The following is a 101,433-nucleotide window of genomic DNA, read 5'->3' on the forward strand; positions in this document are numbered from 1 at the left end:
CGATCTTCATGTTCTGGTACGTCACCGCGCACAACGTCCGCGAGGGGCTGCTGCCCGCCCCGGGCTGGCTCAAGTCCTTCCTCGACGAGTTCACCTGGGTCCTGCCCGTCCTGCACGTCGGGATCATCGGGATGCTGATCCTGACCCGCTGGTGGGACTTCTGGACCTCCTGAGCGCGGGCGGCCCTGTCGGTGGGCTCGCATAGGCTTCCTGTGTGGAACCAGACCTGTTCACCGCCGCTGCCGAAGACCGCCGGGAGAAGGACCCCGCGAGCTCCCCGCTCGCCGTCCGGATGCGCCCGCGCACCCTGGACGAGGTCGTCGGCCAGCAGCACCTGCTGAAGCCCGGATCACCGCTGCGGCGGCTGGTCGGGGAAGGGGCCGGCGGCCCAGCCGGTGCCTCGTCGGTGATCCTCTGGGGCCCGCCCGGCATCGGGAAGACGACGCTGGCGTACGTGGTCAGCCAGGCCACGCAGAAGCGTTTCGTGGAGCTCTCCGCCATCACCGCGGGCGTCAAGGAGGTACGGGCCGTCATCGAGGGCGCCAAGCGCGCGGCCGGCGGCTACGGCAAGGAGACCGTCCTCTTCCTCGACGAGATCCACCGTTTCAGCAAGGCGCAGCAGGACTCGCTGCTCCCCGCCGTCGAGAACCGCTGGGTGACGCTGATCGCGGCCACCACCGAGAACCCGTACTTCTCGATCATCTCCCCGCTGCTGTCGCGCTCGCTGCTGCTGACGCTGGAACCGCTGACCGACGAGGACCTGAGCGCCCTGATGCGGCGCGCGCTCACCGAGGAACGGGGCCTGGGCGGGGCCGTCACCCTCCCGGCGGACGCTCAGGCGCACCTGCTGCGGATCGCCGGCGGCGACGCCCGGCGGGCGCTGACCGCGCTGGAGGCCGGCGCCGGATCGGCCATCGCCAAGGGCGAGGACGAGATCACCCTCCAGACCCTGGAGGAGGCCGTCGACCGGGCAGCGGTCCGGTACGACAAGGACGGCGACCAGCACTACGACGTGGCGAGCGCGCTGATCAAGTCGATCCGCGGCTCGGACGTCGACGCCGCACTGCACTACCTGGCCCGGATGATCGAGGCCGGTGAGGACCCCCGGTTCATCGCGCGCCGCCTGATGATCTCCGCGAGCGAGGACATCGGCCTGGCGGACCCGACGGCCCTGCCGATCGCGGTGGCCGCGGCCCAGGCGGTGGCGATGATCGGCTTCCCCGAAGCGGCGCTGACCCTCTCGCACGCCACGATCGCGCTGGCCCTGGCCCCGAAGTCGAACACCGCCACGACCGCCATCGGCGCGGCGCTGGCCGACGTACGGGCGGGCCTCGCGGGATCGGTCCCGCCGCACCTGAGGGACGGGCACTACAAGGGCGCGGCGAAGCTGGGGCACGCGCAGGGGTACGTGTACCCGCACGACGTGCCGGGCGCGATCGCGGCGCAGCAGTACGCGCCGGACGAGATCCAGGGCAAGCGGTACTACGAGCCGACGCGCTACGGCGCAGAGGCCCGCTACGCGGACGTGGTGGAGAAGGTCCGCGAGCGGCTCCGCGGCGCCGGGTCCTGACCCGCGGCGCCGCCCGCGGGGGTCAGGCGACCGGCAGGGTGTCGGCCCACGCCGGAAGGCCGCCCGGGCCTACGCTCCCGGCATGGGACGCCGGATTCCGCTCCTCACCGCAGCCGCAGCGGCCGTGCTGACGCTCGCCGGATGCCACCGCGACGACACCGCGACCGCGCAGGCCAGTGCGGTCGCCCTGGTCGCGCGGGTGCCGCTCACCCGGGCCGGCTTCCCGCCGGACGCGGACGCCGCCACGGCGCAGCTGGCCCGGCTGAAGGTCGAGCGGGGCCGCAACTGGCAGACGTACAAGCGCGAGAACTTCGGCAGGTACTGGTCCGACGAGACCGATGCCGTCGGCGGGCGCAACGGCTGTGACACCCGCGACGACGTGCTGCGCCGGGACCTGGGGGAGCTCCGTGAAGGGGACCGGAACCCGTGCGTCGTGCTGTCCGGCACGCTGCACGACCCCTACACCGGCAAGGTGCTGCCCTACGCCTACCGGCGCGCCTCGCAGATCCAGACCGACCACGTCGTCGCGCTCGGCGCCGCCTGGCGGGCCGGCGCGTACGCGTGGACCCCGCAGCGCAGGCTGGAGTACGCCAACGACCTCGACGTACTGCTCGCCGTGGACAAACAGACCAACTACGACAAGGGCAGCAGGACGGCCGACAAGTGGCGGCCGCCGCGGCGTGCGTACTGGTGCGAGTACGCGCGCCGCTATACCGGCATCAAGGCCGAGTACGGGCTGTCCGTGACGGCGCCGGAGAAGCTCGCCCTCCAGGACATGCTGGCCACCTGCGCCCCGTGACGTCCCGGCGGCTCAGTGCGAGGCCGCCGAGAACAGGGAGTGCATCGCCCGGCGCAGGCCGCAGATGTCCGCGACCGGCTCCGGGAAGTCGAAGCGGGCGTCGAAGGAGCCGGCCGGGCCGCCGGTGAAGCGGACGCGCAGGCCCAGACGGTCCAGGGAGAGCGGCACGGCGCTCATCCCGCGGGCCTCGCGGGCGCCGAGCAGGCCGCCCAGCTCGCCGAGCCGGTCGCCGTGGGCGGAGTGCAGGTGCTGCAGCAGCTCCGACTCGTGCGCGACCATCGGGTCCGGCTCCGCCGCGGCCAGGTCCTCCGGGTCCACGTGCTCGGCGCCCCACAGGTCGTCCACCGAGATCTCGCCGACCTCCAGGCGCAGCATCATCCACGCCGGGCGCCCGGCGTGGGGGGCGTCGAGGGACTCCCGCATGCCCAGCAGCTCGCCCACCGGCTGCCGCTCCGCGAGCAGCGCCGCGCAGGCCGCGCGGTCGTCCCCGCGCACCGGAGTCAGCCACCCGGCCAGCCAGGCGCGACCTCGGATACGATGTGGCACGGACACCGGCGCCACATCCGTGATCTCGATCACGGCGGTGAGGTCGTCGTCCTGGGCGTGAGCGGCTGCCCTGGCAGCCGTGGATTCCCCGGAAACAAGGAGAATCACGTCCCCGTCCGGGGTGACGGTCCGTGCGACCGGCAGCCCTGTCCCGAACTCCTCGGTCTCGTGACTGTCACGAGCACCGATCAGCGTGAGGGATACTGAGGCGTTGGACTCTACGAGGGTTCGTACGCGTTCGGCTCCGGTGAGCTGCCGAACGCCTTCCCTGGGACGCGGCTGACCTTGCTTATCGTCGGCGCAAGCGGATTCTGTTTCGTCTGAATCCGAACTGCGTTGCGCACTGGGCAGGGGGATCCCATGTGGTCGAGACATTACGTCCTCCTCGCTAAGGTAAGCCTCACCTAACTTACATGGAGGTAGGTTCCCCGTGAACCAGAAGCGACCCAAGGTCAAGAAGTCGCGTGCCCTCGGCATTGCGCTGACCCCGAAGGCCGTCAAGTACTTCGAGGCCCGCCCCTACCCGCCGGGCGAGCACGGCCGTGGCCGCAAGCAGAACTCGGACTACAAGGTCCGTCTGCTGGAGAAGCAGCGTCTGCGCGCTCAGTACGACATCTCTGAGCGTCAGATGGCCCGCGCGTACGACCGCGCCAAGAAGGCCGAAGGCAAGACGGGCGAGGCGCTTGTCGTCGAGCTCGAGCGTCGCCTCGACGCCCTGGTCCTGCGTTCGGGCATCGCCCGCACCATCTACCAGGCCCGCCAGATGGTCGTTCACGGCCACATCGAGGTCAACGGCGACAAGGTCGACAAGCCGTCGTTCCGTGTCCGTCCGGACGACGTCATCACCGTGCGCGAGCGCAGCCGCGAGAAGGTTCCGTTCCAGGTTGCCCGTGAGGGTGGCTACGCAGGCGAGGGCGAGACCCCGCGCTACCTGCAGGTCAACCTGAAGGCCCTGGCCTTCCGCCTGGACCGCGACCCGAACCGCAAGGAAATCCCGGTCATCTGCGACGAGCAGCTCGTCGTCGAGTACTACGCCCGCTGATGCAGGCCTAGTCTCACCGACTGGTCAGCCCGCCGTCCCCTCCATGGGGCGGCGGGTTTTCCGTTTCCCGGACCGGCATCAGGGCTGCGGCTGCTCCGCCGCCGCGCCCGTCGACACCCGCGAGCCGCGCGGACGCCCCGCCTGCCGGGGCACCCCGCCGCCGCGCTCCTGCGGATCGCTCAGCGCCCGCCCGACCAGCGCCTCACGGCTCAGCTCCCGCCCCTCGGCCTCGTACGCCGCGTAGCGCTCGGCGCCCAGCAACTCGCCCGCCTGCTCCCGGCACATCAGCCGCGGGGCGTTGAAGTACCCCGAGCCGAACAGCTGCAGCCCCACCCCGCCCCACATCGGCTCCGCCGCACCCTGGAGCACCGCCGCCTCGGCCGCGTCCCCCTCCGCGACCGTGACCAGCGCGAGCAGCTCCAGCGCGAGCACCAGCCCGACCAGATCGTGGAAGACGTGGTTGATGGCCACGCACTCGGTCAGCAGCTGCCGCGCCTCCTGCGTGCGCCCCGCGTCCAGGGCCGCGTACGCGAGGACGTACAGGGCGTACGCCTTCGTCCAGCGCTCCCCGCGCTCCTCGCAGATCTCCCGGACCTCCCCGCACAGCGCGAGCGCGCCCGGCAGGTCACCGAGGAAGGCCAGCGCCATCCCCAGCTCCACCTGGCACATCAGCACGTTGCTGTTCAGCTCGCCGGCCGCCCGGTACTGCTCCAGCGCCGCGCCCAGCAGCTCCCGGGCCCGTGCCATGTCGTCCGAGACCAGCGCCAGGCAGCCCATCCGGTGCACCGCGTAGGCCGCCGCGACCGGGTTCCCGCTCTGCGCCGCCCCGTCCCGGCACTCGTACAGGGCGCTCATCGAGGCCGTCGCGTCCCCCTGCAGGGCCGCGACATAGCCCAGCACCCACAGGGCCTTCAGCCGCGAGTTCTCGTACTCCACCGCCCGGTCCACCGGTTCCAGGGCCCGGTCCAGCCAGTGCCGCCCCTCGCTCAGGCGGCCGCAGCCCGCCCAGTAGAACCACAGCGTCCCCGCCAGGTACTGGCCCAGATGCGTCTCGTCCGGCTCGTCCAGACAGCACTCCAGTGCGAGCCGGATGTTCGGCAGCTCCGCCTCCACCAGTGCGGCCACCTCCTGCTGGCGCGGGCTGAACCAGTCCAGCTCGCACCACGTCGCCAGCCCCACGTACCAGTCCCGGTGGCGCCGCCGCAGACGCCCCGCGTCCCCCAGCGACTCCAGCCACCCCGCCCCGTACGCCCGTACGGTCTCCAGCATGCGGAAACGCACCCCGGCGGGCGTCTCCTCCCGGACCAGCAGGGACTGGGCCAGGAGCTCCCCGACCAGGTCCAGCACGTCCTCCACCGGCAGATCCGGACCCGCGCACACGTATTCGACGGCGTCGAGGTCGAACTGCCCCGCGAACACCGACAGCCGCGCCCACAGCAGCCGCTCCGCCGGCGTGCACAGCTCGTGACTCCAGCCGATCGCCGTCCGCAGCGCCCGGTGCCGGGCGAGCCCGCCGCGCGCACCGCCCGTCAGCAGCGCGAAGCGGTCCTCCAGCCGGGCCAGCACCTGCGCGGGGGACAGCGTCCGCAGCCGGCCCGCCGCCAGCTCCAGCGCCAGCGGGATCCCGTCGAGGCGGGCGCACAGCTCGACCAGCGTCGCCCGGTTCTCCGCGGTCACCGCGAAGGCCGGGTCGGCCGCCGACGCCCGCGCCGCCAGCAGGGCCAGCGCCTCCCCGGCGGCCGGCGGGGCCAGCGGGAAGGCCAGCTCCCCGTCCAGGGCCAGCGGGCGCCGGCCGGCCGCGAGGACGCGCAGGCCGGGGCAGCACATCAGCAGCTCCCGTACCAGGTCGGCGCACTCGTCGACCAGCTGCTCGAAGCCGTCCAGGACCAGCAGCAGCCGGCGCCCGGACAGGTGCTCCGCCAGGACCGTCCGCGGCGGCCGGGTGGTGTGGTCGGTCAGCTCCAGCGCCTCGGCGAGGGCCAGCTCCAGCAGCGCGGGATCCCGTACGGTGGCCAGCTCCGCCAGCCAGACCCCGTCGCAGTAGCGTTCCTGCGGTCCCTCGGCGGCGGCCCGGGCGGCCACGAGCGCGAGCCGGGACTTGCCCACCCCGCCCACGCCGGTCACCGTCACGAGCCGCGAGGACTCCAGGAGCCGCCCCAGCTCGGCGAGTTCGCCACCCCGCCCGACGAACCGGCCGAGCTCCGAGGGAAGATTGCCCCCGGCAGTACTTCGAAGGGGTCTCTGTCCCATAGGACACGGAGGGTACTGGTCCGGATGCGCTGCGTTCAAGGCGGGCCGGGGACCTCCCGGATTTCCGGTACGGCCGGGGATCTCCGGCGCGATAGGGTCGGAGGGCGAATAGTCCTGCGGTTCAGGTACAGACAGAGAGCGGTGTGACGTGTCCGGTGTAGAGGTGGCCGGGATCATCGTGGCCGTCTTCTGGGCCATCCTGATCTCCTTCCTCGCCGTGGCCCTGGTGAGACTGGCCCAGGTGCTCAGGGCGACCACCAAGCTGGTGGCCGACGTGACCGACCAGGCAGTCCCGCTGCTCGCCGACGCCTCCACCACCGTCCGCTCCGCGCGCACCCAGCTCGACCGGGTCGACGCCATCGCGAGCGACGTGCAGGAGGTCACCTCCAACGCCTCCGCGCTGTCCTCCACCGTGGCCACCGCCTTCGGCGGGCCGCTGGTGAAGGTCGCCGCCTTCGGCTACGGCGTCCGCAAGGCGCTGGGCAAGGGGGATGCCGCGACGTCGGGCGGCACGCCCGCGAAGGCATCCCGACGAACCGTGATCGTTGGACGTACGGTGCCGGCCGCCCGGCGCCGGAAGCAGAAGGGCTGAGACCGCCGATGTTCCGCCGAGCCTTCTGGTTCACCGCCGGCGCAGCCGCCGGCGTGTGGGCCACCACCAAGGTCAACCGTCAGCTGAAGAAGCTGACGCCGGAGAGTCTCGCCGCCCAGGCGGCCGACAAGGCCGTGGAGGCGGGACACCGCCTCAAGGACTTCGCCCTCGACGTCAAAGCGGGAATGACGCAGCGCGAGGACGAGCTGAACGACGCACTGGGGCTCCACCAGGACCCCGACCGGCCCGACAACGTCACGGCCCTCCCCGGTCCGCGGCGGCTGCGGGCCATCGAGAACAGCAAGACCACCTACCGACCCAAGTTTTCGTACGACCGGAATGAGGACCACTGATGGAGTCGGCTGAGATTCGCCGCCGCTGGCTGAGCTTCTTCGAGGAGCGCGGTCACGCCGTTGTCCCTTCGGCGTCGCTCATCGCGGACGACCCGACTCTGCTGCTGGTCAACGCGGGCATGGTCCCGTTCAAGCCGTACTTCCTCGGCGAGACCAAGCCCCCGGCCCCGCGGGCCACCAGCGTGCAGAAGTGCGTCCGTACGCCGGACATCGAAGAGGTCGGCAAGACCACCCGGCACGGCACGTTCTTCCAGATGTGCGGCAACTTCTCCTTCGGGGACTACTTCAAGGAAGGTGCCATCAAGTACGCCTGGGAGCTGCTCACCAGCTCCGTGGCGGACGGCGGCTACGGCCTGGAGCCGGAGAAGCTCTGGATCACCGTCTACCTCGACGACGACGAGGCCGAGACGATCTGGCGCGAGAAGATCGGCGTCCCCGCCGAGCGCATCCAGCGCCTGGGCAAGAAGGACAACTTCTGGTCCATGGGCGTCCCCGGCCCCTGCGGCCCGTGCTCGGAGATCAACTACGACCGCGGTCCGGAGTTCGGCGTCGAGGGCGGCCCGGCCGTCAACGACGAGCGCTACGTGGAGATCTGGAACCTGGTCTTCATGCAGTACGAGCGCGGCGCCGGCGACGGGAAGGAAGACTTCCCGATCCTCGGCGACCTGCCGTCGAAGAACATCGACACCGGTCTCGGCCTTGAGCGCCTCGCGATGATCCTGCAGGGCGTACAGAACATGTACGAGACCGACACCCTGCGCGTGGTCATGGACAAGGCCACCGAGCTCACCGGCGTGCAGTACGGCGCCGCCCAGAACACCGACGTGTCGATGCGCGTGGTCGCCGACCACATCCGCACCTCCGTCATGCTCATCGGCGACGGCGTCACCCCCGGCAACGAGGGCCGCGGCTACGTGCTGCGCCGCATCATGCGCCGCGCCATCCGCAACATGCGCCTCATGGGCGCCACCGGTCCCGTCGTCCAGGACCTCGTCGACGTCGTGATCAACACGATGGGCCGGCAGTACCCGGAGCTCGTCACCGACCGCAAGCGCATCGAGACCGTCGCGCTCGCCGAGGAGGCCGCCTTCCTCAAGGCCGTCAAGGGTGGCACCAACATCCTCGACACCGCCGTGACCGAGACCAAGGCCGCCGGCGGCACCGTGCTCTCCGGCGACAAGGCGTTCCTGCTCCACGACACCTGGGGCTTCCCGATCGACCTCACCCTGGAGATGGCCGCCGAGCAGGGCCTCTCCGTGGACGAGCCCGGCTTCCGCCGCCTGATGCAGGAGCAGCGCGACCGGGCCAAGGCCGACGCCAAGGCCAAGAAGACCGGCCACGCGGACATGTCCGCCTACCGGGAGATCGCCGACAGCGCCGGCGGCACCGAGTTCACCGGCTACGCCACCAACCAGGGCGAGTCCACCATCGTCGGCCTCCTGGTCAACGGCGTCTCCGCGCCCGCCGCCTCCGAGGGCGACGAGGTCGAGGTCGTCCTCGACCGCACCCCCTTCTACGCCGAGGGCGGCGGCCAGCTCGCCGACCAGGGCCGCATCAAGCTCGACTCCGGCGCCGTCATCGTCGTCCGCGACGTGCAGCAGCCGGTCCCGGGCGTCTCCGTGCACAAGGGCTCCGTCCAGGTCGGCGAGGTGACGGTCGGCGCCTCCGCCTACGCCGCCATCGACGTCAGCCGCCGCCGGGCCATCGCCCGCGCCCACTCGGCCACGCACCTGACCCACCAGGCGCTGCGCGACGCCCTCGGCCCGACGGCCGCCCAGGCCGGTTCCGAGAACAGCCCCGGCCGCTTCCGCTTCGACTTCGGTTCGCCGAACGCCGTTCCCGGCTCGGTCCTGACCGACGTCGAGCAGAAGATCAACGACGTGCTGTCGCGCGAGCTCGACGTCACCGCCGAGATCATGAGCATCGACGAGGCGAAGAAGCAGGGCGCCATCGCCGAGTTCGGCGAGAAGTACGGCGAGCGCGTGCGCGTCGTGACCATCGGCGACTTCTCCAAGGAGCTGTGCGGCGGTACGCACGTCGGCAACACCGCCCAGCTGGGTCTGGTGAAGCTGCTCGGCGAGTCCTCCATCGGCTCCGGCGTGCGCCGTGTCGAGGCCCTCGTCGGCGTGGACGCGTACAACTTCCTCGCCAAGGAGCACACGGTCGTCGCCCAGCTCCAGGAGCTGGTCAAGGGCCGTCCGGAGGAGCTTCCGGAGAAGATCGCCTCCATGCTCGGCAAGCTGAAGGACGCCGAGAAGGAGATCGAGAAGTTCCGCGCGGAGAAGGTCCTCCAGGCCGCCGCCGGGCTCGCCCAGAACGCCCAGGACATCAAGGGCGTCGCCCTCGTCGTCGGCCAGGTGGCGGACGGTATCGGCGCCGACGACCTGCGCAAGCTGGTCCTCGACGTCCGCGGCCGCATCCCCGGCGACCGCCCGGCCGTCGTGGCCCTGTTCACCGTGGCGAACGACCGCCCGCTGACCGTGATCGCCACCAACGAGGCCGCCCGCGAGCGCGGCCTCAAGGCCGGCGACCTGGTCCGTACGGCCGCCAAGACCCTCGGCGGCGGCGGTGGCGGCAAGCCGGACGTCGCCCAGGGCGGCGGCCAGAACCCGGCCGCCGTGCCGGAGGCCATCAGCGCCGTCGAGCGCCTCGTCGTCGAGACGGTCTGACGATGACGCTGCGCCGCGGCCGCCGGCTCGCCATCGACGTCGGTGACGCCCGTATCGGGGTCGCCTCGTGCGACCCCGACGGGGTGCTGGCCACACCGGTGGAAACCGTGCCGGGCCGGGACATCCCCTTCGCGCACCGGCGGCTGCGGCAGCTCGTCGAGGAGTACGAGCCCCTCGAAGTCGTGGTCGGCCTTCCCCGCTCGCTCAGCGGGCGGGAGGGGCCGGCCGCGGTCAAGGTGCGCGCCTTCGCGAACGAACTCGCCAAGGGAATCAAGCCGGTGACGGTCCGTCTGGTGGACGAGCGGATGACCACGGTCACCGCCGCCCAGGGTCTGCGGGCCTCCGGGAAGAACGCCAAGAAGGGCCGGTCGGTCATCGATCAGGCAGCCGCTGTGGTGATCCTTCAGAACGCTCTTGAGACCGAACGGGTATCAGGTAATCCTCCCGGTGAGTGCGTCGAAGTGGTTGTCTGATCGCGATACGGTAACGTTCCGCGCGATGAGACGGCATTCGAACAGCCGTCGCCCACCGTCAAAGAGACGGAACCGGGTGCCACGGACGACGGAGTCCGCGGCCTCCGTCTCGCGGCTCTAGGGGACCGATGACTGAGTATGGCCGGGGCCGTGGCCCCGAACCCTGGCACCCCGAGGACCCCCTTTACGGGGACCAGGGGTGGACCGGGCACCAGACCCAGCAGGGCCAGGTGCCTTACGGCGGTGCCCCGCAGCAGCAGGAGTACCCACAGGAGCCGCAGTACCAGCAGCAGTACCCCCAGCATCCGCAGTACGAGCAGTACCCGGAGTACCAGCAGCAGCAATACCAGCAGCAGCAGTACCCGCAGCAGGCGCAACAGCCGCAGCCGCAACAGCAGCAGCAGCAACCGCAGCCGCAGCAGCAGCCGCAGTACATGCAGGGCCAGTACCCGCAGCAGCAGTACGCGGGGCAGCAGCAGGGCTATGCCCCGCAGCAGCAGGCGCAGCAGCCCCAGCCGCAGCAGCCGGTGTACGACAGCCAGGGCTGGGACACCGGCCAGGGCCAGTACACGGCCGCGGTGCAGACCGACCCGTACGCGGGCGTGGACCCCTACACCCAGCAGCCCGTGGCGGGCTACCCGGGTGAGGCCCCCGACCTCTACAGCACGGAAGACGCCTACGAGCCGCCGCAGCCTCCGGGCCGGCGGCACCTGGAGCCGGAACCCGTCGAGGAGCCGGAGGCGGCGGAGGAGCCGGAGAAGGGCCTGCTCACCGACGGTGGAGGCCGTGACGGCGACGACGACGGCGACGACGGTGACGGCCGCCGGGGCGGCCGCTCCAAGGGCGGCAAGCCCAAGAAGCGCAGCGGCACGGCCTGCCTGGTCGCCGCGGTCGTCATCCTCGGCGTGGTCGGCGGTGGCGGCTACTACGGCTACAACTACATCAAGGCCCGGTTCGCCTCGGCCGAGGACTTCGCGGGCGAGGGCAGCGGCGAGATCGTCGAGGTCGAGATCCCCAAGGGCTCGGGCCTCCTGCAGATGGGCCTGATCCTCAAGAAGGCGGGCGTCGTCGCCAGCGGGCAGGCGTTCGTCGACGCCGCGTCCAAGCTCCCTCCGGGCAAGGCCATCCAGGCCGGTGTCTACCCGCTCAGGAAGAAGATGTCGGCCGCGTCCGCGGTCGAGGTCATGAGCGACCCCTCGAAGCTGAACGTCATCACGGTCACCGAAGGCATGCGCAACACCGCGGTGTACGCGGCGATCGACAAGAAGCTGGGCCAGCAGGAGGGCACCACCGCCGAGATCGCCAAGCGCGAGGTCAAGAACCTCGGCCTGCCGGCCTGGGCGAACAACAACCCGAAGCTGATCGACCCGCTCGAAGGCTTCCTGTACCCGGCGCGCTACGACCTCAGCAAGGACAGCACCCCCGACTCCCTGCTCAAGCAGATGGTCAAGAACGCGTCCGACAAGTACGCGGAGCTGGGCCTTGAGGGCAAGGCCAAGGAGCTGGGCCTGGAGAATCCGCTCCAGGTGGTCACGGTCGCCAGCCTCGTCAACGCCGAGGGCAAGAACCACGACGACTTCCGGAAGATGGCCGAGGTGGTCTACAACCGCCTCAAGAAGACCAACGACGTCACGAACCAGAAGCTCCAGTTCGACTCGACGTACAACTACGTCAAGAACCAGAGCGAGATCAACTTCAACCTGAAGGAAGCCCAGGCCTTCGACCACCCCTACAACACGCACTTCGTCAGGGGACTGCCCACCGGTCCGATCAACAACCCGGGCCTGGACGCGCTGACCGCTACGCTCAACCCGGACCACGGTGGCTGGATGTTCTTCGTGTCGGTCGACGGCAAGACCACGACCTTCACCAAGACCTACGAAGAGCACACCAAGCTGGCCAACGAGTTCCAGGAACGGCAGAAGCAGAAGAACGGCGGATAGCAGGACATGTCACGCATAAGGGCCGCGGTGTTGGGTTCGCCCATCGAGCACTCCCTCTCACCGGTGCTGCACCGCGCCGCTTATCAGGAGCTCGGCCTCGACGACTGGTCGTACGACCGCTTCGAGATCGACGAGGCCGCGCTCCCGGAGTTCGTGGCAGGACTCGGCCCCGAGTGGGCCGGGCTGTCCCTGACGATGCCGCTCAAGCGGGCGATCATGCCGCTGCTGGACGGCATCAGTGACACGGCCGCCTCCGTCGAGGCGGTCAACACGGTCGTCCTCACCGAGGACGGCCGGCGCCTCGGCGACAACACCGACATCCCCGGCATCGTCGCCGCGCTCCACGAGCGCGGCGTCGAGAAGGTGCCCTCCGCCGCCGTCCTCGGCGCCGGCGCCACGGCTTCCTCGGCGCTCGCCGCGCTCTCGCGGATCTGCTCCGGCGAGGTCACGGCGTACGTCCGCTCGGCGGCCCGCGCGGACGAGATGCGGCAGTGGGGCGAGCGGCTCGGCGTGCCCGTCCGCACGGCCGACTGGTCCGAGGCGGCCGCCGCGCTGTCCGCGCCCCTGGTGATCGCCACCACTCCGGCCGGTACGACCGACGCCCTGGCGGCGTCCGTACCCGAAGGAGCCGGCACCCTCTTCGACGTCCTCTACGACCCCTGGCCGACCGCGCTGGCCGCGGCCTGGTCCCGGCAGGGCGGCCAGGTCGTCGGCGGACTCGACCTCCTCGTCCACCAGGCCGTGCTCCAGGTCGAGCTGATGACGGGCCGGACGCCGGGTCCGCTCGAAGCCATGAGAGCCGCCGGAGAGCGCGCGCTCGCCGCCCGTTAGGCTTTCCACCTGCGTTATTCACAGGGGGCGGCATGGACGGGAACAGCACGGACGAGGTACTCGCGTCGAGGTGGGATCTTCCCCTCGTCGTCGGCAGCATGGTCAGGGTGGCGTTCGGCACCCTGCCCCTGTGGGCCAAGGCGCTCATTCTCGGACTCTTCGGTTCCGTCGTCCTCTGGTACGGGATCACCTGGCAGCGCGAGCGCGGCCGGCGGTCCCGCTGACGCCCCAGGCGTCCGATAGCTGGACCGGGGCCCGATAAACCCCTCCGGACGTGGGAGGATCGGGTGAGGCGGGTCCGGGCCGCGCACCCGATCGCGCCGTCGCTGTACCAGGCGCGAGCATGAGGAGCATCGTTGAGCAGGTTGCGTTGGCTGACCGCAGGAGAGTCGCACGGACCGGCACTGGTCGCGACGCTGGAGGGTCTTCCCGCCGGCGTCCCGGTCACCACCGAGCTGGTGGCCGATCACCTGGCCCGGCGCCGGCTCGGCTATGGCCGCGGTGCCCGGATGAAGTTCGAGCAGGACGAGATCACCTTCCTCGGCGGCGTCCGCCACGGCCTGTCCCAGGGCTCCCCGATCGCGGTCATGATCGGCAACACCGAGTGGCCCAAGTGGGAGACGGTCATGTCGGCCGACCCGGTCGACCCCTCGCTGCTCAAGGAGACCGGCCGCAACGCGCCGCTGACCCGTCCGCGCCCCGGCCACGCCGACCTCGCGGGCATGCAGAAGTACGGCTTCGACGAGGCCCGGCCGATCCTGGAGCGCGCCAGCGCCCGTGAGACCGCCGCCCGCGTCGCCCTCGGCGCCGTCGCCCGCTCCTTCATCAAGGAGGTCGCCGGCATCGAGATCGTCTCGCACGTGGTGGAACTGGCCGCGGCCAAGGCCCCGTACGGCGTCTACCCGACCCCCGCCGACGTCGACAAGCTCGACGCCGACCCGGTGCGCTGCCTCGACGCGGACGCCAGCAAGGCGATGGTCGCGGAGATCGACCAGGCCCACAAGGACGGCGACACCCTCGGCGGCGTCGTCGAGGTGCTGGCGTACGGAGTCCCGGTCGGCCTCGGCTCGCACGTCCACTGGGACCGCCGTCTCGACGCCCGCCTCGCCGCCGCCCTCATGGGCATCCAGGCCATCAAGGGGGTCGAGGTCGGTGACGGCTTCGAGCTCGCCCGCGTGCCCGGCTCGAAGGCGCACGACGAGATCGTCTCCACCCCCGAGGGCCTGAGGCGCACCTCCGGCCGCTCCGGCGGTACCGAGGGCGGACTGACCACCGGCGAACTGCTGCGCGTACGCGCCGCGATGAAGCCCATCGCGACCGTCCCGCGCGCGCTGGCGACCGTCGACGTGGCCACCGGAGAGGCGACGGTGGCCCACCACCAGCGCTCCGACGTGTGCGCCGTGCCGGCCGCCGGCATCGTCGCCGAGGCCATGGTCGCCCTTGTCCTGGCCGACGCGGTCGTCGAGAAGTTCGGCGGTGACTCCGTCCCGGAGACCCGCCGCAACGTCCGGTCGTACCTCGACAACCTGCAGATCCGGTGACGGCCCGACCACTGGTCGTCCTCGTCGGCCCCATGGGGTCCGGCAAGTCCACGGTGGGGGCGCTGCTCGCCGAGCGGCTCGGCGTCCCCTACCGGGACACCGACGCCGACATCGTCTCGGCCCAGGGCCGGGAGATCTCCGACATCTTCGTCGACGAGGGCGAGCCGTACTTCCGTGAGCTGGAGCGGCAGGCGGTCGCCGCCGCCGTCGCCGGGCACACCGGAGTCCTCGCCCTCGGCGGCGGCGCCGTCCTCGACGAGGGCACCCGCGACCTGCTCGCAGGCCTGCCCGTCGCCTACCTGTCGATGGACGTCGAGGAAGCCGTACGGCGCGTGGGCCTCGGCGCCGCCCGCCCGCTGCTCGCCGTCAACCCGCGCCGCCAGTGGCGCGAGCTGATGGACGCCCGGCGCCCCCTGTACACCGAAGTCGCGCGCGTCGTCGTGGCCACCGACGACCGCACCCCCGAAGAGGTCGCCCAGGCGGTCCTCGACGCTCTGGAGTTGAAGGACGTATGACAGACCAGGTGACGCGGATCCAGGTGGGCGCGAGCTCCGGACACGACGCGTACGACGTGCTGGTCGGGCGACAGCTGCTCGGCGAGCTCGGCTCCCTGATCGGTACGAAGGCCCAGCGGGTCGCCGTGATCCACCCCGAGGCGCTGGCCTCGACCGGTGAGGCGCTGCGCGACGACCTGGCCGAGCAGGGCTACGAGGCGGTCGCCATCCAGGTGCCGAACGCCGAGGAGGCCAAGACGATCGAGGTCGCGGCCTACTGCTGGAAGGCGCTGGGCCAGTCCGGTTTCACCCGCACCGACGTGATCGTCGGCGTCGGCGGGGGAGCCACCACCGACCTCGCCGGCTTCGTCGCGGCCAGCTGGCTGCGCGGCGTGCGCTGGGTCGCCGTACCCACCACCGTCCTTGCGATGGTGGACGCGGCGGTCGGCGGCAAGACCGGCATCAACACCGCCGAGGGCAAGAACCTGGTGGGTGCCTTCCACCCGCCGGCCGGTGTGCTCTGCGACCTGGCGGCCCTGGACTCGCTGCCGGTCAACGACTACGTCAGCGGCCTCGCCGAGATCATCAAGGCCGGGTTCATCTCCGACCCGGTGATCCTCGACCTGATCGAGGAGGACCCGGCGGCGGCGCGTACGCCCGAGGGCCCGCACACCGCCGAGCTCATCGTGCGCTCCATCCAGGTCAAGGCCGACGTGGTCTCCAGCGACCTCAAGGAGTCGGGACTGCGCGAGATCCTCAACTACGGCCACACCCTCGCGCACGCCATCGAGAAGAACGAGCGCTACAAGTGGCGGCACGGCGCGGCCGTGTCCGTCGGCATGGTCTTCGCCGCCGAACTCGGACGGCTCGCGGGCCGGCTCGACGACGCGACGGCCGACCGGCACAAGGCGGTCCTCGCCTCGGTCGGCCTGCCGCTGACCTACCGCGGCGACCAGTGGTCCAAGCTGCTCCAGACCATGCAGGTCGACAAGAAGTCCCGCGGCAACCTGCTGCGCTTCATCGTCCTCGACGGGCTGGCCAAGCCGACCGTACTGGAGGGCCCCGACCCGGCGCACCTGGTCGCGGCCTACGGTGAGGTGTCGGCGTGAGCCGCCGCGTCCTCGTGCTGAACGGCCCGAACCTGGGCCGGCTCGGCTCGCGCGAACCCGATGTGTACGGGGCCACCTCGTACGCGGGACTGGTGGAGAGCTGCCGCTCGCTGGGCGAGGAGCTCGGCTTCGACGTCGAGGTCCGGGAGACCAACGACGAGGGCGAGCTGATCCGCTGGCTGCACGAGGCGGCGGACGGGAAGATCCCCGTGGTCATCAACCCGGGGGCCTTCACCCACTACTCGTACGGCATGCGGGACGCGGCCGCGCAGCGCACGGCGCCGCTGATCGAGGTGCACATCTCGAACCCGTACGCCCGCGAGGAGTTCCGTCACACCTCGGTCATCGCGGCCGTGGCGACCGGAACGGTGGCGGGCTTCGGTATCGGTTCGTACCGGCTCGCGCTACGCGCACTGGCGGACGAGATCTCCGCCTGACACGCTGCCTGACGGTGCTGGTGGACGGCCGGGCCCCGGCAGTCATATAACGTTCTCGCATCAGTCGCCGGAACGAGACGGAGTGGCAGCGGATGCAGCACGGAGTGGGGGGCGGGGGCGCGGGCTGGGGGCAGCCGGGACCGCGTCCGTCGGCGCCCCCGCAGCCGCCGATACCCCCGGCACAGGGCTGGCCGGGTTCGCCCCCGCCGCAGTCTCCGGCCCACCAGCCGCCGCACCAGCACCATCATCAGTCGCAGCCGGTGCCCGCCGTGCCGGAGGCCACCGGGCACATCCCGCTGCCTCCCGCGGTGCCGGGCACCGGCGGGGCCGTCCTCGCCGTCCTGCTGATCGGCCCGGCCGGCGCCGGTAAGACCACCGTCGCCCGGCACTGGGCCAGCACCCGGCCCGTGCCGACCGCCCACGTCAGCCTGGACGACGTCCGCGAGTGGGTCTGCTCCGGCTTCGCCGACCCCCAGGCGGGCTGGAACGAGCACTCCGAGGCCCAGTACCGGCTCGCCCGCCGCACCTGCGGCTTCGCCGCCCGCAACTACCTGGCGAACGGCATCTCCTGCATCCTGGACGACGCCGTCTTCCCGGACCGGCCCGTGGTCGGGCTGGGCGGCTGGAAGCGGCACGTGGGCCCCACGCTGCTGCCGGTGGTGCTGCTGCCCGGCCTGGAGATCGTCCTGGAGCGCAACGCGGCCCGCTCCGGCAACCGCCGGCTCTCCGACGAGGAAGTCGCGCGGATCCACGGCCGGATGGCCGGCTGGTACGGCTCCGGACTGCCGATCATCGACAACTCCCACCTCGACGTCGAGGGCACCGCCCGCGCCCTCGACGAGGCGCTGGCCCGCGCCCTGTCGGCCCCCGGCGGCTGGCCCGGGTAGCAGGGGGCGTCCTGCCGCTCAGGCCGGGCTCCCGCCCGATCCGGCACGGCATCGCCCCAGGTCGCCCCAGGTCGCCCCAGGTCGTCCCAGGTCGTCCCAGGCTCGTCCGGACGCGCTCGCCGGGCCGGATCGGCGGGGCGCTCGTACGCTCGAAGACATGTCAGACGTGTACGCCGCCCGCCGGGACCTGCTTCGCGACCGATGCGCCGCCGCGGGGAACGCCGCCGCGCTGATCACGCGTCCGGCGAACGTCCGCTACCTCTCCGGGGCGTCCCCGCTCGGCGCGGTGCTGCTCGTCGGCCCCACCGAGGACATGCTGTTCTGCTCCGGCGCGCCCACCGGCGAGGCCGACGAGGGCCGCCCCGACGAGCACCTGGACGTCTCCGTCCTGGGCAGCCCCGGCGGGGACCCGGCCGTCGCGGCCGCCGATCTGGCCGCCTCCATTCGGGCCGACTCGCTCGCGGTGGAGGAACACCACCTCACCGTCGGCCGCCACCGGGCCCTGCGCTCCGTCGCGCCCAAACTGCGCCTCGCCGACCTCGGCACCGCCGTCGAGCAGCAGCGCCTCGTCAAGGACGAGGAGGAGATCGCCTGCCTGCGGATCGCCGCCGAGATCGCCGACCAGGCCCTCGGGGAGCTGCTGGAGTCCATCCTCGTCGGGCGCACCGAACGGCACCTCGCGCTGGAGCTGGAGCGGCGGCTCGTCGACCACGGGGCGGACGGCCCCGCCTTCCCGACCGCCGTCGGCACCGGCCCGCACTCCGGCCGCTCCCGGCACCGGCCCTCCGACCGCAGGGTGGAGGAGGGCGACTTCCTCACGGTCTGCCTGGGCGCCAACTACCGTGGCTACCGGTGCGAGATCGGCCGGACCTTCGTGATCGGCACCAGCCCCGCCGACTGGCAGATCGAGCTGTACGACCTCGTCTTCACCGCCCAGCGGGCCGGGCGCGAGGCCCTGCTGCCGGGGGCCGCGTACCGGGACGTGGACCATGCCGCACGCTCCGTCCTGGACTCCGCCGGCCACTCGGAAGCCCTCGCTCCGTCGACCGGACACGGCGTGGGCCTCGAAATCGACGAGGACCCGCAGCTTGCACCTACGGCAATGGGTAAACTGGACGCTTGCGTGCCGGTCACCGTCGAACCGGGGGTTCACCTCCCGGGCCGGGGAGGTGTCCGGATCGATGACACGCTCGTCGTACGCCCCGAGGCGGACGGCGGTCCCGAGCTACTCACCATTACGACCAAGGAGCTGCTCGCGCTCTAGCCGGCTCTGCCGGGCTGTGCGCGCACCCGTGGTCTTCCAGTGCAGGAGATTCCGCAACCGTGGCTTCCACGAACGACCTCAAGAACGGCATGGTGCTCAAGCTCGACGGTGACCAGCTCTGGTCCGTCGTCGAGTTCCAGCACGTCAAGCCCGGCAAGGGCCCGGCCTTCGTGCGCACCAAGCTCAAGCACGTGCTCTCCGGCAAGGTCGTCGACAAGACGTTCAACGCCGGCACGAAGGTCGAGACGGCCACCATCGACCGCCGTGACATGCAGTTCTCTTACATGGACGGCGAGTACTTCGTCTTCATGGACATGACCACCTTCGACCAGCTGATGGTGGACAAGAAGGCTGTCGGCGACGCCGCCAACTTCCTGATCGAGGGCTTCACCGCCTCTGTCGCCCAGCACGAGGGCGAGGTGCTCTACGTCGAGCTCCCGGCCGCGGTCGAGCTCAAGATCGAGCACACCGACCCGGGCGTCCAGGGCGACCGCTCCACCGGTGGCACCAAGCCCGCCACCCTGGAGACCGGCTACGAGATCCAGGTCCCGCTCTTCGTCACCACCGGCGAGACGGTCAAGGTCGACACCCGCACCAGCGACTACCTCGGCCGGAAGAGCAACTAACCCGTGGCTGCTCGGAGCAATGCGCGCAAGCGCGCCTTCCAGATCCTCTTCGAGGCGGACCAGCGCGACGTGCCCGTCCGCGAGGTCCTCGCGGACTGGATCCGCCACGCGCGGTCGGACGACCGGCAGCCGCCGGTCAGCGCCTTCACGATGGATCTCGTCGAGGGTTACGCCGACAAGGTGAACCGCATCGACGATCTGATCATCACCTACGCCGTGGACTGGGAACTCGACCGCATGCCGGTCGCGGACCGGAACATCCTGCGGCTCGGTGCCTACGAGCTGATCTGGGTGGACGACACCCCGGACGCCGTGGCCATCGACGAGGCCGTCCAGCTGGCCAAGGAGTTCTCGACGGACGAGTCCCCCTCGTTCGTGAACGGGCTGCTGGCCCGCTTCAAGGACCTGAAGCCGAGCCTGCGGCGCAGCGAGAGCTGACCGCACGGACCGGCGCCGGCACCGCCATACGGAAGGGCCCGCAACGTACGCGTTGCGGGCCCTTCCGTATGCCGCGCGGGGCGCGGGAACGAAAAAACCGGTGGGCGCCGGACCCCGCAAGGGTCCGGCGCCCACCGGTAAACGTTTCTGCTGGTCCGGAGACCGGGACTCAGAGTTCCTCGTGCGCCACCGCGCGACGGGCATCCGCGTCCAGCACGCCCCAGCTGATCAGCTGCTCGGTCAGGACCGAGGGGGACTGGTCGTAGATGACGGCCAGGGTGCGCAGGTCGTCCTGGCGGATCGACAGCACCTTGCCGTTGTAGTCGCCCCGCTGGCTCTGGATCGTCGCCGCGTAACGCTGCAGCGGGCCGGCCTTCTCGGCGGGGACGCCCGCCAGGCGCTCCAGGTCGAGACGCAGCTTCGGCGGCGGCTCGGCAGCCCCGCCGGGCGTCGTACCCGGCAGCAGCTCCTGCACCGGAACCCCGTAGAAGTCCGCCAGCTCGGCAAGACGCTGGACGGTCACGGCGCGGTCCCCGCGCTCGTAGGAACCGACCACGACGGCCTTCCACCGGCCCTGGGACTTCTCCTCGACACCGTGGAGGGAAAGGCCCTGCTGGGTGCGGATGGCGCGGAGCTTGGCCCCGAGCTGTTTGGCGTATTCGCTGGACATAACGCTCCCGGACGCTGTGACGCTGTGACTGATGGACACTGCGACTACGTAACTACGTAACTACGTGCGGCTCCGCCGCGCGGCTGGTAACTCACTGTGAGGTTACGCAGCGTTACTTGGATGCGTCAAGCCGAATGGTCTTCGTCGCCCCCCTGGGTGCTCGTCCCAGCAGCCCGGAGAGAGCCATTCCGTACCGGCCCGGTCCCAGTCACCGGCCTCTCCCTGGTACCGTGTGAGGCGTACATCAGACGTCCTTTAAGGTCCGTCCCGTGAGGCGGAGAAGGAGGTCCTTTTCATGGACACTCAGCAGAACAACGATTCCACGCGCCCCGTACTCGAAGCGCAGGACATCGCGCGGGTCCTGACCCGTATCGCCCACGAGATCGTCGAACGCGCCAAGGGCGCCGACGACGTGGTGCTCCTCGGCATTCCCACCCGCGGTGTCTACCTCGCCCGCCGGCTGGCCGCCAAGCTCGAAGAGATCACCGGCACGAAGATCCCGGTCGGCTCCCTCGACATCACCATGTACCGCGACGACCTGCGGATGAAGCCCGCCCGCGCGATCGGCCGCACCGAGATCCCCGGCGACGACCTCGACGGCCGCCTCGTCGTCCTCGTCGACGACGTGCTCTTCTCCGGCCGCACCATCCGCGCCGCTCTCGACGCCCTCGGCGACCTCGGCCGCCCCCGCGCCGTGCAGCTCGCGGTCCTCGTCGACAGAGGCCACCGCGAACTGCCGATCCGCGCCGACTACGTCGGCAAGAACCTCCCCACGTCGCTGCGGGAGACCGTCAAGGTCCAGCTCCAGGAGGAGGACGGCCGTGACGCCGTGCTGCTCGGCCAGCGGACCGCCCAGGCAGCAGGTCAGTAGACCCTCCGGGTGACGGGCCCCGACCGGGGCCCGCGCCGAGGCCTGCCCTGCCCGCTCGCACCCCTGCAGTCAGCCCGCCTGCCCTCCCGACCTACGGAGCCATCCAGATGAAGCGCCACCTCATCTCGGCCGCCGACCTCACGCGCGACGACGCCGTCCTGATCCTCGACACCGCCGAGGAGATGGCCCGTGTCGCGGACCGGCCGATCAAGAAGCTGCCCACCCTGCGCGGCCTCACCGTCGTCAACCTCTTCTTCGAGGACTCGACCCGCACCCGGATCTCCTTCGAGGCGGCCGCCAAGCGGCTCTCCGCCGACGTCATCAACTTCTCCGCGAAGGGTTCCTCCGTTTCCAAGGGCGAATCCCTGAAGGACACCGCCCTGACCCTGGAGGCCATGGGCGCCGACGCGGTCGTCATCCGCCACCACGCCTCCGGCGCCCCCTACCGGCTCGCGACCTCCGGCTGGATCGAATCCGCCGTCGTCAACGCCGGCGACGGCACCCACGAGCACCCCACCCAGGCCCTGCTGGACGCCTTCACCATGCGCCGCCGCCTGGTCGGCCGCGACGCCGGCCTCGGCAAGGACCTGAACGGCCGCCGGATCACCATCGTCGGCGACATCCTGCACAGCCGCGTGGCCCGCTCCAACGTCCACCTGCTGCACACCCTCGGCGCCGAGGTCACCCTGGTGGCCCCGCCCACGCTCGTCCCGATCGGCGTCGAGACCTGGCCCTGCGAGGTCTCGTACAACCTCGACGAGGTGCTGCCGAAGTCCGATGCGGTGATGATGCTGCGTGTGCAGCGCGAACGCATGAACGCCGCCTTCTTCCCGACCGAGCGCGAGTACTCCCGCCGGTACGGCCTCGACGGCGACCGCATGGCGAAGATGCCCGAGCACGCCATCGTGATGCACCCCGGCCCGATGAACCGCGGCATGGAGATCACCGCCCAGGTCGCCGACTCCGACCGCTGCACGGCCGTCGAGCAGGTCGCCAACGGCGTCTCCACCCGGATGGCCGTCCTGTACCTGCTGCTCGGAGGCTCCGAGCCCGCCGTCACCACCACCCCCGCCGCCCCCGCCCGTACCGAGGAGAGCAAGTAACCATGAGCAAGATCCTTATCCGTGGTGCGAAGGTACTCGGCGGCGAGGCGCAGGACGTCCTGATCGACGGCGAGACCATCGCCGAGGTCGGCACCGGCCTGTCCGCCGAAGGCGCGACCGTCATCGAGGCCGAGGGCCGGATCCTCCTCCCCGGCCTCGTCGACCTGCACACCCACCTGCGCGAGCCCGGCCGCGAGGACTCCGAGACCGTCCTCACCGGCACCCGCGCCGCCGCCTCCGGCGGCTACACCGCCGTGTTCGCCATGGCGAACACCTTCCCGGTCGCCGACACCGCCGGCGTCGTCGAGCAGGTCTGGCGCCTGGGCAAGGAGTCCGGCTACTGCGACGTGCAGCCCATCGGCGCCGTCACCGTCGGCCTGGAGGGCAAGCAGCTCTCCGAGCTGGGCGCCATGCACGAGTCCGCCGCCCGCGTCACCGTCTTCTCCGACGACGGCAAGTGCGTGGACGACGCCGTGATCATGCGCCGCGCCCTGGAGTACGTGAAGGCCTTCGGCGGAGTCGTCGCCCAGCACGCCCAGGAGCCCCGCCTCACCGAGGGCGCCCAGATGAACGAGGGCATCGTCTCCGCGGAACTCGGTCTCGGCGGCTGGCCGGCCGTCGCCGAGGAGTCGATCATCGCCCGCGACGTCCTGCTCGCCGAGCACGTCGGCTCCCGCGTCCACATCTGCCACCTCTCCACCGCCGGATCCGTCGAGATCGTCCGCTGGGCCAAGTCCCGCGGCATCGACGTCACCGCCGAGGTCACCCCGCACCACCTCCTCCTCACCGAGGAGCTCGTGCGCTCGTACAACGCGGTCTACAAGGTCAACCCGCCGCTGCGCACCGAGCGCGACGTGCTGGCCCTGCGCGAGGCGCTCGCCGACGGCACGATCGACATCGTCGCCACCGACCACGCCCCGCACCCGCACGAGGACAAGGACTGCGAGTGGGCCGCCGCCGCCATGGGCATGGTCGGCCTGGAGACCGCGCTCTCCGTCGTCCAGCAGACGATGGTCGAGACCGGACTGCTCGACTGGGCGGGTGTCGCCGAGCGGATGAGCTTCGCTCCGGCGCGCATCGGCAGCCTGGAGAACCACGGCCGTCCCGTCTCGGCAGGTGAACCCGCGAACCTGACCTTGGTCGATACCTCGTACCGTGGTGTCGTGGACCCCGCACACTTCGCCTCCCGCAGCCGCAACACGCCTTACGAGGGCCGTGAGCTGCCGGGGCGCGTCACTCATACCTTCCTGCGGGGCCGGGCAACGGTCGTGGACGGGAAACTGGCGTGACACCTGCAGTAATCCAACTGGCCGCCGAGGCCGCCGAACGACAGTCGGCGGAGGTGACCAGCTTCGGTGCCCGCATGGCGTGGGTGATCGGCCTGGCCGTCTTCGTCGCGTTCGTCTACTGGCTGATGCGGCAGGGCTGGAAATGGCGCGGCGCTCTGCAGAACGATCTGCCGGAGCTGCCCGCCGCACCCGACGGTCTTCCCGAGCACCGGCTGGCCCTGACCGGCCGGTACCACGGGTCCACCACCGCCGGGCAGTGGCTCGACCGGATCGTCGCGCACGGTCTGGGCCTGCGCAGCCGGGTCGAGCTCACGCTCACCGACGCGGGCCTCGATGTGGTCCGACCGGGCGCAGGCGACTTCTTCGTACCGGCCGCGCAGCTGCGCGGCGCCCGCCTCGACAAGGGAATCGCGGGCAAGGTACTCACCGAGGGCGGTCTCCTCGTCGTCACCTGGGCGCACGGCGACAAGCTGATCGACTCCGGATTCCGCTCCGACCGCGCGGCCGAACACGCCGCCTGGGTCGAAGCCATCAATCTCATGAACTCATCCATCACGACGGAAGGCGCCGAACGATGACGACCTCCACCAGGGGAGCAGCCAAAGCTCCCGCCGTACTCGTCCTGGAGGACGGTCGGATCTTCCGCGGCCGCGCCTACGGCGCTGTGGGGGAGACCTTCGGCGAGGCCGTGTTCTCCACCGGCATGACCGGCTACCAGGAGACCCTCACCGACCCGTCGTACCACCGGCAGGTCGTCGTGATGACCGCCCCGCACGTGGGCAACACCGGCGTCAACGACGAGGACCCCGAGTCCTCCCGCATCTGGGTCGCCGGCTACGTCGTACGCGACCCCGCCCGCGTCCCCTCCAACTGGCGCTCCCGGCGCTCGCTGGACGAGGAGCTCGTCAAGCAGGGCGTCGTCGGCATCTCCGGCATCGACACCCGCGCCCTGACCCGCCACCTGCGCGAGCGCGGCGCCATGCGCGTCGGCATCTTCTCGGGCGAGGCCTGGGTCGGCATCCGCGACGAGGCCCTGCTGGCCAAGGTCCAGGCGCAGCCGCAGATGAAGGGCGCGAACCTCTCCGCCGAGGTCGCCACCAAGGAGACCTACGTCGTCCCCGCGATCGGCGAGAAGCGCTTCACCGTCGCCGCCGTCGACCTCGGCATCAAGGGCATGACCCCGCACCGGATGGCCGAGCGCGGCATCGAGGTGCACGTGCTGCCCGCCACCGCCACCGTCGAGGACGTCTACGCGGTGAACCCCGACGGCGTGTTCTTCTCCAACGGCCCGGGCGACCCGGCCACCGCCGACGGCCCCGTCGCCGTCATGCAGGGCGTGCTGGAGCGCAAGACCCCGCTCTTCGGCATCTGCTTCGGCAACCAGATCCTGGGCCGCGCGCTCGGCTTCGGCACCTACAAGCTGAAGTACGGCCACCGCGGCATCAACCAGCCCGTGCAGGACCGCACCACCGGCAAGGTCGAGATCACCGCGCACAACCACGGCTTCGCCGTCGACGCGCCCCTCGACAAGGTCACCGAGACCGCCTACGGCCGCGCCGAGGTCTCCCACGTCTGCCTGAACGACAACGTCGTCGAAGGCCTCCAGCTGCTCGACCAGCCGGCCTTCAGCGTCCAGTACCACCCCGAGGCGGCCGCCGGCCCGCACGACGCCGCGTACCTCTTCGACCGCTTCGTATCTCTGATGGAGGCCGAGCGTGCCTAAGCGCACCGATATCCAGTCCGTCCTGGTCATCGGCTCCGGCCCGATCGTCATCGGACAGGCCGCCGAGTTCGACTACTCCGGCACCCAGGCCTGCCGCATCCTCAAGGCCGAGGGCCTGCGGGTCATCCTGGTGAACTCCAACCCCGCGACGATCATGACCGACCCGGAGATCGCCGACGCCACGTACGTCGAGCCGATCACCCCCGAGTTCGTCGAGAAGATCATCGCCAAGGAGCGCCCCGACGCGCTCCTCCCGACCCTCGGCGGCCAGACCGCGCTCAACACCGCGATCTCCATGCACGAGCAGGGTGTGCTGGAGAAGTACGGCGTCGAGCTCATCGGCGCCAACGTCGAGGCCATCAACAAGGGCGAGGACCGCGAGCTCTTCAAGGGCGTCGTCGAGGCCGTCAAGGCCAAGATCGGATACGGCGAGTCCGCCCGCTCGGTCATCTGCCACTCGATGGACGACGTCATCAAGGGCGTCGACACCCTCGGCGGCTACCCCGTCGTCGTCCGTCCCTCCTTCACCATGGGCGGCGCCGGCTCCGGCTTCGCCCACGACGAGGACGAGCTGCGCCGCATCGCCGGCCAGGGCCTCACGCTCTCCCCGACCACCGAGGTGCTCCTGGAGGAGTCCATCCTCGGCTGGAAGGAGTACGAGCTGGAGCTGATGCGCGACACCAAGGACAACGTGGTCGTCGTCTGCTCCATCGAGAACTTCGACCCGATGGGCGTCCACACCGGTGACTCGATCACCGTCGCCCCGGCGATGACCCTGACCGACCGCGAGTACCAGCGGCTGCGCGACATCGGCATCGCGATCATCCGCGAGGTCGGCGTCGACACCGGCGGCTGCAACATCCAGTTCGCGATCGACCCGGCCGACGGCCGCGTCATCGTCATCGAGATGAACCCGCGCGTCTCCCGCTCCTCGGCGCTCGCGTCGAAGGCCACCGGCTTCCCGATCGCCAAGATCGCCGCCAAGCTGGCCATCGGCTACACGCTCGACGAGGTCCCCAACGACATCACCGAGAAGACCCCGGCCTCCTTCGAGCCGTCCCTCGACTACGTCGTCGTCAAGGCCCCGCGCTTCGCCTTCGAGAAGTTCCCGCTGGCCGACGCCACCCTCACCACCACCATGAAGTCGGTCGGCGAGGCCATGGCCATCGGCCGCAACTTCACCGAGGCCCTCCAGAAGGCCCTGCGCTCCCTGGAGAAGAAGGGCTCGCAGTTCACCTTCGTCGGCCCCACCGGCGACAAGGACGAGCTCCTCGCCACCGCGGTCCGCCCGACCGACGGCCGCATCAACACCGTCATGCAGGCCATCCGTGCCGGCGCCACCCAGGAAGAGGTCTTCGAGTTCACGAAGATCGACCCCTGGTTCGTCGACCAGCTCTTCCTCATCAAGGAGATCGCGGACGAGCTGACCGCCGCCGAGAAGCTCGGCCCCGAGCTGCTCGCCGAGGCCAAGCGCCACGGCTTCTCCGACGCCCAGATCGCCGAGATCCGCGGCCTGCGCGAGGACGTCGTCCGCGAGGTCCGGCACGCCCTCGGCGTCCGCCCGGTCTACAAGACGGTCGACACCTGCGCCGCCGAGTTCGCCGCGAAGACCCCGTACTTCTACTCCTCGTACGACGAGGAGTCCGAGGTCGCGCCCCGCACCAAGCCCGCGGTGATCATCCTGGGCTCCGGCCCGAACCGCATCGGCCAGGGCATCGAGTTCGACTACTCCTGCGTCCACGCCTCCTTCGCCCTCAGCGACGCCGGCTACGAGACCGTGATGGTCAACTGCAACCCGGAGACCGTCTCCACCGACTACGACACCTCCGACCGCCTGTACTTCGAGCCGCTGACGCTCGAGGACGTGCTGGAGATCGTCCACGCCGAGTCGCTGGCCGGCCCCATCGCCGGTGTCGTCGTCCAGCTCGGCGGCCAGACCCCCCTCGGTCTCGCCCAGGCCCTCAAGGACAACGGCGTCCCCGTCGTCGGCACCTCCCCGGAGGCCATCCACGCCGCCGAGGACCGCGGCGCCTTCGGCCAGGTCCTCGCCGACGCCGGCCTGCCGGCCCCCAAGCACGGCACCGCCACCACCTTCGCGGGTGCGAAGGCGATCGCCGACGAGATCGGCTACCCGGTCCTGGTCCGCCCGTCCTACGTGCTCGGCGGCCGCGGCATGGAGATCGTCTACGACGAGGCCCGCCTTGAGTCGTACATCGCCGAGTCCACCGAGATCTCCCCGACCCGCCCCGTGCTGGTCGACCGCTTCCTCGACGACGCGATCGAGATCGACGTCGACGCCCTCTACGACGGCCACGAGCTCTACCTCGGCGGCGTCATGGAGCACATCGAGGAAGCCGGCATCCACTCCGGCGACTCGGCCTGCGCCCTGCCCCCGATCACCCTCGGCGGCTACGACATCAAGCGCCTGCGCGCCTCCACCGAGGCGATCGCCAAGGGCGTCGGCGTCCGCGGCCTGATCAACATCCAGTTCGCGATGGCCGGGGACATCCTCTACGTCCTGGAGGCCAACCCGCGCGCCTCCCGGACCGTCCCCTTCACCTCGAAGGCCACCGCCGTCCCGCTCGCGAAGGCCGCCGCCCGCATCTCGCTCGGCACCACCATCGCCGAGCTGCGCGAGGAGGGCCTGCTGCCGAAGACCGGCGACGGCGGCACCCTGCCGATCGACGCGCCGATCTCCGTCAAGGAGGCCGTCATGCCGTGGTCGCGCTTCCGCGACATCCACGGCCGCGGCGTGGACACCGTCCTCGGCCCCGAGATGCGCTCCACCGGCGAGGTCATGGGCATCGACGCCGTCTTCGGCACCGCCTACGCCAAGTCGCAGGCCGGCGCCTACGGCCCGCTGCCCACCAAGGGCCGCGCCTTCATCTCCGTGGCCAACCGCGACAAGCGCTCGATGATCTTCCCGGCGCGCGAGCTCGTCGCCCACGGCTTCGAGCTGATGGCCACCTCCGGCACCGCCGAGGTGCTGCGCCGCAACGGCATCAACGCCACCGTGGTGCGCAAGCTCAGCGAGGGCGAGGGCCCGAACGGCGAGAAGACCATCGTCCAGCTGATCCACGACGGCCAGGTCGACCTGATCGTCAACACCCCGTACGGCACCGGCGGCCGCCTCGACGGCTACGAGATCCGTACGGCGGCCGTGGCCCGCAGCGTCCCCTGCCTGACCACGGTCCAGGCGCTCGCCGCCGCCGTCCAGGGCATCGACGCGCTCAACCGCGGCGACGTGGGCGTCCGCTCCCTCCAGGAGCACGCGGAGCACCTGACCGCCGCCCGCGACTGACGCAGGCCCGTACAGCCCGGACACGGGGAGGGGGACACCGGTTTCACGACGGGTGTCCCCCTCTTCACGAGCGCAGAGGGATTTTCCGACGATGTACAAAACGTTCTTCAACCTGGTCTTCAAGCGGATGGACCCGGAGCAGGCCCACTACCTGGCCTTCCGCTGGATCCGCCTCGCCGCCCGCACCCCCGTGCTGCGCACCTTCGTCGCGGCCGCCCTGGCCCCGCGCTACGAGGAGCTCCGCACCGAGGCCCTCGGCCTGCGCATGCACGGCCCCTTCGGCCTCGCCGCCGGCTTCGACAAGAACGCCGTCGCCATCGACGGCATGTCGATGCTCGGCTTCGACCACATCGAGATCGGCACGGTCACGGCCGAGCCGCAGCCCGGCAACCCGAAGAAGCGGCTCTTCCGCCTCGTGGCGGACCGCGCGCTGATCAACCGCATGGGCTTCAACAACGAGGGCTCGGCGGCCGTGGCGGCCCGCCTGGCAGCCCGTGAGGCCGTCTTCAGGACCGTCGTCGGCGTCAACATCGGCAAGACGAAGGTCGTGCCCGAGGAAGAGGCCGTGGGGGACTACGTCGCCTCCACCGAGCGCCTCGCCCGGCACGCCGACTACCTCGTGGTGAACGTCTCCTCCCCGAACACCCCGGGCCTGCGCAACCTCCAGGCCACCGAGTCGCTGCGCCCGCTGCTGACGGCCGTACGCGAAGCCGCCGACCGCACGGTGACCGACCGCCGGGTGCCGCTGCTGGTCAAGATCGCCCCCGACCTGGCGGACGAGGACGTCGACGCGGTCGCCGACCTGGCCCTGGAGCTGGGCCTGGACGGCATCATCGCGACGAACACCACCATCGCCCGCGAGGGGCTCGGCCTGAAGTCCTCCCCGTCCCTGGTGAAGGAGACCGGCGGGCTCTCCGGCGCCCCGGTCAAGGAGCGCTCGCTGGCGGTCCTGCGCCGCCTGTACGCCCGCGTGGGGGACCGCCTGGTCCTGGTGGGGGTCGGCGGCATCGAGAACGCCGAGGACGCCTGGCAGCGGATCCTGGCCGGCGCCACGCTGATCCAGGGCTACAGCGCCTTCATCTACGAGGGCCCGTTCTACGCCCGCGCCATCCACAAGGGCCTTGCCGCGCGCCTGGCCAACAGCCCGTACGCGACGCTCGCCGAAGCGGTGGGCGCCGAGACCCGAAAGGCCACCAAGTGACTGTGACCCCGTTCGGCACCCGCCTGCGCGCGGCGATGGACTCCCGCGGCCCGCTGTGCGTCGGCATCGACCCGCACGCCGCCCTGCTGGCGCAGTGGGGCCTGCAGGACGACATCGCGGGCCTGGAGCGGTTCTCCCGTACGGTCGTCGAGGCGCTCGCCGAGTCGGTGGCGGTCTTCAAGCCCCAGGCGGCCTTCTTCGAGCGGTTCGGTTCGAAGGGCGTGGCCGTCCTGGAGCGGGCCGTGGCGGATGCCCGGGCGGCCGGGACGCTGGTCGTCATGGACGCGAAGCGCGGGGACATCGGCTCGACCATGGCGGCGTACGCCTCGGCCTTCCTGGACCCTGCCTCGCCGCTGTTCTCGGACGCGCTGACGGTCTCCCCGTACCTGGGCTACGGCTCGCTGAAGCCGGCCGTCGACCTGGCCCGGGAGTCGGGCGCGGGCCTGTTCGTCCTGGCACTGACCTCGAACCCGGAGGGCGCCGAGGTCCAGCGGGCGGTCCGCGAGGACGGCCGGACGATCGGCGCGACGATGCTGGCGCACCTGGCGGCGGAGAACGCGGACGCCACCCCCATGGGCTCCTTCGGCGCGGTGGTCGGTGCCACGCTGGGCGATCTGTCCTCCTTCGACCTGGACATCAACGGGCCGCTGCTGGCCCCCGGCATCGGCGCGCAGGGCGCGACGGCGGCGGACCTGCCGGGCGTCTTCGGCAAGGCCGTGCGCAACGTGGTCCCGAACGTCTCGCGGGGGGTCCTGAAGCACGGTCCGGACGTGAGCGCCCTGCGCGACGCGGCGCGGCGCTTCGCCGACGAGATCCACGAGGCCGTCACCGCGTAATCGCCTCACCCGGGACGCCCTGCCGCACCTCCGCGGCAGGGCCTCTCGCATTTCTTGGCGAAACTCGAACGCTCTTCATCGGACAAAACCGGGGTATTTTGTCCGTGATGTACGGTTCAGTGGAGGCTGACCAGGACTTTTCGTCCGTTCTCGCTGACTGGAGCGTTGTTGGCCGCTAGTCTCCGACCAGAGTGAACGTGCAGCGAACGCGTTTCGATCGCTGTTCGGGAGCTCGCCAGGTGTGGTGCCTTCGGGCTGCCCACCGGTCCGTATCCGACAGTTCGACATCCGAGGTGACGTAGGCGTGGCTCTTCCGCCCCTTACCCCTGAACAGCGCGCAGCCGCGCTCGAAAAGGCCGCCGCGGCTCGCCGGGAGCGGGCCGAGGTCAAGAATCGACTCAAGCACTCCGGTGCCTCGCTCCAAGAGGTCATCAAGACGGGCCAGGAGAACGACGTCATCGGCAAGATGAAGGTCTCCGCCCTGCTGGAGTCTCTGCCTGGCGTGGGCAAGGTGCGCGCCAAGCAGATCATGGAGCGTCTCGGCATCTCCGAGTCCCGGCGTGTCCGAGGTCTCGGTTCCAACCAGATCGCCTCTCTGGAGCGCGAGTTCGGCAGCACCGGCGCCTGAGGCGTCGCCTGAAGTTCTCCCGGCGTTCTCAGGCAGTCCTGAGAACCTGGATAATCGCTCTATGGCAGCAGAGGTTCGTCCGCGGCTGACCGTGCTCTCCGGCCCTTCAGGGGTCGGCAAGAGCACGGTCGTCGCGCATATGCGCAAGGTTCACCCCGAGGTATGGCTCTCGGTGTCGGCCACCACCCGCAAGCCGCGGCCCGGTGAGCGACACGGAGTCCACTACTTCTTCGTCAATGACGACGAGTTCGACAAGCTGATCGCCAACGGCGAGCTGCTGGAGTGGGCCGAGTTCGCGGGCAACCGCTACGGCACCCCCCGCGGCGCGGTGCTGGAACGCCTGGACAACGGCGAGCCGGTACTGCTGGAGATCGATCTCCAGGGCGCACGGCTCGTCCGCGAGTCCAAGCCCGACGCCCAGCTGGTCTTCCTGGCCCCGCCGAGCTGGGACGAGCTGGTCCGCCGGCTGACCGGCCGGGGCACCGAATCGGCGGAGGTCATCGAGCGCCGGCTCGCGGCCGCCAAGATCGAACTCGCTGCCGAATCCGAGTTCGACACCACCCTGGTCAACACCTCCGTCGAGGACGTGGCCCGTGAGCTGCTAGCCTTGATGGCAGTTGTCTGATCGTTGATCGATGTTTTTGATTCGGTCGATTCCAGGACGGCCCCATCTTTCACCCATCTTCGGAAGGTAGAGCGTGTCCTCTTCCATCACTGCGCCCGAGGGCATCATCAACCCGCCGATCGACGAGCTGCTCGAGGCTACGGACTCGAAGTACAGCCTCGTGATCTACGCGGCCAAGCGCGCGCGTCAGATCAACGCGTACTACTCGCAGCTCGGTGAGGGCCTGCTCGAGTACGTCGGCCCGCTGGTGGACACCCACGTCCACGAGAAGCCGCTTTCGATCGCGCTGCGCGAGATCAACGCGGGTCTGCTGACCTCCGAGGCCATCGAGGCCCCGGCCCAGTAAGGCACCAGAAGTCCTTTCACCACAGGCCCGGCAGAACATCTGCCGGGCCTGTGGTGTGTCATGGGTGGGTACGACGACGATCAGAGCCGAACGCGTCGCAGCCGTCGAAGGGAAGTACGTGGTGGACAAGCCGAAGGTCGTACTGGGAGTCAGCGGCGGGATCGCCGCCTACAAGGCGTGCGAGCTGCTGCGCCGGCTGACCGAGTCCGGCCACGACGTGCGGGTGGTGCCCACCGCGGCCTCCCTGAACTTCGTGGGGGAGGCGACCTGGTCCGCCCTCTCCGGGAACCCGGCCTCCAGCGAGGTCTGGGAATCCGTCCACGAGGTGCCCCACGTGCGCATCGGGCAGTCCGCCGACCTCGTCGTCGTCGCCCCCGCCACGGCGGACATGCTGGCCAAGGCCGCCCACGGGCTCGCCGACGACCTGCTCACGAACACCCTGCTCACCGCCCGCTGCCCGGTGGTCTTCGCCCCGGCCATGCACACCGAGATGTGGGAGCACCCCGCCACCCAGGAGAACGTGGCCACGCTGCGCCGGCGCGGCGCCCTCGTCATCGAGCCCGCCGTCGGCCGGCTGACCGGCAAGGACACCGGCAAGGGCCGGCTGCCCGACCCCGAGGAGATCTACGAGGTCTGCCGCAGGGTCCTGGCCCGCGGGGTGGCCGAGCCCGACCTCGCCGGGCGGCACGTGGTGATCAGCGCGGGCGGCACGCGGGAGCCGCTGGACCCGGTCCGCTTCCTCGGCAACCGCTCCTCCGGCAAGCAGGGCTACGCCCTCGCGCGTACCGCCGTCGCCCGCGGCGCCCGGGTCACCCTGGTGTCGGCCAACACCGCGCTGGCCGACCCGGCCGGGGTGGACGTCGTACGGGTGGGGACGGCCGTGCAGCTGCGGGAGGCCGTGCTCAAGGCCGCCGCGGACGCCGACGCCGTGGTGATGGCAGCGGCCGTGGCCGACTTCCGGCCCGCCGCATACGCGGGCGGAAAGATCAAGAAGAAGGACGGGCAGGAGCCGGCGCCGGTGGCGCTCGTGCGGAATCCGGACGTTCTCGCGGAGATCTCGGCCGATCGTGCCAGGGCCGGTCAGGTGGTCGTGGGATTCGCCGCCGAGACCGACGACGTCCTCGCGAACGGCCGCGCCAAGCTCGCCCGGAAGGGCTGTGATCTTCTCGTCGTGAACGAGGTCGGAGAGGCCCGAACCTTTGGTTCTGAGGAGAATGAAGCGGTCATCCTGGCCTCCGATGGCTCTGAGACGCAGGTGCCCCATGGTCCGAAGGAGGCTCTGGCCGAGGTGATTTGGGACCAGGTGGCGGCCCGGCTCTAGTCGCGACGCGCCTGGGCCGTTTCCCCTTCTCCAGGTCACTTCCGTGGGTAAGAATGGGAGTGCCGCAGGTCACACGGCTCCCATAAGGCGAGACGGGTGGCCCAGGAAACGGTGGCGACCGATAAACTGCATCCGGAACGTGATCGGGCGCAGCCCCCGATGTGGTTCCGCCAAATGATCAGCCAGCAGCCGCTGCAACCCCAGGGAGCGTTGTGTCCCGTCGTCTGTTCACCTCGGAGTCCGTCACCGAGGGCCACCCCGACAAGATCGCTGACCAGATCAGCGACACGATCCTCGACGCGCTCCTCACCGAGGACCCGACCTCGCGCGTCGCCGTGGAGACCTTGATCACCACGGGTCTCGTGCACATCGCGGGAGAGGTGACGACGAAGGCGTACGCGCCGATCGCGCAGCTCGTCCGGGACAAGATCCTCGAGATCGGCTACGACTCCTCCAAGAAGGGCTTCGACGGCGCCTCCTGCGGCGTGTCGGTGTCCATCGGCGCCCAGTCCCCGGACATCGCGCAGGGCGTCGACACCGCCTACGAGAAGCGCGTGGAGGGCGACGAGGACGAGCTCGACAAGCAGGGCGCCGGCGACCAGGGCCTGATGTTCGGCTACGCCTGCGACGAGACCCCCGAGCTCATGCCGCTGCCGATCCACATCGCGCACCGGCTGTCCCGCCGCCTGTCCGAGGTCCGCAAGAACGGGACCATCCCGTACCTGCGCCCCGACGGCAAGACCCAGGTCACCATCGAGTACGACGGCGACAAGGCCGTGCGCCTGGACACCGTCGTGGTCTCCTCGCAGCACGCCTCGGACATCGACCTCGACTCGCTGCTCGCGCCCGACATCCGCGAGTTCGTCGTCGAGCACGTCCTGGCCCAGCTCGTCGAGGACGGCATCAAGCTCGACACCGAGGGCTACCGCCTCCTGGTGAACCCGACCGGCCGCTTCGAGATCGGCGGCCCGATGGGCGACGCCGGCCTCACCGGCCGCAAGATCATCATCGACACCTACGGCGGCATGGCTCGCCACGGTGGCGGCGCCTTCTCCGGCAAGGACCCGTCGAAGGTCGACCGCTCCGCCGCCTACGCCATGCGCTGGGTCGCCAAGAACGTGGTCGCCGCAGGCCTCGCCTCGCGCTGCGAGGTGCAGGTCGCGTACGCCATCGGCAAGGCCGAGCCCGTCGGTCTCTTCGTCGAGACCTTCGGCACCGCCAAGGTGGAGGTCCAGAAGATCGAGGACGCGATCGGCGAGGTCTTCGACCTGCGCCCGGCCGCGATCATCCGCGACCTGGACCTGCTGCGCCCGATCTACGCCCAGACCGCCGCCTACGGTCACTTCGGCCGTGAGCTGCCGGACTTCACCTGGGAGCGCACCGACCGCGTGGACGCGCTGCGCACGGCCGCCGGCCTGTAGGGCCTGGCCCCCTCGTCCCCGGACGATCGCCGAACGGCCCCGGACCAGCTGGTCCGGGGCCGTTCGCATGCCGTGCCTGTCAGTGGACTTTGGTAAGAATGCTGATGTGAGCAGCGCGAATGAGTCCCCGCCGGAGCAGCTCGCGCTGATCCGGGACATGGTCGCCGAGGCGAAGGCCAAGGCGCCCAAGGCGAAGCCGCGCACCTGGCGCGGGGCCGCCCTCGCCGCCGAGCTGCCCGTCGCCCGGATCCTCGTGAACAAGGGCGTGCTCCACCTCGACCAGCTCTGGGACTACGCCGTCCCCGAGGAGCTCTCCGAGGCCGCCCAGCCCGGCGTCCGCGTCCGCGTCCGGTTCGGCGCCGGCTCCCACCACGTGCGCGGCGGCCGCCGCGAGGGCGGCGGCCTCATCGACGGCTTCATCGTGGAGCGCCGCGCCGAGTCCGACTACGACGGCGCACTGGCCGCCCTCGCCCACGTGGTCTCGCCCGAGGTGGTCCTCAGCCCCCGCATGCTCGCGCTCGCCCGGGCCGTCGCCGACCGGTACGCGGGCAGCCTCGCCGACGTGCTCCAGCTCGCCCTGCCCGCGCGGAGCGCCCGCGCCGAGGCCAAGCCCTCACCGGAACCCCTGCCGCCACCCCCGGCCCCCGAGCCCGCCGGCTGGGAGCGGTACGGCGCCGGGCCCGCCTTCCTGCGCGCCCTCGCCACCGGCGGCGCCCCGCGCGCCGTGTGGACCGCCCTGCCCGGCCCCGGCTGGGCCGACGAACTCGCCCGCGCCATGGCCGCCACCCTGGCCTCCGGGCGCGGGGCCCTCGCCGTGCTCCCCGACGGGCGGACCGCCGCCCGCGTCGACGCCGCCCTGACCGCCCTGCTCGGCGAGGGCCGGCACGCGCTGCTGACCGCCGAGTCGGGGCCCGAGAAGCGCTACCGCCAATGGCTGGCGGTCCACCGGGGCTCCGTGCGGGCCGTCATCGGCACCCGGGCAGCGATGTTCGCACCCGTACGGGACCTCGGGCTGGTCGCCGTCTGGGACGACGGCGACTCCAGCCACAGCGACGACAACGCCCCCTTCCCGCACGTCCGGGAGGTACTGGAACTGCGCGCCGTCAACGACGGCTGCGGCTTCCTCGCGGGCAGCACTAGCTGCACCGTGGAGGCCGCCCAGCTGGTCGAGTCCGGCTGGGCCAGGCCCCTGATCGCCGACCGCGAGACCGTACGGGCCTGCGCGCCCCGGATCCGGACCGTCGGGGACGAGCTGCTCGCCCGCGACGAGGCCGCCCGGGCCGCGCGCCTGCCGAGCCTGGCCTGGGAGACCGTACGGGAAGGGCTGAAGACCGGGCCCGTACTCGTGCAGGTACCGCGGCGGGGCTACGTGCCCCGGCTGGCGTGCGAGCGGTGCCGCACCCCCGCCCGCTGCACGGTCTGCGCGGGACCGCTGGAGGCCCCCGACGAGCGGGACCTGAGGTGCGGGTGGTGCGGGCGGGGCGAGCCGTCCTGGCACTGCGAGGAATGCGGATCGTTCCGGCTGCGGGCCCAGGTGGTCGGCGCGCGGCGCACCGCCGAGGAACTGGGACGCGCCTTCCCTGCCGTGGCCGTACGGACCTCCGGACGCGACCACGTCCTCGACGAGGTGCCGGACCGGCCCGCCCTGGTGGTGTGCACCCCGGGCGCCGAACCGGTGGCCGCCGGAGCCGGGTACGCGGCCGCGCTCCTGCTCGACGGCTGGGCCATGCTGACCCGGCCGGACCTGCGGGCCGGCGAGGACGCGCTGCGGCGGTGGATCGCCGCCGCCTCCCTGGTCCGGGGCGACGGCCAGGTCGTGGTGGTCGCCGAGCCGACGCTGCGGCCCGTCCAGGCGCTCGTCCGGTGGGACCCGGTGGGCCATGCCGTACGGGAGCTCGCGGAGCGGTCCCAGCTCGGCTTCCCCCCGGTCTCCCGGATGGCGGCGGTGGCCGGCCGGGGCGAGGCCGTGGAGGCCTTCCTGGCCGGAGCCGGGCTGCCGCCCGACGCCGAGATCCTGGGGCCGGTGCCGCTCCCGGGGCGGCGCGGCGAGCCGTCCCCCGGGGAGCGGGCGCTGGTCCGGGTCCCGCCGGGCAGCGGAGCCGCCCTGGCGGCCGCCCTGAAGTCGGCGCAGGCGGCCCGGCTGGCGAAGGGGGTCCCGGCGGCGGACGCCGTCCGGGTCCGGATCGACCCACTCGACATCGGCTGACGCCGACGCGCCGACGCGGTGCGCACAACGCCGCCGACGCGGTGCGCCCAACGCCGTCACCGCACGCCGAAACCCCCGGCGGGGGCGACCGTACGGTGCCCCCACCGGGGGTGGACTCAGGCGCGGCGAGCAGGCGCGGCCGGCCGTCGGGGGTCGGCGTCCCGGCGGCAGGACGTCCCTCAGCCGTTACGCGGACCGGGGAAGGCGGGGGAGCGGGGCGCCTCTGCGAGCCCCCGCCCGGCAACACCCCCGGCGGCGGCCGCCTGGGCCTCCTCGCGCACCGGCTGCGGCGGCATCGAGCGGGCCGCCGGGACGGTCGGCAGCGGCCCCAGGGTCCGGGTGGTCGTCCCCTCGGTCGGCGGCTCCGCGGACTCGGCGGACTGGGCCCGCCGGGCCCCGTAGCGGCGGTGCACGGCCTGCTTGGTGACACCGAGCGCCGAACCGACCGCGTCCCACGAGAAACCGAGCGAGCGGTCGAAGTCCACCGCCGCGGTGACCAGCGTCTCGACGCTGTCCCGCAGCTCCTGCGCGAGGCGGACGGTCGGCGCGGGCGCCCGGCCGTAGACGACGAAGCCGGTGGAGGGACCCGACCGGCGGGGGCGGTACACGTTGCCGAGCTGGGCGGTGAGCGTACGCAGGGCATCCACCTGCCGGCGAACCCGCTCGATGTCCCGTACCAGGAGGTGCAGGCTGGCCCGGGCTTGCGCGTCGTGGGTGGCGTGGTCGGCCATGAAGAAGCCTCTCGAACCGGTGCTGAAGGGCGGATCGGGCCGCAGACACCGTTCACGCGCGGCCCGTTTCGGTCAATCTCTCTTGACAACGCGCCACCCGTCGCCCAGGTCACGCTGTGGGGGCGTGTCGGCATATGCGAGAGGCGCGCGCCTGTGCGTACGCCCCCTCAACACCACAGGTGGGCGGCCCGACCCGCGCCCCATAGACTGGTGCGCTGCTGACAGCCGAGATAGCGAGGTAGTCCCCAGTGAAGCTCGTCTTCGCAGGCACCCCCGAGGTCGCCGTACCCGCCCTGGACGCCCTGATCGCCTCCGGGCGGCACGAGGTCGCCGCCGTCATCACCCGGCCCGACGCACCGGCCGGCCGCGGCCGCCGCCTCGTCGCCAGCCCGGTCGCCGAACGCGCCGAGGAAGCGGGCATCGAGGTGCTCAAGCCCGTCCGCCCCCGCGACCCCGACTTCCAGGCCCGGCTGCGCGAGATCGACCCGGACTGCTGCCCGGTCGTCGCCTACGGCGCACTGATCCCCAAGAGCGCCCTCGACATCCCCCGGCACGGCTGGGTCAACCTGCACTTCTCGCTGCTGCCCGCATGGCGCGGAGCCGCGCCCGTCCAGCAGTCGATCATCGCGGGGGACCAGGTCACCGGCGCCTCCACCTTCCGCATCGAGGAAGGCCTGGACACCGGCCCGGTCTACGGCATCCTCACCGAGGAGATCCGGCCCACCGACACCAGCGGCGACCTGCTCACCCGGCTCGCCTTCGCCGGGTCCGGACTGCTCGCCGCCACCATGGACGGCATCGAGGACGGCACCCTGCGCGCCGTCGAACAGCCCCACGACGGAATCTCCCACGCGCCCAAGATCACCGTGGAGGACGCCCGGATCGACTGGACCGCTCCCGCGATGCGCGCCGACCGCGTGGTGCGCGGCTGCACGCCCGCCCCGGGCGCGTGGACCGTCTTCCGCGGCGAACGCCTCAAGCTGATCTCGCTGGGCCTGGTGCCCGACCGCACGGACCTGGAACCGGGCGAGCTGTCCCCCGCCAAGAACAACGTGTACGCCGGCACCGGCTCGCATGCCGTGGAGCTGCTGTGGGTGCAGCCGCAGGGCAAGAAGCCGATGCGGGCCGCCGACTGGGCGCGCGGGGTACGGATCGCTCCCGGAGAGCGGCTCGGCGGAGCCGACGTAGGCTGATCGGTGGGGACGACGCCCGAGCGCGGACGTCCCCACGCACCACGCGCACTACGCGCACCACGTGCAGGATCCGCAGGACCCGCAGGACCGGCACCACTCGTAACACCTGTAGCACTCGCAGCACTCGTAACCCCGGAGCACCTTTCACGTGAGCGAACAGCCCCGTCAGCCCCGACGCAAGCCTGCCCCCGCAGGCGCGGGCGGCAAGCAGGCCAAGCCCCACCGCCGGCCCAAGAAGGATCCCGTCCGGATGCTGGCCTTCGAGGTGCTGCGGGCGGTGGACGAGCGCGACGCCTACGCCAACCTCGTGCTGCCGCCGCTGCTCAAGAAGGCCCGCCAGGACGAGACCTTCCAGGCGCGCGACGCGGCACTGGCCACCGAGCTGGTCTACGGGACACTGCGCCGCCAGGGCACCTACGACGCCGTCATCAAGGCGTGCATCGACCGCCCGCTGCGCGAGGTCGACCCGCCGGTGCTGGACGTGCTCTCGCTCGGTGCCCACCAGCTGCTCGGCACCCGCATCCCCACGCACGCAGCGGTCTCGGCGAGCGTGGAACTGGCCCGGGTGGTGCTCGGGGACGGACGCGCCAAGTTCGTGAACGCCGTCCTGCGGAAGATCGCCGCCCACGACCTGGACGGCTGGCTGGAGCGCGTCGCCCCGCCCTACGAGGACGACGCCGAGGAACACCTCGCGGTGTACCACTCGCACCCCAGGTGGGTCGTCAGCGCCCTGTGGGACTCGCTGGGCGGCGGGCGCGCGGGCATCGAGGACCTGCTGGAGGCCGACAACGAACGGCCCGAGGTGACCCTGGTGGCCCGCCCGGGCCGGTCCACGCCGGAGGAACTGCTGGAGGCCGTCGGCGAGGACTCGGCACTGCCGGGCCGCTGGTCGCCGTACGCCGTCCGGATGGCCGAGGGCGGCGAACCGGGCGCGCTGGAGGCGGTCCGCGAGGGCCGCGCGGGCGTGCAGGACGAGGGAAGCCAGCTGGTGGCCATGGCCCTCGCGGCCGCACCCGTCGAGGGCCGCGACGAGCGGTGGCTCGACGGCTGTGCGGGCCCGGGCGGCAAGGCGGCGCTGCTCGCGGCGCTCGCGGCGCAGCGCGGGGCGTTCCTGCTGGCCTCGGAGAAGCAGCCGCACCGGGCCCGGCTCGTGGGGCGCTCGCTCGCGGGCAATCCGGGCCCGTACCAGGTCATCGCCGCCGACGGCACCCGTCCGGCCTGGCTGCCGGGGTCCTTCGACCGCGTCCTTATGGACGTCCCCTGCTCGGGCCTGGGCGCGCTTCGCCGCCGCCCGGAGGCCCGCTGGCGCCGCCGCCCCGAGGACCTGGAGGGCTTCGGGCCGCTCCAGCGCGGGCTGCTGCGCGAGGCGCTCTCGGCGGTGCGGGTGGGCGGCATCGTCGGCTACGCGACGTGCTCGCCGCACCTGGCGGAGACCCGGGTCGTCGTGGACGACGTACTGAAGGGCCGCGGCGCGGGCCAGTCGCCGGTGTCCGCGGAACTGATCGACGCACGGCCCTTCATGTCGGGCGTCCCGGCCCTGGGCGACGGCCCGGACGTCCAGCTGTGGCCCCACCTGCACGGCACGGACGCGATGTACCTGGCGCTGCTGAGGCGGACGGCGTAGCCGAGCCGGCTGCGGCTCCGTGACGGGCCCCGGTGGTGCGGCGGGGGCCGGGGACGGCCGGAGCCGGGCGGGTGGGGTCGGGGAGGTGGGGCGGGGGCTTCGGCGGGCGGGATCTGCTGGGGCGGGGTCAGGGTGGGGTATGGGGGTTTCCCGTCAGTCCCATCGTCCCTCCGTGTCGGGCCGGTCCCTCAAGGGCGCTCCTTCGTCGCGTCACTGCGTGATGTCGCTGCGCTCCACCCTTGACCGACCGTCCCGCCCCGGAGAAACGAAAGACTGCCGGGAAGCCCCCAGAGGAACGGGCCGGGTGTTCAAGGATCAGGGCGGGGCGGTCAGAGATGCCCATGGAGATCCCGGCCGGCACGACCAAGAGACGGGGCCCATCACAGACCAGCATCCGTGTCGGGGGAGCGCGCCCGATCGCTACGCGCTCCTCACGTCTCAGCGTCCGACGACCGTCTGGGGCTGGACATAGGCCGCCCCAGATCGCTACGCGCTTCTCCACGACCGCGACCGGCGCCCGTCAGCCGCTGATGAGAGCCGCTGAGAGGTGCGGACGGCCGGCAGCTCGGCTATTCCGTCGTAGAACCGGGCCAGCGCGAGCATCACCCCACAACCTCACACCCAAACAGGGGTAATTGGGGCAAACTGTCAACTCTTCCGCCCACCCCCGTGCGCTGACCCGCATCCACGACGACATGGCCGCTGTCCAGCCCGTTTTCACCCCAGCCGGCCGACAGACGCCTCCCAGGAGGAGCGCCTGTGGGGTGTGGGCGGCCTATGTCCAGCCCAGGACGGTCGTCGGACGCTGAGAGATGAGGAGCGCGTAGCGATCGGGTGCGCTTCCCCCGACACGGGCCCTGGTCTCGATGGGCCCCGCCTCTTGATCGTGGCTCTTCGCGCCCGACAGGGCAGCACATCTCTGGCCGCCCCGTCCCTGAAAAGGAACTCCCGGCCCGTTCCTTTGGGGGCTTCCCGGCAGTCTTTCGTTTCTCCGGGGCGGGACGGTCGGTCAAGGGTGGCCGAAGGCCATCGCGAAGCGACGCGACGAAGGAGCGCCCTTGAGGGACCGGCCCGACACGGAGGGACGATGGGACTGACGGGAAACCCCCATACCCATCCCTGATACCGATCGAGCAGATCCCGACTACCCGAGCCCCCGCCCCGCCTTCCCGGCCCCGCCCGGCCGGCTCCCGTACCTCGGAGCCTCCGCCCGGCCGGCTCCCGCACCTCGAAGCCCCGGCCCGGCCGGATCCCGCCCCCCGGGGCCGCTCCCGCACCATCCGGCCCCGGCTGTACCGTGCCCGGTCGTCCCGTCCCGTCCCGCGTGGGGCGACTTGCGGGGTCGTGGCCGGAACCCGGTGGGGGCATGGCAGGCTTGGGGCATGGCCGCTCAGATTTATCCCAGCATCCTGTCCGCCGACTTCGCCCGACTCGCCGAGGAGGCGAAGGCCGTCGAGGGAGCCGACTGGCTGCATGTCGATGTCATGGACAATCACTTCGTCCCGAACCTGACCCTCGGTATGCCGATCGTGGAATCCCTGAGCAGGGCCACGGACATCCCGCTGGATCTTCACCTGATGATCGAGGACCCGGACCGCTGGGCCCCCCAGTACGTGGAGGCCGGCGCGGGCTCGGTCACCTTCCACGCCGAGGCCGCCGCCGCGCCCGTGCGGCTCGCGCGGGAGATCCGGGCCAAGGGGGCGCGCGCGTCGATGGCGCTCAAGCCCGCGACGCCGATCGAACAGTACGAGGACATCCTTCCCGAGCTCGACATGCTGCTGATCATGACGGTCGAGCCCGGGTTCGGCGGCCAGCCCTTTCTCGACATCATGCTCCCGAAGATCCGCCGTACCCGGGAGCTGATCGCCAAGCACGGTCTGGAGCTGTGGCTCCAGGTCGACGGCGGGGTGTCCGCCTCGACCATCGAACGCTGTGCCGAGGCCGGCGCCGACGTCTTCGTGGCGGGCAGCGCGGTCTACGGAGCGGTCGATCCCGCCACCGCCGTGCGCACGCTGCGTGAGCAGGCGGGTGCGGCGATCGCAGCCGCGCCGTGGGCTTGCGACCACTGAACCAAGGGTTGATGAACAGCTCGGTGAACGGGAGCTGTCCAGGCTGATCAACGGCCGTCGGATCTGACAGGATGAACGGCGAGTCGAGAGTGTGAACAGCAGTGAGGAGAACGCGGTGTCTGCAATGTCGGCGGGACGGTCAGCCCTGCGGATGGGACCCGCGGAGCTGGTGCAGGCGGCGGCCATGGCGCGCCGCTTCTACCTGGAGGGCAAGTCCAAGATCCAGATCGCCGAGGAGTTCGGCGTGAGCCGCTTCAAGGTGGCCCGGGTCCTGGAGACCGCCCTCGAACGTGACCTCGTACGGATCGAGATCCGGGTACCGGCCGAGCTCGATGCCGAGCGGTCGGACGCGCTCAGGGCCCGGTACGGGCTCCGGCACGCCGTCGTCGTGGAGTCGCCCGCCGACGCCACCGAGGACGCGCCCGACCCGGAGAACCTGGGCGCGGTCGCCGCCGATCTGCTGGGCGAGCTGGTCAACGAAGGCGACGTACTGGGCCTGGCGTGGGGGCGGTCGACCATTCACATGGCCGCCTCCCTGCACCGGCTGCCGCAGTGCACCGTGGTGCAGCTGACCGGCGTGTACGACGCGGGGACGGCCGAGCGCGGTTCGGTCGAGGCCGTACGCCGGGCCGCCCAGGTCTCGGGCGGTGACGCGCACCCGATCTACGCGCCGATGCTGCTGCCCGATCCGGCGACCGCGGCCGCGCTGCGCAGCCAGACGGGGATCGCGCGTGCCTTCGAGTACTTCGACAAGGTGACGGTCGCGGCCGTGTCGATCGGCTCGTGGGAGCCGGGCATCTCGACGGTGCACGACATGCTGACCGACGAGGAGCGGGAGCACTACGCCTCGCTGGGCGTGGCGGCCGAGATGTCCGCGCACCTGTTCGACTCCGAGGGGCGTCGTGTGGGCCGGGACCTCGGCGAGCGGTGCATCACCGTGGAGGCGGACCGGCTGCGGCGGATTCCCGAGGTCGTGGCGATCGCGGGCGGGCTGCGCAAGGCCTCCGCGATCGGGGCCGTGCTGAGGTCGGGGCTGGTGACCAGTCTCGTCACGGATACGGCGGTCGCCGACTACCTCCTCACCGAATCGGCCCCAGGGCTGCGGCCGGCGTTGGACCGGGCCGACCCGGACGACTGATGCGGTCTGACCGGGCATGACGGGCCGTGGCGGCCGCTGCTGCCGCCATCGGTGCGGATGGTGCTGGAATTGAGATCCGAACGGCGGACCGCGCGGCGGCCTGCGGGGCGCATACTGGTTCCAATGACAAAGTCAGCAGTACCTCGCCGCCATTTGCCGTCCAGCCCGTTCAAGGCCCCCGTGGAGCAGCCCATCCGGCAGTTCAACGTCGGCGACCGGGTTACCCACGATGAGCACGGCCTCGGCCGTGTCGTCGGAATCGAGGAGGGGATCGCTGTTCTCGTCGACTTCGGTTCGGTTCAGAAGCGAATCCTGAGTCCCTACACCAAGATGGCCGCGCTCTGAGGCCACCGGGCGATTCGCGAGCGAATCGGATATTTGGCACGATCGGTGCATGATCTTTCGGAACGTGCCCCGATCGTTGCTGCGTTTGCTGGGGGCCCTGTTCCTTTGTGCCGCGCTGGTCGGTGCGGTGGGTTGTGGCGGGTCGAAACCCGTACCTGCCGCCGCCAGTGCGAGTGCCTCCGCCGTCCCGGGGTGGGCGAAGGGGATGGCCACCGTACGGGCCGACGGGCTGCCGCAGCAGGCCCGTGACGTGCTCGCGCTCATCGACAAGGGCGGGCCGTACCCCTACCGGCAGGACGGCACGGTCTTCGGGAACTTCGAGAAGGCCCTGCCCAAGCAGAAACGTGGCTACTACCACGAGTACACCGTGCGGACGCCGGGAGAGCGTGATCGCGGAGCCCGGCGGATCGTGACGGGTGAGGGTGGGGAGTTCTACTACACGGACGACCACTACGACACCTTCAAGGCGGTTCTCCGATGAGCCTGGACCCGCAGCCGCTCGCCCCGGCACTCGAAACCGCCGAAGCCGCGGGCTGGACGACCGTCCGGCTGGACCTGCGGGGGGTACGGGGCAAGGCCGAGCTGATGCGGCGGTGCGGGGATGCCTTGCGGCTGCCGGAGTGGGTCGGCGGGAACTGGGATGCCTTGGCCGACGCGTTGCGGGACCTGTCGTGGCTCCCGGGTGCCGGGGGGCGGCTGTTGGCCATCAGCTCTTGGCGTGGGTATGCCGGTGCCCGGCCGGGCGAGTGGGAGACGCTGGTCGAGGTGCTGGAGGAGGCCGTGGATTTCTGGCGGGAGCCGGATCCTGGCGGTGGCGGCGGGCCGGAGCTGGTGGTGGTGCTGGCCGAGGGCGAGGCCGGGCCCGGGCCGGTTGCCGGGGCTCCGCCCCGGACCCCGCGCCTCAAACGCCGGCGGGGCTGAAAGAGCGCCTCAAACGCCGGCGGGGCTGGGTGAGGCCGGTGGGGCTGAAGAGCGCCTCGAATGCCGGCGGGGCTGGGTGAGGCCGGCGGGGCTGAAAGAGCGCCTCAAACGCCGGCGGGGCTGGGTGGGGCCCGCGGGGCTGGGTGAGGACCGCGGGGCTGGGTTGGTGGAGGGGGCACGCCCGAGGCCTGCCCCCTCGTTGAGTCAGTCCTGCGGGGTGTTCGGGACCCAGGGTGGGGTTTGGCCCCAGGACCAGACCGGGATCTTGGCCGCGTCGACCGGGGGCGGGTTGGGGCCCGAGTAGATCAGGGCCATGCGGGTGCCCCACTCGATGTAGTAGGCGAACACCCCCCGGAATTCCGGGTCCGTCGGCAGGCCGACCTCGTCGGCCGTGTCCATCAGCAGGTCCACCCAGCGGCGGCGCTGCTCTTCGGTGATCGCCCGGCCCAGGTGCTTGGTGGCCATGTGCTGGTGGCCGCCGTGGTGGGCGGTGTAGTCCGAGGGGCCGCCGAAGACCTCCGACAGCCAGACCGCGACGTGCTGCGGGTGTTCCGAGTCCATGCCGGCGAAGACCGGGGCCAGGATCTCGTCCTGCAGGGCGTGGGTGTAGAAGGCGTCCGTGAGGCGGTTCATCGCCTCCGCTCCGCCCATCCACTCGTAGATGGTGGGTGTGGTGCTCATCGGTCTCCGGCGGCCTTTCCCGTGCCCACGACGCCCGTCACGAGGTAGTGCTGCATCTCCTCGATGGCCGTCACGTACGGACGGATCGCGTTGAAGAAGGCCGGGAAGTGCTCGCCCTTGCGGAACCCGCCCAGGTGGGCCTCGATCGAGGTCCAGCGGATCCTGAGGATGTAGCGCTCCTTCTCCTCGTCGCAGCGGGCCAGCTCGTAGTCGATGCACTCGGGCGAAGCGGCCAGGGACTCGGCGGCCCGGGCGTACGCGTCCTCGAAGGCCGACTGGTCGTCCAATGCGATCCGGTAGCGGATGTATTCGACGGTGGTGGTCATGGGTGCGTGCCTCTCCCTGGGTGTAGGTCGTCGCCAGCCTTACGCGATCACGCGCCGCCGTGGGGCGGAATCGTCATTCGGACTCGGACTTCATGGAGTCGGTGGGTTCTGAGATGTCGGGGCCCTGGGCGCGGACCCGCTGGACCTTGTCCAGGGAGTCGCGCAGCTCGGTCAGCCACTCGTCCGTGTTGCGGCCGACGAGGCGGACGCACCAGGCGAGGGCGTCGGCCCGGCTGCGGGCCACGCCGCCGGCGACCAGGGTGTCGAGGACCTGGCGTTCGGACTGGCGCAGGCGGGTCATCACCGGGACGGCGAGGTGGGTGAACAGGGTCGTCTCCTCACCCACCCGCACGCCCCAGGCAACCTTGCGGCGGTAGAGCTCCTCGGCCTCGCGGGCCACTTCGATGCGCTGTTCGCGGGTGCGTTCGCGGAATTCCTTGACCGATTCGGTCGCCGGTATGACACCGACGACCGTGATCTCCTCGCGGTCGAGGGTGACCGAGTCCAGGGACTCGTAGACGTCGACCGGCAGGCGCTCGGCGAACCACGCGCGGAGCTGTTCGCTCTGTTCGGCTGTAATCATGTAATCAACGTTGCATCCGTTGCGGCCTTGATCGCAAGGCTCGCGGCGTTCGCTCTCAGCCCATCGAGCGATAGCGGTGGATCAGCGAGACGGCCATCGCGCCCTCGCCGACCCCCGAGGCGACCCGTTTGACCGAGTGGGCGCGGACGTCGCCCGCCGCGAAGACTCCGGGGACGCTCGTCTCCAGGGGGTACGGGGCGCGCTCCAGGCTCCACTCGGCCGGGAGCTCGCCGCCGTTCGAGATCAGGTCCGAGCCGGTGAGGACGAAGCCGTACTCGTCGCGCTCGACGACGCCCGTGAGCCAGTCGGTGTGCGGGCGGGCGCCGATGAAGGTGAACATGAAGCGGGCCGGGATCTCGGTGTCCTCGCCCGTGTCCGCGTCGTGGAGGGTGAGGCGTTCGAGGTGCTCCTCGCCGTCCAGCCGGACCACCGTCGTACGCACCTTCACCTCGATGTTCGGGGTGCGGTCGATCTCGTCGATCAGGTAGCGGGACATGCTCGCGTCCAGGGAGGCCGCGCGGACCAGGATCGTCACGCGGGCGGCGTACTTCGCGAAGTGCACCGCCGCCTGGCCGGCGGAATTGGCCCCGCCGACGATGAACACGTGCTGCGAGATGCAGGCCGAGCTCTCCGTGGTGGCCGCGCCGTAGTAGAGGCCGGCCCCCTCGAAGCGGTCCGCGCCGGGGGCGTCGAGGCGGTTGTACGAGACCCCGGTGGCCAGCAGCACCGTCTCGGCGGAGATCTCCGTGCCGTCCGCCAGGGTCAGGATCTTGGCCGGGTCGTCCCGGGTCAGCGAGACCACCTCCACGGGGTGCAGGATCTCGGCGCCGAACCGGGAGGCCTGGATGGTGGCCCGGCGGGTCAGGTCGCCGCCCGAGAGGCCCGAGGGGAAGCCGAGGTAGTTCTCGATCAGGCTGGACGTGCCCGCCTGGCCGCCCGGGGCGCGGGAGTCCAGCATGAGGGTCGACAGGCCCTCCGAGGCCGAGTAGACGCCCGCCGCCAGGCCCGCCGGGCCCGCGCCGACGATGACGCACTCGTAGTGCGGGCGGGAGGCGGTGGTGGCCAGGCCCAGGCGCTGGGCGAGCTGGGTGTCGGTCGGGGCCGAGAGGACCGAACCGTCGGGGAAGCGGACGAGGGGGAGCGCCCCGTCGGGCTGGGCGGCGATCAGGGTCAGCGCCTCGGGGTCCCGCTCGACGTTGAGGAAGCGGAACGGCTGGCCGTTGCGGGTGAAGAAGTCCCGCACGGCGTGGGTGCCGGGGGAGACGAGGTGGCCGGCGACGATGATCCCGTCGTACGCCGGCCGGTAGGTGGCCAGCCAGTCCGACAGCAGGTCGTCCAGGACCGGGAAGAGCCGCTCGTGCGGCGGGTCCCAGGGCTTGAGCAGGTAGTAGTCCAGCCGGACCCGGTTGATGGCGGTGATCGCGGCGTCGGTCTCCGCGTAGGCCGTCAGCAGGACGCGGCGGGCGTCCGGGAAGCGGCTGACCGCCTCCAGCAGGAACTCGACGCCGGTCACGTCCGGCATGCGCTGGTCCACGAGGAACAGCGCCGGGTCGTGGCCGCGTTCGTCGAGGGAGTCCAGGATCTTCAGGGCGTCGGCCGCCGAGGAGGCGCCGAGCACCCGGTAGCGGTCACCGTAGGCGCTGCGCAGGTCGCGGCGGACGGCGCGCAGCACCTGCGGGTCGTCGTCCACGGCGAGGATGACCGGCTTCTTGTGCTCCGCGCGTTCGGCGGCCGCGGCTGCCGAGGTGGTGGCGGCGGCGGAACGCTCCGGGGCCGCGCTCATGCCGGGTCCAGCATCAGCTGGTCGGCGTAGCACCAGGCCCAGTCCTCGCCGGGCTCGTGGGAGGCCGCGATCGCGTGCTCGGTGGTCCGGTAGTGCCGGGTGGCGTGACGGTTCCTCGACGAGTCGCAGCATCCGACGTGCCCGCAGCTGAGGCACATCCGCAGGTGCACCCAGGTGTCGCCGGCGATGAGGCACTCCTCGCAGCCCACGGCCGTGGGTTTCACCGGACGTATCTGATCGATGTGTGTGCACAACAGGTCCATCGTCATCGTCCCCGTCCCTCTCCTCGTGCTCTTGCCCGTGCCGTAGCTCGCGCTGTCACTCGTTCATCGAATCGGCTCGTACGCCCGTGATTCACGGCGCGTCCAGACGATAGGGCGGAGCCGTCGGAATGGTTCATCGATTCGGCCGAAGTCAGGTAGTCCTGAAGCTACTTCATGACGTCTGCGCACGACTTCCTGAGGTGCCGCCACGACCTGGCCCGCTACCTCACGAAGTCGCATGCCAGCGCTTTGACGAAGCCCCTGGGCACGGCCAGTGTGGGGGACGCCAACGACAACAGGCGGCGCCTGGAGGAATACGTGAGCAGAAAGATTCTGGTCATTGTCTCCGAACACGGTTACTGGGCCGAGGAACTGATAGGCCCCGTATCGAAGTTCGACGAGCGGGGCTACGAGGTCATATTCGCCACGCCGACCGGAAAGCGTGCACACGCTCTTCCGCCGAGCCTCGACGCGAACTACATCGATCCCCCGCTGGGACGCTCGGTGACCACCGAGGAGAACGCCCGGCTGGGGCGGGAGTTCGAGCAGTCGAGCCGGCTGGACTCGCCGCTCGACATCGAGGCGTGGGTCCCCGAGCGTCCGTACACGAGCGACGAGGGCTATCTGCCCAAGCTGGAGCAGTACCACCGCGATCTCGACAAACTCGACGCCGACATCGCCGGATACGACGCGATCCTCATCGTCGGCGGCAGCGGCCCGATCGCGGACCTCGCCAACAACGAGCGCGTGCACGCCTTGATCCTGGCCTTCCGGAAGGCCGGCAAGGTCGTCGCCGCCGAGTGCTACGGCGTCGCCTGCCTGGCCTTCGCCCGGGACTGGGGCGACCGCAGGAGCATCATCTGGGGCAAGCACGTGACCGGCCACTGCAAGGAGTACGACTACAAGGACGGCACCGGATTCCTCGGTACCGACTTCAACATGGGGCCGCCGCCGTATCCGCTGGAATACATCCTGCGTGACGCGACGGGCCCGCGCGGCGCGTACCACGGGAACTTCGGCAAGCCGGTGTCGGTCATCGTCGATTTCCCCTTCGTCACCGGACGTTCCACCCCCGACTCATATCTCACGGGGCAGAAGATCGTGGAAGTCCTGGAGGACGGTCTCACCCGATACGGCTGGTGATCCCGGAGGCCGCAGGGAAATCGGAGAGTTGAGGGGGAAGTCATGGAAGCCACTCCCGGACGGGAAAGGCTGATCGAGCAGTTCAAGGCCGACGGCCTGAATGTGATGTTCGGAAATCCGGGGACGGTGGAACAGGGATTCCTCGACGCGGTGGACGCGGCGGAGGACTTCCACTACATCCTCGCCCTCCAGGAGACCGTGGCCGCCGGCATCGCCGACGGGTACGCCCGGGCGACCGGCGGCGCGGCCCTGCTCCAGCTGCACTCCGGCGTCGGCCTGGGCAACGGCATCGGCATGCTCTACCAGTCGCTGCGCGGCCACACCCCGCTCGTCGTGGTCGCCGGCGACGCAGGGGTGCGCTACGACGCCATGGACGCGCAGATGGCCTCCGACCTGGTGGCCATGGCCAAGCCGGTGACCAAGTACGCGACCCGGGTCACCGACCGGCACTCGGTCCTGCGCACCATCCGGCGGGCCGTGAAGATCGCGCTCACCCCGCCCCGCGGGCCCGTGTTCGTGGCGCTGCCCATGGACGTGCTGGACGAGCTCAACTCCGAGCCCGTCCTGCCCTCCACGGAGGTGCTCACCGACGTGTCGCCCTCGCCGGCCTCGGTGGGGCGGGCGGCCGAGCTGCTTGCCTCCGCCGAGCGGCCGGTCGTCCTGGTCGGGGACGGGGTCGCGCTCTCCGGGGCGCAGAACGAGCTCGTCGCCGTCGCCGAGCTGCTGGGCGCCGACGTGTACGAGGTCGACTCGTCCGAGGTGAACATCGCGGCCTCGCACCCGCTGCGGCGGGGCCAGACCGGGCACATGTTCGGCCCGCACAGCAAGGAGCTCGTCGGGGACGCCGACGGGGTGCTGATCGTCGGCACCTATGTCTTCCCGGAGGTCTTCCCCGAGCTGGAGAGCCCCTTCCGGGCGGGCGCCAAGGTCGTCCACATCGACCTCAACGCCTACGAGATCGCCAAGAACCACCCGGTGGACCTGGGCCTGGCCGCGGATCCCAAGCAGGCGCTGCGCGCGTTGGCCGGCGTACTGGAGCGGATCCTCGGCCCGCAGGGGCGGGCCGCGGCGGCCGCGCGCCTCGACGTACGGACCCGGGAGCGGGTCCGCGAGGTGCGGGAGGCGCGGTCGGCCACGGACGACGGCACGCCGATGGCCGTCTTCCTCAGGACCCTGGCCGAGCGCACCGGCGGGGACCTGATCGTCTTCGACGAGGCGCTGACCACCTCGCCGCTGGTCACCCGGTACCTGCCGGCGGAGCGCCCCGGCGACTACCACCTCACCCGGGGCGGCTCGCTCGGCGTGGGCTTCCCGGGCGCGGTCGGGGCCAAGCTGGCCCGTCCGGACCGGCTGGTGGTCGGCTTCGCGGGCGACGGCGGGTCCATGTACACGTACCAGGCGCTGTGGACGGCGGCCCGGCACGGCATCGACGCCAAGTTCGTGGTGTGCAACAACCGCAAGTACCGGCTGCTGGACGACAACATCGCCCAGTACTGGCGGGAGCGGGACATCCCGGAGCACGGCTTCCCGGGTTCCTTCGACCTCTCCCACCCCGAGATCGACTTCGCCGGGCTGGCCCGGTCGCTCGGCGCCGGCGGGATGCGCGTGGAGAAGCCGGACGAGGCGGTCGCCGCCGTGGGCCGGATGCTGTCCCACCCCGGACCGTTCCTCGTCGACATCCAGATCTGACAGCTGACACAGCCATCCGACGCAAGGCCCCGTACGGACAGGAGGAGACCGCATGCCCGCCGAGCGGCAGCTGACCGAGGACGCGATCCGCAGTTTCGCCGAGAACTGGTACGTGGCGCTGGACCAGCACGTGGGTCTGGACGACGTGCTCGCCCTGATCACCGAGGACCTGGAGTTCAAGGTCCCCGAGGACACCTTCCTCGGACACGAGGGGTTCGGCCGCTGGTACGAGGCCGTCACCCACCGCTTCTTCGACGAGGTGCACACCGTCACGAAGGTGGAGCCCGTCATCGAGGGCGACCGGGCGGTCGTCCGGGTCCTCGTCAACTGGCAGGCCAAGATCTGGGACCCGCCGGCCGCCCGCAGCCAGTGGCTCGGCTTCGACGCCGACCAGACCTGGACGGTCGTGGCCGGTCCGGACGGACCGCTGATCAAGCAGTACACCGTCAACGACCTGGCGCCGATGCCCGGTTCCGGCTCGCTCTGAGCGCCGGCGAAGGAGAAGCGACGATGACCGAAGTGACACGCGAGCGGGTCGAGGCGGCCTACGCCGCCCTCGGCTCCGGCGACCGGGCGCGCATCCTGGAGTACTACTCCGAGGACCTGCGCTGGCTGGTGCCGGGCAGCCACCCGCTGGCCGGCTGGTACGAGAGCCTGGACGCCTTCCTGGAGCTGATGGGGCAGACCCACAAGCTCACGGGCGGCACCTTCCGGATGGACATCCAGGCGGTCCTCGTCGGCGAGGACTGCAGCGCCGACGTGTGCCGCAACGTGGCCCTGCGGGACGGCGCGGACGAGACGAGCACGTCCCCGTACGAGCGGATGGACTACCCGGTCTTCCACTTCATGCGGTGGCGCGGCGGCCGGATCGTCGAGGGCCGCGACGGGCTCTTCGGGGACTCGGCGACCGCCTTCAGCCAGTTCTGGGCGCCGTTCGCGCCGGACGGAACCCGCAGGGACCGATAGGGGGTTGAGCGCGATGGACCGACACGAGAGCCACACCGAAATCCTTCGGAAGTACTACGAGTACGCCAACGCCGGGGACTGGGACCGCTGGTGCGACCTGTTCGCCGACGACCAGGTGATGGACGAGCAGCTCGCCGGCCACATCGAGGGCCTGGACGTGCTGCGCTCGATGATGAAGGGCATGGGCACGATGTACCGGGTCTTCCGGAACGAGCCCGTGCACTTCGTCGTCGACGGCGAGAAGGCCGCGGCCGTCTCGCACCTGACCGCGGTCAGCGCCTCGGGCGAGGCCATCGAGGCCGAGGTCATGAACTTCTTCCGGATCGTGGACGGAAAGATCGCCTACATGGCGAACTACCACGACACGGTTCCCTTCCAGGTGCTGAGCCAGGGCTGAGGGGGGATCCGTGAGCGTCGAAGAGTACGACTACATCGTCGTGGGATCCGGCACCGCCGGCAGCGTGCTGGCGGACCGGCTCTCCGAGGACCCGGACGTCTCCGTCCTGGTCCTGGAGGCGGGCGGCTCCCGCATCCCGCCCGAGGTGGACGATCCGTCCTCCTGGTACAAGCTCCTCGGCGGGCCGGTGGACTGGGGCTACACCAGCACCCCGCAGCCCGGACTCGACGGCCGCCGCACGTACGAACCGCGCGGCAAGGCCCCCGGCGGCAGCAGCAACCTCTACATCATGATGCACATCCGGGGCCACGCCTCGGACTTCGACAACTGGGCCTACCAGGGCGCCGCCGGCTGGTCCCACGAGGACGTGCTGCCCTACTTCGCCCTGCTGGAGGGCCAGGAGGACGCCACCGCCGCCACCACGGGCACCCGGGGCCCGCAGCGGATCACCAACGCCGGGCGGCACGGCCCCAACCCGGTCTCCCGCGCCTTCATCGACGCCGCCGTCGAGCTGGGCCACCAGGAGATCGACGACTTCAACACCGACGGCCCCCGGCGCGGCCTCTTCGGCACCGGCTGGCACCACATCGACGTGGCCGACGGCCGCCGCCAGGGCGCTCTCGCCGCCTACCTGGAGCCGGCGCTGCGGCGCGCCAATCTGACCCTGCGCACCAACGCGCAGAGCACCCGGCTGCTGTTCGACGGGGACACCTGCACGGGCGTCGAGTACGTCCAGCTGAAGGCTTCCGCCACGCTTTCGGACAGCGACGTCCCGGGCCGGACCGTCCGGGACGGCCACAGCAGCGTCGCTCCGCCCGGGACGCACACCGTACGGGCCCGCCGCGAGGTGATCGTGGCGGCCGGGGCGATCGAGTCCCCGAAGCTGCTGCTGCTCTCCGGCATCGGCCACCCCGAGCAGCTGCGCGAGCACGGCATCGAGGTCACCGCGGCCCTGCCCGGGGTCGGCGAGAACTTCCACAACCACGTCCTGACCGGGCTGATGGCCGAGGTCACCCAGGAGCTGCCGCCGCCGGCGCAGAACCTGTCGGAGAGCGCTCTATTCCTGTCCTCGCAGCCCGGGCTGCCCGCCCCCGACCTGCAGATCGCCTTCGTCCACGTGCCGTTCGACGTGATCGTCGGCCAGGACCACCCCAACACGGTGTCGATCCTGCCCGGTGTCGTACGGCCCGTCTCGCGCGGCTGGATCAAGCTGGCGAGCGCCGATCCGCTGGCCCACCCGCTGATCAACCCGAACTACCTGGGCGACCGGTGGGACCTGGAACGGATGGTGCAGGGCGTCAAGATCGCCCGGGAGATCTTCGCGACCTCCGCCTTCTCCCCGTGGTACAAGCAGGAGCTCCAGCCCGGCCCGGGCTACGTGGGCGACGACGACCTGCGGACCTTCGTGAAGCAGAAGTCGGAGAGCTACCACCACCAGGCCGGCTCCTGCCGCATGGGCATCGACGACCTCTCCGTCGTCGACCCCGAGCTGCGGGTGCACGGCGTACGGAACCTGCGCGTGGTCGACGCGAGCGTGATGCCCGCGGTCCCGTCCGGCAACTGCCACACCGCCATCGCGATGATCGCCGAGCGCGCGGCGGACTTCCTGAAGGGAGCCTCCCGTGTCTGACGCGGTGCTGCGCGAGGGCGCGCTGTCCGGGACCCGGATCGCGGTCCTGGTCGAGAGCGACTACTACGAGCCGGAGATCTTCTACTACCAGCGCCGCTTCGCCGAGGAGGGCGCCGAGGTCGACTTCCTGACCCGGCTGTGGGGCAACGACTCCATCACCTTCACCGGGCACGAGTACCGGGCGCCCTTCACGGCCACGCAGTCCCTGGAGGGACTGGGCGACGCGGAGCTGCGCCGGTACGCGGCGATCATCGTGCCCTCCGGCATGGTGGCCGACCGGCTGCGCTACACCGAGGACGTGGACGTCCTCGCCCCGGCGACCGAGCTGCTGCGCCGGGCCTTCGAGGAGCCGACGGTCCTCAAGGGGATCATCTGCCACGGCATGTGGCTGGCCTCCTCGATCCCGGACAAGATCCGCGGCCGCAAGGTGGTCTGCCACAACAACCTCATCGGTGACGTCCGGAACATGGGCGGGGAGTACGTCGACGAGGACGTGGTGGTCGACGGGGACCTGGTCACCGGCCGCACCGGAGCCCACCACCACCTGTTCGCCCGCCGGATCATCGAACTGATCGCGGCCGGCCGGGGCCGGGGAGCCGGCTGATGGCCGCCGGGCTGCGGTGGTCCCACGTAGGACTGAACTGCACGGACCAGAAGACCACCGAGGAGTTCTACACCCGGTACTTCGGCTTCGCCCGGGCCCGGGTGGTCGACCTCGGGGAGACGCAGATCGTGTTCCTGCGCAAGGGGGACGCGTACCTGGAGCTCTTCGCGGCCGGCGAGACCGGCCCGGCCCGCCCGGCGAACGACGACGGCCCGCAGGCCCCCGGCCGCATGCGCCATCTGGCCTTCCAGACCGACAGCGTGGACGCGTTCCTGGCCGAGCTGGGCGACGCGGCGGAAGTGACCCTGGGACCACTGGACTTCGACGACTTCATCTGCGGCTGGCGGACCGTGTGGGTCCGCGATCCCGACGGGGTCATCGTCGAGGTCAGCCAGGGATACGAGGACGACGGCTCTCACGACAAGGACGGTGCGTGACCCATGGCTGACGCCGTGACCTTCTCCTTCTCCGACACGATCGCGGGATACGTCACCCGCTTCGACTCCGGGGCCCGGCTGCTGAGGCTGAAGACCTCCGACGGGCGCGAGTTCGACGTCTCCCTCGCCGGTGACCCCAGCGCCGAGCTGGTCCGCAACCTGGACGAGCCCTACATCGACGCCTCCGGGCACATCGACGAGATGCTCTCGCCCGGACGGTTCCTCTTCGTCTACGGCGTCCACTACCCGGAGCGCGGCGGACGCTTCGACGCCAAGCGCCTGGTCTTCCTGGGCCGCGGGGCCGAGGACTACCGCTTCGAGGAGCCCAGCTGGTGGATCAAGCAGATCGAATCCCTGGCCGACTTCTACAAGCGGGCGCAGTTCGGCGACGGGCCGGTGGACTTCACCGAGTACCGCACCGAGATCCGGCTCGGCGGTGACAAGACCGCCAGCCACGTCCAGGAGACCGACACGATCTCCCGCCTGGTCTACGGCATGGCCTCGGCCTACCTGCTGACCGGCAAGGACGAGTACCTGGAGGTCGCCGAGCGCGGCACCGAGTACCTGCGCAAGCACATGCGGGTCGTGGACAGCGAGGAGGACGTGGTCTTCTGGTACCACGGCATCAGCGTCGACGGGGACAGCGAGCGCAAGCTCTTCACCTCGGAGTTCTCCGACGACTACGACGCGATCCCGATGTACGAGCAGATCTACGCGCTGGCCGGCCCCATCCAGACGTACCGGGTCACCGGTGACATCCGGATCAAGAACGACGCGGACGCCACCATCAGGCTGTTCGACAAGTTCTTCTTCGACCCGGAGCAGGGCGGCTACTACTCGCACATCGACCCGATCCTCTTCAGCGCCGACCACGAGTCCCTCGGTGAGAACGCCGAGCGCAAGAACTGGAACTCGGTCGGCGACCACGCGCCCGCCTACCTGATCAACCTGTACCTGGCGACCGGCGACCAGAAGTACGCCGACTTCCTCGAGTACACCTTCGACACCATCGCGGACAAGTTCCCGGACTACAAGAACAGCCCCTTCGTCCAGGAGCGCTTCTTCCGCGACTGGTCGCACGACACCGCGCACAGCTGGCAGCAGAACCGCGCGGTGGTCGGCCACAACCTGAAGATCGCCTGGAACCTGATGCGGATGAACTCGCTGAAGGCCAAGCCGGAGTACGAGCAGCTCGCCAAGAAGATCGGCGAGATCATGCCGGCGGTCGGCAGCGACGTGCAGCGCGGCGGCTGGTACGACGTCGTCGAGCGGATCAAGTCCACCAACGAGGACGGGCAGGAGGCGTACCGGTTCGCCTGGCACGACCGCAAGGCCTGGTGGCAGCAGGAGCAGGCGATCCTCGCCTACCTCATCCTGAACGGCACGGTCGGCGGCGACGCGAACCTGCGCGAGGCCCGGCAGGCCCAGGCCTTCTACAACACCTTCTTCCTCGACCACGACGAGGGAGCCGTCTACTTCAACGTGCTCGCCAGCGGTACGCCGTACCTGCTCGGCACCGAGCGGCTCAAGGGCAGCCACTCGATGTCCATGTACCACTCGGCGGAGCTCTGCTACCTCTCCGCCGTCTACAACAACCTGCTCATCAACGGCCGGGAGATGGACTTCCACTTCCAGCCCGACCCGACGAACCTGCCCGACCGCGTCCTGCGCGTCTCGCCCGACCTGCTTCCCGCCGGTTCGGTGCGGATCGCGTCCGTGGAGATCGACGAGAAGCCGTACACCGACTTCGACGCCGATGCCCTCACCGTGCGGCTGCCCGACGTGCAGGGCCGCGTGAAGGTCAAGGTCCGGCTGCGTCCAGTGGCCAAGAAGTAGCGCTCAACGGGGGGCGCCCCAACCAGAGGGGAATGCAATGACTCTCAACGTCAAGGAACGCCGGAACAAGACGGGCACCGTGCTCGTCGCCACCGGCGAGATCAACAGCGAGACATCCGGATCGCTGCTCCAGGCACTGCTGCCGCTGGTCCGCGAGGGCAAGCCGCTCAAGATCGACCTCACGGCGGTCTCCTACGTCTCCAGCGCGGGCCTGCGCACCCTGCTCGTGGTCTACCGCGAGGCGCAGCACGCCGGCGTCGCGGTCACCCTCTACGGGGTGAGCGAGGAAGTCCGGTTCGTCATGTCGGCCACCGGGTTCCTCGACTTCTTCGAGACCGGCGAGGCCGTCGCCGCGGCTGCCAAGGCCAAGGCCAAGGCCGCGCGATGAGCGAGACCCGGTCCGAGCAGGTGCTGCGCGTCGACGCGTACCCGACCCACGAGGTGGGCGGGTACCGCGTCCGCGCCGGCAAACCGTTCCCCTTCGGGGCCAACGTGGTCCCCGGCGGGGTCAGCTTCTCCGTCTTCTCCGACCAGGCCACCTCCATGACCCTGGTCATCTTCAAGCGCGGAGAACCCGAGCCGATGGCCGAACTGGAGTTCCCCGAGGAATTCCGCACCGGCAGCGTCTTCGCCATGACCGTCTTCGGCCTCGACCACGAGAACATCGAGTACGGGTACCGGGCCGACGGCCCCTACGACCCGGTCACCGGCCACCGCTTCGACGCCCGGCAAGTGCTCTCCGACCCGTACGCCCGGCTGATCGCGGGCCGGGACGTGTGGGGCGTGGAGCCCGACCGCAGCCGCGGCTACCAGTACCGCTCCCGCGTCTGCCTCCAGGACTTCGACTGGGGCGACGACACCCCGCTGGGCATCCCCGCCGAGGACCTCGTCGTGTACGAGACCCACGTGCGCGGCTTCACCCGGCACCCGTCCTCGCAGGTCACCGCACCCGGCACGTTCGCGGGGCTGCGCGAGAAGATCCCGTACCTGAAGGAACTCGGGATCAACTGCATCGAGCTGCTGCCGGTGTTCGAGTTCGACGAGAGCGACAACCCGCGCAGCAACCCGGAGACGGGCGAGCAGCTCTTCGACTACTGGGGCTACAACACCGTCTCGTTCTTCGCTCCCAAGGCCGGCTACGCGGCCACCGGACGCTACGGCATGCAGGGCGACGAGTTCCGCACCCTGATCAAGGACCTGCACGCGGCCGGCATCGAGGTCATCCTCGACGTCGTCTTCAACCACACCGCCGAGGGCAACGAGCAGGGCCCGACGATCTCCTTCAAGGGGCTCGACAACGCCACGTACTACATGCTCACGCCCGAGGGGTACTACTTCAACTTCAGCGGCACCGGCAACACCGTCAACTGCAACCACCCCGTCGTGCGCAACTACGTGCTCGACTGCCTGCGCCACTGGGTCGCCGACTACCACATCGACGGCTTCCGCTTCGACCTGGCAGCCATCCTCGGCCGGGCCCTGGACGGCACCCCGCTGCCCAACCCGCCGCTGCTGGAACTGCTCGCCTACGACCCGGTCCTGCGGCACACCAAGCTCATCGCCGAGGCCTGGGACGCCGGCGGCCTCTACGAGGTCGGCAACTTCCCGGCGTACGGCCGCTGGGCCGAGTGGAACGGCAAGTACCGCGACACCGTGCGCAGCTTCCTCAAGGGCGACCCCGGCGTCACCGGCGAGCTGGCCACCCGGATCGCCGGCTCGCCCGACCTGTACGCCACCCGCGGCACCGCGGCCTCGGTCAACTTCCTGACCGCGCACGACGGTTTCACCCTCGCCGACCTGGTCTCCTACAACGACAAGCACAACGAGGCCAACGGCGAGAACAACGGCGACGGTGCCAACGACAACAACAGCTGGAACTGCGGCGCCGAGGGACCCACCGACGACCCGGAGATCAACGCGCTGCGCACCCGGCAGATGAAGAACGCCCTGGCGATCCTCTTCACCAGCCAGGGCATCCCGATGCTGCTGGCCGGGGACGAGGTCGCGCGCACCCAGCAGGGCAACAACAACACCTACTGCCAGGACAACGAGCTCTCCTGGTTCGACTGGGACCAGGTCGACGACAACGCCGAACTGCTCCGGTTCACGCGGGAGATGATCGAGTTCCGCAAGCACCACCGCGAACTGCGCTCCACCGCCCACCCCACCGGGCAGGTCCGCGAGAACCTGGGCCTGCCGGACATCAGCTGGCACGGGGAGCGGGCCTGGCAGCCCGACTGGTCGGCCGAGAGCCGGCTGCTGGCGGTGGCCCGCTGCGGAACCGGCGACGACGACGTGGTGTACGTGGCCATGAACGCGCACTGGGAGTCGCACGACCTGGAACTGCCCGCCCTGCCGGGAGGCCGGAGCTGGCACCTGTTCGCCGACACCGGGGCCGAAGCACCGTACGACATCCGCACCCCCGGGGCCGAGCAGGAGCTGGACAACGCCGGCAAGTACCTGATCGGCCCGCGCTCGGTCGTGATCCTGGTGGGCCGTACGAACGTTTCCGGCGACCTCGACACGCCCTGACCGAAGGAGACCTGACATGCCGCTTTCCGTGTCCCTGAGCATCGAGGGCGACACCACCGTGATCGAACTGACGGGCGAGCTGGACGCCAAGACCGCGCCGGACTTCCACCGGACCATCGAGAAGGCCGCCGGCCACGGCACCCAGACCGTCGAGATCAGGATGGCCGGCGTCGGCTACATGGCCAGCGCCGGACTGCGCTCCCTGGTCTTCGCCCAGCAGAAGGTCGCGAACGACGTCACCATCAAGGTGGTCGGTGCCATCGAGCCCGTGTCCCGGACCATCCGGACCGCCGGGCTCGACCGGAGCATCGTTCTCTCCGATGAGTGACCACCGTGACTGACATGGTCGAACTGGCGAGGACGTCCTGCGTACTGGAAGTGCCCGCAACGGTGGGGGCACTGGGCGAAATCGCCACGTTCGTCCTACGGCTGGCCGGAACGGCGCGCCTGGACAAGGGCGCCACCTACCGGCTCCGGCTGGCCGTGGACGAACTGGCCACGAACGTCGTGATGCACGGGTACCGGGGCGGCGACGGACGGATCACCGTCCGCGGCCGCTCCGGCCCGGGCGGGGTGCAGATCGTCATCGAGGACACCGCACCCCCCTTCGACCCCGTCGAAGGCCGCCTGCCGCCCGCCCCCGGGGTCCCCCCGGAGGAACGGCGGATCGGCGGCCTCGGCATCCACCTGGCGCTGACCAGCGTGGACGAGTTCGGCTATGCGCACAGGGACGGCCGCAACATCAGCACCCTGACTGTGAAGGCTGAGGGGACGGACCGATGCCCTCCACGACCGTGATCATCCTCGACGTGTACCCGCCACCGCCGCCCGAGCTGCTCGACGCTCTGCGGACGATGGACGCGGCACTCGTCACCCGCTCCCTGACGGAGCTGCGCGAAGGCGCGCTGGAACTGCTGCCCGTCGCGGACGTGCTGCTCGCCCCGGCCGAGTCCGACGGGGAGGCGGTACGGATGGCCGTACGCCGACTGCGCCGCTGGGCCGGGGCCCCCATCGTGGTCGTCTGGACCGTGACGGAGTTCGCCGCCCTGGAGGAGCACGTCCGGATCGGACACGACTACCTCGTACCGCCCTTCCTGCCCGCCCTCGTCGGGGCCCGGCTGCACAGCTGCTCGGAGCGCGCCGGACTCGGCCGCACCCTGCGGGAGGCCGACGCCCGCGCCGAACTCATGGGCTACGAGAAGGAACTGGAGATCGGCCGGGAGATCCAGGCGGGCTTCCTGCCCGAATCGATGCCCGTCCCCGACGGCTGGGAGATCGACGTGCGGTTCCGTCCCGCCCGGCAGGTCGCCGGAGACTTCTACGACGTCTTCGAGATCTCCCGCGGCCGCCGGCTCGCCTTCGTCGTCGCCGACGTCTGCGACAAGGGGGTCGGAGCCGCGCTGTTCATGGCGCTCATCCGCTCCCTGCTGCGGCACACCGCGCAGAACAGCGGCCTGCAGCACCTGGTCGCCGCCGGCCGCGCCGGCGGCAGCCGCCGGATCCCGGTCGTCGGCGCCACCCCGCTGCTCAACGCGGTCACCGCCACCAACGGCTACCTCACCCGCAACCACCTGCGGCAGGGCTACTTCGCCACCCTCTTCTTCGGGGTGCTCGACCCGCTCACCGGCAGCCTCGTCTACATCAACGGCGGCCACAACCCGCCCCTGCTGCTGCCCGCCGACGGCAGCCCGCCCGTCGCCCTCCACATCACCGGACCGGCCGTCGGCATCCTGCCCGACTGCGTCTACACCCTCGGCTACGCCCAGCTCGACCCGGGCGACACCCTGTTCGCCTTCACCGACGGGGTCCCCGAGGCCCGCTGCCCGAACGGCAGCTTCCTCGGCGACGACCGCATGCTGGAACTGCTCGCCGGGCCACCGGTCAGCGGCAAGGACGTGGTCGACCGGATGGACCTGGCGGTGCGCGAGCACACCGGCACCGCCGAACAGCACGACGACGTCACCATGCTGGCCCTGCACCGGCCACGCGCGGCGCGGGGGCCGCGCGCGGACGGTGCCGGCACCCGGGTGGTGGCCTAGATGACCCGCACCATCGTCGTGCACTCGCACCGCGGTGGGACGGGCAAGTCCTCGGTACTGGCGAACCTCGCGCTGCTCCTCGCGGCCGAGGGGCGCCGGGTGGGGGTGGTCGACACCGATATCCAGTCACCCACCCTGGACCTGCTGTTCCGCCTGGGGCCCGGCCCCTCCCTGACCGACTACCTGCTCGGCCGCTGCGAGATCGAGGCCACCGCCCAGCAGACGGGTGCCGTCTCCGGTCAGGGGGGCCTGTACGTCGTACCGGCCCGGACCGGGACGGCCGCCCTGCGCGAGATCATGGCCGGGGGCTACGACGTGGGGCTGCTGCCGGAGGGCTTCGACCGGCTGGCCGCGCACTACGCCCTCGACGTGCTGCTGCTCGACACCCACGCCGGGCTCAACAACGAGTCGGTGACCGCCATGGCGAGCGCCGACGTACTGATGATCATGGCGCGGGCCGACCGGATCGACCTCTCCGGGGTCGAGGAGACCATCGCCCTCGCCGGTCGCCTGACCTGCCGGCGGACCCTGGTACTGAGCATGGCCCCCGAGGGCATCGACCGCGAAGCGGCCCGCCGGCGCTCCGAGGCGGTCTACGGGGCGCCACTGGCCGGAATCCTTCCCTACTCGCCGGAAATGGCGGCGCTGTACGGGGAACGCATATTTGCCGAAGCCCACCCCGACCACCCCCTGGTCGGTGAATTTCGCACCATCATCTCGGCGTTGGACGCACGTGACGAAGTATCGCGGGCCTGACGTCATCCCCCTATACGCCCCCTGCGGGTGGCGTGTTGAATCGGCAGCGAATCCAGAACAAGGAGAGAATCATGAAGATTCTCGTCGTCATGACGGCCAAAGCCACACTGCATCTGATCGACGGTGAACAGCACCCCTCGGGATTCTGGGCCGAGGAATTCGTCGTGCCCTTCTCGCTCTTCAAAGCGGCCGGCCACGACGTGGACGTGGCGACGATCGGAGGCCGGGCGCCGACGGTCGACCAGACGAGCATCGACCCCCAGTTCCTCCAGTGGGTCCGCCCCCAGGGTTCGCCGGACGAGGACGCGGCCAACGCCGCCGAATACGTCCGGGTCATCGAGAACACCCCCCAGCTGAGAGCCCCCATCGCACTGGAGGCCCTCACCGAGAAGGACATCACGGACTACGACGGGGTGTACGTCAGCGGCGGTCACGGCGCCATCGGTGACCTGCCCAAGTCCGACGAGCTCGCCCAGGTCCTGCGCTGGGTCATCGCGCAGGACAAACCGCTCGCCACCGTGTGCCACGGCCACACCTCGCTGCTCGCCCTGCGCGACGGCGAAGGCCGCTGGCCCTTCGAGGGCTACCGGATGACCGCCTTCTCGCACAGCGAGGAACTGGTCACCAACATGGCCGGCCGGCTCCCGCTGATCCTGGAAGTGGAACTCACCCGGCTCGGCGCCCGCTACGAGAAGGCCGAAGCCATCTGGGACTCGCACGTGGTCGTCGACCGCAAGCTGACGACCGGCCAGAACCCCTACTCCTCCAAGGCCCTCGCCGAGACCTTCTTGACGCAGCTCGCGAAGGGCTAGTACCGCCCCCCGCACCCGAAACCGGAAGGCAGCCATGACCAAGCGTGAGCTGAGCGGCCAGCCCCTCGCCAACCCCGGGAAACTGTTCATCGGCGGCGCCTGGGTCCCGGCCCAGGACGGCCGTACCGAACCGGACATCAGCCCCGTGGACGGGCAGGAGATCGTACCGGTGGCGCAGGCCGCCGCCGCCGACGCGGACGCGGCCGTCGCCGCCGCCCGCACGGCGTACGAGGAAGGCCCCTGGAGCAGACTGTCCGCCCAGGAGCGCGCGCTGCGGCTGAACCGGGTCGGTGAGCTCATCGAGCGCGACCTGGAGGAGATCGCCCTGCTGGAGACCGTGGACATGGGCAAGCCGTTCGCGTTCTCCAGCACGGTCGATGCCCCCATGGCCGCCCAGCTCATGCACTACTACGCCGGGGCCGTGACCCGCGTCGACGGCTCCTCGCGCGCCCCGGCCGGCGGCCAGCTCGCCTACACCCTGCGCGAACCGCTGGGCGTGGTCTGCGCCATCACCCCGTTCAACTTCCCGCTGCTGCTGTCGATGACGAAGATCGCACCGGCGCTCGCGGCGGGCAACACGGTGGTCCACAAGCCCTCCCCGGCCACCCCGCTGACCGCCCTGAAGATCGCCGAGCTCTTCCAGGAGGCGGAGATCCCCGACGGGGTGCTGAACGTCATCACCGGTCCGGGCGTGGAACTGGGGGAGACCCTCACCGGCCACCCCGACATCGACAAGATCGCCTTCACCGGTTCCACCTCGGTCGGCCAGACGATCATCCGCAAGGCGGCCGGCACCCTGAAGAAGGTGACGATGGAACTCGGCGGCAAGTCCGCCAACATCGTCTTCGCCGACGCCGACCTCGACGCCGCCGAGGAACTCGCCTTCTTCGGCATCTACTACAACAAGGGCGAGATCTGCACCGCCGGCTCCCGGCTGCTGCTGCAGCGCCCCATCCACGACGAGATGGTCGAACGCCTGGTCCGCCGGGCCGCCGGCCTCAAGCCCGGCGACCCGCGCGACCCGGCCACCCTCTTCGGACCGCTGGCCCACCGCGGACAGTTCGACAAGGTCAGCTCGTACATCGAGGTCGGCGAGAAGGAAGGCGCGGTCCTGCGCACCGGCGGCATCGGCTGGACCCCCGAGGGCGCCTCCAGTCAGGGCCTGTACTTCCTGCCGACCATCTTCACCGGCGTCGACAACGGCATGCGGATCGCCCAGGAGGAGATCTTCGGCCCGGTCCTGTCGATCATCCCCTTCGACACCGAGGAGGACGCCGTACGCATCGCCAACGACAGCGCGTACGGCCTCGCCGCCGGCGTCCACACCAAGGACCTGCGGCGCGCCCACCGGGTCGCCTCGCAGATCAAGGCCGGCACGGTCTGGGTCAATTGCTACAACCAGTACGACCCCGCCGTGCCCTACGGCGGCTACAAGGCCTCCGGCTACGGCCGCGAGTGCGGCCCCGAGTCGCTGGAGAGCTACACCCAGACCAAGTCGGTCTGGATCGGCATGGACTGAGAGCGCGACCGGGACCGCGAACGGGCCCGCGGCCGAGACCCGCGGCCGAGACCCGCGGCCGAGACCGCGAGCGAGACCCGCGAACGAGACCTGCGAACGAGACCCATTCCCGAGGAGCGGCAATGCGGACAGGCATCATCGGCACCGGGCGGATCGGCTCGACCCTGGCCAGGATCCTCGTGGCGGCAGGCCACCAGGTCGTCCTCGCCAACGCCCGGGGCCCGCAGACCCTCGGCCCGCTCGTGGCCGAACTGGGGCGGGCGGCCTCGGCGGCGCACCCCGCCGAGGCCGCCGACCGGGCCGAACTCCTGGTGCTGATGGTGCCCTTCGAACGCGTCCGCGGGCTGCTCCCGCCGTACGCCGTGCAGGACAAGGTGCTGGTGGACGCCACGAACGCGTTCGGCGGCCCCGGCACCCCCGCCGACCTCGGCGGGCGCGGCTCCAGCGACCTGGTCGCCGAGTGGTACCCCGACGCCCAGGTCGTCAAATCCCTGAACACCATGCATTTCGAAACCCTCGCCGTCGCCGGCACCGCCCCCGGAGAACGCCTGGCGCATTTCACCGCGGGCGACGACATGAAAGCGAAGGAAATCGTCGCGGGAATCATCACGGATCTGGGATTCGCACCCGTGGACACCGGCCCGTTGCACTCCGGAGGAATTCTCCAACAGCCCGGCGGGCCCCTTTTCAACCGGCCGCTCACGGAAGCGCAGGCGCTGGCATGGATATCACACTGAATGTGAACGGAAGACCCGAGCAGTTCTCGGCGCCGCCGAACGAACTGCTCGTGGAACGGCTCCGCGACGGCCTCGGGCTGACCGGCACCAAGGTCGGCTGCGACACCGGCCAGTGCGGCACCTGCGTCGTCCGCCTCGACGGCAGGTCCGTCAAGAGCTGCCTGGTCCTGACCGTCTCCGCCGCCGGCGGCGAGGTGGCCACCATCGAGGGCGAGACCACCCGCGGCGGTGAACTGTCGGGCCTCCAGGAAGCCCTGCGCCAGGAGCACGGCACCCAGTGCGGCTTCTGCACCCCCGGCATGGTCATGGCCCTCGGCGAACTCGTCGACTCCACCGCCGACGGCGAGGCCCCCACCGAACCCGAGATCCGCGAGTGGCTCACCGGCAACCTCTGCCGCTGCACCGGCTACCACAGCGTCGTACGGGGCGTGCAGCGCGCCTGCGCGGCCGCCCGCGCCGAGGCGCCCACCGGTGTTTCCGAGCCCGCCGCCGTCGCCGCGTCCACCGCTGCCGGACAGGAGGTGTGAGGGACATGACCGCAGTGACGGGGGAGGCCCCGGCCACGGGGAACGGCGTCCTCGGACAGCCGCTGGACAGCCGCGAGGATCCACAGCTGCTGCGCGGCGAGGCCACGTACGTGGCGGACATCGACCTGCCGGGCACCGCCCACATGGCCATCCTGGGCAGCCCGGTGGCGCACGCGAAGATCCTCTCCATCGAGACCAAGGCCGCCGAACAGCTGCCCGGCGTGCTCAAGGTGGCCACGGCCGCCGACTTCACCGACGTCATGCCGCTGCCCTGCATCTGGATCCCCGGCGGCGTCGAGAGCCACTTCCCGCCCCACCCCTACGGACTTCCCGGCGCCCGCCCGGTCCTCACCGGCGACACCGTGCGGCACGTGGGCGACCCCATCGCCGTGGTCGTCGCCGAGACCCCGCGCCAGGCCACCGCGGCGCTCGCCGCCATCGCCGTCGAGTACGAGCCGCTGCCCGTGGTCACCCGCGCCGACGAGGCGCTCGCCGAAGGCGCGCCGCAGCTGCACGAGGCCGTCCCGGGCAACCTGAACGCGTACTGGACCTGCGGCGACAAGGACCGCACCGACGCGGCCATCGCCGAGGCCGAGGTCACCGTCGAGCTCGACCTGGTCAACCAGCGCACCATCAACAGCCCCATCGAGCCGCGCGGCGCCGTCGGCGACTACAACGCGGCCACCGGCGAGTACACGCTCTACGCCACCACCCAGGGCCCGCACAACCACCGCTTCCTGCTCTCGGCGCTGGTCCTCGGCATCCCCTTCAACAAGCTCCGGGTGATCGCCCCGACCGTCGGCGGCAGCTTCGGCACCAAGGGGTACCTGTACCCCGACATGCCGCTCGTGCTGCTGCTGTCCAAGGCGCTCGGCCGGCCCGTGAAGTGGGTGGACACCCGCACCGGGCTGATGAACTCCACCGTCCAGGGCCGCGACCACCGCCAGCACGTGACGCTCGCCGGCACCCGCGACGGCCGGATCACCGCCGTGCGCTGCACCAGCTACGCCAACCTCGGCGCGTACCCCTCCACCATCGGCCCCGGTGTCGCCACCGCCCTGATGGGCCGCTCCATCAGCGGCATGTACGACATCGACGCCGCCTTCTGCGAGGTCTACGCCGCCTTCACCAACACCGTCTCGCTCGGCGCCCAGCGCGGCAGCGGACGCGCCGAGGCCGCCTTCCTCATGGAGCGCCTCGTCGACCGGTACGCCTCCGAGATCGGCATGGACCCGGCGGCCGTCCGCCGCAGGAACCTGGTGCCGAAGGAGAAGTTCCCGTACGACAACGGCCTCGGCTGGACCTACGACTCCGGGAACTACCAGCTGAACTTCGACAAGGCCATCGAGCTGTCCGGCTACGCCGACATGCCCGCCCGCAAGGCCGAGGCCCGCACCCGCGGCAAGCGGCTCGGCGTCGGCCTCGCCACCTACGTCGCGATCTGCGGGGTCGGCCCCTCCACCCGGATGTCCCAGGAGGGCATGCTCGGCGGCACCTGGGAGAGCGCGAACATCCGCGTTCACCCGACCGGCGAGGTCACCGTCATCGTGGGGTCCGCCTCCACCGGCCAGAGCCACGGCACGGTCTTCGCCCAGGTCGCCGCCGACGAGCTCGGCATCGACCCGGACACCGTCCAGGTCCTGGAAGGCGACACGCAGAAGGCCCCCTACGGGCAGGGCACCTACGGTTCCCGCTCCTACAGCATGGCCGCGCCCGCCGTCGCCCTCACCGCCCGCAAGATCAAGAGCAAGCTGATCCGGGCCGGCGCCGTCTTCCTCGGGGTCCCCGAGGACAAGGTCGTCTACGAGGGCGGCCGCGTCTACGAAGAGGGCAACGAGCAGAACACCAAGACCTTCGCCGAGCTGGCGATGTCCATGTGGTACGGCTGGGGGCTGCCCGCGGAGATCGAACCCGCCCTCGACGAGACCACCCACTTCGACCCGCCGGACTTCAACTACCCCTTCGGCACACACGTCGCGGTCGTCGAGGTCGACGAACTGACCGGCGAGACCGAGGTGGTGTCCTACACCGCCGTCGACGACGCCGGCCACATCGGCAACCCCAAGATCGTCCTCGGCCAGATCGAGGGCAGCATCACGCACGGCCTCGGCCAGGCGCTGATGGAGGCCGCCGTCTACGACGAACAGGGCCTGCTCATCAGCTCCGACCTGACCACGTACGCCCTGCCGCGCGCCGCCGACGTGCCGTTCTTCACGCTCGACAAGACCGTCACGCCCAGCCCGCACAACCCGCTCGGCGCCAAGGGCGCCGGCGAGATCGCCACCGTCCCGCCCGCCGCGGCCGTCGTCAACGCCGTCGTCGACGCCCTGTCCGACCTGGGCGTCCAGCACATCGACATGCCCCTCACCCCCGAGAAGGTCTGGCGCCGCCTGAGAGGGGAAGCCCAGTGATCCTCACCGAGTTCGACTACGTCCGGCCCGCCCGCCTCGACGAGGCTCTCACCCTGCTGTCCGGGACGCGCGGCGCCCGGATCCTGGCCGGAGGCCAGAGCCTGCTGCCCGACCTGCGCGCGGGAGCCGACCGGGCCGCGCTCCTGGTCGACATCCGGCGGCTGGAGGAGCTGCGCGGCGTCACGCGCACTCCCGACGGCACCCGGCTGCGGATCGGAGCCCTCACCACGCTCGCCGAGCTCGCCGCCGACCCGCTGGTGCTCGCCGAGGCCCCGGAACTGGCCGCCGCGGCCCGCGCCAACGGCGACCCCCAGGTCCGCAACCTCGGCACGGTCGGCGGCAACCTCGCCGCCACCGGGCGGGCCACCGACCTGCCGGTCGCCGCCATGGCCGCCGACGCCGTGGTCGAACTGACCGGCCCCGGCGGGCGGTCCACCCTGGCGGCCGAGGAGTTCGCCGCCGGCAGCGCGCCGACCGGTACCGTCCTCACCGCGCTGCTGGTGCCGGCCGCAGGCCCGGCCGCGGCCTTCGAGAAGACCGCCGACCGCGCCACCCGCTACCCGGTGTGCGCCACCGCCGTACGGATCACACCCGGCGGGCCGCGCATCGCCGTCACCGGGGCCACCTCCCGGCCCTTGCGGCTGCGCGGGGTCGAGGACCGGCTGCGCGGGGGCCCGTACGGCACGGAGGCCGTGCTCGCGGCCTTCCGCGCCGAACCCAGGGAGCTCTTCGTCCCCGGGCGCGGCACCTCGGCCGAGTACCTCGGTCATCTCGTGGGCGTTCTCACGGCCCGAGCCTTGCAGAGGGCCGAGCAGGCTCTCGACCGATAGCCCGAGACGGGCACACCACGGGGCCCGGCACGGGCCCCATCACGGGGGAGTTGAGTGACGCAGTGGCCGACACATCCGAGACGACCACGGGGGTAACCGTGCACCCAGCCGCCCACGCGGCCAGTGCGCCCAGAGGCTCCGGCTTCTGGGTGGTGGGAGCGGTTCTCGTCCTGCTGATGCTCTCCTCCTCCGTGCCCTCCGCCCTCTACGTGCTCTACCAGCAGCGGTGGGGGCTCTCCTCCGGCACGATCACGGTGGTCTTCGCCCTGTACGCGGTCACCGTGCTCGCCGGGCTCCTGCTGTTCGGCTCCCTCTCCGACACCCTGGGCCGGCGCCCGGTGCTGGGCGGCGCACTGATCCTGGCCATGGTCTCGATGGCCCTGTTCGCCGGGGCCCAGGGTCTCGGGCTGCTGCTGGCCGCCCGCGCCGTCCAGGGGCTCGCCGTGGGCCTGGCCACCGGGGCGATGGGCGCGGCCCTGCTGGAACTCAGCCCCGCCTCCAGGCCCGCGCTCGGCGCCCAGGTCAACAGCGCCGGGCCCACCGTGGGCATCGGGCTCGGCGGGATCGGGGCCGGACTCCTCGTCCAGTTCGCGCCCGCCCCGACCGTGCTGAGCTACCTGCTGCTGGTCGGGGCCTTCGCCGTGACCCTGGTGGGGGTGGTCCGGATGCGGGAGAGCGCACCGGGCGCCGGCGGCCGCTTCCGGGTGGTCCCGCACCGGATCCGCGTACCGGCGGACGCCCGCGGCCGCTTCTCCGTCCTCGTCCTGACCATCGTCGCGGTCTGGTCGGTGGGCGGCTTCTACCTCTCCCTCGGCCCGCACCTGGCGCTGTCGCTGCTGGAGTCCACCAACTACCTGGTCGGCGGGGCCACGGTCGCCCTGCTCGCGGGCGCCGCCACCGCCGCCCAGCTGATGCTCGGCCGCACCGAGGCGCTGCGCACCGCCGTGCTCGGCCTGTTCGGCCTCCTCGCCGGACTCGGCCTGGTGCTGGTCGCACTGGGGATCCGCTCGGCCGCCGTGTTCCTCGTGGCCACGGCCGTCCTCGGCAGCGGCTGGGGCGCCGCGTTCCTCGGCTCCTTCCGCGCCCTGAGCACGCTCGCCCAGCCGGCGCACCGCGGTGAACTGACCGCCGCCGTATACGTTTTCGCGTACCTCGCGATGAGCGTGCCGGCGGTCCTCGCCGGGATGCTCACCAACATCCACGGGCTGCACCGCACGTCGGTCGGCTTCATGGCCGCCGTGGCCGGCGTGTGCGCGCTGGCCCTGCTCGCCACCCTGCGACTGGCCGCCCGTACCCGGGCCGAGGGGAGTGCGGCGTGAACACGGCGGACATGAAGGGCCCGGAGCTGCGGTCGGCCCTGCGCGAGCTGGAGATCTTCGCCGGGATCACCGAGGAGCAGCTGGACTGGCTGGTCTCGGTGTCCGAGCCCCGGATCCTGGCCGACGGCGACGTCCTCTTCCGGGACGGCGAGGAGGCCACCGGCTTCCACGTCCTGCTCTCGGGCGGCCTGGTCGTCACCAAGGTCGTCGACGGCCGGGAGGAGGTGCTCACCCGGCACTCCACCGAGGAGGAGAGCGCCGCCGCGGAGGAGCACGACGGCAAGCCGTCGGCCGCCCACCGGTTCACCGGCGAACTGCCCCTGCTGACCGAGGGCTCCTACGTGGCCACCGCGGCCGCCAGCGGCCCGTCGACCACGGTGGTGGCCTACCCGAAGCCGGTCTTCTTCGAGATGCTGACCCGCTGCCACGGGGTGGCCGCCGTCCTGATCCCCGTACTGGCCTGGCGCATCAAGTCCTCCGAGGTGCAGGCCCGCAAGCGGGCCACCGTGGAGGCACTCGGCACCCTGGCGGCCGGGCTCGCCCACGAGCTGAACAACCCGGCGGCCGCCGTGGCCCGGGCCGCGCAGGAACTGGCCCCCGCCCTGGACCGGCTCACCCGTACCGCCCAGGCCTGGGGCGCGGCCGCCTCGGGCGCGGAGCGCGCGCTCCTGGACCGGCTGGCCGACGAACTGGACAAGCTGCCGCCGCCAGTGACGAGCGACCCGTTCGCCCAGGCCGACGCCGAGGAGGAGATCGCCGACTGGGCCGAGGAGGCGGGCACCGAACGGCCCGGCCTGCTCGGATCCGGGGTCGCGGACCTCGGACTGGAGCTGGGCTGGCTGCTGGAGCGGCTGGAGGGCGTGGGGGAGCCGGCCCTCGCCCCGGCCCTGGACCACCTGGCGGCGCTGCTGGAGATCCGCTCGCTCGCGGCGGAGCTCCGGGCAGCGGGTCCCAGGATCTCCCAGCTCGTCTCCGCCACCCGGGATTACGCCAACCTCGACCGGGCGCCCGAACAGCGCTTCCCGGTGACCGACGGACTGGAGAACACGCTGGTCGTCCTGCGTGCCAAGCTCGCCGGCATCAGCATCGTGCGTGAGTACGAACCCGACCTGCCCGAACTGACGGGCTATCCCAGCGAGTTGAATCAGGTGTGGACCAACCTGGTCGACAACGCCGCCGAGGCCATGGAGGGCGCCGGCGTACTGACCCTGCGCGCCCGCGCCGAAGGCGTCTGCATGGTCGTCGAGATCGCCGACACCGGCCGCGGCATCCCGGCCGAATCCCTGCCGCGGATCTTCGAACCCTTCTACACCACCAAGGACGTGGGCAAGGGCACGGGACTGGGGCTGCACCTCAGCTACCGCATCGTGACCCAGCGCCACCACGGGTCGATCACCGCCCGCTCGCGTCCCGGTGAGACCCGGATGGTCGTCCGGCTGCCCTTCGCCGGCAGCGCCCAGTCCTGCGCCTCACCTGCGACAACACCCGAAACGGCACCCATCGTGGGCACCTCTCCCAGCTGAAACGGAGTCGACATGGCCAAGTACGACATCTCCAAACTGCACCCGGTGTTCGTCCGCCAGATGGAGGCGCTGGCCGCCCTGGACATCGAGGCGGTGATGAAGAACTACACCGACGACGCCGTGCTGCTGCGCTTCGAAGGGGCCTCGGTGGGGATCGAAGCCGTTCGCGAGACGTTCACCGGCTATCTCACGGTGAAGCCCTCGCTCGTGGAACTCCAGGAGTACATCGAGACCGAAGACACCATCTTCTACCGGGCGATCATGAACCTGAACGGTGAACCGGAGCACGCGTTCGGGACACTTGTCGTCCGCGATGGCCGAATCTGGCGCCAGACAGCCGGATTCGGCAGCTGACGGCCGGAATCTGGGTAGCGTGTGCGGGGAGGGCGCCGCAGCGCCCTCCCCGTATGTGTGGCATAGCGCGTGCGCGCGGGCCGCTTATATGCAAGAAGTGGCAAAGGGGAGGCAATGGAAAGCGAAACCGGACGGATCGAGGCATTCAGTGACGGTGTATTCGCCGTCATCATCACGATCCTCGTTCTGGAATTGAAGGTTCCGGAAGAAACCGGCTCGGACTTCTGGCATGGAGTCCGGGAACAGTGGCCCCATTACGCCGCCTACGTCGTGAGTTTCCTCATCATCGGCGTGATGTGGGTGAACCACCACACCATCTTCAGTCATCTCAGGAGGGTGGACCGCCCCCTGTTGTTCCTGAATCTCCTGGTGCTGATGGTGGTATCGGTGGTCCCCTACACCACCAATGTCCTCGCCGAGCACCTCATGGAGGAAGGCGGATCCGCCAACGCCGCCGCCGTCCTCTACAGCGGCGTCACCGTGGCCTACGCCCTGGCGTTCCTGGCCTTCTGGTGGTACGTCACCCGGGTCGGCCACCTCTTCCACGAGGAGGTGGACAAGGAGGGCGCACGCGCCACTCGGGTGCGCTTCGGCCTCGGGGCCATCGCCTACCCCCTCACTGTCCTACTGGCCTTCTACTCCGCACCACTCACACTTGTCGCCCACTTCCTGATCGCGATCTACTATGCGGCGAACCAGATCCCCATCCCCCTCGTGGTAGAGGAAGAGCGGCTCGAATCTGCCAGCGACCTCAGGAAGTAGCCGCCGGGGCCTACGGCCGTTCTGCACGGTCAAGTAGGGTATTGGATCTAGCTGGTCGCGGGGGAGGCCCAGATGGCTCGCGTAGTCCTGCCGGAGGATTCCACGACGGAAATCTCCGAATTGATCGACGTCCTGATCTCTCTTCTCTTCGAATCATTACCCCGGCGGGACCAGCGAAACTGGGCCCGCGTTTATCTGAACGGTCTGGTGCGGACCACCGGGAAGAAAACAATTCGTAACATCGCCGGAACAGGGGCCAGTTCCGTCGAGCAGAGCCTCCAGCAGTTCATCAGCAAGTCCCCCTGGGACTGGACCCCGGTCCGCCGCTCCCTCGCCCAGCACCTCGAACGCACCGCACAGCGCCCCCTGGCCTGGGTGCTCCAGCCCATGGTCATAGAGAAGGCGGGGGACCGTTCCGTCGGCGTCGGCCGGCAGTTCGTCCCCCAGCTCGGCCGCACCGCCAACTGTCAGCAGGCGAGCGGGATCTGGCTCGCCTCCAGCGAGGCCAGCTTCCCGGTCGAATGGACCCTCACCCTCCCCGGGCCCTGGACCAGCGAACTCCTGCGCCGCCGCCGGGCCGGCATCCCCGACACGGCCCGCTCCCTCACCCCCGCCCAGGACGCCGTACACGCCGTCCAGCGGATGGCCGCCAGCTGGCAACTCCAGCGCCGGCCCGTGGTGATGGAGGTCGCCAACTGCGACCTCCCCCAGAGCATCGAGTCCTTCACCCTCCAGGACATCCCCTTCGTCTTCAAGGTCGACGGCTCACTGCCCGTCTCCTTCGGCGGCGCCGGCCGGTACAAGCCCGGTCCGCACACCGCCCCCGCCCGCGAGCTCATCGACTCCCTGCGCTCCCAGCGCCGCGTCGTCGAATGGACCCGGCACGGCCGTGCCGAAGGCGCGGTGACCCTGCTGACCTCGGCCTCGATCTTCGCCACCCCCTGCGAGGACCGCCCCGTGCCCGCGCCGCCCACCCCGCTGCTGCTGGTCGGAGCCTGGACCGAAACCGCCCTGCTGCCCTCCGAGTTCTGGATCACCAACATCGGAGACCGGCCGCTCGCCCAGCTCTTCCTGCTCGCCAAGCTCACCGACCGCGTCTCCCTCGACTTCGCCGAGACCTGCGAACCCGTGGGCATCCGGGACTTCGAGGGCCGCTCCTTCCGGGGCTGGCACCACCACGCCACCCTCGCCAGCGTGGCCCACGCCGCGAAACTGCTCGGCGCCCGCCCGCCGATACCCGACGGATACCCCGGACCCACCCGGTCGGCCGCCGCGACCGCCGCACCGCCCAGAGCGGCCACAGCCCGGCCGGCGACCCCGGCCGTCCTGCCGCCGCGCCCGCACCTGCCCGGACAGATCCCGCGCCGCGAGTACATCCGCTGATGCTCGACATAGCCGACGAGCTACGCGCGTGGTGCGCCGCGCAGCGGGAGTTCGCACTCGCCACCGTCGTCGCCGTCAGTGGGAGCGCTCCCCGCGGCCCCGGCGCCTCCCTCGCCGTCGACGACAAGGGCGCCGCGCTCGGCTCCATCTCCGGAGGCTGCGTGGAATCCGCCGTGCACGAGCTGTGCCTGGACGCCATCGCCTCCGGCGAAGGCGGCCTGCACCGCTTCGGCTACAGCGACGACGACGCCTTCGCGGTGGGCCTGACCTGCGGCGGAGTCCTCGACGTCCTGGTCACCCCGGTCCGCGGGCTCGACCCGGTCCGGCCCGTCCTCGGCTCGGTGCTCGACGCCGCCGCCGGGGGCACCCGGGCCGCACTCGCCCGGGTGGTCTCCGGACCGCCGCCCCAGCTGGGCCGGGCCCTCGCCGTGCACGCCGACGGCACCTACGAGGGCGGCCTCGCAGGCGGCCCCGACCTGGACCGGGCCGCCGCCCGGCAGGTACGGGCGCTGCTGCTGGCCGGGCGCACCGGCACCGCCGAGCTCGGCACGGCCGGCGGGCTCTGCGGGGAGCCCCTGACCCTCCTCGTCGAATCGGCCGCCGAGCCGCCCCGGCTGCTCGTCTACGGGGCCATCGACTTCGCCGCGGCCCTCGCCCGGATCGGCGCCTTCCTCGGCCACCGGGTCACCGTGTGCGACGCCCGGCCCGTCTTCACGACCCGGGCCCGCTTCCCCGACGCCGACGAGGTCGTCGTCGACTGGCCGCACCGGCACCTGGCCGCCGAATGGGACGCGGGCCGCCTGGACTCCCGTACCGCGGTCTGCGTCCTCACCCACGACGCCAAATTCGACATACCGCTGCTGGAACTGGCCCTGCGGCTGCCCCTGGGCTACGTGGGGGCCATGGGATCGCGGCGCACCCACACCGAACGCGAGAGACGGTTGCGGGCCCAGGGCGTCACGGACTCCGACCTGGCCCGCCTGCACTCACCCATCGGACTCGACCTCGGCGGCGCCACCCCGGAGGAGACCGCGCTGGCCATAGCCGCCGAGTTCACGGCCGTCCGGCACGGCGGATCGGTGCTCCCGCTGGCCCGGCGGCGCGGCCCGGTCCACTGCCGGACCCGGCCCGCCGGGACCAAGGTCCCGTAGGAAACGACCATCCGGCCCGGTCCGTCCTGGACGATCAGCCCGGGCGGCGTGAACGCCAGGTCGTGGGAGAATGAAGTACGTGCGTTTCCTCGGCTGTCCTGCCGGGGCGTAGACGGATCCTTCGATCGACTGGGATGTTCAGCACGTGCGTTTCCTCAATGACCTGAAGCCGCCGTACGACCTGACGTACGACGATGTGTTCATGGTGCCGAGCCGCTCCGCGGTCGGTTCCCGTCAGGGTGTCGACCTGTCCTCGCCCGACGGAACCGGCACCACCATTCCCCTCGTCGTGGCCAACATGACCGCCATCGCGGGCCGCCGGATGGCCGAGACGGTCGCCCGGCGCGGCGGAATCGTCGTCATCCCGCAGGACATCCCGATCGAGATCGTCACCGACGTCATCTCCTGGGTGAAGACCCGCCACCTCGTGCTCGACACCCCGATCACGCTGGCGCCCACCCAGACGGTCGCCGACGCGCTGTCCCTGCTGCCCAAGCGCGCCCACAGCGCCGGAGTCGTCGTCGACGCCGAGGGCCGCCCGGTCGGCGTCGTCACCGACCACGACCTGACCGGTGTCGACCGCTTCACCCAGCTCTCCGAGGTCATGTCGAAGGAGCTGCTGCTCATCGACGCCGACATGGACGCCCGCGAGGCCTTCAACCAGCTCGACGCCGGCCACCGCAAGCTGGCCCCGGCCGTCGACAAGGACGGCAAGCTCGTCGGCATCCTCACCCGCAAGGGCGCCCTGCGCGCGACGCTCTACACCCCGGCCACCGACGCGAACGGCAAGCTGCGCATCGCGGCCGCCGTCGGCGTCAACGGCGACTTCGTGGCCAAGGCCAAGCAGCTGCTCGACGCGGGCGTCGACACGCTCGTCATCGACACGGCGCACGGCCACCAGGAGTCGATGATCAGCGCGATCAAGGCCATCCGCGCCCTGGACCCGCAGGTCCCGATCGTGGCGGGCAACATCGTCGCCGCCGAGGGCGTCAAGGACCTCATCGACGCCGGCGCGGACATCATCAAGGTCGGTGTGGGCCCCGGCGCCATGTGCACCACCCGCATGATGACCGGCGTGGGCCGCCCGCAGTTCTCCGCGGTGCTGGAGTGCGCGGCCGAGGCGAAGAAGTACGGCAAGCACGTGTGGGCCGACGGCGGCGTCCGTCACCCGCGTGACGTGGCGATGGCGCTGGCCGCCGGCGCGTCCAACGTGATGATCGGCTCCTGGTTCGCCGGTACGTACGAGTCCCCGGGCGACCTCCAGCAGTCCGCCGACGGCCGCCTCTACAAGGAGTCCTTCGGCATGGCCTCCGCCCGCGCGGTGCAGAACCGCACGAGCGAGGAGTCGGCCTACGACCGGGCCCGCAAGGGCCTGTTCGAGGAGGGCATCTCCACCTCGCGCATGTTCCTCGACCCGGCCCGCCCGGGCGTCGAGGACCTGATCGACTCGATCATCGCGGGCGTCCGCTCCTCGTGCACCTACGCCGGTGCCGGCTCCCTCGCGGAGTTCGAGGAGAAGGCCGTGGTCGGCATCCAGTCCGCCGCCGGTTACGCCGAGGGCAAGCCGCTGCACGCCAGCTGGAGCTAGTTCCTTCCGTCCCGTGGCCCCGGCCGTCCCCTCGCGGACGGCCGGGGCCACGGTCGTACCCGGCCGCGGGCCCGGAATCACTGCTGGGGGCGGAGCCCCGGGAAGACGGAGCGACCGTTCGGCGCGCCGGGCGACCGTTCGGCGCAGGGGGCGCCCGGATACGCCAAGCGGCGGATAACTCCGGGGCATCGGGCCGTCACGCTGAGGTGACCCGACCTGGAAGGGGCACCCCGTGACCAGAACCGACCCGCACGCCCTCGCCCGGCTGCACAGCCAGCACGGCAAGGCCCTCTACGGATTCCTCCTCGGCCTCACCTTCGGCGACCGCCAGCGCGCCGAGGACCTCCTGCAGGAGACACTCTTCCGGGCCTGGACCCACCCCGAGGCCCTGGAGAGCGGCCACGCCTCCATGCGGCCCTGGCTCTACACCGTCGCCCGGCGCCTCGCCATCGACGCCCGGAGGGCCCGCCTGGTGCGGCCCGCCGAGGTCGGGCCCGACGCCCTCGACCTCTCCCCGGCCGCCGACGACCACACCGAACAGGCCGTCGCCACCCTCGACGTCCGACGGGCCCTGCGACTGCTGAGCCCCGAGCACCGCGCCGTGCTCGTGCAGATCTACTACCGAGGCGCCTCCGTCTGCGAGGCCGCCGCGGAGCTCGGGGTGCCCGCCGGCACCGTGAAGTCCCGTACCCACTACGCCTTACGGGCCCTGCGCGCCGCCATGCCCGGCTACGGACCCGGCGTGCCCGGCGTGCCACTCGCACCCGGTGGCCGCCCCGCCGCCTGAGCCGCCACCGCCGCCCGCGAACGGACCTGCAGCTTGGCCAGGATGTGCGACACGTGCGTCTGCACCGTCCTCGGCGAGAGGAACAGCACGCTCGCGATCTCCGGATTCGACCGGCCCTGCGCCACCAGCAGCGCCACCTTCAGCTCGGCCGGGGTCAGCGCCTCCCAGCCGCTCGCCGGTCTGCGCCGCGCCGACCGGCTGCCCCGGCGCACCCCCAGACTCCGCAGCCGGGCATCGGCCCGGGCGATGTCCCACCGGGCGCCCGGACCCTCGTACACCGCCACCGCACGCGTCAGCGCCGACCGCGCCCCCGCCAGATCCCCGTGCCAGGCCCGCGCCACCGCGAGGTCCTCCAGGGTCTGGCCCAGCACCAGCGGCCATCCGCCGCGCTCACCGCGCGCCACCGCCTGCTCCAGCAGCTCCGGATCCTGCGCGAACAGGCCCCGGCAGCGCAGCAGGGCCAGGGCCGGCCCCGGATACTCGGCCAGCGCCCGCGCCGAGCGCGCGCAGCACTCCACCGCCGCCCGGGCCGTGGCGCTCTCCCCGCACTCCAGCGCCAGCCGGACGATCTCCGACAGCACCCAGGGGCGCTCGTACACCGCCTCCTCCTCCACACCCTCCGCCAGCGCGGGCAGCAGCGCGCCCAGCGCGCCGGCCGGCTGTCCGTCCCGCTCGGCCAGCAGCGCCCGCGCGAGCAGTACGTGGGAGGCGTAGCGGCGGGCCGTGGGCGTGGCGAAGGCGTCCGCGGGCAGGTCCGCGAGCTCGGCCCGCGCCGCCTCCCGCTCGTCCCGGTGGCCCAGCACCAGCGCCCGCAGCCCGTGCACCACCACCGGCAGCCAGCCGTCCGAGACGGGCAGCCGGCCCGCCCGCGCCACTCCGGCCAGGGCCCCGTCCCAGTCGCCGAGCCGGTAGTGGAACTCGGCGAGCCGGGCCTCCGTCACCACCAGCCGCCCGGTCGAACGGGTCGCCGCAGCCAGCTCGCGCGCCTCCTCCAGCGCGGCGGCCACGACCGCCGGCTCGTCGAAGCGCATGTGCCCCTCCGCCTGGTTCGCCAGCAGCAGCAACCGCATGTCGTCGGCCTCCGGGCTCCGCCGAGCCCACCCGATCCCCTCCGCGACGTGCCGCAGCGAGGCCCGGCCGCGCCCCAGGTGGAACAGCGCGTACGACGCCGCGTGGTGGGCCTCCGCCCCGCACAGCGGATCGCGCAGCCGCCGCGCGGCCGCCACCACCGGCCCCGCCAGCGCGTGGGCCTCGGCCGCCCGGTGCAGATCGGCCAGGGCCAGTACCCGGCAGGCCTCCAGGCGCAGCCGCAGGGCGACGGACGGGAACTCCACCGCCAGCGCCCGCTCGGTCACCGCCAGGGAGCGGGCCATATCGCCCTGGATCATCAGGGCGGAGACCAGCTTGAAGTCGACCGAGGCCCGCCGGACGGGGTCGGTGGTGCGGGCCCGCAGGGCGGCCAGCAGCTCCACCGACTCGGGGCGGCGCAGCAGCAGCGCGGCGTCCGCGAGGCGCTCCTGCAGTGCCTCCCGGGTCTCCCGGTCCCGCGGGTCGCCCTGCGCGATGGCCCGCTCCAGCAGCTCGGCCGCCGTGCCCGGGGCGCCCGCGATCAGCGCCGGGGCCGAGTCCGCCAGCCAGCGCACCGCCCAGGGCGTCAGCAGGCCGCCGTCGAGCAGCTGTTCGGCGGTCCGGGCCGCGGGCAGTCCCGCCTCGGCGAAGGCCTGGGCGGCGTCCTGGTGCAGGGCCGCGCGCAGGGCCTCGGGGGTCTCGGCGTACAGCGCCGGCCGCAGGGCCGGGTGGCGGAAGCGCAGCCGGCCGCCGGTGGCGTCCGCCAGCAGTCCGGCCGACAGGGGCTCCGCCAGTTCCGTGAGCAACTCCCGGACGGGCCTGCCCCGTACGAGGGCCAGCTCGCGGACGGTGAAGGCCGGACCGAGCAGCGCCGCGTGCCGCAAGGCGGTGCGCGCGGGCCCCGACAGCCAGGCCAGTCCCCGCGTCACGGAGGCGGGCGGTGGCGGCAACTCCTCTTCCGGGACCAGCAGTTCCGCCCGGCCGCCCTCGACCCGCAGGAGCCCGGACCACTGCGCTAGCAGATCCCGCAGCAGGCGCGGATTGCCGCCCGACTGCCGGGCCGCCTCCCGGAGCCGGGGGCCCGGATCCGCCCCCAGCAGGTCCCGGACCAGCTCGTCCGTCTCCGCCGTGGACAGCGGCTCCAGCCGGAGCGTGCGCCCGCCCGGCGTCGCGCACAGCGGCTCCAGCTCGGGCCGTCCCGGCAGCGGCCGTCGGGTCACCACCAGCAGCAGCGGCAGCCGGCCCGCCACCGCCCAGCCCGCCAGGCGCTGCCACAGCAGCAGGCTGGCCGGGTCCGCCCAGTGCGCGTCGTCCAGCACCAGCAGCAGCGGCCGCCGCGCGCACCACTCCTGGACCCGGGCCGTCAGCAGGTCCATGGCGGCCAGCAGCGCACCGCCCGGCCGCGCCGCCTCCTCGGCCTCCCGCAGCAGCGCGACGGCGGCCGCCCGGTCCGGGCCCCCGGGGTGCAGGCAGTCCAGCGCGGCGCGCAGCGGCAGCTCCGCACCGAGGGCGTCGGCCGCCGCGTACCGCACCCGGCAGCCGAGCGCCGCCGCCCCGCTCAGGGCGCCGCGCACGAAGTCGGTGCGGCCTGCGCCGGGCTCGCCCTCCACGATCAGCAGGCCTCCGCGGCCCTGCGCACCCCCGCGCACCCATTCCCGTAACTCGTCACGCTGCTGCTCTCGCCCGACCCGCACGTCGGCGATTCCCTCCGGTCACGTCGCGCCGGTCACAGGATGCCACGCCGGCGGGCCCTCAGAGCCGCGGAGGCTGGTGTCCTGACGGTGAACTGTGCACACCCACACGGTACTTGGGAATGCGCAGGGTGACCTTCATGCCGGCTCCGACCCCCGTCTCCATCACCGGACCGTACGCGTCCCCGTACACCTGCCGGATCCGCTCGTCGACATTCGGCAGCCCGATCCCGGAGGAACCGCCGTGCTCCCCGGCCAGGATCCGGCGCAGCAGCGCCGGATCCATCCCGACCCCGTTGTCCTCCACCGTGATCACCGCCTCCGCGCCCGCGTCCCGCGCCGTGATCGTGATCCGGCACTCCTCGGTGGAGTCCTCCAGCCCGTGCTTCACGGCGTTCTCCACCAGCGGCTGCAGGCACAGGAAGGGCAGCGCCACCGGCAGCACCTCCGGCGCCACCTGCAGGGTCACCTTCAGCCGGTCACCGAACCGGGCACCGGCCAGCGCCAGATACTGCTGCACGGAGCGCAACTCGTCGGCCAGCGTGGTGAAATCACCGTGCCGCCGGAAGGAGTACCGGGTGAAGTCCGCGAACTCCAGCAGCAGCTCCCGGGCCCGCTCCGGATCCGTCCGGACGAACGAGGCGATCGCGGCCAGGGAGTTGAAGATGAAATGCGGGGAGATCTGCGCCCGCAGCGCCTTGATCTCCGCCTCCATCAGCCGGGTCCGCGACCGGTCCAGCTCGGACAGCTCCAACTGCACGGACACCCACCGGGCGACCTCCGTCGCGGCCCGCACCAGCACCGCCGACTCGCGCGAGCCGTACGCCACCAGCGCGCCCAGCACCCCGTCCTCGCCGGTGAGCGGGGCCACCACCGCCCACTTCAGCGGACAGTCGGGCCGCTGGCACTCGGTCCGCACGCTCTGGCTGCGTCCCGACGCCAGCATCACCGCCACCCGGGCCATCGCCCGCCGCTGATGGTGGTCGGCGCCCGGACCGTCCCAGGCCAGCACCGACTCCCGGTCGGTGAGGCACAGCGCCTCCGTGCCCAGCAGCGACCGCAGCCGCCGGGCCGCCTTGCGGGCGGCGTCCTCGGTCAGCCCGGCGCGCAGCGGGGGAGCGGCCAGCGAAGCCGTGTGCAGGGTGTGGAAGGTGGCCCGCTCCACCGGGGTCCCCAGATCCATCCCGGCCGCCCGCTCCCCGCGGCGGGCGTCCCACCGGCCCGCGGCCCAGCCCGCACCCAGCAGCAGCACCGCACCCGCCACCGCCGGCAACGCCAGGACCGCCGGTGCCACCCCGGTCACCGCACACCTCCGGCCCGCTCCCCGGCCACGACCTCCGGCAGGTGCAGCCGGGCCAAGGTGGCCGCCGTCCCCGCCGGGATCCGCGACCGGGTGGCCAGCGACACCGCCACCATCGTCAGGAACCCGAGCGGCACCGACCACGCCGCCGGCCACGCCAAAAGCGTGTGAGTCCAGCCCGGCGGCGCCAGATCGGCCCGGGTCGCCAGCACCGCGCCCAGCGCCGCTCCGCCGCCCATGACCAGCCCGGCCACCGCACCCGGCGGGGTCAGCCCGCGCCACCAGATGCCCAGCACCAGCAGCGGACAGAACGACGACGCCGACACGGCGAAGGCCAGGCCCACCGCGTCCGCCACCGGCACCTGCGTCGCCGCCACGCTCCCGGCCAGCGGCACCAGGATCGCCACGACCGCCGCCGAGCGGAAGCTGCGCACCCCCCGCGCCGGCAGCACGTCCTGGTGCAGCACCCCCGCCACCGCCATGGTCAGCCCCGAGGCCGTCGACAGGAACGCCGCGAAGGCACCCCCGGCCAGCAGCGCCCCCAGCAGCTCGCCGAGCACCCCGCCGAGCATCCGCCCGGGCAGCACCAGCACCGCCGCGTCCGCGTCGCCGGTCAGGGCGAGCTCGGGGGTGTAGATCCGGCCCAGTGCCCCGTACACCGGCGGCAGCAGGTAGAAGACGCCGACCAGCGCGAGCACGACCAGCGTGGTGCGCCGCGCGGTCCGCCCGTCGGGGCTGGTGTAGAACCGCACCGCGACGTGCGGCAGGCCCATCGTGCCGAGGAAGGTCGCCAGGATCAGCCCGTACGTGGCGTACAGCCGGTACTCGCGCAGTCCGCCGGAGGTCGGCACCGACCAGGTGGACACACCGGGCCGCGCCTCCGCCCGGGTGTCCGGAACCGGCGTGGCCGCGGCGAACTCCAGCCGCGCGTGGGCCCGTACGGCATGCTCACCGGCGGCCAGGGTCAGCGGCACCGACACGTAACCGCGCCCGTCCACCTGCCCGGTCACCGTCACCGTCAGCGGATTCGCCACCGACAGCCGCACGTCCTGCGCGACCGTCACCGACGTGTGCTCCCGGAAGACGGCCGGTGCGTCGAACGTCGCCCGCGGCGCGCCGTCCCCGGCCCAGGCCGCGATCAGGAAGAAGGCCGGCACCAGCAGGGCCGTGAGCTTCAGCCAGTACTGGAAGGCCTGGACGAAGGTGACCGAACGCATCCCGCCGCACGCCACCGCCACCGTCACCACGAACGCCACGACCAGCCCGCCGACCCAGTGCGGGGCCCCGGTCAGGATCTCCAGCGTCAGCCCGGCCCCCTGCAACTGCGGCAGCAGGTACAGCCAGCCGACCCCGACCACGAACAGCACCGCGATCCGGCGCACCACCAGCGACTCCAGCCGCGCCTGCGCGAAGTCCGGCAGCGTGTACGCGCCCGAGCGGCGCAGCGGGGCCGCCACCAGCACGAGCAGCACCACGTACCCGGCGGTGTAACCCACCGGGTACCAGAGCATCTCGGGCCCCTGGAGCAGCACCAGCCCCGCCACCCCGAGGAAGGACGCGGCGGACAGGTACTCGCCGCTGATGGCCGCCGCGTTCAGGCGGGGCCCCACCGTGCGCGAGGCGACATAGAAGTCGGACGTGGTCCGCGACATCCGCAGGCCCAGCGCACCGACCAGGATCGTGACCAGGACGACGACGGCGACCGCGGTCAGCGCGTACGTCTGGTTCACCGGGCGGTCCTTCGGCTGGAGAGGGGTGTCCGGAGTCTACGCACGCCCCCCGACCGGGCGACAGGCTCGATTCGGACCCACCGGAGCCGTCGGATCCGCCCGGCCGGACGACCCCGTCAGCGGGCCGGGTCGCGGTGCTCCGCGCAGTCGCGCAGGGCGATCTCCAGCTCCACGTACGACTCCTCCGCGCGCCGGAACGCCAGCGTCAGGGCCGCCTCCGCGCGCGGCGGCACCTGCTCGCGGACCCCCTCGCGGGCCTCGTACAGGATGTCGGCCCAGCGGGCGGCCGCACTGCGCAGCCGGGCCAGCAGCGCCTCGGCCTCGGCGGGCCCGGCAGGCCGGACCCGGGGCAGCCCGCTCAGGGCGTCGACCAGCGCCTGGATCTCGGACATCTCGCTCCTCCCGCGCCGGAAGATCCACGATACGAGAGGGGCGACGGCACCGAGGGCCGATCGGGCGGCGGTGCGGCCGACGGCTCCGGCGGATCGCCGTACGCCCCTCCCGGCGCGACGAACGGCGCCCCCGAGCGCCGGACGGTCGGGCACGAACGGCCCGACGGCGGCCGGGGAACGGCCGGGGTGCGGCCGGGGTGCGGCCGGTTTCAGCCGGTCGCGTGCCGCATCAGCAGATCCCGTAGCTCCCGCGCGTGCCTGCGGCTCACCTGGAGCTCCGCCGCCCCCACCCGGACACTGGTGGTCCCGGCCTCCAGCCGGAGCTCGTCGATCCGCGCCAGCGCCACCAGATGACGGCGGTGGATCCGTACGAACCCGCGCGCCGCCCAGCGTTCCTCCAGCGTGGACACCGGGATCCGGACCAGGTGGCTGCCCTCGTCGGTGTGCAGGCGGGCGTAGTCGCCCTGAGCCTCCACGTAGGAGATGTCCGCGATCGCCACGAAGCGTGTGACCCCGCCCAGTTCGACGGCGATCTGGTCCGGCGCGCGGTCGGCGACGGTCACCTCGGCGACCAGGCGGCGCGGCGCCGGCACGGCCGGGACGCCCGCCACCGGGGCGTCGGCGGCCGCCACCGCGGCCGGCGGGCCCTCTTCGGACCGGCCCAGCTGCTCGCAGGACCGCCGGACGGCCTCGGCCAGCCGCTCCGGGCGCACGGGCTTGAGCACGTAGTCCACGGCCTTCAGGTCGAAGGCCTGTACGGCGAAACCCTCGTGGGCCGTGACGAACACGATCAGCGGCGGCCGCGCGAACCCGGCCAGCAGCCGCGCGATGTCCAGCCCGGTCAGCCCGGCCATGTGGATGTCCAGGAACACCACGTCGATGCCGTCGGCCCCGTCCGGGCCGGACTCCAGGGCCCGGGTGACCCGGCGCAGGGCCTCGGTGGCGTCCGAGGCACCCTCCGCACTGCGCACCCGGGGGTCCGAGCGCAGCAGGTAGAGGAGTTCCTCCAGGAGCGGCTTCTCGTCGTCGACGGCCAGTACGCGCAGCATGCGGCCGAGTCTAGAGAGGACTCGGCCGGGGCGGAACGGGGAAAGGGCGCGGCCCCCGCCCAGGGGGGATGAGGGCGAGGGCCGCGCGAACAGGGGTGGGGGGAGTGAGGGGATGGGCGGGAGGGGCAGGGACTACTGGACGGTGATGAGCTTGCCGTCGGGGGACACGGCGTACCAGGTGCCGCCCACGCCCTGGCCGTTGACGTCGCCGGGCTTCTTGTCACCGGTGAAGGTGTAGACGGGCCAGCAGTCGACGCTCTGCTGCTTCAGGCCGTCCGGGCGGTTGAGCACCGTGTAGTTCTTCTCGGCGATCCCCTTGTCCTTGGCCTTCTCCACCGGCGCGACGACCGGCCACTTGGTCAGGCAGTCGCCCACGCACTTGGAGGTCATCGGCCACTGGGTGTCCGGCTTGAACCGGTAGACGGTCATGCCCTTGCCGTCGACGATGTGGTCGCCCAGCTTGGGGTCCTTGGCCACCGACAGCTTCCCGTCGGCCTCGGCGGCGCCGCCCGCGGCCGGCGGTGCCCCCTCGGTCGCCGCTCCCTTCGCGGCCTTCTTGCCGTCCGCCGCGAGCGCGAACCACACCCCGCCGACGCCCTGGCCGTTGACGTCGCCCGCCTTGGCGTCCTTGCTGTAGCGGTACGCGGGCCAGCCGGCCACCGTCAGCTGCTTGCTGCCGTCGGTGCGCACCACCTCGCCCAGCAGCGCCGGGTCCATGCCGGCGGCGGCGGTGGCGTCGCCCGCGGCGACCACCGGCCAGGTCTTCTCGCAGTCGCCGTCGCAGTTCGACTTCGGCGGCTTGGCCGTGTCCTTGTCGAAGCGGTAGAGGGTCATCCCCGCGCTGTCGGTGAGGACCGAGCCGAGCTGGTCGTTGGGGGCGATCGCCAGCTGCCCGGCCGGCTTGGCGCCCGAGGCGCCCGAGGCGCCCGCAGCGCCGTCGGAGCCGTAGGCGCCGTCGGCGGCGGCCGGGGCCTTCCCGCTGTCCTGGGCGGCGGCGGCTCCGACCGGCTTGGTCGTGTCCGCGGCCTTGTCGTCCGTGGGGCCGCAGGCCGTCGCCGCGAGGACGACGACGATCGCGGCCGCGGCCAGGGTGGTTCCGCGCTTGATGCCCATCTTGATCTCTCCCACTTGTGGTGTCCGTCGTGTCCGCCACCGTGATGGCGTCAACTCTGCCCAGGACACGCCGCGGTGGGGGAGATCTGTTCACCTTGTCCGGTGTGGTCTGTTTCACTCACCCCGTGCCGAACCCGGTGCGCCGCAGAGCCGTGGCCACAGCGAGGCCGAGTACCTGATGTCCGCTGTCGTTGGGGTGCAGCCCGTCCGCCAGGTGTTCGGGACCGAGCAGGTCCCGGCCCGGGAGCACGGCGAGCCGGTCGTCCCCCGCGGCGATCCGGTCCCGGGTGGCGCGCTCCATCGCGTCACGCAGGGCGCCGAGGGTGGCGCCGAGCTTGTTCGGGGTGCGCTCCGCGTCGGGCCGCAGGACGGGGGAGACCAGCAGGATCGGGGTCCGCGGGTGCCCCTGGCGGACCAGTTCGAGGAACGCCCGCGTGGTCTCGTACAGCAGGGGAGCCGAAAAGGGCACCCGGGACCAGCAGTTGGTGCCGAAGGCGAGCGTCAGGACGTCGGCGGGCAGGCCCGCGAGCTGCTCGGCGGTGGTCAGCTCACCGCGCGCGGCGCCTGCGTAGCCGAGGTTGACGGTGTCCCAGCCGAGCGCCCGGCCGGTGACGGCGGGCCAGCCGTGCGCGGGGCGGGTGGACCACCATCCCTCGGTGATGGAGTCGCCGTGCACCACCCAGCGCGGGGCGGGCGGCGCCGGGGCGAGCGGCCCGCCGATCCCGCGCAGCCCGAGGATCAGCGGGGACTGGGTCTCGGGCGGGTGGATGGTGAAGGGGCCGGTGCCGCCGCCCAGGCCGATCCGTACGACGGCCTCCGCGGCCGGGTCGGTGAACACCTCGTTCACCACCCCGTGCCGGTCCCACAGCGCGAAGCCGTGCGCGAGGTCGCGCAGCGCGTCGGTGGGGCCGGGCACGGTCGCCCGGTAGCGGACCTCCACCGACCGCGCGGTCTCGGTGGTGAACTCCAGCCGGACGCCGATGGGCAGGGTGGAGCGCTCGCCGGTGTCCCAGGGCAGCCGCATGGTGTCGGCCGGATCGGCGCGGACCGGCCGCCCCCGGTCCAGCCAGGCGACCCCGCGCAGAAAGGGCAGCGCGTCCTGCCAGGGCTCCGGCTCGTCGGGGTGGCGCTGCAGCCCGGCCGGCCACGCCGGTTCCGTCGGCCCGGCCGGCAGCCCTGGTCCTGCCTGCCCCGCCGGTCCACCTGGTCCCGCTGGTATCACTGGTCGCCTCCGATCGTCGGATACGGGAACTTCAGGCCGACCCTCCGCCCGCCACGAGCGCCTGCCCCGGCCCTGCGGGGCGTACTCCGTGGTGCGCCGCCGCCCCCGGTGCCCGGCGGGGCGGCGGCCCGCGGGGTCCGCACCACCCCCGGTGCCACCGCGTTCACCCGTACCCCGCTCGGGCCCGCTTCCACCGCCGAGGAGCGGACCAATGCCGTCAGGTCGGCCGCGGCGGCCCCGTACGTGCTCCGGACGGGTGCATGGCGGCACGCTGCGGCAGATCTGACGAAGTGTCAAGAAAAGGGGTCCAGGGCGACCTGCGCAGCGATCGATCATCCCTACGCAACAAACGACTGTCAGTGACGGATCCGCGCAACGATCGTGCGTCAATGTGCAAGGATGGTCCATTACGGGCGGTATCACTCAGCTCGTAGGCTCACTCGCTGTACGTGGAGTGGCGCGGATCGCCTGCTCGGCGGTCCCCCATGAGCAGACCCTTCTTCCGACGGGCCCTGCCCTGCTCCGGATCGTCGCGGTCGACGCCTCCCCTGACCTCCCCGATCCGCAGTGACAAGGAGTCCCCTCGTGCTCGACCACGGCCAGGCGCCACCGCTCGCTTCAGAGGCCCGCAGGCCCGTCAACCCGCTGCTCCGCCGCAAGCCGGTGGAGCAGTTGGTTTCCGAGGGCGGCCAGGGTGAGGGCGGCGCGCTCAAGCGGTCGCTCACCATGTGGCAGCTGACCATGATCAGCATCGGCGCGACCCTGGGCACGGGCATCTTCGTCGTCCTCGGCGAGGCCACCCCGATCGCCGGCCCGGCCGTCTTCATCGCCTTCATCGTCGCGGGCCTGACCGCACTCTTCTCGGCGCTCTCCTACGCCGAGCTCGCGGGCTCGATCCCCGTCTCGGGCTCCTCGTACTCCTACGCCTACGCCACCATGGGTGAGCTCATAGCCTGGGTCTGCGGCTGGTGCCTGGTCCTGGAGTACGGCGTCTCCGTCGCGGCCGTCGCCGTCGGCTGGGGCCAGTACCTCAACGAGCTGCTCGACGGCACGCTCGGCTTCACCATCCCCGAGGGCTTCTCCGCCCCGCTGGGTGAGGGCGGCTACATCAACATGCCCGCCCTGGTCGTGGTCCTGCTCTGCATGGTCTTCCTGCTCCGCGGGGCCAAGGAGAGCGCCCGGATCAACTCGATCATGGTCGCCGTCAAGATCGTGACGCTGGTGCTCTTCTGCGTCATCGGCTTCATGGGCATCAAGGCCGGCAACTACACCCCGCTGGCCCCGCTCGGCGTCACCGCGATCAGCACCGCCGCCTCCATGCTGTTCTTCTCGTACATCGGTTTCGACGCCGCCTCCACCGCCGGTGAGGAAGCCAAGAACCCGAAGAAGGACCTGCCGCGCGCGATCATGCTCTCGCTCGCCATCGTCACCGCGATCTACTGCCTCGTCGCCCTGGTCGCCGTCGGCGCCATGCCGTGGCAGGAGTTCGAGGGCAGCGAGGCCGCCCTGGCGCAGATCATGGAGAACGTCACCGGACACTCCTTCTGGAGCGTCATCCTCGCCGCGGGCGCCGTCGTCGCCATCGCCAGCGTCGTCTTCGCCGTCCTCTACGGTCAGACCCGCATCCTCTTCGCCATGTCCCGCGACGGCCTGATGCCCAAGGCCTTCGCCAAGGTCGACCCGAAGTCCGGCACCCCCCGCGTCAACACGATCATCGTCTGCCTCTTCTGCGGACTGCTCGCCGCCTTCATCCCGCTGGGTGAGCTGGCGAACGCCACCAGCATCGGCACGCTCTTCGCGTTCGCCCTGGTCAACGTGGCCGTCATCATCCTGCGCAAGACCCGCCCCGAGATGAACCGCACCTTCAAGGTCGCGCTCTTCCCGGTCACCCCGATCGTGGGCTTCCTCCTCTGCGCCTACCTGATGACGGAGCTCCCCGGAATCACCTGGCTGGTCTTCGGTGGCTGGATGGCCGTCGGGCTCGTGATCTACTTCTTCTACGGCATGCGCCGCTCCAGCCTGGCCACTGTGGCCGGCCTGGCCGCCACGGCCGCGGAGGCCGCTGAATAGAAGTGATTCACCCCCCGTGCGACTGAACGATCTCGACGAACGCATCGTGCACGCCCTCGCCGAGGACGCCCGCCGCTCCTACGCGGACATCGGCTCCGAGGTCGGGCTCTCCGCGCCCGCCGTCAAGCGGCGCGTGGACCGGCTGCGCGCCGAAGGCGCCATCACCGGCTTCACCGTCCGCGTGGACCCGGCCGCCATGGGCTGGGAGACCGAGGGCTTCATCGAGATCTACTGTCGGCACAACACCTCGCCGGACGACATCCGGCGAGGACTGGAGCGATATCCCGAGGTGGTGTCCGCGTCGACCGTCACCGGCGACGCGGACGCCCTCGTCCAGGTCTTCGCCTCCGACATGCGCCACTTCGAGCGGGTCCTGGAACGCATCGCGGGCGAGCCGTTCGTGGAACGCACCAAGTCGGTGCTCGTCCTCTCCCCGCTCCTGCGCCGCTTCACCTCGGGCGCACCCGCGTGACAGCTCCCGGCGGTCACACCTGCGGGGTACGCACCCCCAGGAACAGGGGGCTGCGGCGCAGGGTGAAGCCCATCGACTCGTAGAGCCGCACGGCCCCGGTGTTGGCGGCCGCCGCGTGCAGGAACGGGCGCTCGCCGCGCTCACGGACCTCCGCCGCGACCGCGCGTATCAGCCGGGCCGCCAGGCCCCGGCCCCGGTGGTCCGGGTGCGTGCACACCGCGCTGATCTCTGACCAGCCCTCCGGCCGCATCCGCTCCCCGGCCATCGCGACCAGCCGGCCCTCGTGACGGATCCCGAGGTACGTGCCCAGCTCGACCGTCCGGTCCAGGAACGGGCCGGGCTTGGTCAGCTCCACCAGCTCCAGCATCTCCGGTACGTCCGCGAGCCCCAGTGCCACCGCCTCCGGCGCCGCCCCGGCACGTACCCCCCGCCCGTCCAGCTGCACACCCGGAACGGTCACCAGCGTCTGCCACCCCGGCGGCGGGGTCAGCAGCCCGGTCACCCAGACCTCCTCCCCGGGCCCGGCCAGCGCGGCCAGATCCGCCCACGCCCGCGGGTCCTGCGGATCGGCGAGCGCCGAGAACGGGGACGTGTCCAGCGTGTAGCGGGCCGCCAGACCCGCCGGCGCGAACTCGGCGAATGCGCGGTGCGGCCCGGTCAGCGCGGACCAGACCGGATTGTCGAGTACTTCACTGCCGCACAGCGTGCCGCTCTCGGGGGACATGGGTGCGGGACTCCTTCCATAGGCGACGGCGTCCGGGTCGTGACCGCCTTCTTGACGGCCCCGGGCGCCGCCACGAGACTGCGGGGGACGGCCATGACGGACAGCGCCCGCCACCGGAAGCCTAACCAGCACCGGACGGGGGCGGCCGAGGACAGGACGGGGGTGGCGGCGGTGGACACGGCTCGGACGGCGGACACGCACACGGACGCGGACACGCGATCCCGGACCCTCCGGCGCTGGTGGCTCACCCGGCGCCTGCACATCGACCTCCTGCGGGTGTGCAGCGCTTTCGGCCCGCGCGGCTGACCCCTCTCAGAGACGAGTGACCCGGACCGGGCGCGCGCACGCCGCCGCCCGGGGCCCAGTCGTGTTGTCCTCCACCCCAGGAGAGTCATGTCGCACACCGTCCTGCCCCGCACCCCGCTGCCCCGCACCGGCCCGGCACCCGCCCCGCGCGGCCGCATCGGAGCCGGTTTCTCCCCCGTACCGCACCGCTACCACCTCTACCTCCGCGCCGACTGTCTCCCTTCGCAGCAGGTCACCGCCGCCCTCGCCGCGCTGGGCCTGACCCACTCGATCACCGCCACCGTCCTCGGCACCGACCCCCGGGAGGCCGAGTACACCGCACTGCGGCTGGCCTACGAGGCCACCGGCCACCACTTCGACGGCGCCCTGACCGTCCCGGCCCTCGTCGACACCTGGAGCGGCCGCGTCGTCTCCGGCCACACCCCCGACATCCTCGACGACCTGCGCTTCCTGGCCACCCACCCGGCCTTCCGCACCGGCTCCTAGCAGCGAGGCGCGGCAGGGGCCGTACAAGGTCCACCAGGGGAGCCAGGGGGTCCCGCGCAACGAATCGCCGCGTCGGTCGGGGAACACGCAACGAATCGATGCGCGGAGCGCAACGCTCACGGCTTGTCCGGATCGAACGCGCGAACGTACCGTTTTATGACCCCCTCCCCGCCTGTCACAGAGGTAGCCCATGCCCCCGCTGCGCACCGCCCTCCTCCAGAGCTCCGGCGTTCTCGGCGACACCGCCGAGAACCTCAAGGCGCTCGACGAGGCAGCGGCGCGCGCCGCACAGAGCGGGGCCGGGCTCCTCGTGACCTCGGAGATGTTCCTGACCGGCTACGCGCTGGACCTCCAGGACATCCCCGGACTCGCCGAAGCGGCCGACGGCGCCTCCGCCCAGGCCATCGGCGAGATCGCCCGCCGCCACGGGATCGCCGTCCTGTACGGCTACCCGGAGGGCGCGGACGGCGTCGTCTACAACGCCGCCCAGCTCATCGGCCCCGACGGCGCGGCGCTGGCGAACTACCGCAAGACCCACCTCTTCGGCTGCTTCGAACAGGACGCCTTCACCCCCGGCGACACCCCCGTCGTCCAGGCGGACCTGAACGGCCTCCGCATCGGCATCATGATCTGCTACGACGTGGAGTTCCCCGAGAACGTCCGGGCGCACGCGCTCGCCGGCACCGACCTCCTCCTGGTGCCGACCGCGCAGATGCACCCGTTCCAGTTCGTCGCCGAACAGCTCGTCCCCGTAAGGGCCTTCGAGAACCAGATGTACATCGCGTACGTCAACCGCACCGGCCCGGAAGGCGAGTTCGAGTTCGTCGGACTCAGCTGCCTGGCGAGCCCCGACGGGGTCACCCGGACCCGGGCCGGCCGCGGCGAGGAGCTGGTGTTCGGCGAGGCCGACCCCGAGCTGCTGTCGGCCTCGCGCGAGAACAACCCCTACCTGCGCGACCGCCGACCCGGGCTCTACGCCTCCCTCGTCTAAGACCTCTCTTCCCCCAGCCCTGCCGCAAGGAGACGTACCCCCATGACGTCCACGGTGCCCACCACCGCCGTCCCGCACAGCGACGGACAGCCGCCGATCACCATGTTCGGTCCGGACTTCCCGTACGCGTACGACGACTTCCTCGCCCACCCGGCGGGCCTCGGCCAGATACCGGCGACCGAGCTCGGCACCGAGGTCGCCGTCATCGGCGGCGGGCTGTCCGGCATCATCTCCGCGTACGAGCTGATGAAGATGGGCCTGAGGCCCGTCGTCTACGAGGCCGACCAGATCGGTGGCCGCCTGCGCACCGTCGGCTTCGAAGGCGCCGAGACCGAGGGCCTCACCGCGGAGATGGGCGCCATGCGCTTCCCGCCGTCCTCCACGGCCCTGCAGCACTACATCGACCTCGTCGGCCTGGTCACGGAGCCCTTCCCGAACCCGCTCGCCGAGTCCACCCCCTCGACGGTCGTCGACCTCAAGGGCGAGACGCACTACGCCGAGACGATCGCGGACCTCCCGCAGATCTACCGCGACGTGTCCGCCGCCTGGAACGCCTGCCTCGACGAGGGCGCCGACTTCTCCGACATGAACACCGCGATGCGCGAGCGGGACGTCCCGCGCATCCGCGAGATCTGGGCCAAGCTCGTCGAGAAGCTCGACGACGAGACCTTCTACGGCTTCCTCTGCAAGTCGGAGGCCTTCAAGTCCTTCCGCAAGCGCGAGATCTTCGGCCAGGTCGGCTTCGGCACGGGCGGCTGGGACACCGACTTCCCGAACTCCATCCTGGAGATCCTGCGCGTCGTCTACACCGAGGCCGACGACCACCACCGCGGCATCGTGGGCGGCTCGCAGCAGCTGCCGCTGCGCCTGTGGGAGCGCGAGCCGGAGAAGATCGTGCACTGGGCCCAGGGCACCTCGCTGTCCTCCCTGCACGGCGGCACCCCGCGCCCGGCGGTCACCCGCCTGCACCGCACGGCCGGCAACCGCATCACGGTCACCGACTCCTCCGGCGACATCCGCACGTACCGCGCCGCGATCTTCACGGCCCAGTCCTGGATGCTCCTGTCGAAGATCGAGTGCGACGACACGCTGTTCCCGATCGACCACTGGACGGCGATCGAGCGCACCCACTACATGGAGTCGTCCAAGCTGTTCGTCCCCGTCGACCGGCCGTTCTGGCTGGACAAGGCCGTCGACGACGCAGGGAACCCGACCGGCCGCGACGTCATGTCGATGACGCTGACCGACCGGATGACCCGCGGTACGTACCTGCTGGACAACGGCCCGGACAAGCCCGCCGTCATCTGCCTCTCGTACACCTGGTGCGACGACAGCCTCAAGTGGCTGCCGCTGTCCGCGAACGAGCGGATGGAGGTCATGCTGAAGTCCCTCGGCGAGATCTACCCCAAGGTCGACATCCGCCGCCACATCATCGGCAACCCGGTCACCGTCTCCTGGGAGGACGAGCCCTACTTCATGGGCGCGTTCAAGGCCAACCTCCCGGGCCACTACCGCTACCAGCGCCGCCTGTTCACCCACTTCATGCAGGACCGCCTCCCCGAGGACAAGCGCGGCATCTTCCTCGCGGGCGACGACATCTCCTGGACGGCCGGCTGGGCCGAGGGCGCGGTCCAGACCGCCCTCAACGCCGTCTGGGGCGTCATGCACCACCTGGGCGGCTCCACGGACTCCACCAACCTGGGCCCGGGCGACGTCTACGACGACATCGCCCCGGTCGAACTCCCCGAGGACTGATCCTCCGGGTCCCCAGGCCACGGGCCGTCCCCGCGCGAGCAGCTCGGGGACGGCCCGTTCTCATGCCCGGGGTCCAGGCCGTCTCTTTCGGATCTTGCCTGACCCGCGCCGTCTGGCACCGCACCTCGCCGCGTTGTCGGGGCACCCAAGTACGTCCAGTACTCGGGCGCCCCTCCGCCTTGCGATGCACGGCACCAGACGACACGGGCTTAACCGGCAAGATCCGAAAGAGACGGCCTAGGTCAGCACTGCCAGAGCAGCGCGGCCCGCCCGCAGGGGGCGCACGCGTGGACGTAGGCCCGTCCCGAGCCGAAGTTCATGGCGGTGGTGGGCTCCGGTCCCTCCCGCAGGCCGGCCACGAAGGTCATCGGCCGGGCGCAGCCGGGGCAGTCGGGCGTCTCGTCGTCCTGGAGCCAGTCGGGTTCGCCGCCGAGCGAGCCGAGGACCGTTCGCCCGGCCGGTGCGGCGCCGTCCGGCGCCGCCGGGGCGGGTACGGCCGCGCGGACGGCGCCCAGCCCGAGGACGTCCTCGTCCGCGTCGGGCGCCGGTACGGACACCAGGTCCCCGGCGGGCAGCAGCAGGGCCAGGTTGCCGCCCGCGGTCGGGCTCCACTGCTCGCACCGCCCGGGCCGGTGGGCGCACATGAACAGGACCAGCACGCCGGGTCCCGCGGGGGCGGCGTCGCCGAGCACGATCTGGGCGAGGAACTGGAGCGGTCCCGCGCACACGCGGCACACCGGCCACACGGTCCCGGCGGGCGCCGTCGGCACCCCGCCGGTCCGGCTGACCCGGGCGTCCGGGGCGACCGGCCCGCCGTCGAGGAGAAGCGTCGTCATACGGCGAACCTATCCGGCGGCCCGCGACGACCCGGGGGCGGCGGGCGTCTCAGCCCCGCGGGGTCAGCAGGCAGCGGCCGACCAGGCCCACACCCGCGTCGAGGGAATCCGTGAACTCCTCGGCCAGTTCCGGCGCCCGGCGCAGCGTCCACAGCAGCCGGGCCGCCGACCAGGCCCCGGCGCGGGCGCGCTCCAGGCTCCACGAGCCGACCAGGTGGGTCAGCGGGTCGGCGATCTCCAACAGGTCCGGGCCCGGCATCAGGTCCTCCCGGATGTGCTCCTCCAGGGAGACCAGCGTGTCGCCGACCCGGTCGAAGTCCGCCTCCAGGGCCCGCGGTTCACAGCCCAGCTCACCGCACGTGGCCACCACCGCGAGCGCCAGGTCATGGCCGATGTGCGCGTTGATCCCGGCCAGCGCGTGCTGGAGCGGACGGATCCCGGGGTGGCGGCGGTACTGCAGCAGCGGACGCCAGCAGGCCGGGGCCCGGTCCGCCTCCACCGCCGTCAGGTACCGCTCCGCGAACCGCACGCTGAGCGTCTCCGCCCGCCGGGGCGCCGGGAAGGCGCCGTGCTCGATCCGCCGGTGCAGGGTCTCCGTCACCGTCAGGTAGACCCGGTTGAAGACGGCGACGCCGTCCTGCGGCGGGAGCCGCTCCTCCAGGGCGCGCATCCGCGCCAGCACCGCATCCATGGGGGCAGAGTCGCAGGCGCGGACGCGGATCCGGGGAACTTGGCCGTACGCTTCCCCGGTTCGGGCGAAACACCGTCAACGGGGCTTGTCCTGGCCGTCCCCGGGCTCGTCGTAGCCGGAGGTGCCCTCGTCGAGCAGGGGCTCCTGCTTGAGGTGCGCGGGCGCGAGGTAGCGCAGTGCGTGGTAGCCGGTGATCACCACGATCGTGCCCAGCGCGATGCCGCCCAGCTCGAAGGTGTCGGTGATCTGCAGCTTCACGCCGCCGATGCCGATGATGATGCCCGCCGCGGCCGGCACCAGGTTCAGCGGATTGCGCAGGTCCACCCCGCCGTTGAGCCAGATCTGCGCGCCGAGCAGGCCGATCATTCCGTAGAGGATGACCGTGATGCCGCCGAGCACCCCGCCAGGGATGGCGGCGACGATCGCACCGAACTTGGGGCACAGCCCGAAGAGCAGCGCGAAGCCCGCGGCCGCCCAGTAGGCCGCCGTGGAGTAGACCCGGGTGGCCGCCATGACCCCGATGTTCTCGGAGTAGGTGGTGTTCGGCGGGCCGCCGACCGCCGTGGACAGCATGGACGCGGCGCCGTCCGCCGCGATCGCCGTGCCCAGCTTGTCGTCGAGCGGATCGCCGGTCATCTCGCCCACGGCCTTGATGTGGCCCGCGTTCTCGGCGATCAGCGCGATCACCACCGGCAGGGCGATCAGGATCGCCGACCACTCGAACGCGGGTGCGTGGAAGGACGGAAGCCCGATCCAGTCGGCCTTGGCCACCGCCGAGAGGTCGAGCCGCCAGTGGTCGACGGCCGCCTCCCCGCCCAGCGTGGTGTGGATCTTGCCGAAGAGCAGGTCGGAGAGCCAGGAGATCCCGTACCCGAAGAGCAGACCGAGGAAGATCGCGATGCGCGACCAGAAACCGCGCAGACAGACCACGGCCGCTCCCGTGAACAGCATCGTCAGCAGCGCCGTCCACTGGTCCTGCGGCCAGTACGTGCTCGCCGTCACCGGCGCCAGGTTGAAGCCGATCAGCATCACCACCGCGCCCGTCACGATGGGCGGCATCGCCGTGTGGATCACGCGGGCGCCGAACCGCTGGACCACCAGGCCCGCCAGGAACAACGCCACGCCCACGACGAAGACGGCGCCCGTGACCACCGCACTGTCCCCGCCCGCGGCCCGGATGGCCGCCGCGACACCGACGAACGACAGCGAGCAGCCCAGGTACGACGGGACCCGGCCGCGCGTCGCGAGGAGGAAGATCACCGTCGCGACACCGGACATCATGATGGCCAGGTTCGGATCCAGGCCCATCAGGACCGGAGCGACGAAACTCGCGCCGAACATCGCCACGACGTGCTGCGCGCCCAACCCGGCGGTCCGCGGCCACGACAGCCGCTCCTCCGGCCGGACCACCGCCCCGGGGGCGGGAGTCCGCCCGTCTCCGTGCAGGGTCCAGCCCACGCCGAGGCCCATGTTCCACTCCGTTTCTCCGGCTGCCGCACACACATCGAGGCCGCAGCGCACGGGTACGTGCCGCTGCGGCCAGTCGACATGTTACGGCCGGGTTTGGGCAGGTTCGTCGATCTCGGTGGGGCCGGACTTCGCCGTCACCCCGCCGGGATCGCCTCCAGCCTGCCCCACCGGCGGCCCCTGGCGCAGTACCGCGGCACCCGCGATCAGCGCGAACGCCAGCAGGGTGACCAGTCCGAAGGACACCACCAGCGAGGTCGCGTCCGCCACCGCGCCGATCGCCGACGGGGCGATCAGCCCCGAGGTGTACGTGATCGTCGCGACACCGGCGATGGCCTGCGCCGGGGCCGGCCCGCTGCGCCCCGCCGCCGCGAAGGCCAGCGGGACCACCACCGCGATCCCGAGCCCGATCAACCCGAACCCCGCCAGCGCACCCGCCGGATGCCGGACCCCGACCACGAGCAGCCCGCCCGCGGTGGCCACCACCCCGCCCGCCCGGACCGTGCGCACCGCCCCGAACCGGTCCACCACCCGGTCCCCGACCAGCCGGGCCAGGGCCATGGTGAGCGCGAAGGCGGTGGTGGAGGCCGCCGCCAGCCCCGCGTCCGTGTGCAGGACGTCCCGCAGGTAGACCGCCGACCAGTCCAGGCTCGCGCCCTCGGCGAAGACCGCGCAGAACCCGACGGCCCCGATCAGCAGCGCCGACTTCGGCGGCAGCGCGAAGTGTGGCGGCGCCTGCGCGTCCTGGCCGGCCCTCAGGTCCAGCACACCCTGTACGGCGAACAGTCCGCCCGCCGTCAGGACCAGCGCGGCGACCAGGTGGTGCAGCCGGGCGTCGGCCCCGGTGTGCGCGGCGACGGTACCGGCGGCCGAGCCGAGCAGCGCGCCCACGCTCCACATGCCGTGCAGCGAGGACATGATCGAGCGGCCCAGCCGGTTCTCCGTCTCCACGCCCAGCGCGTTCATCGCCACGTCCGACATGCCGGCGGTGGCCCCGTAGACGAAGAGCACGAAGCAGAGGGTGGGCAGGTTCGGCGCGAGGCTCGGCAGGATCAGCGAGAGGGTCCAGAGCGAGAGCAGGGCCCGCAGCGCCGCGCGTGCGCCGAGCCAGTGGTTGATCCGGCCCGCCAGCGGCATCGCGAGGGCCGCGCCCACGGCGGGGGCGGCCAGGGCCAGGCCCAGGGTGCCCGCGCTGAGCTGGGCATGCTCCTGGATCCAGGGGATGCGGGTGGCGAAGGAGCCGGTGACGGCACCGTGGGTGCAGAAGACGGCGGCGATGGCATAGCGGGCATGGCGCAGGCGCGCCGGGCTGAGGTCGGTGTCCCCGGTCATGACGATTAAACTATCAGGGACCCTGCCTGATAGATAATGGGCCCGACTCCCTAGGATGGGCTCCGTGACTCCTGCCCCCACCGCCACCCCGGCACCGTCCCCCGCCTCGCCCAGCACGGCCCGGGCCATCAACGACCGCCTCGCCCTGCAACTCCTCCAGGAATCCGGGCCGCTGACGGCCACCCAGCTCAAAACCATGACCGGCCTCTCCCGCCCCTCGGTCGCCGACCTCGTCGACCGGCTCACCGAAGCCGGACTCATCGAAGTCGCCGGCGAATCCGGCGAACAGCGCCGCGGCCCCAACGCCAAGCTGTACGGGATCGTCGCCGACCGCGCCCACCTCGCCGCCCTCGACGTGCGCACCGACCGGGTCACCGCCGTCGTCACCGACCTCCTGGGCCGCCCCCTCGCCGAAGCCGCCCTGCCCGTCGGCGCCCCCGAGGACGCGGTGGCCGCCCTGCTGCGCACCGCACGTGAAGCCGGAGCCGCCGAACTGCACACCGTCGTCATAGGCGCCCCGGGCCTGGTCGCCCCGGCCACCGGCGAACTCCGCGACACCAGCGGCCTCCCGGCCTGGCACCGGGACCTGGTCACCGCCCTGCAGCGGAGCCTGCCCGCCGTGGTCGTCGTCGAGAACGAGACCAACCTGGCCGCCCTCGCCGAGCAGCGCCTGGGCGTGGCCCGCGACCTGGACTCCTTCGTCCTGCTGTGGCTCGGCGCGGGCGTGGGCGCGGCCGTGGTCCTGGACGGCCGGCTGCGCCGGGGCGCCTCCGGCGGGGCGGGCGAGATCGGCTTCCTCCCGGTGCCGGGCACCGCCGGCCTGCCGTCGGCCGAGGACTGCGCGGGCGGATTCCACGCCCTGGTGGGCCGCGAAGCCGTGACCGCGCTGGCGCGCGCCCACGGCTTCGCGGGGCCGGCGGAGGAGGCCGTGGCGGGAGCCGCGGGGGAGGCCTTCCTCGAAGCCCTGGCCGAACGGCTCGCGCTGGGCGCGGCGGCGGCCGCGGCGATCCTGGACCCGGGCTGCGTGGTCCTGGCGGGCGAACTGGGCCGCGCAGGCGGCCCCGCCCTGGCCGCCCGGGTCGCCCACCGCGTGGCGAAACTGACCCCGGTCCCGACGGAGATCCGCGCCACGACCCTGGGCGACCCGGCGGTCCTGGCGGGAGCCGAACTGGCGGCGCGGGAGGCCGCGCAGGCGGTGCTGTTCGGGGGGTAGGGCGGGGGCTGGCTTCGGGGGCGGGGGCGGGGGTTGGTCGGGTGGGGGCGGGTCGGGGAGGTGTGGCGGGGGCGGGGGTGGGCGGGAGCTGCTTGATCGGAATCAGGGAGGCGTATGGGGGTTTCCCGTCAGTCTCATCGTCTCTCCGTGTCGGGCCGGTCCCTCAAGGGCGCTCCTCCTTCGTCGTCGCGTCGCTTCGCGATGTCGCTGCGCTCCACCCTTGACCGACCGTCCCGCCCCGGACATACGAAGACTGCCGGGAAACCCCCAAAGGAACGGGCCGGGTGTTCAAGGATCAGGACGGGGCGGTCAGAGATGCGCATGGAGATCCCGGGGTGGGCACGTCCGAGAGGCGGGGCCCATCCAGTCCAGGGCCCGTGTCGGGGGAAGCGCGCCCGATCGCTACGCGCTCCTCATCTCTCAGCGTCCGACGACCGTCCGGGGCTGGACATAGGCCGCCCCAGATCGCTACGTGCTTCTCCACGACCGCGACCGGCGCCCGTCCGTTGTCGATGAGAGCCGCTGAGAGGGGCGGACGGCCGGCAGCTCGGCTATTCCGTCACAGAACCGGGTCAGCGCGAGCATCACTCCACAAGCCCACACTCAAACAGGTGTAATTGGGGCAAACTGTCGGCTTCTTGGGTCACCCACTCGCGCTGACCCGCATCCATGACGGAATAGCCGCTGTGCCAGCCCTCTTCGCCCCGGTCAGGCGTCAGACGCCTCCCGTG

Annotated in this window: 96 protein-coding genes and 1 pseudogene (1 of these 97 running past the window's edge); 75 read left to right on the forward strand and 22 right to left on the reverse strand. The window is 71.6% G+C overall.

Annotated elements, in window-relative coordinates:
• The 3 genes from ACFY0D_RS22400 to ACFY0D_RS22410 form a co-directional block, all read left to right on the forward strand.
• Nucleotides 1-173, forward strand: the end of a protein-coding gene (locus ACFY0D_RS22400) for a vitamin K epoxide reductase family protein (protein WP_390799844.1). 445 nt of this gene lie to the left of the window's left edge; only the last 173 of its 618 coding nucleotides appear in the window; its start codon lies beyond the left edge, outside the window; its stop codon occupies nt 171-173.
• Between the two features lie 41 nt (nt 174-214).
• The gene (locus tag ACFY0D_RS22405; RefSeq protein WP_189740249.1) at nt 215-1,570 is read left to right on the forward strand and encodes a replication-associated recombination protein A; all 1,356 of its coding nucleotides are present in this window, start codon (nt 215-217) and stop codon (nt 1,568-1,570) included.
• Between the two features lie 82 nt (nt 1,571-1,652).
• On the forward strand, nt 1,653-2,369 hold the full coding sequence (locus ACFY0D_RS22410; protein ID WP_390799845.1) for an HNH endonuclease family protein: 717 nt from the start codon (nt 1,653-1,655) through the stop codon (nt 2,367-2,369).
• Nucleotides 2,370-2,381: 12 nt separating this feature from the next.
• Here the strand turns inward: ACFY0D_RS22410 and ACFY0D_RS22415 are convergent, their stop codons facing one another.
• On the reverse strand, nt 2,382-3,104 hold the full coding sequence (locus ACFY0D_RS22415; RefSeq protein WP_390799909.1) for a DUF2470 domain-containing protein: 723 nt from the start codon (nt 3,102-3,104) through the stop codon (nt 2,382-2,384).
• A gap of 241 nt (nt 3,105-3,345) precedes the next feature.
• On the opposite strand from ACFY0D_RS22415, the gene rpsD reads away from it, so the two are divergent.
• Nucleotides 3,346-3,957 (forward strand): 30S ribosomal protein S4, encoded by a 612-nt coding sequence (gene rpsD, locus ACFY0D_RS22420; RefSeq protein ID WP_008740451.1) that lies wholly within the window; start codon nt 3,346-3,348, stop codon nt 3,955-3,957.
• 78 nt (nt 3,958-4,035) lie between these two features.
• Here rpsD and ACFY0D_RS22425 read toward each other — a convergent pair whose 3' ends face one another.
• Entirely contained in the window at nt 4,036-6,207 is a 2,172-nt protein-coding gene (locus ACFY0D_RS22425; protein WP_390799846.1) for an ATP-binding protein, read from the reverse strand.
• Between the two features lie 148 nt (nt 6,208-6,355).
• Here ACFY0D_RS22425 and ACFY0D_RS22430 point away from each other — a divergent pair, with 148 nt between their 5' ends.
• The 15 genes from ACFY0D_RS22430 to nusB all read left to right on the forward strand — a co-directional run bounded on the left by ACFY0D_RS22430 (nt 6,356) and on the right by nusB (nt 19,864).
• The gene (locus tag ACFY0D_RS22430) at nt 6,356-6,799 is read left to right on the forward strand and encodes a DUF948 domain-containing protein (protein WP_301372368.1); all 444 of its coding nucleotides are present in this window, start codon (nt 6,356-6,358) and stop codon (nt 6,797-6,799) included.
• 8 nt (nt 6,800-6,807) lie between these two features.
• The gene (locus ACFY0D_RS22435) at nt 6,808-7,152 is read left to right on the forward strand and encodes a DUF6167 family protein (RefSeq protein WP_301372369.1); all 345 of its coding nucleotides are present in this window, start codon (nt 6,808-6,810) and stop codon (nt 7,150-7,152) included.
• A complete protein-coding gene (alaS, locus tag ACFY0D_RS22440; protein ID WP_390799847.1) occupies nt 7,152-9,821 on the forward strand; it encodes an alanine--tRNA ligase in 2,670 nt (889 codons plus the stop codon). The genes ACFY0D_RS22435 and alaS overlap by 1 nt, the downstream gene beginning before the upstream one ends.
• Before the next feature lie 2 nt (nt 9,822-9,823).
• Nucleotides 9,824-10,294 carry a Holliday junction resolvase RuvX gene (ruvX, locus tag ACFY0D_RS22445; protein WP_030009552.1) on the forward strand — a complete coding sequence of 157 codons (471 nt, stop codon included), beginning with the start codon at nt 9,824-9,826 and terminating at the stop codon, nt 10,292-10,294.
• A 128-nt stretch (nt 10,295-10,422) separates the two neighbouring features.
• Nucleotides 10,423-12,237, forward strand: a complete 1,815-nt coding sequence (gene mltG, locus ACFY0D_RS22450) for an endolytic transglycosylase MltG (RefSeq protein ID WP_390799848.1) — start codon at nt 10,423-10,425, stop codon at nt 12,235-12,237.
• A 6-nt stretch (nt 12,238-12,243) separates the two neighbouring features.
• Nucleotides 12,244-13,068, forward strand: a complete 825-nt coding sequence (locus tag ACFY0D_RS22455) for a shikimate dehydrogenase (RefSeq protein ID WP_390799849.1) — start codon at nt 12,244-12,246, stop codon at nt 13,066-13,068.
• 32 nt (nt 13,069-13,100) lie between these two features.
• A complete protein-coding gene (locus tag ACFY0D_RS22460) occupies nt 13,101-13,292 on the forward strand; it encodes a hypothetical protein (RefSeq protein ID WP_390799850.1) in 192 nt (63 codons plus the stop codon).
• 132 nt (nt 13,293-13,424) lie between these two features.
• Nucleotides 13,425-14,609, forward strand: coding sequence for a chorismate synthase (aroC, locus tag ACFY0D_RS22465; protein WP_390799851.1), 1,185 nt, complete (start codon nt 13,425-13,427; stop codon nt 14,607-14,609).
• Complete coding sequence (locus tag ACFY0D_RS22470) at nt 14,606-15,124, forward strand: shikimate kinase (RefSeq protein ID WP_390799852.1); 519 nt, start codon at nt 14,606-14,608, stop codon at nt 15,122-15,124. The genes aroC and ACFY0D_RS22470 overlap by 4 nt, the downstream gene beginning before the upstream one ends.
• Nucleotides 15,121-16,212, forward strand: a complete 1,092-nt coding sequence (aroB, locus tag ACFY0D_RS22475; RefSeq protein ID WP_390799853.1) for a 3-dehydroquinate synthase — start codon at nt 15,121-15,123, stop codon at nt 16,210-16,212. Before ACFY0D_RS22470 ends, aroB begins: the two co-directional genes overlap by 4 nt.
• On the forward strand, nt 16,209-16,649 hold the full coding sequence (gene aroQ / locus ACFY0D_RS22480; RefSeq protein WP_189740282.1) for a type II 3-dehydroquinate dehydratase: 441 nt from the start codon (nt 16,209-16,211) through the stop codon (nt 16,647-16,649). Before aroB ends, aroQ begins: the two co-directional genes overlap by 4 nt.
• A 92-nt stretch (nt 16,650-16,741) precedes the next feature.
• Nucleotides 16,742-17,536 carry an AAA family ATPase gene (locus tag ACFY0D_RS22485; protein ID WP_390799854.1) on the forward strand — a complete coding sequence of 265 codons (795 nt, stop codon included), beginning with the start codon at nt 16,742-16,744 and terminating at the stop codon, nt 17,534-17,536.
• Nucleotides 17,537-17,693: 157 nt separating this feature from the next.
• The gene (locus ACFY0D_RS22490; RefSeq protein WP_390799855.1) at nt 17,694-18,800 is read left to right on the forward strand and encodes an aminopeptidase P family protein; all 1,107 of its coding nucleotides are present in this window, start codon (nt 17,694-17,696) and stop codon (nt 18,798-18,800) included.
• 59 nt (nt 18,801-18,859) lie between these two features.
• Complete coding sequence (gene efp, locus ACFY0D_RS22495) at nt 18,860-19,426, forward strand: elongation factor P (protein ID WP_030008757.1); 567 nt, start codon at nt 18,860-18,862, stop codon at nt 19,424-19,426.
• 3 nt (nt 19,427-19,429) lie between these two features.
• Nucleotides 19,430-19,864 carry a transcription antitermination factor NusB gene (gene nusB / locus ACFY0D_RS22500; RefSeq protein WP_189740290.1) on the forward strand — a complete coding sequence of 145 codons (435 nt, stop codon included), beginning with the start codon at nt 19,430-19,432 and terminating at the stop codon, nt 19,862-19,864.
• 169 nt (nt 19,865-20,033) lie between these two features.
• On the opposite strand, the gene bldD is transcribed toward nusB, so the two are convergent.
• Nucleotides 20,034-20,534 carry a transcriptional regulator BldD gene (gene bldD / locus ACFY0D_RS22505; RefSeq protein ID WP_030008755.1) on the reverse strand — a complete coding sequence of 167 codons (501 nt, stop codon included), beginning with the start codon at nt 20,532-20,534 and terminating at the stop codon, nt 20,034-20,036.
• Nucleotides 20,535-20,829: 295 nt separating this feature from the next.
• Between bldD and pyrR the strand changes: the two genes are divergently transcribed.
• The 14 genes from pyrR to ACFY0D_RS22575 all read left to right on the forward strand — a co-directional run bounded on the left by pyrR (nt 20,830) and on the right by ACFY0D_RS22575 (nt 37,405).
• Complete coding sequence (gene pyrR / locus ACFY0D_RS22510; RefSeq protein ID WP_390799856.1) at nt 20,830-21,405, forward strand: bifunctional pyr operon transcriptional regulator/uracil phosphoribosyltransferase PyrR; 576 nt, start codon at nt 20,830-20,832, stop codon at nt 21,403-21,405.
• 107 nt (nt 21,406-21,512) lie between these two features.
• On the forward strand, nt 21,513-22,508 hold the full coding sequence (locus tag ACFY0D_RS22515; protein WP_390799857.1) for an aspartate carbamoyltransferase catalytic subunit: 996 nt from the start codon (nt 21,513-21,515) through the stop codon (nt 22,506-22,508).
• 2 nt (nt 22,509-22,510) lie between these two features.
• Nucleotides 22,511-23,797: a dihydroorotase gene (locus tag ACFY0D_RS22520; RefSeq protein WP_351154751.1), complete on the forward strand. Its 1,287-nt coding sequence runs from the start codon at nt 22,511-22,513 to the stop codon at nt 23,795-23,797.
• Nucleotides 23,794-24,375 (forward strand): hypothetical protein, encoded by a 582-nt coding sequence (locus tag ACFY0D_RS22525; RefSeq protein ID WP_252308997.1) that lies wholly within the window; start codon nt 23,794-23,796, stop codon nt 24,373-24,375. Before ACFY0D_RS22520 ends, ACFY0D_RS22525 begins: the two co-directional genes overlap by 4 nt.
• Nucleotides 24,372-25,520, forward strand: a complete 1,149-nt coding sequence (carA, locus tag ACFY0D_RS22530; protein ID WP_390799858.1) for a glutamine-hydrolyzing carbamoyl-phosphate synthase small subunit — start codon at nt 24,372-24,374, stop codon at nt 25,518-25,520. The genes ACFY0D_RS22525 and carA overlap by 4 nt, the downstream gene beginning before the upstream one ends.
• Nucleotides 25,513-28,821 carry a carbamoyl-phosphate synthase large subunit gene (carB, locus tag ACFY0D_RS22535; protein ID WP_390799859.1) on the forward strand — a complete coding sequence of 1,103 codons (3,309 nt, stop codon included), beginning with the start codon at nt 25,513-25,515 and terminating at the stop codon, nt 28,819-28,821. Before carA ends, carB begins: the two co-directional genes overlap by 8 nt.
• Before the next feature lie 91 nt (nt 28,822-28,912).
• Entirely contained in the window at nt 28,913-30,022 is a 1,110-nt protein-coding gene (locus tag ACFY0D_RS22540) for a quinone-dependent dihydroorotate dehydrogenase (RefSeq protein WP_390799860.1), read from the forward strand.
• Nucleotides 30,019-30,858 carry an orotidine-5'-phosphate decarboxylase gene (pyrF, locus tag ACFY0D_RS22545; protein WP_356790501.1) on the forward strand — a complete coding sequence of 280 codons (840 nt, stop codon included), beginning with the start codon at nt 30,019-30,021 and terminating at the stop codon, nt 30,856-30,858. Before ACFY0D_RS22540 ends, pyrF begins: the two co-directional genes overlap by 4 nt.
• Nucleotides 30,859-31,162: 304 nt before the next feature.
• Complete coding sequence (locus tag ACFY0D_RS22550) at nt 31,163-31,486, forward strand: integration host factor (protein ID WP_030008746.1); 324 nt, start codon at nt 31,163-31,165, stop codon at nt 31,484-31,486.
• Nucleotides 31,487-31,547: 61 nt separating this feature from the next.
• Nucleotides 31,548-32,111: a guanylate kinase gene (gmk, locus tag ACFY0D_RS22555; RefSeq protein WP_030008745.1), complete on the forward strand. Its 564-nt coding sequence runs from the start codon at nt 31,548-31,550 to the stop codon at nt 32,109-32,111.
• 73 nt (nt 32,112-32,184) lie between these two features.
• On the forward strand, nt 32,185-32,457 hold the full coding sequence (gene rpoZ / locus ACFY0D_RS22560; RefSeq protein WP_004948662.1) for a DNA-directed RNA polymerase subunit omega: 273 nt from the start codon (nt 32,185-32,187) through the stop codon (nt 32,455-32,457).
• A gap of 121 nt (nt 32,458-32,578) precedes the next feature.
• A complete protein-coding gene (coaBC, locus tag ACFY0D_RS22565; RefSeq protein ID WP_390799910.1) occupies nt 32,579-33,778 on the forward strand; it encodes a bifunctional phosphopantothenoylcysteine decarboxylase/phosphopantothenate--cysteine ligase CoaBC in 1,200 nt (399 codons plus the stop codon).
• A gap of 212 nt (nt 33,779-33,990) precedes the next feature.
• Entirely contained in the window at nt 33,991-35,199 is a 1,209-nt protein-coding gene (gene metK, locus ACFY0D_RS22570) for a methionine adenosyltransferase (RefSeq protein ID WP_030841517.1), read from the forward strand.
• 67 nt (nt 35,200-35,266) lie between these two features.
• Nucleotides 35,267-37,405, forward strand: a complete 2,139-nt coding sequence (locus ACFY0D_RS22575) for a primosomal protein N' (protein ID WP_390799861.1) — start codon at nt 35,267-35,269, stop codon at nt 37,403-37,405.
• Nucleotides 37,406-37,584: 179 nt separating this feature from the next.
• Here the strand turns inward: ACFY0D_RS22575 and ACFY0D_RS22580 are convergent, their stop codons facing one another.
• On the reverse strand, nt 37,585-38,136 hold the full coding sequence (locus ACFY0D_RS22580; RefSeq protein ID WP_390799862.1) for a hypothetical protein: 552 nt from the start codon (nt 38,134-38,136) through the stop codon (nt 37,585-37,587).
• A 248-nt stretch (nt 38,137-38,384) separates the two neighbouring features.
• Between ACFY0D_RS22580 and fmt the strand changes: the two genes are divergently transcribed.
• The 7 genes from fmt to ACFY0D_RS22615 all read left to right on the forward strand — a co-directional run bounded on the left by fmt (nt 38,385) and on the right by ACFY0D_RS22615 (nt 45,426).
• Nucleotides 38,385-39,329 (forward strand): methionyl-tRNA formyltransferase, encoded by a 945-nt coding sequence (fmt, locus tag ACFY0D_RS22585; protein WP_390799863.1) that lies wholly within the window; start codon nt 38,385-38,387, stop codon nt 39,327-39,329.
• A 148-nt stretch (nt 39,330-39,477) separates the two neighbouring features.
• Nucleotides 39,478-40,953: an RsmB/NOP family class I SAM-dependent RNA methyltransferase gene (locus ACFY0D_RS22590; RefSeq protein ID WP_390799864.1), complete on the forward strand. Its 1,476-nt coding sequence runs from the start codon at nt 39,478-39,480 to the stop codon at nt 40,951-40,953.
• A 1,382-nt stretch (nt 40,954-42,335) separates the two neighbouring features.
• The gene (gene rpe, locus ACFY0D_RS22595) at nt 42,336-43,022 is read left to right on the forward strand and encodes a ribulose-phosphate 3-epimerase (RefSeq protein WP_150256558.1); all 687 of its coding nucleotides are present in this window, start codon (nt 42,336-42,338) and stop codon (nt 43,020-43,022) included.
• A 124-nt stretch (nt 43,023-43,146) separates the two neighbouring features.
• The gene (locus ACFY0D_RS22600; protein ID WP_030729529.1) at nt 43,147-44,160 is read left to right on the forward strand and encodes a sugar-binding transcriptional regulator; all 1,014 of its coding nucleotides are present in this window, start codon (nt 43,147-43,149) and stop codon (nt 44,158-44,160) included.
• 123 nt (nt 44,161-44,283) lie between these two features.
• A complete protein-coding gene (locus tag ACFY0D_RS22605) occupies nt 44,284-44,505 on the forward strand; it encodes a CarD family transcriptional regulator (RefSeq protein WP_030012151.1) in 222 nt (73 codons plus the stop codon).
• Between the two features lie 49 nt (nt 44,506-44,554).
• Nucleotides 44,555-44,986, forward strand: coding sequence for a ribonuclease domain-containing protein (locus ACFY0D_RS22610; protein WP_390799865.1), 432 nt, complete (start codon nt 44,555-44,557; stop codon nt 44,984-44,986).
• Nucleotides 44,983-45,426 (forward strand): barstar family protein, encoded by a 444-nt coding sequence (locus ACFY0D_RS22615; protein WP_390799866.1) that lies wholly within the window; start codon nt 44,983-44,985, stop codon nt 45,424-45,426. The genes ACFY0D_RS22610 and ACFY0D_RS22615 overlap by 4 nt, the downstream gene beginning before the upstream one ends.
• Nucleotides 45,427-45,630: 204 nt before the next feature.
• Here ACFY0D_RS22615 and ACFY0D_RS22620 read toward each other — a convergent pair whose 3' ends face one another.
• From ACFY0D_RS22620 to ACFY0D_RS22640, 5 genes are all read right to left on the reverse strand, one after another.
• Nucleotides 45,631-46,107, reverse strand: coding sequence for a group II truncated hemoglobin (locus tag ACFY0D_RS22620; RefSeq protein WP_390799867.1), 477 nt, complete (start codon nt 46,105-46,107; stop codon nt 45,631-45,633).
• A complete protein-coding gene (locus ACFY0D_RS22625) occupies nt 46,104-46,433 on the reverse strand; it encodes a putative quinol monooxygenase (protein WP_390799868.1) in 330 nt (109 codons plus the stop codon). The genes ACFY0D_RS22620 and ACFY0D_RS22625 overlap by 4 nt, the downstream gene beginning before the upstream one ends.
• Nucleotides 46,434-46,506: 73 nt before the next feature.
• Entirely contained in the window at nt 46,507-47,016 is a 510-nt protein-coding gene (locus ACFY0D_RS22630) for a hypothetical protein (RefSeq protein WP_390799869.1), read from the reverse strand.
• Between the two features lie 55 nt (nt 47,017-47,071).
• Complete coding sequence (locus ACFY0D_RS22635; protein ID WP_390799870.1) at nt 47,072-48,799, reverse strand: FAD-dependent oxidoreductase; 1,728 nt, start codon at nt 48,797-48,799, stop codon at nt 47,072-47,074.
• Nucleotides 48,796-49,062 (reverse strand): UBP-type zinc finger domain-containing protein, encoded by a 267-nt coding sequence (locus tag ACFY0D_RS22640; protein WP_033226151.1) that lies wholly within the window; start codon nt 49,060-49,062, stop codon nt 48,796-48,798. Before ACFY0D_RS22640 ends, ACFY0D_RS22635 begins: the two co-directional genes overlap by 4 nt.
• A gap of 318 nt (nt 49,063-49,380) precedes the next feature.
• On the opposite strand from ACFY0D_RS22640, the gene ACFY0D_RS22645 reads away from it, so the two are divergent.
• The 29 genes from ACFY0D_RS22645 to ACFY0D_RS22785 all read left to right on the forward strand — a co-directional run bounded on the left by ACFY0D_RS22645 (nt 49,381) and on the right by ACFY0D_RS22785 (nt 78,794).
• Nucleotides 49,381-50,205, forward strand: coding sequence for a type 1 glutamine amidotransferase domain-containing protein (locus ACFY0D_RS22645; protein ID WP_053169639.1), 825 nt, complete (start codon nt 49,381-49,383; stop codon nt 50,203-50,205).
• Between the two features lie 42 nt (nt 50,206-50,247).
• Nucleotides 50,248-51,894, forward strand: a complete 1,647-nt coding sequence (locus ACFY0D_RS22650; RefSeq protein WP_390799871.1) for a thiamine pyrophosphate-binding protein — start codon at nt 50,248-50,250, stop codon at nt 51,892-51,894.
• 52 nt (nt 51,895-51,946) lie between these two features.
• Complete coding sequence (locus tag ACFY0D_RS22655) at nt 51,947-52,381, forward strand: nuclear transport factor 2 family protein (RefSeq protein ID WP_390799872.1); 435 nt, start codon at nt 51,947-51,949, stop codon at nt 52,379-52,381.
• Between the two features lie 23 nt (nt 52,382-52,404).
• The gene (locus tag ACFY0D_RS22660) at nt 52,405-52,860 is read left to right on the forward strand and encodes a nuclear transport factor 2 family protein (RefSeq protein ID WP_030008817.1); all 456 of its coding nucleotides are present in this window, start codon (nt 52,405-52,407) and stop codon (nt 52,858-52,860) included.
• A gap of 13 nt (nt 52,861-52,873) precedes the next feature.
• Nucleotides 52,874-53,257, forward strand: coding sequence for a nuclear transport factor 2 family protein (locus tag ACFY0D_RS22665; protein ID WP_351157529.1), 384 nt, complete (start codon nt 52,874-52,876; stop codon nt 53,255-53,257).
• Nucleotides 53,258-53,267: 10 nt separating this feature from the next.
• Entirely contained in the window at nt 53,268-54,887 is a 1,620-nt protein-coding gene (locus tag ACFY0D_RS22670) for a GMC family oxidoreductase (protein ID WP_390799873.1), read from the forward strand.
• A complete protein-coding gene (locus ACFY0D_RS22675) occupies nt 54,880-55,491 on the forward strand; it encodes a DJ-1/PfpI family protein (protein WP_390799874.1) in 612 nt (203 codons plus the stop codon). Before ACFY0D_RS22670 ends, ACFY0D_RS22675 begins: the two co-directional genes overlap by 8 nt.
• Nucleotides 55,491-55,928 (forward strand): VOC family protein, encoded by a 438-nt coding sequence (locus ACFY0D_RS22680; RefSeq protein ID WP_390799875.1) that lies wholly within the window; start codon nt 55,491-55,493, stop codon nt 55,926-55,928. Before ACFY0D_RS22675 ends, ACFY0D_RS22680 begins: the two co-directional genes overlap by 1 nt.
• 3 nt (nt 55,929-55,931) lie before the next feature.
• The gene (locus tag ACFY0D_RS22685) at nt 55,932-57,764 is read left to right on the forward strand and encodes an AGE family epimerase/isomerase (protein ID WP_390799876.1); all 1,833 of its coding nucleotides are present in this window, start codon (nt 55,932-55,934) and stop codon (nt 57,762-57,764) included.
• Nucleotides 57,765-57,801: 37 nt separating this feature from the next.
• Nucleotides 57,802-58,152, forward strand: a complete 351-nt coding sequence (locus ACFY0D_RS22690; RefSeq protein WP_301372410.1) for an STAS domain-containing protein — start codon at nt 57,802-57,804, stop codon at nt 58,150-58,152.
• The gene (gene glgX, locus ACFY0D_RS22695) at nt 58,149-60,296 is read left to right on the forward strand and encodes a glycogen debranching protein GlgX (RefSeq protein ID WP_390799877.1); all 2,148 of its coding nucleotides are present in this window, start codon (nt 58,149-58,151) and stop codon (nt 60,294-60,296) included. The genes ACFY0D_RS22690 and glgX overlap by 4 nt, the downstream gene beginning before the upstream one ends.
• A gap of 16 nt (nt 60,297-60,312) precedes the next feature.
• Nucleotides 60,313-60,624: an STAS domain-containing protein gene (locus tag ACFY0D_RS22700; RefSeq protein WP_030008825.1), complete on the forward strand. Its 312-nt coding sequence runs from the start codon at nt 60,313-60,315 to the stop codon at nt 60,622-60,624.
• Between the two features lie 14 nt (nt 60,625-60,638).
• On the forward strand, nt 60,639-61,094 hold the full coding sequence (locus tag ACFY0D_RS22705) for an ATP-binding protein (protein ID WP_390799911.1): 456 nt from the start codon (nt 60,639-60,641) through the stop codon (nt 61,092-61,094).
• Nucleotides 61,076-62,335 (forward strand): PP2C family protein-serine/threonine phosphatase, encoded by a 1,260-nt coding sequence (locus ACFY0D_RS22710; protein ID WP_390799878.1) that lies wholly within the window; start codon nt 61,076-61,078, stop codon nt 62,333-62,335. Before ACFY0D_RS22705 ends, ACFY0D_RS22710 begins: the two co-directional genes overlap by 19 nt.
• Nucleotides 62,336-63,091, forward strand: coding sequence for a P-loop NTPase (locus ACFY0D_RS22715; RefSeq protein WP_390799879.1), 756 nt, complete (start codon nt 62,336-62,338; stop codon nt 63,089-63,091). It abuts the gene before it with no gap.
• Between the two features lie 71 nt (nt 63,092-63,162).
• Nucleotides 63,163-63,903 carry a type 1 glutamine amidotransferase domain-containing protein gene (locus tag ACFY0D_RS22720; protein ID WP_390799880.1) on the forward strand — a complete coding sequence of 247 codons (741 nt, stop codon included), beginning with the start codon at nt 63,163-63,165 and terminating at the stop codon, nt 63,901-63,903.
• A gap of 34 nt (nt 63,904-63,937) precedes the next feature.
• Nucleotides 63,938-65,422, forward strand: coding sequence for an aldehyde dehydrogenase family protein (locus ACFY0D_RS22725; RefSeq protein ID WP_390799881.1), 1,485 nt, complete (start codon nt 63,938-63,940; stop codon nt 65,420-65,422).
• Nucleotides 65,359-66,159, forward strand: a complete 801-nt coding sequence (locus tag ACFY0D_RS22730; RefSeq protein WP_390799882.1) for an NADPH-dependent F420 reductase — start codon at nt 65,359-65,361, stop codon at nt 66,157-66,159. The genes ACFY0D_RS22725 and ACFY0D_RS22730 overlap by 64 nt, the downstream gene beginning before the upstream one ends.
• A gap of 2 nt (nt 66,160-66,161) precedes the next feature.
• Entirely contained in the window at nt 66,162-66,686 is a 525-nt protein-coding gene (locus tag ACFY0D_RS22735; RefSeq protein WP_390799883.1) for a (2Fe-2S)-binding protein, read from the forward strand.
• 5 nt (nt 66,687-66,691) lie between these two features.
• Nucleotides 66,692-69,097 (forward strand): xanthine dehydrogenase family protein molybdopterin-binding subunit, encoded by a 2,406-nt coding sequence (locus tag ACFY0D_RS22740; RefSeq protein WP_390799884.1) that lies wholly within the window; start codon nt 66,692-66,694, stop codon nt 69,095-69,097.
• Nucleotides 69,094-69,927 carry an FAD binding domain-containing protein gene (locus ACFY0D_RS22745; protein WP_390799885.1) on the forward strand — a complete coding sequence of 278 codons (834 nt, stop codon included), beginning with the start codon at nt 69,094-69,096 and terminating at the stop codon, nt 69,925-69,927. The genes ACFY0D_RS22740 and ACFY0D_RS22745 overlap by 4 nt, the downstream gene beginning before the upstream one ends.
• Before the next feature lie 62 nt (nt 69,928-69,989).
• Complete coding sequence (locus ACFY0D_RS22750) at nt 69,990-71,246, forward strand: MFS transporter (protein WP_390799886.1); 1,257 nt, start codon at nt 69,990-69,992, stop codon at nt 71,244-71,246.
• On the forward strand, nt 71,243-72,769 hold the full coding sequence (locus ACFY0D_RS22755) for an ATP-binding protein (RefSeq protein ID WP_390799887.1): 1,527 nt from the start codon (nt 71,243-71,245) through the stop codon (nt 72,767-72,769). The genes ACFY0D_RS22750 and ACFY0D_RS22755 overlap by 4 nt, the downstream gene beginning before the upstream one ends.
• A 12-nt stretch (nt 72,770-72,781) precedes the next feature.
• Nucleotides 72,782-73,123, forward strand: a complete 342-nt coding sequence (locus ACFY0D_RS22760) for a nuclear transport factor 2 family protein (RefSeq protein WP_301372423.1) — start codon at nt 72,782-72,784, stop codon at nt 73,121-73,123.
• A gap of 114 nt (nt 73,124-73,237) precedes the next feature.
• Nucleotides 73,238-73,885: a TMEM175 family protein gene (locus tag ACFY0D_RS22765; protein ID WP_390799888.1), complete on the forward strand. Its 648-nt coding sequence runs from the start codon at nt 73,238-73,240 to the stop codon at nt 73,883-73,885.
• Nucleotides 73,886-73,957: 72 nt separating this feature from the next.
• Nucleotides 73,958-75,268 (forward strand): IS701 family transposase, encoded by a 1,311-nt coding sequence (locus ACFY0D_RS22770; RefSeq protein WP_390799889.1) that lies wholly within the window; start codon nt 73,958-73,960, stop codon nt 75,266-75,268.
• A complete protein-coding gene (locus tag ACFY0D_RS22775) occupies nt 75,268-76,419 on the forward strand; it encodes an XdhC family protein (protein WP_390799890.1) in 1,152 nt (383 codons plus the stop codon). The genes ACFY0D_RS22770 and ACFY0D_RS22775 overlap by 1 nt, the downstream gene beginning before the upstream one ends.
• Before the next feature lie 145 nt (nt 76,420-76,564).
• Nucleotides 76,565-78,007 carry a GuaB1 family IMP dehydrogenase-related protein gene (locus ACFY0D_RS22780; protein WP_390799891.1) on the forward strand — a complete coding sequence of 481 codons (1,443 nt, stop codon included), beginning with the start codon at nt 76,565-76,567 and terminating at the stop codon, nt 78,005-78,007.
• Between the two features lie 232 nt (nt 78,008-78,239).
• Complete coding sequence (locus tag ACFY0D_RS22785; RefSeq protein WP_390799892.1) at nt 78,240-78,794, forward strand: sigma-70 family RNA polymerase sigma factor; 555 nt, start codon at nt 78,240-78,242, stop codon at nt 78,792-78,794.
• Here the strand turns inward: ACFY0D_RS22785 and ACFY0D_RS22790 are convergent.
• The 8 genes and pseudogenes from ACFY0D_RS22790 to ACFY0D_RS22825 all read right to left on the reverse strand — a co-directional run.
• Nucleotides 78,737-81,556, reverse strand: a complete 2,820-nt coding sequence (locus ACFY0D_RS22790) for a LuxR C-terminal-related transcriptional regulator (RefSeq protein WP_390799893.1) — start codon at nt 81,554-81,556, stop codon at nt 78,737-78,739. The two genes, ACFY0D_RS22785 and ACFY0D_RS22790, sit on opposite strands and share 58 nt — an antisense overlap.
• A gap of 58 nt (nt 81,557-81,614) precedes the next feature.
• Nucleotides 81,615-82,856, reverse strand: coding sequence for a sensor histidine kinase (locus tag ACFY0D_RS22795; protein WP_390799894.1), 1,242 nt, complete (start codon nt 82,854-82,856; stop codon nt 81,615-81,617).
• On the reverse strand, nt 82,853-84,583 hold the full coding sequence (locus ACFY0D_RS22800) for a cation acetate symporter (protein WP_390799895.1): 1,731 nt from the start codon (nt 84,581-84,583) through the stop codon (nt 82,853-82,855). Before ACFY0D_RS22800 ends, ACFY0D_RS22795 begins: the two co-directional genes overlap by 4 nt.
• Nucleotides 84,584-84,699: 116 nt before the next feature.
• Nucleotides 84,700-84,975: a hypothetical protein gene (locus ACFY0D_RS22805; RefSeq protein WP_390799896.1), complete on the reverse strand. Its 276-nt coding sequence runs from the start codon at nt 84,973-84,975 to the stop codon at nt 84,700-84,702.
• Nucleotides 84,976-85,184: 209 nt separating this feature from the next.
• Nucleotides 85,185-86,024, reverse strand: a complete 840-nt coding sequence (locus ACFY0D_RS22810; RefSeq protein WP_390799897.1) for a LytR/AlgR family response regulator transcription factor — start codon at nt 86,022-86,024, stop codon at nt 85,185-85,187.
• Between the two features lie 132 nt (nt 86,025-86,156).
• Nucleotides 86,157-87,137, reverse strand: coding sequence for an SCO0930 family lipoprotein (locus ACFY0D_RS22815; RefSeq protein WP_390799912.1), 981 nt, complete (start codon nt 87,135-87,137; stop codon nt 86,157-86,159).
• 118 nt (nt 87,138-87,255) lie between these two features.
• Entirely contained in the window at nt 87,256-88,272 is a 1,017-nt protein-coding gene (locus ACFY0D_RS22820) for a GDSL-type esterase/lipase family protein (RefSeq protein WP_390799913.1), read from the reverse strand.
• A gap of 83 nt (nt 88,273-88,355) precedes the next feature.
• Nucleotides 88,356-88,637 (reverse strand): annotated as a pseudogene (locus ACFY0D_RS22825) (SDR family oxidoreductase); the annotation flags it as partial.
• A 307-nt stretch (nt 88,638-88,944) separates the two neighbouring features.
• Here ACFY0D_RS22825 and ACFY0D_RS22830 point away from each other — a divergent pair.
• Nucleotides 88,945-90,429, forward strand: a complete 1,485-nt coding sequence (locus tag ACFY0D_RS22830) for an amino acid permease (RefSeq protein WP_390799898.1) — start codon at nt 88,945-88,947, stop codon at nt 90,427-90,429.
• 16 nt (nt 90,430-90,445) lie between these two features.
• Nucleotides 90,446-90,901 carry an Lrp/AsnC family transcriptional regulator gene (locus tag ACFY0D_RS22835; RefSeq protein ID WP_007262967.1) on the forward strand — a complete coding sequence of 152 codons (456 nt, stop codon included), beginning with the start codon at nt 90,446-90,448 and terminating at the stop codon, nt 90,899-90,901.
• A gap of 13 nt (nt 90,902-90,914) precedes the next feature.
• On the opposite strand, the gene ACFY0D_RS22840 is transcribed toward ACFY0D_RS22835, so the two are convergent.
• Nucleotides 90,915-91,625, reverse strand: a complete 711-nt coding sequence (locus ACFY0D_RS22840) for a GNAT family N-acetyltransferase (RefSeq protein ID WP_390799899.1) — start codon at nt 91,623-91,625, stop codon at nt 90,915-90,917.
• Nucleotides 91,626-92,018: 393 nt separating this feature from the next.
• Here ACFY0D_RS22840 and ACFY0D_RS22845 point away from each other — a divergent pair, with 393 nt between their 5' ends.
• The 3 genes from ACFY0D_RS22845 to ACFY0D_RS22855 all read left to right on the forward strand — a co-directional run bounded on the left by ACFY0D_RS22845 (nt 92,019) and on the right by ACFY0D_RS22855 (nt 95,163).
• On the forward strand, nt 92,019-92,417 hold the full coding sequence (locus ACFY0D_RS22845; RefSeq protein ID WP_390799900.1) for a hypothetical protein: 399 nt from the start codon (nt 92,019-92,021) through the stop codon (nt 92,415-92,417).
• Between the two features lie 190 nt (nt 92,418-92,607).
• The gene (locus tag ACFY0D_RS22850; RefSeq protein WP_189740431.1) at nt 92,608-93,408 is read left to right on the forward strand and encodes a carbon-nitrogen hydrolase family protein; all 801 of its coding nucleotides are present in this window, start codon (nt 92,608-92,610) and stop codon (nt 93,406-93,408) included.
• Between the two features lie 42 nt (nt 93,409-93,450).
• The gene (locus ACFY0D_RS22855; RefSeq protein ID WP_390799901.1) at nt 93,451-95,163 is read left to right on the forward strand and encodes a flavin monoamine oxidase family protein; all 1,713 of its coding nucleotides are present in this window, start codon (nt 93,451-93,453) and stop codon (nt 95,161-95,163) included.
• Between the two features lie 242 nt (nt 95,164-95,405).
• Here the strand turns inward: ACFY0D_RS22855 and ACFY0D_RS22860 are convergent, their stop codons facing one another.
• The 4 genes from ACFY0D_RS22860 to ACFY0D_RS22875 form a co-directional block, all read right to left on the reverse strand.
• A complete protein-coding gene (locus ACFY0D_RS22860; protein WP_390799902.1) occupies nt 95,406-95,999 on the reverse strand; it encodes a hypothetical protein in 594 nt (197 codons plus the stop codon).
• 49 nt (nt 96,000-96,048) lie between these two features.
• Entirely contained in the window at nt 96,049-96,690 is a 642-nt protein-coding gene (locus ACFY0D_RS22865; protein ID WP_390799903.1) for a DUF5995 family protein, read from the reverse strand.
• Between the two features lie 75 nt (nt 96,691-96,765).
• A complete protein-coding gene (locus tag ACFY0D_RS22870) occupies nt 96,766-98,160 on the reverse strand; it encodes a uracil-xanthine permease family protein (RefSeq protein ID WP_390799904.1) in 1,395 nt (464 codons plus the stop codon).
• Nucleotides 98,161-98,241: 81 nt separating this feature from the next.
• Nucleotides 98,242-99,489 carry an MFS transporter gene (locus ACFY0D_RS22875; RefSeq protein WP_390799905.1) on the reverse strand — a complete coding sequence of 416 codons (1,248 nt, stop codon included), beginning with the start codon at nt 99,487-99,489 and terminating at the stop codon, nt 98,242-98,244.
• A 55-nt stretch (nt 99,490-99,544) separates the two neighbouring features.
• Between ACFY0D_RS22875 and ACFY0D_RS22880 the strand changes: the two genes are divergently transcribed.
• The gene (locus tag ACFY0D_RS22880; RefSeq protein WP_390799906.1) at nt 99,545-100,702 is read left to right on the forward strand and encodes an ROK family protein; all 1,158 of its coding nucleotides are present in this window, start codon (nt 99,545-99,547) and stop codon (nt 100,700-100,702) included.
• The last annotated feature ends 731 nt before the right edge of the window (nt 100,703-101,433 follow it).

It is taken from the genome of Streptomyces sp. NPDC001502 (assembly GCF_042894785.1).
GTDB classification, from domain to species: domain Bacteria; phylum Actinomycetota; class Actinomycetes; order Streptomycetales; family Streptomycetaceae; genus Streptomyces; species Streptomyces kutzneri.

Bases quoted from the DNA above. Each gene is read 5' to 3' on its own strand.
- ACFY0D_RS22615 (WP_390799866.1), top strand. From the start codon at position 44,983: ATGAGCCTGGACCCGCAGCCGCTCGCCCCGGCACTCGAAACCGCCGAA.
- ruvX (WP_030009552.1), top strand. From the start codon at position 9,824: ATGACGCTGCGCCGCGGCCGCCGGCTCGCCATCGACGTCGGTGACGCC.
- ACFY0D_RS22435 (WP_301372369.1), top strand. From the start codon at position 6,808: ATGTTCCGCCGAGCCTTCTGGTTCACCGCCGGCGCAGCCGCCGGCGTG.
- ACFY0D_RS22740 (WP_390799884.1), top strand. From the start codon at position 66,692: ATGACCGCAGTGACGGGGGAGGCCCCGGCCACGGGGAACGGCGTCCTC.
- ACFY0D_RS22540 (WP_390799860.1), top strand. From the start codon at position 28,913: ATGTACAAAACGTTCTTCAACCTGGTCTTCAAGCGGATGGACCCGGAG.
- ACFY0D_RS22520 (WP_351154751.1), top strand. From the start codon at position 22,511: ATGAGCAAGATCCTTATCCGTGGTGCGAAGGTACTCGGCGGCGAGGCG.
- ACFY0D_RS22655 (WP_390799872.1), top strand. From the start codon at position 51,947: ATGCCCGCCGAGCGGCAGCTGACCGAGGACGCGATCCGCAGTTTCGCC.
- ACFY0D_RS22715 (WP_390799879.1), top strand. From the start codon at position 62,336: ATGACCCGCACCATCGTCGTGCACTCGCACCGCGGTGGGACGGGCAAG.
- ACFY0D_RS22610 (WP_390799865.1), top strand. From the start codon at position 44,555: ATGATCTTTCGGAACGTGCCCCGATCGTTGCTGCGTTTGCTGGGGGCC.
- ACFY0D_RS22805 (WP_390799896.1), bottom strand. From the start codon at position 84,975: ATGTCCGAGATCCAGGCGCTGGTCGACGCCCTGAGCGGGCTGCCCCGG.
- ACFY0D_RS22690 (WP_301372410.1), top strand. From the start codon at position 57,802: ATGACTCTCAACGTCAAGGAACGCCGGAACAAGACGGGCACCGTGCTC.
- ACFY0D_RS22810 (WP_390799897.1), bottom strand. From the start codon at position 86,024: ATGCTGCGCGTACTGGCCGTCGACGACGAGAAGCCGCTCCTGGAGGAA.
- aroB (WP_390799853.1), top strand. From the start codon at position 15,121: ATGACAGACCAGGTGACGCGGATCCAGGTGGGCGCGAGCTCCGGACAC.
- ACFY0D_RS22725 (WP_390799881.1), top strand. From the start codon at position 63,938: ATGACCAAGCGTGAGCTGAGCGGCCAGCCCCTCGCCAACCCCGGGAAA.
- ACFY0D_RS22700 (WP_030008825.1), top strand. From the start codon at position 60,313: ATGCCGCTTTCCGTGTCCCTGAGCATCGAGGGCGACACCACCGTGATC.
- ACFY0D_RS22665 (WP_351157529.1), top strand. From the start codon at position 52,874: ATGGACCGACACGAGAGCCACACCGAAATCCTTCGGAAGTACTACGAG.
- ACFY0D_RS22760 (WP_301372423.1), top strand. From the start codon at position 72,782: ATGGCCAAGTACGACATCTCCAAACTGCACCCGGTGTTCGTCCGCCAG.
- ACFY0D_RS22410 (WP_390799845.1), top strand. From the start codon at position 1,653: ATGGGACGCCGGATTCCGCTCCTCACCGCAGCCGCAGCGGCCGTGCTG.
- ACFY0D_RS22455 (WP_390799849.1), top strand. From the start codon at position 12,244: ATGTCACGCATAAGGGCCGCGGTGTTGGGTTCGCCCATCGAGCACTCC.
- ACFY0D_RS22650 (WP_390799871.1), top strand. From the start codon at position 50,248: ATGGAAGCCACTCCCGGACGGGAAAGGCTGATCGAGCAGTTCAAGGCC.
- ACFY0D_RS22880 (WP_390799906.1), top strand. From the start codon at position 99,545: ATGGGCTCCGTGACTCCTGCCCCCACCGCCACCCCGGCACCGTCCCCC.
- ACFY0D_RS22625 (WP_390799868.1), bottom strand. From the start codon at position 46,433: ATGACCACCACCGTCGAATACATCCGCTACCGGATCGCATTGGACGAC.
- alaS (WP_390799847.1), top strand. From the start codon at position 7,152: ATGGAGTCGGCTGAGATTCGCCGCCGCTGGCTGAGCTTCTTCGAGGAG.
- ACFY0D_RS22815 (WP_390799912.1), bottom strand. From the start codon at position 87,137: ATGGGCATCAAGCGCGGAACCACCCTGGCCGCGGCCGCGATCGTCGTC.
- ACFY0D_RS22840 (WP_390799899.1), bottom strand. From the start codon at position 91,625: ATGTCCCCCGAGAGCGGCACGCTGTGCGGCAGTGAAGTACTCGACAAT.
- ACFY0D_RS22875 (WP_390799905.1), bottom strand. From the start codon at position 99,489: ATGACCGGGGACACCGACCTCAGCCCGGCGCGCCTGCGCCATGCCCGC.
- gmk (WP_030008745.1), top strand. From the start codon at position 31,548: ATGGCAGCAGAGGTTCGTCCGCGGCTGACCGTGCTCTCCGGCCCTTCA.
- ACFY0D_RS22865 (WP_390799903.1), bottom strand. From the start codon at position 96,690: ATGGATGCGGTGCTGGCGCGGATGCGCGCCCTGGAGGAGCGGCTCCCG.
- carA (WP_390799858.1), top strand. From the start codon at position 24,372: ATGACGACCTCCACCAGGGGAGCAGCCAAAGCTCCCGCCGTACTCGTC.
- pyrR (WP_390799856.1), top strand. From the start codon at position 20,830: ATGGACACTCAGCAGAACAACGATTCCACGCGCCCCGTACTCGAAGCG.
- rpe (WP_150256558.1), top strand. From the start codon at position 42,336: ATGGCCGCTCAGATTTATCCCAGCATCCTGTCCGCCGACTTCGCCCGA.
- ACFY0D_RS22660 (WP_030008817.1), top strand. From the start codon at position 52,405: ATGACCGAAGTGACACGCGAGCGGGTCGAGGCGGCCTACGCCGCCCTC.
- ACFY0D_RS22680 (WP_390799875.1), top strand. From the start codon at position 55,491: ATGGCCGCCGGGCTGCGGTGGTCCCACGTAGGACTGAACTGCACGGAC.
- glgX (WP_390799877.1), top strand. From the start codon at position 58,149: ATGAGCGAGACCCGGTCCGAGCAGGTGCTGCGCGTCGACGCGTACCCG.
- ACFY0D_RS22850 (WP_189740431.1), top strand. From the start codon at position 92,608: ATGCCCCCGCTGCGCACCGCCCTCCTCCAGAGCTCCGGCGTTCTCGGC.
- ACFY0D_RS22620 (WP_390799867.1), bottom strand. From the start codon at position 46,107: ATGAGCACCACACCCACCATCTACGAGTGGATGGGCGGAGCGGAGGCG.
- ACFY0D_RS22635 (WP_390799870.1), bottom strand. From the start codon at position 48,799: ATGAGCGCGGCCCCGGAGCGTTCCGCCGCCGCCACCACCTCGGCAGCC.
- ACFY0D_RS22640 (WP_033226151.1), bottom strand. From the start codon at position 49,062: ATGGACCTGTTGTGCACACACATCGATCAGATACGTCCGGTGAAACCC.
- ACFY0D_RS22490 (WP_390799855.1), top strand. From the start codon at position 17,694: ATGTCAGACGTGTACGCCGCCCGCCGGGACCTGCTTCGCGACCGATGC.
- ACFY0D_RS22425 (WP_390799846.1), bottom strand. From the start codon at position 6,207: ATGGGACAGAGACCCCTTCGAAGTACTGCCGGGGGCAATCTTCCCTCG.
- ACFY0D_RS22630 (WP_390799869.1), bottom strand. From the start codon at position 47,016: ATGATTACAGCCGAACAGAGCGAACAGCTCCGCGCGTGGTTCGCCGAG.
- ACFY0D_RS22720 (WP_390799880.1), top strand. From the start codon at position 63,163: ATGAAGATTCTCGTCGTCATGACGGCCAAAGCCACACTGCATCTGATC.
- ACFY0D_RS22705 (WP_390799911.1), top strand. From the start codon at position 60,639: ATGGTCGAACTGGCGAGGACGTCCTGCGTACTGGAAGTGCCCGCAACG.
- ACFY0D_RS22580 (WP_390799862.1), bottom strand. From the start codon at position 38,136: ATGGCCGACCACGCCACCCACGACGCGCAAGCCCGGGCCAGCCTGCAC.
- ACFY0D_RS22600 (WP_030729529.1), top strand. From the start codon at position 43,147: ATGTCGGCGGGACGGTCAGCCCTGCGGATGGGACCCGCGGAGCTGGTG.
- ACFY0D_RS22770 (WP_390799889.1), top strand. From the start codon at position 73,958: ATGGCTCGCGTAGTCCTGCCGGAGGATTCCACGACGGAAATCTCCGAA.
- ACFY0D_RS22605 (WP_030012151.1), top strand. From the start codon at position 44,284: ATGACAAAGTCAGCAGTACCTCGCCGCCATTTGCCGTCCAGCCCGTTC.
- ACFY0D_RS22870 (WP_390799904.1), bottom strand. From the start codon at position 98,160: ATGGGCCTCGGCGTGGGCTGGACCCTGCACGGAGACGGGCGGACTCCC.
- ACFY0D_RS22515 (WP_390799857.1), top strand. From the start codon at position 21,513: ATGAAGCGCCACCTCATCTCGGCCGCCGACCTCACGCGCGACGACGCC.
- ACFY0D_RS22860 (WP_390799902.1), bottom strand. From the start codon at position 95,999: ATGACGACGCTTCTCCTCGACGGCGGGCCGGTCGCCCCGGACGCCCGG.
- ACFY0D_RS22845 (WP_390799900.1), top strand. From the start codon at position 92,019: ATGTCGCACACCGTCCTGCCCCGCACCCCGCTGCCCCGCACCGGCCCG.
- ACFY0D_RS22710 (WP_390799878.1), top strand. From the start codon at position 61,076: ATGCCCTCCACGACCGTGATCATCCTCGACGTGTACCCGCCACCGCCG.
- ACFY0D_RS22685 (WP_390799876.1), top strand. From the start codon at position 55,932: ATGGCTGACGCCGTGACCTTCTCCTTCTCCGACACGATCGCGGGATAC.
- ACFY0D_RS22485 (WP_390799854.1), top strand. From the start codon at position 16,742: ATGCAGCACGGAGTGGGGGGCGGGGGCGCGGGCTGGGGGCAGCCGGGA.
- ACFY0D_RS22460 (WP_390799850.1), top strand. From the start codon at position 13,101: ATGGACGGGAACAGCACGGACGAGGTACTCGCGTCGAGGTGGGATCTT.
- ACFY0D_RS22575 (WP_390799861.1), top strand. From the start codon at position 35,267: ATGCCGTGCCTGTCAGTGGACTTTGGTAAGAATGCTGATGTGAGCAGC.
- bldD (WP_030008755.1), bottom strand. From the start codon at position 20,534: ATGTCCAGCGAATACGCCAAACAGCTCGGGGCCAAGCTCCGCGCCATC.
- ACFY0D_RS22775 (WP_390799890.1), top strand. From the start codon at position 75,268: ATGCTCGACATAGCCGACGAGCTACGCGCGTGGTGCGCCGCGCAGCGG.
- ACFY0D_RS22765 (WP_390799888.1), top strand. From the start codon at position 73,238: ATGGAAAGCGAAACCGGACGGATCGAGGCATTCAGTGACGGTGTATTC.
- ACFY0D_RS22855 (WP_390799901.1), top strand. From the start codon at position 93,451: ATGACGTCCACGGTGCCCACCACCGCCGTCCCGCACAGCGACGGACAG.
- mltG (WP_390799848.1), top strand. From the start codon at position 10,423: ATGACTGAGTATGGCCGGGGCCGTGGCCCCGAACCCTGGCACCCCGAG.